This is a genomic window from uncultured Ellagibacter sp., from assembly GCF_934643285.1.
Taxonomy (GTDB): domain Bacteria; phylum Actinomycetota; class Coriobacteriia; order Coriobacteriales; family Eggerthellaceae; genus Ellagibacter.
Window position 1 is genome coordinate 1 of sequence record NZ_CAKUBT010000004.1, and the last position, 114,591, is coordinate 114,591.

Sequence of the window (114,591 nt, forward strand, 5' to 3'; positions counted from 1 at the left end):
AGGGCATGGCCGCTCTCGTGGTAGGCGATGGTGTGCTTGGTGATTTCGTCCATCACGCGGCCCTTGCGCTCGGGGCCGGCGATGACGCGCTCCATCGACTCGTTCACTTCGCGCATCGTGATGATCTTCTTGCCGCGGCGCGCGGTCAGAAGTGCGCTCTCGTTCATGAGGTTCATCAGGTCGGCGCCCGTGAAACCAGGCGTGAGCTGGGCGATTCTCTTCAGGTCGACGTCTGAGCCGATCGGCTTGTCCTTCGCGTGGACCTGCAGGATGCGCTCACGGCCGCGCACGTCGGGAGCGTCGACCACAATCTGGCGGTCGAAGCGGCCGGGACGCAGAAGTGCCGGGTCCAAGATGTCGGCGCGGTTGGTCGCCGCAATCAGAATGACGGACTCGTTCGACTCGAAGCCGTCCATCTCGACGAGCAGCTGGTTGAGCGTCTGCTCGCGCTCGTCATGGCCGCCACCCAAGCCGGCGCCGCGCTGGCGACCGACGGCATCGATCTCGTCGATGAAGATGATGGAAGGCGCCGCGTCCTTCGCCTGCTGGAACAGGTCGCGCACGCGGGAGGCGCCCACACCGACGAACATCTCGACGAAGTCGGAGCCGGAAATGCTGAAGAAGGGCACGCCCGCTTCGCCCGCAACGGCGCGCGCGAGCAGCGTCTTGCCCGTGCCCGGAGGGCCCACGAGCAGGCAACCGCGCGGCACCTTCGCGCCCATGGACTGATATTTCGCAGGGTTCGACAGGAAGTCCTTGATTTCCTGCATCTCCTCGACAGCCTCATCGACGCCGGCGACGTCGGAGAACTTCACGTCGGGGCGTTCCTCGGCGTTCTTCTTCGTCTTCGCCTTGCCGAAGCTCATCTGCGAGTTGTTCGCCTTCTGCATCTGATTGAAGAAGAAGAACAAAAGCGCGCCGATAAGCAGGATGGGAAGCAGGGTGCTCAAGATGCCAAGCCACTCAGAAGGCAGCGTGACCTGGTAGGACACCTCCGGATGATCCTTCAAGAGCGCGGCGAGCGCATCTTGGCCCACAAACGTCGAGGAGTAGCCGCGCTCGGAGCCGAGCACGGACGACTCGATGGAAGTCGTGCCCACACCTGCAGGAACGCCACCCGCGGGGGTCTTCTTCGTGGCCATGCGGGCGTTCATCGCGTCGAAGGCCTTGTTGAACGCGTCGGCCGCGTTCGAGCCTGCGGTGATCGCCGGGTAGTACGTGCCCGTGACCTTGTAATCGCCCGCGGAATACACGACCTTCGTCACGCGATCCTGCTCGACCGCCTGGGTGAACTCCGAGGTGATGAGGGAGTCAGTGGGCATCGAGCTCGCGTTCGACATGACCATGAACTGCTGGCCAACGAAAAACGCCACAACAAGGAACAGTATGACCGAGATGATGGTCACCCGAGGATTCGGTTGCTGAGGAGACGATGGTTTCTTCTGTTGCGTCATGGAGAGTGAGCCTTTTCTGTTGCGTTTATCGCGAAACGGCGCCTTTTGCGGCGCCGCCTCGTTGTTATTCGTAAACTTCCGGTTTAAGCACGCCGATGTAGGGTAGGTTGCGGTATCGCTCCGCGTAGTCGAGGCCGTAGCCCACGATGAACTGGTCGGGGCATTCGAAGCCGACGTACGCGCAATCGACGTCCGCCTGCACCTTCGTCTTCTTGCGAAGGAGCGTGGCCACGGTAAGCGACGCGGGGTTGCGCGAGGCCAGGTTCTTCAGCAGGTACGTCAGCGTAAGGCCGGAGTCGAGGATGTCCTCGGCGATGACCACGTGACGCCCCTCGATGTGCGAGGAGAGGTCCTTCAGGATGCGCACGACGCCCGAGCTCTTCACGCCATTGCCGTAAGAGGAGATGGCCATGTAGTCCATCTCGCAGGGAATCTTAATCTCGCGAGCGAGGTCGGCCATGAAGATAGCCGCACCGCGCAATACCGAAATGAGGATAATTCCGTCGTCGCCGGCTTTTTCCCTGAAATCTTCCGTGATGGCAGCGCCGATTTCGGCGACACGGTCGTGAATCTGCTCTTCAGTGAACAGAATCTCGCTAACGTCCTTATGCACGTGCAGTCCTTTGATTCGATACGGCAGGCGCGCCTGCCCTCTCTTCTGTAACCCGATAAGTGTAACGCAACGTCAGCCCGCAAAAGCGACGATACGGTAACGACACACAACTAAATCAGGTCGGGGAACTCCTTCACAAGCCGCTCGACGGGAAGGCCGATCACCGTGCTCTTGTAACCGTCGATGTGCTTGACGAGCTTGGCGCCCTCGCCCTGCACCGCGTAGGCGCCTGCCTTGTCGAAAGACTCGCCGCACGCCAGGTACTCGCGGATGCGCTCGTCGGTGAGCTCGTGGAACGTGACGCGCGAGGTGTCGCAGAAGGTGCGGAAACCGAGCGAGATGTTGCCCGAGTCGTCATCGGCCGCAAGCGCCGGGTCGACCGCCTCGGCGGACACCATCCACACCGACACCGCAGTGATCACCTCGTGGGTCGCGCCCGACAGGCGACGCAGCATGTGCGTGGCGTCAGAGGCGCTTTTCGGCTTGCCGAAGATGTCGCCGTCCTTCACGACCATCGTGTCCGAGCCGATCACGATGAGCATCCCTTCGAAGGCGGGGTCTGCCAGAATCTCCTGCACGACCGCACCCGCCTTGCGTTCGGCGAGCTTCTTGCACGCCTCGGGCGGATTTGCCAGAAGGTCGGGCTCAAGCGTCTCGTCGACCTCTGAGGCATGCACGGTGAAGGTGACGCCCGCTTGCTCGAGCAGCTCGCGACGACGGGGGCTTGCCGAGGCGAGCACGACGCGGAAGGGCTTTTCGGCGGGTTTCTCCTGATGGTTGGCGTTATCGCTCATCTATTTCTTCCTCCTTGCGCGAAAGGCGCTCATGGGCTCCACCAGCACGCCGCGCTTGTTCGCGCTCACGGCCAGGTCGCCCTGGATATTTGTCACATAGCCGCTTCTCGGGCGTTCCCCCTCGAACGCGTCGAGCACGCCCTCGACGGCCGCCGTCTCCACCCGCGCATCGGCGCCGAGCATGCGTTGGAGCGCGCCCGTGATGGCACGGCGGGCGACGGGGATCGCCACCTGCCCGAACGACGGAGACAGCTTGAAACCCTCCTGCCAATCGGGGTCGCGACCCTCCGCCTGGCAGACCCAGGTGAGGTGCTTGCCCGCGGCCTCGCGAGCGAGGCTTTCCATGAAGTCGTCCTCGTCGGCAATGAGGTCCATCGTGCGGCCGAGCGTCTCTGTCAGCTGGGGGTTGCGCTCCTTCGCGCGCGGCACGATCTCGTGGCGGACGAAGGCGCGGAAGTGGTCGGTGTGCGCGTTGGTAGCGTCCTCGCGCCAGAGGTTACCCTGCGCATCGCATACGCACGTCTCGCCGGATTGTTCGCGTTTACGCAGGTAGTCGCGCAAATCCTCGCGCCCAACGTCGAGAAGCGGACGCGCGATGGGGCCGTTCTCGTAGCGCATCGCGCGAAAGCCGCCGGGGCCCGTGCCGACAATCGAGCGCATATAGAAGCTCTCGACGCGGTCGTCGGCGGTGTGCGCCGTGAAGATGCGACCGTTAGAAAGCGGCGCGCCCGCATGGCGACACAGGCTCTCGAGCGCCTCGTTCGCCGCGAGGTAGCGCTCGCTGCGCGCGAGCGCCTCCACGTTGCCGCCCGTGCGGGCGACTTCTCCTGCCACGTCGATATCGCACATGAACAGGGGAATCGCCAAGGCGTCGGCCAACTGGGACACGAAGGCGGCGTCGGCGTCTGCGTCCTCGCCGCGCAGGTGGTGGTTCACGTGCAGCATCGCGAGCATCCCGAGCTCGCCCGCCTGGGCAAGCTCGCAGGCGGCATAGGCGAGCGCCGTGGAGTCCGACCCGCCCGACACCATGAGGAGCACCGGAGTATCAGCATCGGCCATCCCGTGCGCCGCGATGGCGCCGCGCATGCGTTCAAGCACGTCCACGACTATTCGACCTCCTCGTCGATTGCAGGCTCGGCGAACTCGTCGACTTCCCCATCGAGGGCCTCTTCCCCATCGGGGGCCTCCTCCTCAGCGGCCTCCTCTTCCCCGCCTTCTTTGCCCCAGCGATCGGGCGAAAGAGAATCTACTGGCTCGAGCGCCACGATGCACTCGATGTGGTCGGTGTGCGGGAACATGTCGACCGGCTGCACCGCCACGACCGCATAGCCTACCGAGTCGAGAAACTCCACGTCACGCGCTTGCGTCTCGGGGTTGCAGGAGATGTAGACAATCCGCTTTGGGGCGAGTGCCGCCGCTGCGCGCAAAAACTCCTCCGTCGAGCCCGCGCGCGGCGGGTCCATAAGCACGACAAGCCCGCCCGCCTGGGCGCTTTCTTCCGGCGATTCCGCGCCAAGCACGCCCTCCTTCGCAAGCTCGCACATGAAATCGGTGGCGTCACCCGCGACGAACTCCGCGTTCTCGACGCCGTTGTGGCGGGCGTTCGTCCGCGCGTCGCGGATGGCCGACTCCACCGAGTCGACGCCGATCACGCGCGCCGCACCCGATTTCGCCGCCACAAGGCCGATCGTTCCCGTGCCGCAGTACGCGTCGATTGCGACCTGGGTGCCGTCAAAACCCGCAAGATCCATTGCTGCACGGTAAAGCACTTCCGTCTGCGTCGCGTTCACCTGGTAAAACGACTTGGAGGAGATGCGGAAGGAAAGCCCGCACAGCTCATCGAGGATAAACCCGGGGCCGTAGAGCACGCGCTCCTTGTCACCTAAGATGACGTTCGTCTGGCGCTCGTTCACGTTCTGCACGACCGTGGTCACCGCAGGGCAGAGGCGGATGAGCTCGCGGCAGAACGACTTCGACGACGGGAAATCGTCGCTGTTCGTGACAAGCGTGACGAGCACCTCGCCCGAGGTGTGGCCAATGCGCACCACGACATGGCGCATGAACCCCGTACCCGTGTCCTCGCGATAGGGAGCGACGTCGTGCTTGCGCATGATGTCGCGCACCGCGAGCACGACCTTCTTCGCCGTTTCGTTCTCGATCAGGCATTTGTCCGTGGGAACCAGCTCGTGCGACCCCGCGGCGTACATGCCAGTGAGAATCTCGTAGCGAGCCTGGGGGCGCTTCCCCTTGCCGCCCTTCGCGGCGCGCGCATCCGCCGCCTTGCGATCGCGGGGGTCGGTCGCCTTGCGATCCTGCCCACGCGGGGGCAGCTTCTTGCCCGGTGCGAAGGGCGAAATCACCTTGTTGCGATAATGGTAAGGGTCCTTCATTCCCTTGATGAGGAATATCGTCCTGTCGGGCGCGAGCGGCGCGAACAGGCGCTCAATGCGCAGCTGCTTGTCGATGAGCTGCTTGGTGTAGGGGACGCACAGGTTCTTGCACCCGCCGCAGCGGGCATCGACCGGGCAAGGCGAATCGCTCGCCCCCGCGCGCCGAGCGGCGCGAGAAGGTGCCGACTTCGCGGCCGAATGCGCCTTCGAGTGCGAGCGCTGGGGGCCCTTTGAGCCTGAGGGACCGCGCTGCCCCGAGCTGCCCGACTTCCCCGCGCTCGATTGCGCGCGAGAGCGCCCCGCGTTCTTCGAGCCTGCGCCCGATTTCGCGCGCGTATTCGTTTTTGCTTTTTTCTTCGCGTCTTCTTGACGCCGTTTCTCATGATTAGCCATGCCACCCATTGTGTCACAAGAACGCCGCAGCGGCGCCCATCTCTCAGAAAACCCGCGCATGCGAAAAAAGTACAGCGCATACCCCCTCAGGTCACTCGCCCGCCCCGCGCCGCCGAGCCGCACGCTTCCCGCCGACAAGCAGGCAAGGCTGAACGCCCCAGGTAACGCGTTCGCTACAAGACCGTTTCAAAAGAGCGACCCGCACGGACGCGAAGGCGAACGTGTCGTACAATGGACCGAAAACACCGCGCCGTCAGGCATATCGACAAGAAAGGCCTCTCATGAACTTCATCGCCCGCTGGCTCGCCACCGCCGTTGCCGTGGCCGCCGCCGCCTGGATCGTCCCCGGCATCGACATCGTCGGCGGCGACAACGCGTGGATCATCATCGCCGTGTTCGCGCTCGTGCTCTCGCTCGTGAACATCGGCCTGAAGCCCATCCTGCAGACGCTGAGCCTGCCGCTCACATTCCTCACGTTCGGTATCTTCTACCTCATCGTGAACACGTTGCTCCTCTACATCGCATCATGGCTCACCGACGGCCTGTTCGGCATGGGCCTGCACATCGCAACCTTCGGGAGCGCGTTTGTCGCCTCCATCGTCATCAGCATCGTGTCGTCTTTGGTGAACTCCCTCATCGGGGACAAATAGCACACCGCCGTGCCGCTACACCGCCGAGCGGTAGATCTCCTCGGCGTCTTCCATCGTGAGCTTCTTGAAGCTGCCGAACACCTCGCCTTTGTTCTGCTTCAGCGTGGGAATCATCTTCTCGATGGCCTCGTCGATCTTATCCTCGCCGATGCCGAGCTCGGTCAGAGTCGTCGGCATGCCGAGCGACGCGAAGAACTGGCGCGTCTCGTCGGCGGCCGAGAGCGCGTCGGCGCAGACGTCGCCCGTGGGGACGAGCCCGAACACCTCGCGCCCGTAGTAGGCCAGGCGCGCGGGGTTCTCGGCGTGCACGTGCTCCATCCATGCGGGGAACAGGCACGCGAGCCCGGCGCCGTGGGTGATGGAGGTGTCGAAGGCCGACAGCTCGTGCTCCAGGCCGTGCGTCGCCCAGTCCTCGTGGCGCCCGACGCCCGCGAGCCCCTGGTGGCAGAGCATCCCCGCCCACATGATGTTCGCACGCGCCTCGTAGTCCTCGGGGTCCGCAAGCACGCGCGGTGCCTCGGCGCGCACGGTCCTCATGAGCGAGAGGTTCAGGTTGTCAGTCACGGGGACCGCGCCCACGTCGTCGAAGAAGCGCTCAAGCAGGTGGCAGAACATGTCGGTGACGCCCGCGGCCGTCTGGTACGGGGGCAGCGTGAAGGTGAGCTCGGGGTTCATGAACGCGAGCTTCGGGCGCTGATGCTCGTTGCCGTACCCCGTCTTCATGCCGAGCGCGTCGTTGCTGATCACGGTGTTCTTCGACGCCTCGCTACCCGCCGCGGGGATGGTGAGGACCACGGCGATGGGGAGCACGTTCTCGTTGGGGCGCTTCGTGGCGAAGAGCTCCCACACGTCCTCGTCGATGCAGGCGCCGTTCGCAATCGCCTTCGCCGAGTCGATGACCGACCCGCCGCCGACCGCGAGCACCCAGTCGACGCCTTCCTTCTTGCACAGGGCCACGCCCTCCCGCACGAGCTCGATCTCGGGATTCGGGCGCACGCCGCCGAGCTTCACGCACTCGACGCCCGCCGCATCGAGCGACGCGCACACGCGGTCGATGAGCCCGCTTCGCACCGCGCTCTGCCCGCCGAAGTGCAGAAGCACCTTCTTCGCGCCGCGCTCGGCGAGCTTGCCGCCCACTTTCTCCTCGGCGCCCCGGCCGAAGACGAACTGAGTCGGCGACATGAACTCGAAATCAAGCATGGAAACATCCTTTCCCGATGCGCACGTTGCGAAAACGGCTTGCGACGTGCGGCGTTACCTTTCCGTTTTAGAACTGTCACAGTAATTTGACCTCCGCGAAAGACCTCTCGCGATTTGCCCATAGTATACTGAACCCGTCCGACAATCCCCAAAAGGAGAAGACAATGAACTCCGATTCCAAAACCGTACGCGGCCTGAGCATCGCCATCGTGGTGCTTGCCGCACTGGGCATCCTTAGCGTCATCGTCGGGTTCGCGATCATCGCGATTTTCGGCGTTGCGGTAAACGACCCCACCGTTATCGCCGAGATCCAAAACGAGCTCAACGGCACCGCCTACAGCTCCGGCAACTACTTCGACGACGACTACATCTACTTGGGAGGCATGGACAGCGGCGACATCCTCGCAATGCTGAACGCCACCGTCGGGATTTCAGCATTCCTGCTGGTGATGGGCCTGCTCTGCGTCGTCGTGCAGCTTATCGCGGGCGTCATCGGCATCAAAAGCTGCGCCGATCCGAGCAAGTTCTCGAAGCTGTTCGGCTGGACGATCGCAGGCATTGTCGTCTCGGTGCTCACCTGCAGCGTCATAACGCTCGTGCTGTTCATCATCGTGGCGGTGTACGTGAACAAGATGAAGAAGCTGCCGCCCGAAGCCTTCGCACAGCAGCAGATGGGCTACGCGGGCGCGCAACCCTACGCCAACCAGGGCGCATTCCAGGCGCCGCAGCCCGGCTACTACCAGCAGCCCTACGTCCAGCCTGGGCAGAACCCGTACGCGCAGGGTGCGCCGCAGCAGCCCTACGGCCAACCCTATGAGCAGCCGTTCGCGCAGGGCCAGCCCCAACAGCCTTTCGCGCAGCAGCAAGACACACAAGGCCAGCCCCTCAACGAGCAGCAGCCGCCCCAAGACCCCACGCAGAACAACCAGTAGCCGCGAGTTGGAGTCGCGAACCGCCAGGTAAAACGAGAAGAGCCCGCACATCCATGCGGGCTCTTCACTTTCTCGGTATGGGAATGGGAGTCGCATCTTTGGGAAGCGCCCAGCGCCCCCAGGCCACCCCGCGCGCAGGACCCTCCGCGCTACGCGCTCGCGAGCGGCGAGGGCACGGCGTAAACGCGCGCCGCATTCTCCTGGTCGAGGTCGTAGAGCGCCTTCGCATCGCCACCGAAGAGCTTCATGCGCGTGACCATGGTGTCGGCGTTGTCTTCCTCTTCCTGCTGCTCCGAGATGAACCAGTCGAGGAACTTCATCGTGCGCCAATCCTTCGCCTCCATGGCGGCGTCGTAGATGTCGTTGATGGTCGACGTGATGTACTTCTCGTGCTCAAGCGCCGCCTCAAGCGGCCCAAGATGGCTCGTGAACTCCAGGTCGGGCTGGGCAATCGCGCCGAGCTTCACCTTGCAGCCGTTCTCGTGCAGGTAGTTGCGGAAGATGAGCGCGTGGTCCCGTTCTTCCTGCGCCTGGATCTCATACCAGTTCGCGAAACCGGAAAGCCCCTCCTCCTCGTAGTAGTCGGCGAACGAAAGATAAAGATACGCCGAGTAGAACTCCTTGTTGATCTGGTCGTTCAGAAGCTCGTATACCTTCTTGTCCATAACCGCCCTCTCTTTCCCGATGCCGGTCGGCACCGTTTAGGAAGTCAACCAATTAATAGTATTTCGTCTCATTAGTTTTTACAAGTCCTTTCGTGTCGATTCGGAAACAGGATCCACGCACGCGAGTAGGGTACGTACAATAAGGCAGTTCAATCAGTATCGAAAGGCGACGTAGATGCTCCAGCTTCGCAATATCCGCAAAGCCTATACCACCGGCAGCTTCACTCAAACCGCGCTCGACGACGTGTCCATCTCCTTCCGCGACAGCGAGTTCGTGGCAATTCTCGGGCCGTCGGGTTCGGGGAAGACGACGCTGCTCAACATCATCGGCGGGCTCGACCACTACGACACGGGCGACCTCGTCATCGACGGCATCTCGACCAAGGAATACAAGGACCGCGACTGGGACACTTTCCGCAACAACCGCATCGGGTTCGTCTTCCAGGCCTACAACCTCATCCCCCACCAGACCATCCTGGCGAACGTGGAGCTGGCGCTCACCTTGTCAGGCGTCTCGCGCGCAGAGCGTCGCACCCGCGCGCTCGATGCGTTGCGGAAAGTGGGGCTTGGCGATCACGTGGACAAGAAGCCGAGCCAGCTGTCGGGCGGGCAGATGCAGCGCGTCGCGATCGCGCGTGCGCTCATCAACGACCCCGAGATCCTCTTAGCCGACGAGCCCACCGGCGCGCTCGATTCCAAAACGAGCGTGCAGATTATGGACCTCTTGACCGAAATCGCAAACGATCGGCTCGTCATCATGGTCACGCACAACCCTGAGCTGGCCGAACGCTACGCCACGCGCATCGTCAACCTGGCGGACGGCGTCATCCGCAGCGACTCCGATCCCTTCGACCCCGCACCCGAAGACATGCGCGCGAGCAAGAAGCAGGTTCGCCGCACCTCGATGAGCTTTCTCACGGCGCTGTCCCTTTCTTGGAACAACCTGCTTACGAAAAAAGGTCGCACCCTCATGACCGCCTTCGCGGGCTCGATCGGCATCATCGGCATCGCCGCGATCCTCTCGCTCGCGAACGGCGTGAACAGCTACATCGCCAACGTCGAGGAGGAAACGCTTTCCGAGTACCCGCTTTCCATAGAAGACCAGGGCTTCGACATGACGAGCCTCATGACCATGGGCATGGGCGCCCAGGGCAGCTCCTCGGGCAGCGGGGACTCGCAGGACGCAGGGCAAGCCGATGGCACGAGCAACGATGCGAACGGCGGTACCGTCGGCGAGTCGAAGATGGTGACCGGCATGTTCGGCAGCATCGGCAGCAACGACCTCGCCAGCTTAAAGGAATACCTGGACAACGGCGATTCGGGGATCGATCAGTACGTGAACTCCATCGAGTACGGCTACAGCATCACCCCGCAGCTGTTCAGCTCCGATACCGAAGACAGCGTGCGGCAGGTCAACCCCGACAAGTCCTTTTCCTCCATCGGGTTCGGATCGGCCACTTCCACCAACGGCATCATGTCCTCGATGATGTCCACCAACGTCTTCTACGAGATGCCGAGCGACCCCGATCTTTACCAGGACCAATACGACGTCGTGGCGGGCACATGGCCGCAAAGCTACAGCGACGTCATGCTCGTGCTCACCCCTAATGGCAAGGTGAGCGACTTCATGCTCTACACCATGGGGCTGCGCGACCACAGCGAGCTCGACGACATGGTGCGCGCGTTCGCCAACGAGGAAGAGGTCAACGCGCCCGACGACTATATGACGCTCACGTACGACCAGCTCATGGGCGTGACGTTCAAGCTCGTTGCCGCCACCGACTACTACCAATACGATTCCGACTACCACGTGTGGAAGAACAAAAGCGATGACGCCGACTACATGCGCGACCTGGTGAACTCGGGCGAGGACGTGCACATCTGCGGCATCGTGAAGCCGAAGGCGGGCGCGAAGATCACCTCGCTGCAAACCGGCTTCTACTACACGAGCGACATGGTGAGCCGCATCATCGACGAGGCGGCAGATTCGCAGATCGTCAAAGACCAGCTGGCGGACAGCGCAACGAACGTCTTCACCGGCAAGTCGTTCGTGGAAGAGGCGGACGCCGAGGACTCGAGCTTCGACATGAGCTCCCTGTTCACCATCGACGGGAACAAGCTGCAGGCGGCGTTCCAGATCGACCCCGACGCGCTCTCGGTCGACATGAGCTCGCTCGATTTGTCGGGTGCCGCGAGCGACCTTCCCGCCGCGCCCGAGATGGACCCCTCGGAGTTCCAGGTCAGCGGCCAGCCGACCATCAACAAGGAAGCGGCAGCGGCGCTTATGGCGGCAGTCGAGAAAGACTACTTTGCCTACTACAGCGAGCAGGTGCAGCAAGGCAAGCCGGCGCCCAGCTTCAACGAGTACTTCGCAACCGAACGAGCGCAGAAGCTCGTAAGCGACGCGCTGCCGGGCATCATCGACACGAGCGAGATGCAAGCCGAGCTCGCGCAAAAGATCCAAGCCTACCTGCAAGCTGCCATGAGCAGCTACATGAATCAGGTGGTAAGCGCCATGCAAACGCAGATGCAAGCGGCGATGACCCAGGTCATGGGGCAGCTTTCCGCCAATATGGCCACCGCAATGCACGTGGATGAGAACGCCTTCGCCGACGCATTCCAGATGAACATGGACGAGAAGGAGCTCACCGAGCTCATGATGTCACTCATGAGCTCCGAGACCACATCCTTCGACGGCAACCTCAACAAGCTCGGCTACGCCGACTACGCGAAGCCCGCAAGCATCGACATCTACCCGAAGGACTTCGAGAGCAAGCAGGGCGTCATCGACATCCTCGACGGGTACAACGACAAGATGAAAGCGGAAGGCGAAGACGACAAGGCGGTTTCCTACACCGACATCGTCGGCGCGCTCATGAGCTCGGTCACGACCATCGTGAACATGATCAGCTACGTGCTCGTTGCCTTCGTGGCCATCTCGCTTGTGGTGTCCTCGATCATGATCGGCGTGATCACCTACATCAGCGTCCTCGAGCGCAAGAAGGAAATCGGCATCCTGCGCTCGATCGGCGCGAGCAAAGGCGACATCGGAAGCGTGTTCAACGCAGAGACGGTAATCGTCGGCCTGGTCGCGGGACTTATCGGCATCGGGGTGACCGCGCTTGGATGCATTCCCGCAAACGCGATCGTCTATGCGCTGTTCGACGTGCCAAACGTCGCCATCCTTCCCTGGCAAGCGGCGGTAGTTCTTGTCGCCATCAGCGTGCTTTTAACCTTCCTGTCAGGACTTATCCCCTCAAGTGCGGCAAGCCGCAAAGATCCCGTGGAGGCGTTGCGTAGTGAATAAGAAGCGCGTTCTCGTCGCGATGAGCGGCGGCGTTGACAGCTCGGTTGCCGCCTTGCTGCTGTGCCGCCAGGGCTACGAAGCCACGGGCACTACCTGCAAGCTCTTCGGCAACGACGACATCGAGGGGTCGGCATGCGGGGCTGGCGAGGCTGGCGGGGCTGGCGGGGCTGGCGCTGATTCGGGCATCGTGGGCGAGAGTACCTGCTGCTCCTCGCGCGATATCGAAGACGCGCGTCAGGTGGCGTTCAGTTTGGGGATGGACTACTTCGTCTTCAACTACCAGGGACTTTTCGGGCGCGAAGTGATTGACCGCTTCTGCAAGGAGTACTTGTGCGGCCGAACGCCCAACCCCTGCATCGACTGCAACCGCTACGTGAAATTCGACGCCCTGCAGAAGCGCCGCCGCCAGCTGGATTTCGACTACGTGGCGACCGGACATTACGCCAGGCGCGCCTACGACGAGAAAACGGGTCGCTACCTGCTAAAATGCGGGCTTGACCCCAAGAAGGACCAGAGCTATGTCCTCTTCCATCTGACACAGGACACGCTCGCCCATATGCTGTTCCCACTTGGGGAGCTGACGAAGCCCGAGGTTCGCGAGCTCGCACGAGAGGCGGGGTTCGACAACGCGGGGAAAAGCGAGAGCCAGGACATCTGCTTCGTGCCCGACGGCGACTACGCGAGCTTTATCGAACGGCGTTGCGGGCACGCTTTCGGGCCCGGCCCCATCGTCGATGTGCGCGGCAAGGTCCTCGGCGAGCACAGGGGAATCGACCGCTACACCATCGGCCAGCGCAAGGGAATCGGCGCTGCCGCAGGTGAACCATTGTTTGTTTTCCGCAAAGACGCTGAGACCAACACGCTTGTCGTGGGAACCGACTCCGAAACACGCGCTGCAACCGTGCGGGCGAACGACGTGAACCTGATTTCGGTTGCCTCCATCGATGAGCCCTTGCGAGTGACGGCCAAGACGCATTACCGCATGAAGGCGCAATCTGGATGGGCGCGCATCGAGGATAGCATGCTCGTGATGGAGTTCGACGAGCCGCAACGAGCCGCAGCACCAGGCCAAGCGCTCGTCCTTTACGATGGCGACACCGTCGTCGGCGGCGGCACCATCATCGGCGTATAACGAAGCCCCCTCGATCCGAGTTCATTCATCGAGGGGGCTTCGCTTTGCGACACCAACAGCCCAGACAGAAAGAGGGAGAAGGAGAAGCCGTCGTGCCGCCATGGGTATGTGAAGAAGAATAGGCAGTGCCCAAGTTGCGCGACGCGGGCGCCGCACTTCCAAGCTAACTCGCTACTCGAACTTGAACATAGCTGTCGACAAGTAGCGCTCGCCGGTATCGGGAAGAATGGCCACGATGGTCTTGCCCTTGTTCTCGGGGCGCTGCGCGAGCTGACCCGCAGCCCACACGGCAGCACCTGACGAGATACCGACAAGCAGACCTTCCTTCCCGGCGAGCTCGCGGCCCGTTTCGAACGCATCCTCGTCGGCAACAGCGATGACCTCGTCATACACCGAGGTATCGAGCGTATCGGGAATAAAGCCCGCGCCGATGCCCTGAATCTTGTGAGCACCCGCATGGCCTTCGGAGAGAACTGGGGACCCCGCCGGCTCAACCGCGACGACCTTCACGTCGGGGTTCTGGGACTTCAGGTAGCGGCCCGTGCCGGTAACCGTGCCGCCCGTGCCAACGCCCGCAACAAGGATGTCGACCTTGCCCTCGGTGTCCCTCCAAATCTCAGGGCCAGTCGTTGCCTCATGGATTGCCGGATTCGCCGGATTGGTGAACTGGCTCGGAATGAACGAGTTGGAAATCTCACCTGCGAGCTTCTGAGCCTTAGCGATAGCGCCCTTCATGCCCTTCGAACCGTCGGTCAAGACCACTTCGGCACCATAGGATTTCATGAGGTTGCGGCGCTCGATCGACATCGTCTCCGGCATCGTGATGATGAGTCGGTTGCCTCGAGCAGCGGCGATCGCGGCAAGACCGATGCCCGTATTGCCCGAAGTGGGCTCGATGAGCACCGTGTCGTCGTTCACCTTGCCGGCCTTCACAGCCTCGTCGATCATCGCCTTCGCGATGCGGTCCTTCACCGACCCCGCGGGGTTGAACAGCTCGACCTTGCCGAGGATGGTCGCCTCAAGATTATGGTTCTTCTCGAAGTTAGAAAGCTCTACAAGAGGAGTGTTGCCAATAAGCTCCGATACGCTTTTGTGGATGGTCATGACTCTCGCCTTTCGTCGATTCCTATGTGATGGCGTTTATCCTACTATGCTTATAGGTTTTGTCAATATGATTGGCCAATTTTTTTTCGAAGCAAATTAAAAACGCCCTCCCATCTGGGAAGGCGCTTGGCTTGCAATGTTAAATGCAATCGGCGAAATGAATGCTCGGCCATCAGCGTTTTGCCTCTGGGCGACGTTTTTGTTAAATCGAATAGCTATCAGCTGCAACGGAAGATGCCTGATTGAGAATATCCTGCAAGGTAATCCCAGAGAGATAGTCCTTGATCAGCTTGTCGAGACCCTTCCAAACCCCAATCTCGATGCAAATATGAGGCTGCGAGCAGTCGAAATCATCTTCGCAAGCAAGACAGGAAACGGGCGCAAGCGTCCCCTCGGTGACGGCAAGCACATCGAGGACGGTGATGTCGCTCGCCGGACGAGCCAACCGATATCCGCCGGCAGCGCCGCGAACCGACTTGACCAGCTGCGCGGATACCAAATTGGGAACAATTTGCTCGAGATACTTCTTCGAAACGGATTCGGCCTCGGACACTTCTTTCAAGGAAACGAGCTTATCTCCGCCGCGCTCAGCAAGATTCAGCATAAAGCGCACCGCATACAAGCCCTTCGTGGAGATTTTCATTGCACATGCCCACCTTCATCCGATGATAAATACCCTCATATTTTATAGGTATTGAATGCAAAGTCGCGGCAAAAGTAAAAAAGGGACGCGAAAAAACGCGTCCCTTCAAAAATACCGCAAGCCAGCTTGAAGCGATGATCCTCAATTAGCGGCGATGATGGCGATGGCCGTGGCAGTGATGAGCTTTGCGGCCCTTCTTCTTGCCGTTGACACCCTTCTCCTTGATGGAGACGATAAGCTTCTCGGTGATGGCGTTGAGCTGGGCGATTTCCTCGTCGCTCAGGCAGCCGAGGATGTCCTCGGCGGTTTCCTCGTTCGCCGCAACGCGCTTCTCGGCGATCTTCTTGCCCTCGTCGGTCAGCTTAACAGCGTACGTGCGCTCGCCCTCGGCCTCTTCGATGGTGATGTAGCCGTTGCGCTCAGCCTTCTTCACGATGCCCTTGAGCTCGCGACGGTCGACGCCGAGCTTCTTCACGAGATCGCGCTGAGTGGCGCCGTCGTCCTCAAGCAGGAACTTGAGCAGTGCGCCCTGGCCGCGCTTGAAGCTCTTCGGGCCGTTCTTGTGGAAAGCGAGGCGGGTCAGTTTGCTTGCCTTTTTCAGCTGAGCAAGCGTCTTCATTGCGTCAGTCATGGAGGGTCCTTCTTTCTTTTCTTTTATCCCTTGTATCCAGATCGTTACTATATCGCTTTAACGTAGAGATATGTTCATTATTCACATTATATCCAACGTTTAATTGTTTTCGCACGTCAATCCTATATTCATGATTGTTCATGAATAATATAACGAAACCATTCACAGAAAATGACGACCGCTTAGGAGCAAAATGCCATAAATAGGGGATGTTTTCACCCACGCAAAACCACGCAATGCCAGCTCGTACAACAGCCGCGCCGCACCCAGCCCCCACACCCTGATGCGCGCCAGTGCCCCGCCGCGCCTCGCGTCGCCGGCTCGCCGCGTCTGCGCCCAGCCTGCCCACCTCGCCCCGCGTGCCAGCGACTCGCCTCCACAAGCGCCTCGCTCCCACAACGCACAAAGGCCGGCCCCGAGGGATAACAGGGCCGGCCTTTGGCAGGAATGGTTTTCGAAACCGCAGGGGAAGGAGTCCGCGATTCGAAAAGTTGAAGGGAGGGGCGCGACGACATGCCGCACCCCAAGAAAAGCTGAAAGGGAAGGGGCGCAGCGGCGTACCGCGCCCCTTACAAAGGGAAGGTTACAGGACGAACGGGGTCACCATGGTGATCGGCAGAGCCGCAATCAGCACGAGCAGACGAAGCATGAAGCCGCCGATGAGCACGCCGATGTCGGACATCGCGGAAATCGCGTGCGCCTTACGGCTCTCCTCGAATTCCTTCGGGGAGAAGAACAGCATCCAGGTCTCGAGGATCGTCGGGCCGACAAGGCCAACAATCACGAACAGCACCCAGAACGCAACCGCATACTTGCCGGCGAGCAGCGCCATAACCGACTCGTAGCCTGCCGTCGAGTTCGTCACCGTGATGAACATGAGCGATGCCGCCAGCAGCATCTCGATGCAGGGGAAGCAGAAGTGGAACTTCTTGAACACGCCCACGCGGTTGAACTCCTCAGGGTGCTTGAACACGCCTGCGAGCAGCACGGATGCCATGCCGGTCGACATTGCCGAGACGAGGAACAGAATCGGCAGCAGCGCGTTGTTCCACAGCGGGAACGTGTTGCACACGCCGAGCAAGCAGCCAGTGTAGATAGCGACGCAGATGCCCAGGATCGAGCCGGCAAGCTCGATGCCCCAGGGGACGCGACGCTTCGTAAGATCGAGGATCATGGCGATCAAGGCCACGATCACGAACAGCGCCAGGATAACGACGCCCCAGGTCATCACAGACCCGAAGTTCGTCAGCAACAGAGCGAAGCGCAGCGGGTTGTAAAGGCCCGCCTTCGCGTCGAACATCAGCAGCACAAGACCGATGATAACGACGATCGGCGCGATGACGTGGCCGATCTTGCGCATATTCACCGCTTCAGGATGGCGCCACGCCAAAAACGCACTCGTCGCGAACGCGCCACCGCCCAAGCCGCCAAGGAACAGATAGCAGGCGATGATGCCGCTCCAAATAGGTTCGAAGGTCATCTCTCATCACCTCACATAGAAAACTTTGGACTTGGTCAGATCGCCGGCGATAGGCGCCGCGTGCGTGCGATTGATTTCCTTGACCAGTTCGCAATCCGGGTCATCCAAGTCGCCGAAGATACGAGCATGGGTCGGGCAAGCCGTCACGCAGGTGCACATCTCGGTACCGTTCTCGTAGTTCGACACATGGCAGAAGCGGCACTTGTCGACTGCGCCGGTCTTGGAGTTGCGCACACGAACCTGATACGGGCACGCTGCCATGCAGTACAGACAACCGATGCAGCGGCCCTGATCAACTTGGACGATACCGTCGGTGCCGATATGGGCTGCGCCGGTCGGGCACACCTTCGTGCAGGGCGCATCTTCGCAATGCATGCACTGCAGGGGCACATGCTCGACGCCAACCTGGGGATACGTGCCAGTTTCGCGGTCCTCGAAGCGGACGAACGCCTCGTCCGGCTCAAGGCCGTTTTGCCGCTGGCATGCAAGACGGCAGGTGTAGCAGCCGATGCACTTCGTGGTATCGATCAACATTCCATAACGGGCCATGTTTATGCACCCACCTTCCTGACGCTCACGATAGCCTCCTGCGAGCAGATGCCACCGTAGCCAGGCTCAATGCGGAAAGGCACGAAGTCCATCTGACGCAGGCCGAACCCGTAGGCGGTCTTCTCGTCCTTGGAGCTGCATCCGTAGTGGCTCGGCATGTAGAGGGCCTCAGGGTTAATGCGCTCGGTTACGTGCACCTTCGCCGTACCCTTCGCCTCATCGTTGGAAATCTCGACCTCGTCGCCTTCGGAGATACCGAGCTTGGCCGCGCGGCTTGCGTTGATCCAAACGCGATCGAGGTTGTACTGCTTGGAGATGTTCATGAGCGCCGGCACGTTCGCGGTCTGCGTGTGCGTATGGACGGCCTGCTTGCCGCCGATCAGGCGGAAGTAGCCATCGCCCTCAGGAACGCTCGCGACGGGCTCGGTCCACTGCGGGACGCTCGGGTAGCCAGCCGCGTGGCACGCATCGCTCGAGAACTGGATCTTGCCCGTGGGGGTCTTCCACGTCGGCGTCTTGCCGAACTTGAAAGTCTTCTCGGGGAAGCGGGCAGTGCCGGCGACCTTCAAGCCGTCGAGAGTAAGGCCCACCGTGCGAAGCTGCGCGTCCGCGAGCTCTTCAACCGTGAACTGGAAGTACTCGCCCACGCCGCACGCCTCGGCGAGCTCGGTGAAGATCTCGTCGACCGGCTTGGTGTTCGGGTGAATCTTCTCGATCACCTGGTCGCGCAGGGAGACTGCGGGGATCTTGCCGCCGATGAACTCGGGGACTTCCAGGCGCTCCAGATACGTCGTATCGGGAAGCACGTAGTCGCAAGCCTGGCAGGTCTCGGTCATCTGGATGTCGATGGCGACGGAAAGCTCGAGGTTCGAAAGGCAGTCCTCAAGGTATTTGGGGTTGGAGTAACCCGCAACCATGTTCGAGTTGTAGAAGAACATGCCCTTGATCTCGCCCTTCTTGGCGAGCTCAGCAGCGTAGACGTTCACACCCATGCCCGCAAGGGACAGCGGGTACTCGTCTGCACCCGCAATCTTGCCTTCCGGCTTGGGGACGGACGGGAACTTCTCCTTGTCGAGGTCGCCCGCCTTCACGGAGTTGCCGAAGAAGGCGCCGCCTTCCTGGTTCCAGCAGCCGAGGAGCGTGTTGAAGCAGCACACCGCGCGAGCGGTCTCGCCGGAGTTTGCGTAGCTGCAGCCGTAAGCACCACGCCAAGAAGGCTCGATGGAGGCTGCCGGAGCTGCCGTGGCAAGGTCGGTCGCCAGGCGCTCGATCGTGTCCTTCGAGATGCCGGTGATTTCCTCTGCCCATGCAGGCGTGCAATCCTTCAGGTAGTCGGCCCACTCTTCGAAGCCGACGGTGTTCTCGGCGATGTAGCTCGCATCGTAGAGCTTGTTGTGCACGACGACATGTGCCATGGCCAGGATGAAGGCCAGGTCAGTGCCGGGGTTGATCGGCACCCACTCATCGGCGAACGCGATGGAGTTGTTCAGACGCGGGTCGACGATCACCAGTTCGGCGCCGTTCTCGTGCGCCTTCTGCATGGCATGCAGCTGGCTCGGCTTGATCGCGTCGGCGTAGCTGCGGCCGATGAACATCGTCATCTTGGAGTTCGCCACGTCGGAGGTGAAGTCACCCGTGCCGATGACCTGGGTAAACCCAGCGTTCTTCGACATGTTGCAAGCGGCACCGTGCGTGTAGACGTTCGCGCTGCCAAGTGCGTTCATGAAACGCTTGGTGTAATACGAACCGCTCGGGCGCGGGTCCTGCACCATGGCGAGCGCCTGGGGGCCCTTCTCGTCGATGATCGCTTTGACCTTCTCGGCGATCTCGCTGTAGGCCTGGTCCCACGTGATCTTCTCGAACTTGCCGCCGTTCTTCTTAAGCGGGTCGGTCAGGCGATCCTCGTTGTAGGCGATAGAGGCGAAGCCGTAGCCGCGACCGCACAGCGTGCCTTCGCAGTTCGGATGGTTCGCATCGCCGATCATCTTGCCAAGCTTGCCGTCAACGACGTATCCCGTGAACCCGCACTTCGATGAACAGGAGTTGCACAGCGAGTGGGCGGTGTGATGATCGATATCGCTCGTCCCGCGCGCATCCGCCTGTTCCCAAGCGTTGAAGCTCAAAAAGCCCGCGCCCGCCGCAACGGCAGCGACCCCGGCGCTTCCGGCCAGAAAGCTTCGCCTGGTAATAGCGTTTTCTGACATTGCTGATTCCTCTCTATATGCATCTCGCGTCATCGTCTTCGCTCCCCCTGATGCTCTATCGCCTACGCCGCATCCTCTACCTGCTCGGCAACGATGCCGATAAGCAGGTCGCACAGGCAAACGTAGAAGTTTGCCTCGCTTCCCAGATTGATAAGGCGCCTGCGATACGTGGTAAGCCAATTGAACCTCTCGGAGAGAAACGTTCGCGCCTCGTCCACCATTCCGCTTCTCAGAAGCACCGCGACCACGTCAAGCTCGAGAGCCAGATGGTCGGGACAATCGGAGAACTCGGACGGAATGCCGAACCCCAGCCGCTCCGCGAGCGCGGACATGTAGCGGGCGGAAGTGCCCAGATACATCCCCTTGCCATCGACGGGCGAAAGCAAATCGCCTGCCTTGGCAGTGTTCACGTAAAGCGACTCAATAGGAAGCGCCGATTCGGGCAAGCCTCCCGTGAAGTGGCGGGCAGCGAACTGCCGCTTCTCTTCGTAGGTAGGAGGGCAGAACAGCGCGCAGACCTCGCACTCCGACAGGAATTCCTGCAAGGGGGCGTGGTTGCCGCGACGGTAGTCCGCGGGGCTCTTATCAAGCCCGAGGCTTCCGCCGTTCTGAAGGATGAAGCGTGCGCCATCGAGAAACTCGGCCCACGCCTCGCGCGCGGACAGATTCTCCCATTCCGCCTTATCGACGGGAGCAAAGCACTTGGAGAGAATCGAGAACACCGCTGCGTCGTCCAACATCGTCTGTTCGCTCCTTTCCGAATCGATCGTTTGACTTACTTACCTTGCATCAGCGGGAAGCCGACGCTTACGCAGAGACGAGCGTGGTCGTGCGAACGACGCCCATGTCGATGCACTTCTGCGCGATATCTTCCCAATCGATGAACTGGATGGCACCGTTGGGGCACTGCTCTGCGCAGCGGCCGCAGGAGATGCACTTCGTGGAAACGCCCGTTTCGGTATCGATGCGAGGCATGTTCCAGGGGCAGGCCTGCGCGCACATGCCGCAACCGATGCACAGCTTCGGGTCGACCGTGCGGGCGCCCGTCTTCTCGTCGGGCTTGATGGCGTGGACCGGGCAGTACTTCATGCACCACGCGTCGGCGCACTGCTTGCAGTGCTCGACAGTGAACTCGCATGCGCCCGGGTTGCCGTCGCCGAACGAGCCTTCGCCCGTGTCGGGGCTGGTTCCCCAGTAATAGTTATCCCAAACGCGGACACGCGCGATGTTCTGGCACACGCGGCCATCGTTCTTCAGGGTGCACATCATTTCGCAGCGCTGGCATCCGGAGCAACGGGCGCGATCGGTGACGATCATCTTGGTTGCGGTGTGACGGATGTCGATGCGGCCCGATGCGATCGACTGGCTCGTGACGCCCCACGACGCCAGCACGCCGCCCACAACGAGACCGGCGACGCCGCAGCCTGCCATTGCAAGCACCTGGCGACGGGTCATCGCATGCTTCGGCTTTGCTTCCACAGCTTCAGTTTGCTCGGCGGCGTTCGTCGGGCTCTCTTCAGGGGCGCTGCCGTTGATATTGGTATCTGACATTTTTGGTACTCCCCCTCACATATCGGTGAGTCTCTTCCTTCGGCCCCGGTTTCCTCACGCACCTATATATAAGGTACGCATCCCGGTGGCTCCCCCTCTTATTTTTTGGCCTTGATAGGTCACGCAACGCTAAGCAGTATGCCTGCCCGAGAAAACCCGTCGTACCCTCTTTCGGGGGCAAAACTGCGTTTACCTGCAATTTCGCCCAAATACCCTCAAAGAGGGTACAGGGGTATCGCCCCCAGATGAGACACTGCGCCCGACGAGTTTGCATCGTCTGCAACCCCAAGTCGCCTTGACGTGTCACGCAACGCACGATAAGCGAGAGATTTGGAGATGCAACAATGGCTGACACGAAGTCATATGGCTGGGCCGGCAAGATCTTGCGCGTGAACCTCACGACTGGATCCATCACCACCGAGCCGACCGCACCCTATGAGGACTATATCGGCGGCATGGGCCTGGCGAACAAGATCATCTACGATGAGGTCGCCCCGGGCACCGATCCTCTGAGCGAGGACGCAAAGATCGTTTACGCCGTCGGTCCTCTGACCGCAACCGGCGTGCCGCTGGCTGGCCGCACCACGGTTTGCTTCCTTTCCACCTTCACCACCGACTATCAGGTTGTCGACGCGCACTGCGGCGGCATGCTTGGCGCGAAAATCAAGATGGCTGGTTACGATGCCATCATCGTCGAGGGCAAGTCCGACAAGCCGGTTTACCTTCACATCAAGAATGATACGGTCGAAATCAAGGACGGCTCGACGGTGTGGGGCCTTGGCACCCGCGCTACGACCGAGGTCTTGAACCGCCTCGAGGGCGTCAGCGCCTGCGTCGCGACCATCGGCCCTGCAGGCGAGAACCTGCTCCCCTATGCCTGCATGATGAATTCCCGCAACCACTCCGCAGGTGCGGGCCTCGGCACCGTCATGGGCTCCAAGAAACTCAAGGCGCTCGTCGTCGAGGGCAGCGGCACCGTAAACGTGAAGGATCCGCAGGCTCTGGCCGACCTGTCCGACTACATGCTGCGCGAAATCGTCGGCTCCAACAACAACCACGTCGTGCCTTCCACCCAGCAGGAATGGGCTGAATACTACGACAAGGGCACCCGTTGGACCGCACGCAAGGGCCTTTACTGGGCCGACGCCGAGGGCGACCCGATCGAGACCGGCGAGCCGAAGCCGGGCGAGATCAACACGGTTGGCTACCGCTGCATGAAGACCACCAAGGACGAGGGCCCCGAGGCCGAGAAGTACACCATCAAGATGAACGGCTGCCACAGCTGCCCGATTCACTGCTACTCCGACATGCGCGTCCCGAACTCCAAGGCCAACGGCGGCTACGAGATCACCGGCAACACCTGCGTGCCGAACTTCCCGTTCTCCGTCTACATGACGAAGATCTTGGGCGACCACACGTCGGTCAAATCGGGCACCGAAGACGGCCTCATCTGGGACCAGGTCGTCGGCGGCACGATGGACGATCTGGGCATGTGGTGCAACTACGCGCAGATCTACCGCGACATCGCGCACTGCGTTGCCAAGGGCATCTTCGAGAAGAACCTGCCTGCCGATGAGTACAACATGTTCGACTGGAAGAAGTTCGAGAACAACGATCCGACCATCATGGTCGAGCTGCTCACGCACATCGCCAAGAACGACAACGAGATGTCCTACCTCGGCCATGGCCCGGTCGTGTGGTGCAAGCGCTGGAACGACATGGAGTGGTTCGACACCACGGCAAGCTGCCTCATCAATTACCGCGGCTGGCCGGTTCACCACGCCATTGAGTCCTATGGCCAGGTCGGCGGCCTGCTGAACATGATCTTCAACCGCGACCCGATGATCCACTCGCACCAGAACATGCTGCAGTGCGGCCTTCCGCATGAGCTCAAGCAGGAAATCGCAGCCGAGCTTTGGGGCGGCGAGGATGCGCTTGACCAGGCGAAGAACTACACGCCCATCAACGACCACAAGATCAACTTCTGCTGGTGGTCCATCGTCACCGACGTGCTGCATGACTCGCTCACGCTGTGCAACTGGGTGTGGCCGATGGCTCAGAGCCCGTCGAAGAGCCGCAACTACCGTGGCGACCTCGACCTCGAGGCGAAGTTCTACAAGGCAGCCACTGGCAAGGACGTCACGACTGACGACCTGTACAAGGCTGCTGCGAAGATCATCACGCTGCAGCGCGCGAACACCGCCCGCGGCATGAAGGACAAGAACGGCAACATGGGTTGCAACGACTTCCGCAACATCCACGATGTCATGACTGAGTGGCCATTCACGAAGGACCCGGACAAGCAGCCCTTCACCGAAGGCACCGATAAGATGGAGAAGCAAGACTTCCAGAAGGGCCTCACGATGCTCTACGAGAAGTTCGGTTGGGACAGCGAACTTGGTTGCCCGACGGCCGACTGCCTCGAGTACTACGGCATGAGCGACGTTGAGGAAGACCTCAAGAGCCTGAACCTCCTTCCGTAAGCGATGCGACGAAAGTGGCGGCTCGCATGGCGCGAAGCCCCGAGCCGTCACAAACCTCCCTGAATGAGTCGCATCCGACGTAGAGGGTAGCCCTACCCGCAAGAAGAGCCTCTTCGGAGGCTCTTCTTGTTGTATTGGGGAAGGTGAGAGGTTCGCAATCTTGGGCGCCCGCACCCCCGCCCAGCACCAGCCGCTCGCGCCATCCCCATGCGCAGAATGCGAGGATATCGCGAACAGATCTTTGCCCACCCTCCCTTTCCCGCTACGATCGAAGTTAAGACCACGCAAGCATTTGAGAGGCACGGAAATGAAGACCATCGACGTTGTAGCAGCCGTCATCGAGAAAGATGGCAGAGTCCTCGCGACCCAGCGAGGCTATGGGGAGTTCGAAGGCGGTTGGGAGTTCCCGGGCGGAAAAGTCGAAGCAGGAGAAACCCCTGAACAGGCAATCGTCCGCGAAATCAAGGAGGAGCTCAACGCCGACATCGCGGTAAGGGATTTCCTCGTGCAGGTCGAGCACGATTATCCGACGTTTCACCTGAGCATGAAATGTTACCTCTGCACGCTTAAGGACGCATCGTTTCAACTGCTTGAACATCACGCCGCGAAGTGGCTCGACCTCGCACACATCGAAAGCGTCGACTGGCTCTCCGCCGACGTGAAGGTGGTTCACGCCCTGGAGAAGCGCGGCGAGCTTTAATCTCCCACGCCGCCGATGAGCTTGAGCCGCCGTCGGGGAGCTTTTGCCACCGGGGAGCAACAACCCCGACATCGGGCGACAGGGCAGACGCGAGCAGCTGGTTGACGTGAGCAGCGAGCAGCTAGCACGCGCGGGCAGCAGGCGCGGCTGCGCGAGCGAGCCACGAAGACTCGGTGCCCGCCCCGCTGCCACGCAGTTACTACACGTTCGAGAGGCGCTCCACCGACCGATATTCCGCGAGGGATTCGGCAAGCGTGCGATCCATATAAAGCGTCGAGAAGAAGTAGACGTCGCCGTTGGAGGCTTCGCAGCGTTCGATGTCGGGGTACTCGCCCGACTTCTGGAGCTCGGCCCACGTGTCCTCGACTTTGCTCGCACTCATGCGGAAAGGAGGGTTGGCCAGGTCTTCCGCAGCGAAAGGACGAGGATAAATGCGCCCATCCTCGCGCACACAATCGACGAACGTTGCCATCGGATTATCCTCGGCCGCCAGAAAAGCCCAGTGCGCGTAGCTCTTTGTCATGAGGTCGGAATCGTATAGGTAGTAGCTGTGCTGCCCCACCAGCGTGACAATATGCTCGCAGTGGATTTCCTTTTTCACCGGCGCGGCGTCCTCGTCGGGCACCAGCACATATTCTCCTTCAAGTTCCACGAGCTTGTAACCTTCGGGAAGCTTCAGGCCGGCGAAGGGGCCATCGTCGGCTGCAGCAGCGTCCGTCGAAGGCTCAGCAGAGGCTTCGGGTGCGGCAGAAGCCGTCTCGCTCACGTGGGGCGCAGGAGCCTCCATTGCGTCGGCACGTGCGGAGGAATCAGCCGCGACCTGGGACGACGCGGGGGATTCAGAAGCGGTAGCAACATCGGCGGGCTGGTCAGGAGCGACCTCGACAACGGGGGCGGCGGCCTTATCCGCAGCGGAGCCAGATGCCAAACCTGCCTTCCCCGCCTCGGCCTTGGACGCCTCGCGCGCAGCCTTCTCCGCGGCCGCCTTCTCGTCTTCCTCGATCTGCTTCAATCGACGATTGGGAATCTTCGGGGGAACGCCCACGGCGCGCGTGGCCGACCGGACAGAGTTCGCCTTGCGCGCACGCTCCGCCTTTTCCGCCGCGATTTCGTCCTTGTGGTCGCGACGGTAGTCCTCGAGGTACTCGTACACGAGCATCTCGAACTCGTCTGAAGTCATATGGCCGGGGATTAATCCCAGGTCAACCCACCTGCTCGGCACAACGAGCTGGCTGTCGGAGGATTGGCGGCGCACATCGTCGAACACGTCGGCGAGCGCATTGTTTTCGGCTAGCTCGCGCTCTTCGGGAGTGGGCTCTGCCTGCTGCGCCTCGGAGGAGTCGTCAGCTTCGGGTGCCGCAGCTGACACGTCACCTTCTCCTGTCTCACCAAGCACATCGTCCGAAGCAGCCGAGTCGACCGCACCCGCGGTACCGGTCGCAGCAACCTCGGACGCACCAGCTTCGAGAGTCGCGCCGGCTTCAGCATCCGCGCCTTCCCCACAAGAAGCCGCATCGGGGCCCTTGCCGCATGCAGCCTCCGTCAAATTCCCCTGCGAGAGCTCTTCCTCGGGAGCTGCCGCCGCAGCCCGCGTATCTTCAGCAACCATTACGCATCCGCCGCCTTCGCGCGCGCTTCGTCGACCATCATGTCGAGGCGCGTGTCGCGCAGCGAGCAGTGCTCGCACAAAAGGCACGCGACCGAGCTCGTATCGCACGGCAACTTCTCGTTAAGTTTGGCGAGCGTTATGCCGCTGCGGTAATACCAGTCGCCAACCAGACCGCGCACGCCCTCGACCGCGAACACTGTGGTATGCGCCTTGTCGTAGGGCACGCCGTCAACGGCCGCCTTCACGTCGTCGGGCGTGATCGCAAGCGCTTCCGAGAACGTCTTGCCCTCGATCATTGTGCAGATGACGCTTGCGCAGGCGGTCATGGCGAGACATCCGCGCGTTTTGAACCCTGCGCGCAGGAAGCGAGGCTCGCCGCCGTCTTCGGGCTCGCCGACAACAGCGAACAGGCGCAGCGCCACTTCGCCGCGCTTCGATTTTCCCACCATGGATTCCGCGTTATAGCCCTCCGGCTTGCCAGAGTTGGTGAAATTCGCGACGATCGACAGCAGCGTGTCGGAATAGCCCGCAACGCCCTCGTCGAGATTCGTTTGATACACGTCAGCAGTGCGAATGAGCGCACGCTCGGCTGGTTCACGATAAATGTCTCGTCCGTCCCCCATAGCTTCCCTCTCCCTCAACCGAAAATCTTGATTTACGGATAATCATGTCAAGACTCCGAATCGAAACAAATTGATGCTATTATGATGCCAGTTTTTGGCAGGGGGACATACCCTCTTTGGGGATAAAAAACAATCGCGCCTGTTCAAAGGCCGCTATGAAAGCAGGGGATAGCATGACTGGAAAGACGAACCAATCGTCGCCTTCCCTTTCGTGCACCCAAAATCAAAAGACTCCTTCCGAAGAATCCACGGTCTTTCCAGCCGAAAAAATGGAGAGCATCAGTGCTGTGATTGTCCGGCACAAACCGCTCGCTTGGTCGATTCTGGGTCTTGCCCTTTGCCGCGCGGGGCTCATCATCGGCAGTTATGGCAGCTATCGTCACAGCGACGAGGGCGTCTTTTCCGACGGAGTCATGCTCGTCGCGCTCGCGATTTTAGCGGTGCTGTGGCTTCTGATTGCCATCACAAAATGCCATCTTTCGCATCGCGTCGTGAGGGGCATCGCCTTCGCGTCGATTCTCCTTGAGGCGTTTTCCCTCATCATGACAGGTCTGCTGGAAATCGGACCTGCTGAGACGAATACGGCTGCAAACCACTTTCTTGCAAGCACGCTTTGCACATTGGGCGGCCTCGCTTGCATGTCGTACTGGCTGCGCCGCGCACGCGATTGCACCGCGACAACCGCCGTCATATACGCATTCGGCGCGCTGTTTGTAAGCGAGCTGCTCATCTTTGCCTCGATATTCATGGCGAAAGGCATCTCCAGCTTCTACGCAGTGGCGCTTGTGCTGCTGCAGTTTCCCTGCATAACGCTCGCCCGAAAGAAGCCCCTCGCCTGCGACATCAAGACGATTTCCAGCGAGAACGACTTCTTCAGTTTCACGAAGAACACCATGACGTCGAAGGTCTTCCTCGCCACCATCTCCGTGAGCATCGGCGTGCTTGCGTGTGCCGACGGCTTTTTGCGCGGGTACCCCGATGGATCGCCGATCGCATTTCGGGCGACAACGCGATTCGCCGATCTTGTACTTATCCTCGCATTTTGCGTCGCGATTATCGTGTTCGCGTGCAGGCGACACCATCGCGTCATGACCGTCGGCATCTTCGTCGTCATGGAAGCGCTCGCCTGCATCGCTCTTTTGTGCTATTCGGCTTGGCCCGACGCGCTCGATATCGGCGCCATCTTTACGACCAACCTCAATGCGCTGCTCGTCGCCTTCTCGTGGTACATCATCCTCGCGTTCATGAGCTACGGCTGGCGCTGCCCTTACTACTATGCGATTGCTGGATGGATCGTCTGGCTCGGATGCCGAGGCATCGCCCGCATCACGCTCATCAATGTGACGGCAGTGTCGCAAAACGACCTTCTGATGCTCGCCGCCGTGTTCACGATGATCGTGATTTCGACCCAGGTCGCATTCATTAACTTCCTGAACGTGCGCAAATTCGAGGCCATACCCGAAGAAGAGATGGCCCATCAGCAAGAGGCTGCGCAAGCAAGCCCCGTCGTGAAAATCATGGGCCTCGACGAGCATCACGAAAGCCTGGCCGATGTGCGGCAGGCCACTATGCGCCACAACGCTGAAGAGGTCGGCAAGCAGTTCCTGCTTTCCGAGCGAGAGATCGAAGTGCTTTCGCTTTACGCACTCGGCTGGACGCAAAAGCGCGTGGCTGAGGAGCTGTTCATCAGCCCGGGGACGGCGCATGCCCACATCAAGCGCATCTACGCGAAAACCGGCCTGCACTCGCGCCAGGAAATCCTCGACTACATGGAGAAGTACACGTCCTAGGGTTTGCGGCCTGGAGCGGGGACCGGATCCGGGGTCTCGCTTCGGGGCCAGGGCGCCTGGCGGAGGCGGGAACGCACATCCGAAGCAAGGGCACAACAAAAAAGGCGGTTCGCGACCGACTTGCCGCGAACCGCCCTCGACTGAAAGCCAAGCGCGCTACTTATATTCCTCCATAAGCGCCTTGAAAGCGGGCATGGAGCGTTTGATGACGTCGGCGGACACGCAGTAGCTGATGCGCACCCAGCCGTGGGACTTGAAGCACGTGGCGGGCACAAGCAGAAGCTCGTGAGCCTTCGCCTTCTCGCAAAACGCCTCGTCATCGGGCTCAAGCGCGCGAACCCACAGATAGAATGCCCCATCGGGCTCGACGAACTCGTAGCCCAACTCGGAAAGGCCCTTCGTGAGCAGCTCGCGGTTTGCGCGATAGGCCTCGACGTCGGAGGGCTCATTCACGCATTTCTCCATCACACGCTGGAACAGCACGGCCGTGCAAATAAAGCCAAGCGCGCGGCCCGCGCCGCTCACCGCCGTGTAGACTTCCTTCGCGTTGTCCATGAGGTTGGACACGTAGATGTAGCCGATGCGCTCGCCCGGGAGCGACAGCGACTTGGAATACGAGTAGCAGACGATAGTGTGCTTGTAGAGCGTGGGTACGTAGGGAACCTCAGCGCCATAGGTGATCTCACGGTACGGCTCGTCGCTGATCAGGTAAATCGGGTGCCCGTACTCCTCTTCCTTGCGCGAGAGCAGCGCAGCGAGCGCCTCGAGATTCTCGCGCGTGTAGACAGCGCCCACCGGGTTGTTCGGCGAGTTGATGATGATGCCCGCGGTCTTCGGCGTGAAGGCGGCGTCGATGGCGTCGATGTCCATCTGGAAGTCGGGCTCATGCGCCGACACCTCAATCGTCGTGCAGCCGGCGGTCTCGGCCCACACAGCATATTCGGGGAAGTACGGAGCGATCACCATGATCTCGTCCCCGGGATTGGTAATCGCATAGATGCTGATGGCGAGGCCAGCGGCGGCGCCAGCGGTAAGATAGACCTGGTCGGCCGTAGCCTCGATGCCGAAACGGCGGCTGATATTGTCGGCCACTGCCTGACGCGGGCCGGCAGCGCCGGGGGACGGCGTGTAACCGTGGAGCGCGCAGGGCGGCTCCTTGATCAGCTCGGCGATGGACTCGGCGACGGCGTCGGGCGCCGGAACGCTCGGGTTGCCGATGGAGAAGTCGAACACGTTCTCCTCGCCAATCTCGACCTTGCGCTTAAGGCCGTAGGCGAAAAGCTCGCGAATCTTGTTGGGGGCGGAGCCGAGCTCGGTCGCGCGTTGGTTGAGCATGGAGAACCTTTCTAACTACGCTTTGACGACATGGACATCGCAGCGGATAGTGCGGATGAGATACTTCGAGACGCTGCCGACGAAGGCGTACTGCATATTGGACAGGCCGCGCTCACCGCAGATGACAAGGTCGGGCTTGAAGGGCTCGATGAGCTGCTCGGTCAGCGTGTCGGTGATGCGGCCGGCGCGCACCTGAAGATCGACCGACTTGATATCGGGGTTCTTCCTCGCCTCTTCCAGGATGTCGGCAAGGTCGGCCTCGAGCTGCTCTTTGCGCGACTCGCACAGCGCGTCGAAGTCGGCGCCGTTCGCCTCGAACGGAACGGAGTCGACGACGTGGCCGAACAGCAGGTCGGCGTTATTGGCAGCGGCGATCGCGACAGCGCGACGCGCAACGATATCCTGTGTTGACCCGCCGTCGAGCGATGCGAACACGCGCGGGAACAAGTGAATGGCAGACATGGCAGTCCCCTTTCGTTAGAGCCTTGAATCTAGACGCCATTGTACGACTAAATGGAGTCCATCACAGAAAAGTTTCCCGAGCGAAATAATAGGATAGAAATGGAGCAGAGCAAAAAGAACCCCGAGCATTCCTCTACTTATCCAGCAGCCAATCGATGACGTTTATTATGGCAATCCCCTCTTCAGTCACGCCACATCGAAGGCGATCGGCTGTCAAGATAAACTTGGGCCACGAGTCGCCAATCAAGCGGAGAGGGGATATTTCCCGTTCATACACTCCCTGGTCAACAAGCGATTCCGTCACCTGTATATACATCCGCTTCTGTGCGCGCTCGGCGACGAAGTCGACTTCCCCAACGCGAAGCGAGCCCGCCGACACGCTCCAGCCACGTCGCAGAAGCTCGTTGCAAACCACATTTTCAATCTGAAAGCCAATGTCCCCCGAGACGAATCCGCTTGCGAGGTTTCTCAATCCCGTATCCACCGGGTAGAACTTACGCTGCGGACGCAAAATATCCTTGCCTGACAACCCGACCTGCTCGCACGCGTGAAGGATCAAAGCATCGACCAACGCACGTAGATACGCTTCCACTGTTTCGATTCGAGTCTTGCGACCGTAGCTTGTCAGCGTGTTGGCAATCTTGTTCGCAGAGAAAAGCGACCCCGAGGTTGTGAACACGTAGCGAACAAGCTTCGAAAGCAAGTCCACATCACCGATTTTCGTGCGTTCCACCACGTCATTGAGGATAATCGTTTCGTACACCGTACGCAGCAACTGGGCCATACGATCCTGGTCTCGTTCTTTTTGGTGAAACAAGGCCGGCATGCCTCCGTAACGCAAGTATTCCGCAAATGCCGAGTCCTCATTCGGGAAATGCACGTCGTAATAGGAAGAGAAAGAAAGATACTCGGAAAACGAAAGCGGCTGCACCTTCATCTCCACATAACGCCCCCCTATAAGCGTTGCAAGATCGGAAGAGAGGACATAGGCATTTGACCCCGTGATATACACATCGGTATTCGGCCTTGTGTGCAGCTGGCGAACAACGCGCTCCCAGCCGTCTACGTCCTGAATCTCATCAAGAAGCACATAGAACGGCTTTTCAGGGTCGCTCTTTTCGATTGCAGCCGATATCTCGTTCACCAGCCATTCGGCGTTCGGGTTCGTCGGCATGCCGAATAAGTCCATGCGCCGGTAGAACACGTTGCCCGCCCCGACGCCGCTATCGAGCAGGTCGCCTTGGAGCCACCGCAGTAACGTCGATTTGCCGCAGCGACGAACGCCCACGAGAACCTTAATGTCCTCGGTATTGCGAAGCGCTTTGAGCTCGTTTTCATAAGTGGGACGGGGTGCGTATTCCATGATTCATGTCTTCCGTTAAAATCTCGGTTGCAATAGAGATTTTAACATGATTGAAGCGAAATCTCTATCACAACCGAGATTCTTGCTGTTTTGAAAGGAAATCTCGGTTGCAATCGAGATTTCGCTTTGTTTGAGCGAAGTTCTCTATTGCAACCGAGATTTTTCTCCCCGCTAGGACGTGACGAGCAGCACGAGGCCGACCAGCAGCAGCAAGACGTAAGTGAGTTTGAGGAATTTCTCCTGGCTGATGTGCTTCTGGATGACCTGGCCCAGGATGTTCGCCACGATGGCGATGGGGATGCAGATGCCCACGGTGAGCACCACATCGCCCGTGAAATGCCCCTGAGTGAAGGCAAGCAGGGCATACAGGAAGTTCAGGATGGCCCACAGCGCGGAAAGCGTGGCGCGGAACTGTTGCTTGTCCTTCATCTTCTGCACGGCGTAAATGACGAGGAACGCCCCACCCGACACGAACATGCCTTGGATGAGCCCAGCCGCCGCGACGATGATCGCGAGCAGCCATTTCGGCAGGAACCGCTGCTCTTTGGACAGCAGGTTGCGGATGCCGATGAACACGATGATCGCCCCGTAGATGCGCAGGAGCACCGGCAGCGGCAGCACCGTGTCAAGCCAGATCCCGAGCGCGAGAAAGGGAAGCATGCCGCAGGTCATCTTGGCGAGCTCGCGCCAGTTGATGTACTTGAAGTTGAGCACGGCGAGCATGCCGCACGCGAAAAAGCCCATGGCGTTCAGGACGGCAACGGAACTCGAAAGCCCCATCACGTGCGTGCCGACGGGCATCGCGAAGATGTTCCCCGCAAACCCCGTGACCGCTTGTATCGTATAGGCAACAAAGAACGCTGCTGCGAAAAGCACTTTCTCCATGTATGTTAAAATCCTTTGAAACTTCTCGGGCCTGCGACGGAAATGCCCTACATTTCCGTTGAGCAAGGCAATTGCGCTCATGGCATGCATGGGCGTCGCCTAGGGTAGCGCATTGTCCGAACGCCTGATGTTAACAAATATGAACTATGCGCCAAACGCTGAGAAAAGCAGGGAATATGGCAGGTTTCAACATAACCGTGGCCGGTGATTCGGCCATCAATCTCGAGTTCGGCAACGTCATCTCGGAGAAAACGAACGGCATCATCCGCGCCGCCGCGCAAACGCTCGGGGCGGACCCGATCAACGGCGTGATCGAGCTCGTCCCCACGTTCTGCTCGCTCATGGTGGTCTACAACCCGTGCGTCATCGGATACGACGAGCTCACCAGCCAAGTTCGCGGAAAGCTGCGCGGCCTTGTGGCCACCACGGGCGGCATTCACCGCGTGGTGAAGATCCCCGTCTGCTACGGGGGCGACTTCGGCCCCGACTTATCCGACGTCGCCGAGCACGCAGGGATGAGCGTCGAAGAGGTCATCGCCATCCACTCGGGGCACGACTACCTCATCGACATGCTCGGCTTCCTGCCGGGCTTCGCCTACCTGGGCGGACTCGACGAGCGCCTGCACACGCCGCGCCTCGCCACGCCGCGCACGCGCATCGAGCCGGGCGCCGTGGGGATCGGCGGCGCGCAGACGGGCATCTACCCGCTCGCCTCGCCCGGCGGCTGGCGCATCATCGGTCGCACCCCCGTGCGCCCCTACGACCCCGACCGCGAGTCGCCCATCCTGTACGCCGCAGGCGACTACCTGCGCTTCGTCCCCATCACCCCGCAGGAGTTCAGCCTGATAGAAACCCGGGTGGAAGCGGGAACCTACGAATGCGAGATCGTCAAGGGACGAGCGGCGGTCCCCCTCCAGGCTGAAGCCAACAACGGCCAGGCGAGCGCGACGTCCGCGGGACGGAGCGAAGGCTGCGAAGCTTCTGAGCGTAGTTCCGCCGACGGCGCGATCGCCGTCCCGCAGGCCGGCACCGCCGGCGAGCGAAGCGAAGGCTGCGCAGCTTCTGAGCGCAGCTCGACCGCGGGGCCAGCCGTCCCGCAGGCCGACGCAACCCCGCAAGCCAAGCAAGAAGAGGAAGACGAGGACGCGCTATGGGTGTAACCGTCAACAAGCCCGGCATCTGCACCACCGTTCAGGACCTCGGCCGGCGGGGATACCTCGGCAGCGGATTCTCGCCCTCGGGCGTGATGGACAAGCGCGCGGCGCGCATTGCGAACCTGCTCGTCGACAACGGCGAGAACGCGCCCGTCCTCGAGTTCTGCCTGGCGGGACCCACGCTGCGCTTCACCACCAACACGTGTATCGCGCTCACGGGCGGCAACTTCTCACCCACCGTGGACGGCGCCGCTATCCCGATGTACGCCGCAATCATGGTGCATCGAGGGTCGGTGCTCGAGTTCGGCGCGCCGAAAACCGGCGTCTACGGATACCTCGCCATCGCGGGCGGATCGATCGCGGTCCCCAAGGTAATGGGCAGCGCCTCGACCAACCTGAAGTGCGGCATCGGAGGCTGGGAAGGACGCGCGCTGTCGGCGGGCGACTACCTGCCCTTCGTCACCAAGAACGTCGAGTTCCTGGACAATCTGGGCTCGCACGCGCTCAAAGACGACGACTTCTACGATTTCTCGTCGGACGAAATCGTGCTGCGCGTGGTGCCGGGGCCGCAGGAGGGCATGTTCACCGAGCAGGGCATAAACACGTTCTACGGCGAAACGTACACCACCACCGCGAAATGCGACCGCATGGGATTTCGCCTCGAAGGTCCCGAAATCGAGACAGTCAACGGGTCGGATATCATCTCCGATGGCATCGCACTCGGCGCTGTGCAGGTCCCCAACCATGGGCGCCCGATCATCATGCTCGCCGACCGCCAAACCACGGGCGGCTACGCCAAAATCGGCACCGTGGCCTCGGTCGATATCCCCAAGCTCGTACAATGCAAGCCAGGGCGAGCAATTCGCTTCGAGGAGATAAGCGTGCAAGAGGCGCAAGCCGCATGCCGCAAGGAGGCGCAGGAGATGCGCTCGCTCGCGAAAGTGGTGAAGCGCCCCTGCTACGGAGGGGTTTCGCCGCGAAGAACCGCGCGGCGCCTCACTCCGATTTTGGAGGCGCAAGCCAAGAAAAGCGCTGGAAACAAGCTTTGGATAGAATTTGAAGATGGACATAACGCCGCACACGCCGGCGATCGGGCATAGGAGGAGCAAAATGGGCAAGGCAAACGACGAGAAGAAGCAGGTCAACATGGATGAATCGACCGCCGCGCGCGAGGAGAGGGACCGCGACATCCGCGCCCTCATGGCGCTCATGGAAGAGGGCGACCTCTCGGCGCTGCGATTCGACGACGGCAACGTGAAAATCGAGCTCGAGCGCAACCACGGCCCGTTCTCGCAAACCGCGCTGCCGCTCATGGCAGAGCGCGTGGGCAGGCTGCTCGACGCCCGAAGTGAGCACGGCGACGTGACCGCAGGCGCCCAAAGCGTGCCCGTCGCCGGCAACGACAGCTCGGTCACGCTGGTGAAAAGTCCGCTCGTGGGCACGTTCTACGTTTCCCCCTCCCCTGATGAGGAGCCGTTCGTGAAGGTGGGCCAGGAAGTGCTCACCGGCCAGACGCTCGCCATCGTGGAGGCCATGAAGATGATGAACGAGATCACCGCCCCCGCGCCCGGCATCGTGACCGAGGTGCTCGCGGCGAACGGCTCGCAAGTCGAGTACGACCAGGTGCTCTTCCGCATCGCCACCCAGGCGAGCGCGTAAGGGGCAACCATGTTCGAGAAGGTTCTCATCGCAAACCGTGGCGAAATCGCCGTGCGCGTGATCCGCGCCTGCCGCGCCATGGGAATCAAGACCGTCGCCGTGTACTCCACGGCGGACCGGCAATCGCTCCACACGTACCTTGCGGACGAGGCCGTGTGCATCGGGCCTGCTCAAGCGCGCGATTCCTACCTGAACATCCCCGCTATCATCACGGCGGCGAAGGGAACGGGCGCCGACGCCATCCACCCGGGCTACGGCTTTCTCTCCGAGAACTCCACGTTCGCGAAGATGTGCCGCGACAACGACATCGCCTTCATCGGCCCTACGCCCGAGGTCATCGACCGCATGGGCAACAAAAGCCAGGCGCGCCGCACCATGATGGACGCGGGCGTCCCCGTGGTCCCCGGCACAAAGAAGGGCATCCACGACGTGGGCGAGGCGCTCGAGCAGGCGCGCAAGATCGGCTGGCCCATCATGATCAAGGCATCGTCGGGCGGCGGCGGCAAGGGCATGCGCGTGTCGGAATCCGAGGAGGACTTCGCCGACATGTTCAGCATCGCGCAACGCGAGAGCGTGAACGCCTTCGCCGACAACACGATGTACCTCGAACGCGCCGTGCAGAACCCGCGCCACGTGGAAGTGCAGATTATCGCCGACAACCACGGCAACGTGGTGGCGCTCGGCGAGCGCGACTGCTCGGTGCAGCGCAACCACCAGAAGATGATCGAGGAGAGCCCCTCCCCCGCACTCGACGAGGAGCTGCGCGCCCGCATGATGGACGACGCCGTGAAGGCCGCACGCGCCGTGGGCTACACCTCCGCGGGTACGATCGAGTTCCTTCTCGACGACGACCGCAACTATTACTTCATGGAGATGAACACCCGCATCCAGGTGGAACACTGCGTGACGGAGATGGTCACGCACACCGACCTCGTGGGCGAGATGATCCGCGTCGCCGCAGGAGAGGTGCTCTCGTTTTCCCAAGACGACATCCAGCTGCACGGGCACGCCATCGAATGCCGCATCAACGCCGAGATGCCTGAGAAGAATTTCATGCCCTCACCTGGCACGATTTCCCAAACCCACCTGCCGGGCGGCAACGGCGTGCGCGTGGACACGGCGGCCTACGACGGCTTCGAAATCACGCCATATTACGATTCGATGATCGCGAAGGTCATCGTGCTCGGCCGCGACCGCACCGAGGCGATCGCCAAGATGCGCACGGCGCTTGAAGAGATGGTCGTCGTCGGCGTGCAGACGAACCTCGATTTCCAGTATTCCATCTTGGAAAACGAGACCTTCTGCGCAGGTCAGGCGAACACGAGCTTTATCGAGCATTTCCTCGCAGGCGAGGTTTAACCACGGGCTTGGGCCTTCAAGGCTTCATAGCATAGCATTGTTGAGACGTCGGGGTAGTGTGCATCAAAGCGAGGCGCACTACCCTGAACTATGAAGGAAAGGCGGAACTCATGACTATCAAAATGCCGGCACCCGTAAAACCGGAAGGCGTCGACGCCGCGGTTTGGGAAAAGATGCTCTCCGCCACGCCCACCGAGGCGCGCCGCCTCATCCGCGAGGGCAGCTTCGACGCGCCCACAAGCGGGCTTTGCCCCGGGTACGCGCAGGCGAACCTCATCGTGCTGCCGAAAGAGCAGGCTTATGACTTCCTGCTGTTCGCCCAGCGCAACCCCAAGCCCTGCCCGCTTCTGGAAGTGACCGAGACCGGCGCGCGCGAGACCACCATCTGCGCCACCGACTGCGACATCGCCACCGACTTCCCTCGCTACCGCATCTACGAGTACGGCAAGCTGGTAGACGAGGTCGCGGACGTGTCGTCGTATTGGCGCGATGACCTGGTGTCGTTCGTCATCGGGTGCTCGTTCTCGTTCGAAAGCGAGCTCATCGAGGCCGGCATCGAGATGCGCCACAACACCATGGGCCGCAACGTGTCGATGTACCTGACCAACGTCGCGTGCACGCCCGCAGGGTCCATGTCGGGAAACACCGTCATGTCGATGCGCCCCATCCCCTACAACCAGGTGGTGAAGGCGGTGCAGATCTCGGGCGCCATCCCCAAGGTGCACGGCGCTCCGCTGCACATCGGCGACCCGTCGGTCATCGGCATCGAGGACATCTCGAAGCCCGACTTCGGCGACCCCGTCGATATCCACGAGGGCGAGGTGCCCGTCTTTTGGGCCTGCGGCGTGACGCCCCAGGCCGTGGTCATGAACTCCAAGCCGCCCTTCGCCATCACGCATGCGCCCGGATGCATGCTGATAACCGACACAAAGAACGTCGACCTCAAGGGATAGGAGGCCCCCATGCGCTGTCCACGCCGATTACCTAAAATGATTCTCGCCGCAATCCTTGCGGTGGGAATCGCCTTCCCCGCACCTGCGCTCGCCTTTGCCGACGATGCTGCCGATGCTAACAAATCGGCTGGTGAAAGCGCTGTGGACACGACCGCAATCAGTGAGGGCACAGCACAAGGCAACGACCCTGCGCTCTTCGACGAGCTTGTCGAGGGCGTGGACTATCGAGGCCTTCTCGTGACCCTCGATAAGGACTCGAAGATCAACCTTCTCTCCGCAGATGGCGAGGAAAGCGAGCTCGCACAAGGGCTTGCCGATGCGGGTCTCGCCGTCACCAATCAGATCGAGTCCGCGGACGGATCGACGCTCGCCGTTGCCGATGTGGCAGACGACATGCGCGCGTCAGAGGCCGTTGCCGCCGCCCAGGAAGTCCCCGGCGTCGTCTCCGTGCAGCCGAACTTCGTGTACAGGCTGGTTGACGAGGTGCCCGCCGGCGCGCTGAACGAAAGCGCCGCAAGCATCGCCGACGAGCAGGCCGAAGGCGACGAGGACATCTCGGCCCAGGCACTTGGCATGCCGAACGACGATTACGTATACACCCGCGATCCGAACGAACCCTACAACCAATACTGGCTCTACACCACGCGCATCACAAGGGCGTGGAACCTCGTGCATACGGACAACGCCGTCACCGTGGCCACACTCGACACGGGCGTGGATTTCGACCATGCGGATCTGGAAGACAACCTGCTTATGGACTACGCGTGGGATGCGTTCAACGACAAGCCACTAAGCGCGAGCGTGCCTAACGGCGACCGAATCGGGCATGGCACGATGGTTGCGGGAGTCATCTCTGCCAGGGCGAACAACGGGATCGGCTTGGCGGGCGCCTCATTCAACGCGACTATTCTCCCCGTGAAGGTCTTCAACGACACGGGCGCCCCGGAGGCGACCACCGCGTCTGTTCTTTCCGGCTACAAATACGTGGTTGACCTGGCAACATCGAAGACCGTCCCCAACCTGCGCGTAATCAACGCGAGCTTCGGCTCCTACAACACCTACTCCTCAAGCGGCTATTGCCTGAAAGACGAGGCTCTTCGCAAAGCCATCGTTTCGGCGAAAAACGCCGGCATCGTCACGGTATGCTCTGGCGGCAACGGTAAAGACGGCGAACCGCGAACCGACAACATCTACCCCGCCGACTTCGACGAATGCGTGGCGGTAACGGCGCTCAATACCGACAACACGAACTGCTACTGGTCCGACTACAACAAGAAGAAAAACATCAGCGCCCCCGGTTTGCTGATTACCACGACCGATACCACGGGGGGCTACTCCAAGGCCAGCGGCACCTCGATGGCGGCGCCGATCGTCTCGGGCGTTTTCGCGCTCCTGTTCGCCGCCGAGCCCGTCGCCACAGTCGACGACGCCTGCAGGGCGCTATACCTCACGGCAACCCCCATCCAGGATCCGGAAAACGACCGCACGAAAACAAGCGGCAGCAAGGGAGTCGTCAACGCCGAGAAGGCCGTCAATCACCTCTGGGGGCTCGGCAGAACCGCATTTCCCGATGTGTCCCCTGGCGACTGGTTCTTCGATGCCGCGTACTTCATGAAGGCACGCGGAGCCATGACCGGTGACGGCGCGACGGGCATGTTCGACCCCTATAAGCCCATGACTCGCGCGATGATTGCCCAGGTAATCTACAAGGACAACGCGCCGTACGTTATCTCACCTAGATGCAACAAGCCCGACGTCGATCAAAACGAGTGGTATGCGAGAGCCATTAACTGGTGCGTCGATCGAGGGATTATGACGGGATACGACGACGGGTCGAACCTCTTCGGAACCAACGACACGATTACCCGCGAGCAGATGTGCAAGGTGGTTTTCGGCCTCAGCTATTCGAATCTAGCGGACGCGAGCCGGGAGAAGTACGACAAGCTCCTGGGAACCGAGCAGACGAGCGACTGGGCAGTGCCGTACGTCATCTGGGCCGTTGACAGAGGCGTCATCAACGGCATCGACAACCATGACGGAACGTACTCCCTCGATCCGCAAGGAAAGCTTTCCCGCTGCCAGGCCGCACAGGTTTTCGCAAACGCCATCAACGCTGGAATCATGTAGGATAATCGAGGCAAGCAACTGAAACGTGCGGCCCCGCAGGCGCCTTGCCGCGGGGCCGCATCTCTTAAGGGAAAGGAACGGCATGGCACGCGTGGACTTGAACAGCGATTTGGGAGAAAGCTTCGGTCGGTACACCTTAGGACTCGACGAGCAGGTGATTCCCCTGGTGACAAGCGTGAACGTGGCATGCGGCATGCACGCGGGCGACCCTGTGGTCATGCGTCGCACCGTGAAGCTTGCCGCCGAAGCGGGAATCGCCGTCGGCGCACATCCGGGATACCCCGACCTGCAAGGGTTCGGGCGCCGCAACATGGCGCTCTCCCCCGACGAGGGATACGCCTATGTGTTGTACCAGGTGGGCGCGCTCGCAGCGTTCTGTCGCACTGAGGGCGTAAAGCTCGCGCACGTGAAGCCCCATGGGCAGCTGTACAACCGCGCAGCCGTCGACGCGCCGTTCGCGCAGGCCATCGCGCAGGCCGTGGCCGATTTCAACCCCGACATCACCCTGGTGGCGCTCGCAGGCGGCGAGCTCGCACGCGCTGGGAAGGCTGCAGGGCTTCATGTGGCGCAGGAATTCTTCGCCGACCGAAACTACACCGACAAGGGCACGCTCGTCTCGCGCACCCAGGACAACGCCACCATCACCGACGAGAACTTCGCCGTGGCGCGCGTCGTGCGCGTCATTCAGGAGGGCTCCATCGAGAGCGTTACGGGAAAGACGATCGACATCGCCGCTGACACCATCTGCGTGCACGGCGACAACGCCCACGCGCTCGAGTTCGCCCGCGACATCCGCCGGGCACTCACGGAGGCAGGTATCGAGATGCGCCCGGCAAGTGAGCGATAAGCGCGCCGAAGTCGGCAATTTTTCAGCCTTGCGCACCTTGTTAACCAAGCTGAAAAACTCAAGAGCACTACATTCTGCTAAAGTGATTCGAGTAATCTTCATATCCGCTTGTCAGCACCTCGAAAAGCAGACTGCGGCAAACGGACGAGACTCCAGTGAAAGGAGAGGAAAATGGCAAGTTCGCTCAAGGAAAAGTTCAAGAACATCGGCCCTGGCGCACTTGTAGCAGCTGGCTTCGTCGGCCCTGGCACGGTTACTACGTGCACGGTTTCCGGTGCAAGCTACGGTTACACGATGCTGTGGTGCCTCCTGTTCGCCACCGTTGCGACCATCATCTTCCAGGAGATGGCCTCGCGCATCGGCATCGCCACCCAAGAAGGTCTGGGTGAGAACATCCGCGATCGCATTTCGAATCCGGCGCTTAAATGGATTGCAATCGTGATTGTTATCATCGCGATCTTCATCGGCAACACCGCGTATGAAACCGGCAACATCACGGGCGGCATCCTGGGCATCCAGGCGGTCTTCGACGTGCCGATGATCCCTATCGTCATCGTGCTCGGCATCCTCGCCTTCGCCTGCATGTGGGTCGGCTCCTACAAGCTGGTCGAGAAGATTCTCACGGGCATCGTCGTCTTCATGGGCGTCGTGTTCTTCGTGACCGCCCTGTTCTCCCCCGTCGACTGGGGCGCGGTCGCCGCCGGCCTGTTCACGCCGCAGCTACCGGCTGGCCAGGAAGCATCCAAGGGCATCCTCACCGCCGTCGGCCTCATCGGCACCACAATCGTGCCGTACAACCTGTTCCTGCATGCCTCCGGCGCTGCCGAGCGCTTCAAGGATCCCGAGCAGATCGCCGACGCGCGCTTCGACACCGTGCTCTCCATCGGCATCGGCGGCATCATTTCCATGGCCATCCTCGTCTGCGCTGCCGCGAACATCTACGGCAACACCGGCGTCACCGTCTCCAACGGCAAGGATATGGCCATCGCACTCCAGCCGCTGCTCGGCTCCTGGGCGACGTTCATGATTGGCGTCGGCCTGCTGGCCGCCGGCTTCTCCTCCGCCATCACGGCTCCGCTTTCCGCTGCTTACGCGGTCAATGGCGTCCTCGGCTGGGGCAAGACGCTCAAGGACATCAAATTCAAGATTATCTGGATGATCGTGCTCGTGCTCGGCTGCGTCATGGCCGTCACGCTCGGCAAGAGCCCCACACAGCTCATCCTGGTCGCGCAGGCGGCAAACGCCATCCTGCTCCCAATCATGGCGTTCTTCGTGATGTACGTCGCCAACGGCAAGGCTCTCGGCAAGTGGCGCAACCATGCGTTCGCGAACATCTGCGGCGTGGTGTTCATCGTGATCACGCTGTTCATGTGCTATCGCAACATGTCGAGCTTCATGACCTCGCTTGCCGCCCTGCTCGGCCTTTCGTAAGAGCCTAAGCGCTGCAAGAAGCGCGCACAATCGCACCACACTTGGCGCACACCATCGCACAACAACTGAAGGGCTCCCGTACACAACGAACGGGAGCCCTTCTTTTTCGCCCTCTTAACGTACATGCACTTGAACTGCAGCGAACCCCGCCAGCAAAGCTCACGGCATGCACGGGTTTCAGCAATCGCAAGCAGCGAGCCTCATGCATCTGAGAGATTCGCCCACCTGGAAAGCAAGACTAAGCAAATCTGGACTCATGCTAATTTGCAAGTGAGCTTGCGCGGCCAAGAGTTAGTCGCTGTTTTAGTACCGCGGATTACATACACCGCATGGTTCGTAACCAGAAGCCTCCGCATCGCGAATCGTAATAGCAGTAACGCTGGATTTCTTTATGGTGCGGCATCCACTTGAATGGTATTTCGAGCCGGAGCCTGTAATGTAAACCGTTCGGTTGAGCCTCTCTTCTTCCTGCTCTGCCTTTTTCTGAGCAGCAGCTTCAGCTGCTGCCGCCTCTTCCGCAGCCTTCTGCTCAGCTGCCGCTTGCTCCTCTGCAGCCTTCTGCTCGGCGGCGGCTGCCTCCTCCGCAGCTTTTTTCTCTGCTAATGCCGAAGTAGCCTCCTCATCGACGACAAGGTTGATAGCTACCGTCATATCACTCTTCTTATTAAAGTCATACTGCTCAGATGGCTGGTCGACTTTGTAGACAATATCGTTTACGGTCAGAGCCGATTCATCTACCGTAAATGAATACGTTCCTGCTTTTGCGCTAGAAATAGTTTGGGACTTGCCCGGAGTCACTCTAAGCGTTTCTTCTACTGCTTTTCCATTGCTGTCCGTACCTGCCATGCTTACTTCAATAGAACCGCCTTGCCAATTGTCGGCATTTACTTCCACATTGAGTTTTCCAGTTCCGTTCGCAACCGAGAAGCACACGGCCACACCCAAGACGATACTGCAAATAGCCATTATCGTTGTCGCCTTAGGCGCCATCTGCTGTTCACACGGAATGGATTTCACCTTTCTGGCCACTAGCGCAGCTATGCCGCATGCTATTGCAAGGACTTCCATCAGCACGTTTGATGTGCCAGCGAATACAAGAACAACCCCGACTAATGCCAATACGAAGGATGTTCTAAACTTGTTTGGCCCATTCAATACCCCTCGCTTGTTCCCATCGCCTGCTTGAGTATCGCCTAAAGCACTGAATGTCACCTCGTCGCCCATACCCTCTCCTTAATCATACGGCTTGATAACTCTAAAGATGTCCGTTTTCGTTTTGCTGCAACGGTTTTCAAATCGCATACAAAACTCTTCAGGATCAACTTCTGAACACTTCGTTTGCTCGAATACATCTCTCGTAAAAGCAATCGAATAAATGTAGTCGTCTCTTACATTGCCCTCGCTATCTCGACGTTGGGTATAACCAGAAATTGTTAGTCCCGCAATACAGGGGCTAATATCTAGAAGGTTCGAAGAAATATATACGGCTAAACCGAATACGCACTTTGCGTATTCGGCCCTCAAAGTCTTCTGGGATTTGGATTTCATTCGTAAATCGCCATTTTTCAATTGAATTGCTTCCTCGCTTGGAAGGTCTTCGATCTCGGGTAAATCGAGATCCACAAACAGCGTTTTACTGTCCTCTCTGTATTCGAGCTGTGCGCCTATCTCAAACGGAACCTCAATACTAGCTAGCCATTCCTCTGATGTTGACTCAATAAAAACAGGCGACCCCAAAAGGGCCCGCTCTAGATACTCCTTGCTGAATCGATATTCCTCGCGGAATTGAGCATCCATGTCGGCCTTCAAGGTCGCTTGCGCTTCTTCATGCGCTGCGTACATCTTTTTCCATTCTGCAACGCACTGCTCAAAACGACTCTCAAAATGAGCTTCGACATACTGCCGTTTCTTTTCGCGGGCCCTCCACAAAGACTTAATGGCTTGGTCGGCCTCCGCTTCAATTTGACTGCGCACATCCGCCTCGGTTGGAGGGTCAATCTCAAATGGGACCGGTTCATACGTTTGAAGCGATAGGTTCGCGAGTTCATTCTCAAAGTAGCATCTCGGCATAACAACTGCAGATTGCTTGTACAAATCGACAAAAGAAGCAGCCTCGGCCTCGCGCTCCTTGATGATGTTTGCAACTTCGCTTGCCTGAGTCTCTCGCAAAACCTTAGCTTGCTCCGAAAATTGAGGAGTTCGCTTGATAATGCCTATAAGATAGTCATCACTGATTGTCCTGCCATCTTTATCCTTGAAAGTGAATTCTCCTTCTTCGCTAAGCGATACGGTTACCGATGGATTCGGATCACCTGTATATTGAATCCACTCGGAAACTGCCCTCGGAAGACTACTTGCTGCCAAATTCGCTCCGCCGCCATTCGACTTACCAGGCGTTCTCTTCATAGATGTCCTCGACTTCGGGGCGGAGATCTTAGTTCGATAGGAGATACCGGTTCCAGGTATTCCGATGTTTACATAAGTGCCTCGTTTTCCAACAGTCGTAGTGAAGCCGCTGCTACGACGGCCGAAAGACATACTAGCACCCGACTTCGAGAAATTAATGCGCATCCCCTTCCCGAGGCTTACGCTTTTTCTAAATCTCAAACCCATGAGATGCCTTTCGTTTATTCCGTGCCTCATTGACAACCATTGACAAGCATAGAGGATACCCATGAATCCTTGGCGAGCTATCCTGAGCTTTGGACACCCATTAGATTATTCTAAAGTAAAATCGAGAATAATGTTGACCTAATGGTTCGTTCTGCTTTTACGGCATGCGCGCCTTCTATCGCTGGCGAACCTGCTTGCGAATCGCGTCCGCGATGACGAGCGCCGCGCCAGTCCAGATGCACGCGAAGCAGACCGCATGCGCGCTGGTGAACGGCTCCCCGAGCACGAACACGCCCGAAAGAAGGCTGAGGGTCGGGCTGATGTACTGGATGAACCCGATAAGCGAAAGCGGGGTCTTGTTCGCTGCGGTTGCAAACAGGATGAGCGGCACGGCGGTAATCGGACCGGTCAGCACCAAAAGGATGCGCGTCTGCCATGCCTCAAGCGACATATCCGGCGAGAAAAACACGCTTTGACCAGCAATAGCCACTGCAACGAGAGCCACGATCGCAAAGGGCAGCGCAACGATCCCTTCGACTGCAATGGTGGGGACTGCCGGATATCCGCCGCGCTTTTTCACCGCACCGTATATGCCGAACGTGAAAGCGAGTACCAGAGCTATCCAGGGAAAACTGCCGTAGCTTACGGTGAAGTAGATGACGCCCGCCGCCGACAGCACCGTAGCCGCAATCTGCAACGGCGTCAAACGCTCGTGGAACACCACGAGCCCCAGGACAATCGACACGAGCGGGTTGATGTAGTAGCCAAGCGATGCCTCCACCACATTGTTCGTCACCATAGCAACGATGTAGAGGCTCCAGTTCAACATGATGAGAAGCCCCGAGGGAATAAGAAATCGCCGTGCGCGGGCGTCTCGTAAAAGCCCGACGAAATCGACTTTCAGGATGAATTTGCACGCAATGACGGTGAGGGCGAGCGACCAGACAATTCGCTGCCCGATAATCTCGATGGAACCCACATTGTCGAGCAACGCCCAGAAGAGAGGGCAAAAGCCCCAGAGGAGATAGCATCCAACCGCAGCAAGAGCGCCGCGCCCTGCTTCCGTTCGACTTGTCTCCATCTTGGTTTTCATCTCGTTTGCCCTTCTTGGCGAGCTCTCCTTGAAGCCCTCTCCACCTGGAGATATGCGGCTTCACTTTGGCGCATCGGTCTCAATACGCACAAGAAAGCGGCGGCCTGCGCGAACTTTCGTCGCCCAAGCCGCCGCTTTCCAACCTTTAGCGGATATGACCCAGGAAATCCTTCGTACGGTCGCTCTTCGGGTGATCGAACACCTCGTCGGGCGTGCCCTGCTCGACGATAACGCCGCCATCCATGAAGATGACGCGGTCGGCCACGTCGCGGGCGAAGCCCATCTCGTGCGTGACCACGATCATCGTCATGCCGCCACGCGCGAGCTCCTTCATGACGCCCAGGACGTCGCGCACGAGCTCGGGGTCGAGTGCACTTGTCGCCTCGTCGAACAGCATGACATGCGGGTCCATCGCAAGCGCACGGGCAATAGCCACGCGCTGCTGCTGGCCGCCAGAGAGCTGGCTCGGCTTGTAGTCGACGCGCTCGGCCAGCCCCACCTTCGTGAGCTGCTCGACCGCGATTTTTGCCGCCTCCTCCTTAGAGCGCTTGAGCACCTTCTGCTGTGCAAGCATGACGTTGCCCTTGGCAGTGAGGTGCGGGAACAGGTTGAAGCTCTGGAACACCATGCCGACCTTCGCGCGCACGGCGTTGATGTCGGTGCCCTTCGCGGTAATCTCGATGTCCTCGAAGAACACCTGGCCGCTCGTGGGCTGTTCGAGCAGGTTCACGCAGCGCAGAAGCGTGGATTTGCCGGAACCCGAAGGCCCCAGGATGACCACCACTTCGCCTCGCTTCACTTCCAGATCGACGCCGCGCAAAACCACGAGGTCATCGTAGCTTTTGTGCAGGTCGCAGATGCGGATGATGGGCTTGCCGTCGTCCGCCGCCTGCCCGTTGGCCGCCACGCGCGACACACCCTCGTCCGCTCCGTCGGCAGTTTCGTTCGTCAGGTTCTTCATAGTCTCAGTCATTGCGCACACCCCTTACAGACTCGACATCTGCTCGGGCGTGATGCCCGTTCCCTCGACCGCATCGGGTCGCTTGGCAGCCACAGCATCGCCTGTAGCCCGTGCCTCAGCGGCAGCAGTGCCCGCGCCTGAGCCGAGCGCGCCCGCAGCCTCGCCGGTGCCGATCGCATGTTTCTTACTCTTGCGCTTCTTCTTGCCGCCCTTGCCGGTATCGTTGCTGGCCAGGCGCGACTCAAGGTTGCCCACCACCTTCGCAAGCGGCAGCGTGATGATCAGGTAGAAGCACGCGGCCACAACGTAGGGCGTGATGGAGCCCGTCGATGCGACGATCGTCTTCGCGTTCATGACGATTTCCATGGTGCCAACCGCGGCGAGCATGGAGGTGTCCTTGTACAGCAGGATGAATTCGCTCGTCATCGTCGGGATCACGCGGCGCACGGTCTGCGGGATGATGACGAAGAGCATCGTCTGCGCACCGTTCATGCCGAGCGAACGAGCAGCCTCGAACTGCCCCTTGCTGATCGATTGGATGCCCGCGCGGAAGATCTCGCACAGATACGCGCTGGAATTCATCGCGAGGACGATCACGCCGAGCGGGAACGTGGGAATCTGGATGCCCGCAAGCGGCAGGCCGAAGAAGGCGATGTAGATCTGCAGGAACAGCGGCGTGCCGCGCACCACGTTCACGTAGGCGGTGGCGATGCCGCGCAGCACGCGCAGCTTCGACATGCGCATGAGCGACAGCAGAAGGCCAAACGGGATGGCGAGCGGGAAAGCGCAGGCCACGATGCCGATCGCCATCAAAAAGCCCCAAAACACCACCGGCAGGCTCGATACGAACACCGACGGGTTTAAGAACAGCTTCAGGAAAAGCACACTGTTCCACGACTTCACCCAATCCTGCTGGGCGAGCGAATCGGAAAGCGACTCGAAGAAGGAATGGGATTTCACGGTGATTGCAGGCAGCGTGTCCATGGCGACCTCGGTGCCGTCCGCAAGCGTGTATGCGCCCGCGATCTGCATGTCGCCGCCCATTTCGGAGAACTTCACCTTGTAGATTTCCACACGGAAGTACCCGCCCGCCTGCGCGGGTTCGGAGAACTTAACCGTGAGCTTGCCGTCTTTGTAGTCGGCGTCGACATCGAGATTCGTGCGCGTCATCAGGTCGTCGCCGGTGAGCATCGTCGCTCGCGTGTCGCCCGGTTCACAGGTTGTGCCCTCGGGCAAGGTGAAGGTGACGCCCGCGATCTGCTCGTCGGGGTCGGCCTGGCCTTCCCAGGTGATGCGCGTCTCCACGCCGCCGAGCACGTCTGACGACCCGCTGACGTTGGGTTTCGCCGTGCATTTGGCGGTATCGAGCGCATACGCGTTCGTCGGGGCGACGGCAACCTGCGCCACACCGGCGAACACGAGCGCGAACGAGACGAGCAGTGCGCAAAACGCAGTGCGTACGGTATTCGCTTTCAAGTTCTGCATGTGCATGTACGTTCCTCTACGATTAAAAGGCCCTCTCCGCCAACGCGAAGAGGGCCTCATCCAGTTCATAGCCCTAGCGGTTAATTACATAATAAAGGCCATGCAATTCTAGCACGTCCACAACCTGCGTTTTGGTATTTCCGATAACTCCAAAGGCTATTACAAAACCTGTCCCTGAGCCCCTTTAGAGCCCTTGGGTGTTCGTAGTTGCTCGCAGCAGGATTTCTTTGCCAGGCAGCGCCCTATGCGTCTGACCCGCATGTCCCGTCGCTCGGCTTGACGCCGCTACTCCTGTTGAGCCATCGAAAGGTATTCTACGGGCACGCTTTTCGTCAACCAGACGCCATTTTGAGACAAGAAGAAGAGAGCCCCCTGCGCAATCATCGCGGCAGAGTCAACGAGGTAGACCATGGGCTTTCCATGCCTCGCACCAACTCGCCAACATCCGCCCAGCCGTGCTCGTCCAAAGAGATTCCGATTTCCTCGGGCTTGCGCCGAAGAATAAGCGCAAGGAACTTGCTATCGGCAACGTGAATTTCCCTAGGCGCCATAAGACTCCTCTTCTTTCGATTGATCGAGCAGTTCGTCGATTGCGTCTCGGAACCAATCCCAAAAGTTGAGGTGCCCGGAACGCTACGATACGCCACGGACGACTATATCCGGCGAAAGAACGTGGTCAGCTCACTCCCACTCGGTGGCGTCGATTCTGACGTTCCGTCACTCCAGTTGCACCCAGTTTTCGGTGCCGTCTCGAGCCGAGTGCCGCCAGGTGACGCCATGTCGCGTTTCGTCGGCTTCGGGGACAAAAGCTGGGACAACTCTAAAAACTTGGGGGTGCGGACGAATAGTTGGACCGTTCGGTCCAGTCAGGAGTCCGTATGTACAGCCAAGAATCAAAGGACAAAGCCCTCGACATGCTGAGGCTCACCGGCGACGTCGGGAAGGCCGCCAGGATGTCCGGCGTTCCCGGCAGGACCCTGCGCCGTTGGGCGGCTGCCGCGGCCAATCCGCGGCGGAGGTCCCGCGGGGCTAAGTTCGAACCCTACGGCGACGAGGTCCGGGGCAAGGCGATGGAGATGGCGCGAAAAGGCGCATCTTGCAGGGAGATCGCGGAAGCGCTCGGCATCGGGAGCCCCGATGTTGTACGCTATTGGCTGAAAGGCGGCGGAACGAAGGGGGTGCGGATGGGCGGTCGCGCGAGAAGGCCCGAGGGCGACGAGCCGGCGTACGCCGGCTTCGAGGGCAGCCCCGAGGAGAGGATCCGGCAGCTCGAGCTGGAGAACGACATCCTGAGGGGAGCCGTCGACCTTTTAAAAGCAGGGAGCCTCGGCTCGATGAGCAACATGGAGAAGACCGTGCTGATCGACAAGCTGAGGCTGGAGTCCGGCCGCCCCTTAAGAGAGCTCACCGGTTCCTTGAGGATCTCGAAGAGCTCCTATGAGTACTGCCGCGCGAAGCTGCGCGCGAAGGACAGGCACGCCCGGCTCAGAATCGACATCAGGAGGATATTCGACGGCGCCGGCGGCAAGCGCGGCTACCGGTACGTGCACAACGAGCTGCGGGAGGAAGGCACCGTCGTCAGCGAGAAGGTCGTGCGCAGGCTGATGGCCGAAGAGGGCTGCAAGGTTGCCTACCTGAAGAGGAAGAGGCGCTACAGCTCCTACAAGGGGGAGATATCGGACGCGCCCCCCAACCTGGTGAGGCGCAACTTCCACGCGGACGCGCCGAACGAGCTGTGGCTCACCGACATCACCGAGTTCAAGCTGCCGAGCGGGGAGAAGGCGTACCTCAGCCCGGTCGTCGACTGCTACGACGGCCTCGTCGTGGCATGGCGGATAGGAAGGCGCCCGAACGCGGCGCTCGCCAACGGCTCCCTGGAGGACGCGTGCGGGACGCTCTCCCCGGGCCAGCACCCGGTCTGCCACTCGGACAGGGGGTGCCATTACAGATGGCCCGGCTGGATCGGCATATGCGAGGGAAACGGCCTGGTCCGCTCCATGTCGAGGAAGGGCTGCAGCCCGGACAACTCGGCATGCGAGGGCTTCTTCGGCCGCCTGAAGAACGAGTTCTTCTACTACCGGGACTGGGACGGCGTCACCGTGGACTCGTTCATGGGGCTGCTGGACGGGTATATCCACTTCTACAACGAGCGCCGCAAGAAGCAGTCGCTCGGCTGGATGAGTCCCGTGCAGTACCGGATAAGCAAGGGGCTAGCCGCTTAGGTTGGTCCAAGGAATTGTCCGCACCCCCCTTTTTTCAAACTCAGGGCTTTGAGTTTTTGTTTTTGTCCCAAAGGGCACAGCGAGCGCCTTTGGAGGCTCGATATCGCCGAAAACGCCCATTTTGAAATTCAACCGCCCTTTTGCCCGCAAGCCGCCAGCTACAATCGCAAGTGAATCAACGCGGGCGGCTTTCATGCTGGTTGAAAAACCGCAGGTCGCAGCTCTTCGTCGTCCGCGGGTAAAGTGAGTAGTCTCGGGTGGCTTGCCCATGAGTTGACGAGCGGGCTTTGAGATTCCGCCGACGTCCGGAAACGCTTCGAGCTCCCTTGAATTTCCGGACAGTACATGATATAAGATAACTGGTTTTCCGTTAGGAAGGCTTCCAAGTGCCGGGGACGTTTTCCCCGGCTTTTTTCTTATCCAGGAGAGCAATGCGAGAACTCAGCATCTTCGTCGACGAGTCGGGAAGCGACGGCCTCTCCGACCGCTACTACCTGCTCACCGTCGTCATGCACGACCAATCCGACAACATCGCGGAGTCGATCAAGGCATACGAGGACGCCCTCCGCGCCAAGGGACTCCCGGACATACCTTTCCATGCGTCGCCGCTCATGAACGGCAAGGACCTGTACTCCGGACTCGACCTAAGGACGCGCAAGATGCTGCTCGGCTCGTTCCGAGTTTTCTTCCGCCACATGCCCGTGAGGTACCACACCTTCGCATACGCGACCAAAAAGTTCGCCTCGCTCGACAAGCTCGCGGGGGCGATGCGAAGGGACATCGTGAACTTCCTGTTCGACAACCTCTCGGAGCTGCAGGCCTACGATGCGGTCAAGGTCTACTACGACAACGGCCAGCACTCCATTGCCGAGTCTCTCCACCTCGCAATCGAGTACGCGCTATCGAAAGACGCGGTAGTCTACCGCTCCGCACAGCCCTCCGAGTACCGGCTTTCGCAGGCGGCGGACTACATCTGCACCATGGAACTCACAGCAATCAAGTACGCGGACCATACAGCTACCGCAACGGACGAAAAGTTCTTCGGCAAGTGGTCCGATTTCAAGAAGGGCATACTGAAGGAGACGCGCAAGAAGCTCGTATAGCGGAACGCTGTGCGGGGGGCGACGAGGGGTTGGAGGCGCGCTTCGAGCGACGGAAGCTTAAATGCAAACAGAAGCATTGCGGGCATTGATCGGCGCTGATATAGACCTTGATGCGAACGGGGCTACGTCCCCTGTTCGCATGGTTGTCCCTTCTCTGCATGGCCATCTACATAAAGGAGGAACCAACCATGCAGATCAGCGTGTCGTCCACCCTGACCGTATATCACGGCGGCCAATTCTGGGTCGGGCTGGCGGAGCGCTTCGAGGAAGGCAGATACGGCGCCGCCCGCATCGTCTTCGGCGCGGAGCCGTCCGATGAGGAGATCCTGCAATTCATCGTCAGCAAATGGGAGAGGCTCTCGTTCTTCGGTGACGAGCCGACCGAGGTGAACAAGCTGGCGAGAAACCCCAAGCGGCGCGTTCGCGAGGCGTCGAAGGCCCTCAGGCAGCGGGCGATGAGCACCAAGGCGCAACAGGTGCTCGCAAGTTAACGTGAGACAATGAAGCGGGCGTCGGCTCGCGCAAGAAGCCGACGCCGCGCGGATGAGGCGGAGGCGCGCTTCGAAGAGCGAAAGCTGAAACGTAAGCAGAAGCATCGCGGACATTGATTGGCGCCGACCCATATGCAGCAGCAGGCGTAGCTTCAATTGAAACTACGCCTGCTGTCTGGTGCTATAACATTGCATCGAACAGCTGCTCTTCTCCCACTCGATAGCTCTAGTTTTGAGGCCCGTCATTCCAGTTGCCCCAGCTTTCCGCGCCCTTTCTCACGTACAAAACGCCCCCGCTCGCGTTGTCCAGCGGCAGAACGGCAGCTCCGGGAGCCCACCCGTCTCAATCACGTGCGCGAGCATGGCGGCAAAGCCCTGCGGATCGTCGATTTGGAACTGCATGTGGTTGTGGCCCTCGAATATCGGGAAGTTTCCCTTGGGCCAAGCCTCCATAACGGCAGCTCGATATTTGAAATGGTCCTCCACCGATCCGAATTCCCAAAACGTGCGACTCTGAAGGGTTGCCGGCAGCATGGGAAACGACGCGTCCACGAGGCTATCGGCCATCTGGCTTCGCATATTCGCCAATGTGAGCCTGCGGCCCGCCTCGACGAAGTACGGGCGGATGGCCTCATCGTCGCACCACATGATATGCCTGAGCGTGGCGCCGCGGGTCCAATACAGGCTCTTTACGGCCAGGTACAGCAACGGCGCCATGGCAGCTCGCGTCCCGGCGCCTATCTGCGCGAACTGGCCCCATCGAAAAAGACGTGATCCGCCGGCACCGCGCCGCGGGCGAGAAACGCCATCCCCAGATCGGCGCCGATAGAGGAGGCGACTACGAGCGCCAGACGGCCAACCCCATGCCCGCGAAGGAACTCCTCGACCTGGCGCGCCTCGTCTGCTCGACCCGCATAGCGCTGGTCCCCGCAATAGACCGTCGACGTCGGCATGACGCAATAGTACCGATCCGCCAAGTGCCCCGACACGCGCTCGCTGCTTTCGCCCACGACGCCCATGGCATGGAAAAACAGGATTGCGGGGTTTGCCGGGTCCCCGAGAGTCGAAAAGCGCACGATATGCCTCCACAAGTTAGCCGTTGCAAACTGTTTAGCACATGAGCCGTGCTTCTCCCCGCCGATGGCGCACCTTTCACCATATGCATATACCGGCATTCCCGAGATCGGCAACGACTGGGCTTTGCGGGCTCTCAACGATCAGATTTGTGAGTTGCACACGTCTTGCTACGGGCTCGACTCGCACGACCAGCCTTGTTGGCTGCATATCCAAGCCATCCCGATGCGCTCATTATGGCCTTCGGCCGCTCCGCTTGCGATTGATATGGCGACCGGGGGCGAGGTCCACCGGTGTATAGCTTGCAAGGGCCGTTCTCTAAATAGCCTTTCGCCTTGCCTGCTTGAGCCAATTCTTCTTAAAGGGGCCGATTCCGCCGAAGAACTTGTTGTAGGTTTCTCCATCTTCCTTCGCAGCGTATTTGACGGCGGCAAGCTCGATCGTGCATAGGTAGTCCGCGGCCTGTTCGAGCCGATAGTCGGTCATCGATGTCTTGCGGCGCTCCAAGACGCCCTTGGAGAGGGCGAACCCGAAGGACCGGTCGAGGGCCTTCTTGACGATGTCCTGGCCGTTGTCGTAGTAGACCTTCACGTCGTCGAACGCCTGAAAGGAGTCGAGGTGGTCGAACAGGAGCCCGGAGATGTCCCGCTTCATGCGGGCGGTGAGCTTCGCGAGGTCGTCGAACTCGCTTCTTCGGTATGCGAACGTCGCGTACTTGATGGGGGGCCTCTGCACGAGGACGTTGAACGAGCAGAGCATCTTCTTCCGCTGCTCAAGGGGCATTCCTCGGTAAGGCCCATGGCCGTTCAGCGGCGGCTCGGAATGAAACGGTATGTTCGGCAGATTGGACCTGAGGAGGGACTCCTCGTAGCGCGCAACTTTGTCGGATATGGAATCGGCCTGGTCGTGGATCACGAGCGTGAGCAAGTAGTAGCGTGCTTTCCCGCCGTGGTCTCCGCTCTCGTCGACGAATACGCTCAGGTCTCGCGCCAATAAAATACCTCTAAATAGAACAAAAGCCGGGGGATAAGCCCCCGGCACTTGGAGGTAGCCGAAACGGCCACCAAAGTCTATATACCACGTCTCTGATGGCTTTTCCAGAACCGCTCAGACAATCGCGCGAACCGATCCCTGATCACACTCGTTTTCGTTGAGACGGCGAGATTCTTTACTCCCTATTAACCGCCTGGGGAAACGCCGTACGGAGACTGCAAAAATGCCCATTGAGTTCGATTTGAGTTTCACGAGCCCGAAACGGCTCCCTTTCGCCCTCGGGGACAAAACCGCACGCCCACTCACTTGGAATAATCTCTATCCCAAGCTTGTGCTTAATCGGTGCGGCGCAATATCAACCGACACCATGCATAGGATGAAATTCAAGGATGGTATTGGCCCGGAGCTTGCAATTATCGCCTATTACAACAGCATTGCGTTCGCATTCACGGAGCTTTACGGCAGAAGCTATGGGGGCGGTGTGCTTGAGATTCTGCCCAAGGAAGTTGGCAATATCTATGTTCTCAATACCGATCTATTGAACATTAATCCCGAGCTAAATAGAAACGTTATCAGCGTAATTGACGGAGTAGTAAGAAATGGGCGCAATATCGACGAAGCGTTGGATTACATTGATGCAAAGATACTCGTTGGTGTACTCTGATTCGATGAAGATACCTGTCGCGCATGTAGACGCATATGGAAAGACTTTGAAAGCAAGGCGCCTCGGCAGAGGCACAAGATAGGCAGTGACTATAATGACCGGCACAAAATTTACTTGGATTAGCTTTTATAAAGAGTTATCTGACAAGCTGCTGACCTATCGAGACAGGCGCGACGATCTGATAAACAAGCTAGCAACTGTCTATGAATCGATCGGGATGAGTCTCCCTAAGCTTGAGGCAGATGAGCTCCAAGACATCGATCCGTTCACCGTCTTCGGCCTCTTCAACAAGGGCATCAAAGACGCAAACCGGAAGAAGATCGTCGCCGGCATCGCCGAGGCATTCGACGTCAGGGCAGACCAGCCCACGGATTTCGAGGGCATCCCCGTGCTCAACAACCTTAACGCGACCTTCTATGCCTTCTCCGACGACGACCGGCGCGGCGAGAATGACATCGACAACCTTTGGCACGTTTTCGAGGCCGAACTTGCACTGGCCGCCGACGACAACGAGGAAACCCGGAAGGCCTTCGTCGAGGCATTCGATGCCACCGTCATCCAGTTCACACTTGGCTGGAAGCTCACCATGGGCCTCTACTGGGCGAGGCCCTACAACTTCATCAGCCTGGACTCGCGCAACCGCTGGTTCATGGCCGACGCGGCAAAGGCTGGCTCCACCATTGCCAGCATAGTACCAAAGGAGAAGGGCTCGCCGATTCACGACGGAGAGCGCTATCTCGCAATTTGCGATGCTGTCAAATCAGAGTTCGGAAGCAACGAATGCCCGTACACAGACTTCCCCTCACTGACGGCTGCCGCCTTCGTGGAGTCTGAGCGCGTCAACCGTGAGAGGAAGGTCGCCGAGAAGGCTGCAGCCGAGAAGGCGGAAGAAAATTCCCTTGGAGACGAGGGGGTCAAGACCACACATTACTGGACCTACTCCCCGGGAGACGGTGCCGCGAAGTGGGATGACTTCTACGCACGTGGCGTAATGGGCGTCGGCTGGAGCAAGCTCGGCAACGTCGAGAAATACGCCAGCAAGGAAGATATCCGCAAGGACCTGCGCACCCTGTACAGCAGCAAGTACTCGCAGAAGAACTCCGCGCTTGCGCTCTGGCAGTTCTCGCGCGAGATCAAGCCGGGCGACGTTGTCTTTGCTAAGCGGGGCCGCAGCGTGATTATTGGTCGCGGCATCGTCGAGGGGGATTACCAATTCGACGAAAATGGCGACTCCTATCCGAACATCCGCAGGGTACGCTGGACGAACAGAGGAGAGCGGCAAACGGAAGACCTCCTTGCCATGAAGACCCTGACGGACATCACCGCCTATCCCGACCTCGTTGAGAAGCTCAACTCGTTCTTCGAGGACGAGGGCGGCGAAGTCGAGGAAGACACGGAGGAGGTTGAATACCCAGCGTACACGTCCGAGGACTTCCTCTCGGAGGTCTACATGGACGGCGAGCGCTACAGGACCCTCATCAACGTCCTGCGCGCGAAGAAGAACATCATCCTGCAGGGTGCCCCAGGCGTAGGCAAGACCTTCGCCGCAAAGCGCCTAGCCTACTCCATGATGGGCGTGAAGGACGCCAAGCGTGTGATGATGGTGCAGTTCCACCAGAGCTACAGCTACGAAGACTTCATAGAGGGGTTCCGCCCGAACGCGCAGGGCTTCGACCTCGAAAAGGGCGCGTTCTACAACTTCTGCAAGAATGCGAAGGACGATTCTGACAACGACTACTTCTTCATCATCGACGAAATCAACCGTGGCAACCTCTCGAAGATCTTCGGCGAGCTGTTCATGCTCATCGAGAACGACAAGCGCGGGCCCAGGAACACGCTGCAGCTCCTCTACTCGCACGAGCTGTTCTACGTCCCGAGCAACGTATACCTCATTGGCATGATGAACACAGCGGACCGCTCGCTCGCCATGCTCGACTACGCCCTGCGCCGCCGCTTCGCGTTCTTCGACCTCCGTCCCGCCTTCGACGCGGAGAACTTCATCGCCTATCAGGAGGGACTTGCCAGTGAGAAGTTCGATAGGCTCATCTCCTGCGTCGTGAAGCTGAACGAGGCGATCGCGTCCGACGAGTCGCTGGGAGACGGCTTCTGCATCGGCCATAGCTACTTCTGCCGCATGTCCCCGGACGACGTGACGGACGATAAGCTCTCGGCAATCGTCAACTACGAGCTCGTGCCGATGTTGCGCGAGTACTGGTTCGACGAGCCCACCAAGGTCGACGAGTGGGCCGGCAAGTTGCGCAGGTCAATCCGGTGATCCGGATACAGAACATCTACCACATGCTCGCCTATGCGTTCCAGACGCTGCAAGGGCAGGGCTACCGCGACATCGCAGCCGAAGAGTTCGACAACACCGCCGATCTCCTCGCCGAGATACTGTCACGGGGCGTGAGCCTGCAGCTCAAGCGCGGCCTTGGCCGAGAGTACATCGACCGCAAGGATATACTCTCATCACCGAGGGGCAAGATTGAGCTGTCCGAGTCCTTGAAGATGCGCTCGATTCTGCGCAGGCAGCTGGTTTGTAGCTACGACGAGTTCAGCACGAACACGCGCATGAACCGCATCCTCAAGGCGACGATCATGCTCTTGATTCGCTCGGACATCGACAAGGCGCGCAAGAAGACACTTAGACGGCTGCTTCCGTACTTCGTGGACGTGGAAGACGTGAACCTTTCGGGCGAAGACTGGCACATGCGCTTCGACCGGAACAACCAGACTTATCGCATGCTCACGAACGTGTGCTGGCTGGTCGTGAAGGGCCTTCTCCAGACGCGGGAGAGCGGGAGTCTCTGCATGATGGACTTCCTCGACGAGCAGCGAATGAGCCACCTGTACGAGAAGTTCATCCTCGAGTACTATAGACGTGAGCACCCAGAGCTTTCCGCGGGGGCGCCGTACATCAGCTGGGCGCTCGACGACGGCTTCGACGATATGCTCCCCGCCATGCACACCGACATAACGCTCACACGGGGCAGGACCGTCCTCATCATCGACGCAAAGTACTACAGTCACACGACGCAACAGCAGTTCGACAAGCAAAGCGTCCACTCCGGCAACCTGTACCAGATCTTTACCTACGTGAAGAACAAGGAAGCGGAGCTCGCCAGCACTCACGAGCAGCATAGCGTGTCGGGCATGCTGCTCTACGCCAAGACCGACGAAGACGTGCAGCCTGATGGTGCGTATCAGATGAGCGGTAACCAGATAAGCGTGAGGACATTGGACCTGAACCAGCCCTTCGAGACAATACGTTCGCAGCTCGACGGTATTGCTGAAGCTCATTTCTCAAAAGAGGCGGCTTATGTTTGAGAGCCTGACAAAACATCTGCCTGCGATTGAGAATGCCGAGGGATTTGGCAAATGGGTTGTAGACCGAGAGAGCAAGGGCACCATGAACGGTCCAATCAAGATGCCCTACGTGAATTACGGAACGACGGTTGCTGACGTTGAACAGGCAATCTACGACTTCGTCGACGAGCATCCCGAGTACGAGCTCACGCATTACCGCGACATACTTGAACGCAACGGACTCGAGTGGGACAGCCCAGCAATGTCTGGGACAGATGCATCGGAACTCGACGGCCAGGCGGTGATGGCGCTTCTGCTCGGAGCCGTGAGAGCAGAACGCTTCTGCAATGGAGCACTGCTTGGCTTCTTTGGGGACGGGAGCATGAGACGCTGGCTGTTGAGGTTGAAAGAGATTGACGGGCGAGACGGGAATGAAGTGCGACATGAATAAAGATGACGCCATCGCGAAGCCTGAACGTACAAAATCGTGATGCTGTGAGTAGTTCTTACTGTGTCTCTCGCCATCTCCAAAACCACCTTTCGAAAAGTGGTGCAACAGAATCGGGGGCTTCGTCCTGTTGCACCATTCTTCCACCGAACTTCGCAAAAAAGAAGCCCTTCACAGGAACGTGAGGGGCTTCTACCTGCTGCTTTGTGTTTCGCTACCTTTTTCCCGCTACTCCCACTCAGTGACTAATGCAGTCCGAGTGTTGTCAATGCGTGCCGCATCATACCGCCTAAGTGCTGATTCGTGCGCAATTTGGGCGAATCAACCCCTTGATTCGCGGTTTTGGGAATGACTCAATTGATTTGCGAAACCGCAGCTCGCTCCTTTAATCACTCCCAGGTTTCCGCCGGGGTTCGTAGCGGGTGGCTTGAAAAGGGGTGATTCGGGGACGCGCGGACTCGGCAGGCGGATCCGCTACAGCCTCACATCTATCGGCGACGGGTGGTCATCGAGAAACCTCTCGACCGTCGTCGTGTTCTCATTGCCGTAAAGACCTTCGTAAGCTTGCGGCGATAAAGCGCGGAACAAAGCGAGCATCTCTGCGTCGACCCTTGCGGGCGAACACCCGTCGGGTCCCGGATTGAATAGGCGCTCGCTGTGCGCGACGCGGTTGCGCAACTTGTTGATTGCTTCGAGTTGCAGGTTGAGCTTCGCCCTGTCGGTTCCGGCAGGCCATGCGGCGTGCAGATACGGGATCCAAAGGTCTCGCTCGCGGCTACGGTCGGTCATGTGCGCCCAGAAGCCGAGCATAAGGCCCGCGATCACCTGATTGGAGTTTGCCGGGTCGTGCGCCCGCCCGCGGGCGTCGTCGATGGCTCGGCGGTTCACCATGTTCACATCGCGCTGCTTTTTCGCCTTGCTCATTCGCATGGTGGGGCGCGTCATGGGTGATCTCGCGTCGAAGAGCCAGTGCTCGTCGCCTTCGAAGCGCTCGGTGAGGATTCTATCGTAAGCATTGCGCAGTGCGAGCTCAAAGTGTGCAATGTCGCCCATGAGGGCGCGCCCGAGCATGAGGTTCCATTCGTGTAAGTCGAGCGCGCGGTCGACGTCGCCGCCGCAAAGGTCGAGGTAAGAGGATAGCCTTGAAGGCGAGAGCCAGCGCTCGGCCCACTCGCGCCGCATTTCGGTTTCGGGGTGCTCGCATGCGTCTGCCATAAGGTTTCTCCTGTAAATACAATTTAGGCCCGGTGACTTGAATCAGCGGTCATCCCGGGCCCATCGATGCGTATTTTATACGCCCTTGCTGGATTTGGCAATCTCGTGCTACGTGCCAGTGCCGACGGGAGACCCCAAAAAAGAAAAGCCCTATCCCGTCTTCGAGCTTGCTCGCTTCTCGGCGAGCTGCTCTCGGACAGGATAGGGCATCGATGGCGGTTGAACGCTATCGGCACGCGAGCTCTCGCCCGTTACGGGCGCTCAGCGTGCGGCAGGGGCGTTTACCCGAGCCACTTGGCAGCGAGCTTCTCGACGGTGCCATCGTCCTGGAGCTTCTTGATGGCCTCGTTAATGGCCTTGGTGAGCTCCGGGTTGTCCTTGTTCACGGCAACGGCGTACTCTTCGCCAGTCGCAACCTCGAGGACGACCTGGGCGTCGCTGTAGGCCTCGGAGAGCATCTTCTTCACGACAGCGGCGTTGGTGCACACGGCGGTCGCCTGGCCAGCCTGCATAGCGGCGAAGCTATCGGTGGAGTTGCCATAGGGCTGAATGGTCGCGTTCGGGAAGTTCTCGCGGCAGTAAGTCTCGCCGGTGGTGCCGGACTGCACGGCGATGATGACGCCGGCCTTGTTCAACTCTTCCTTGGCGTTGTCCTTGGTGATTGCGCCGTCCTTCATAACGGCAACAGCCTGGTCATCGACGTAGTAGGTGTCGGTGAAGTCGGCGAGCTCCTCGCGCTCGGGCTCGACGGTCATGCCAGCAAGCACGACGTCGAACTTACCGCCCGCGGCAAGGCCGGTGAGCAGCGTGTCGAACTGGTTGTTGACGACCTCGAACTTGAGGCCGAGCTCGTCGGCGACAGCCTTGCACAGATCGACATCGAAGCCGACAGCCTCACCGTTCTCGAGGTTCTCGAACGGAGGATAGTCGGCGGAGGTGCCCATCGTGAGCGTGCCGTCCGTGACAAGCGTGTAGCTCGTATCGGCCTTGGCGGAATCGTCCTTCTTGGTGTCGTTGCCCGCGGTGCTGTTCGAGGAGCATCCGAACAGGGCAAGCGAAGCGGCGAGCACGCCAGCGGCGAGCACCACGCCCAGCTTCTTCATTTTCATCTTCCTTCCCCTTTCCATATTAAAAGCAAGATGAGGTATCTCGTTCACTATAAAGGCTTGCGGACCCTTTGTCGAACAAGAAAAAGGCCAGATGCTGTTACATCTTTGTTACAGGCGTGAACAATCGGGGTGCGGCGCCGCTGCACGCAGCCGGAAATGCACCTGGACCCAGCCCCTCGCCCCAAGCCCGCTCGACCTTACTCGAAGTGCTCGACGGCGGTCTTCAAGTTCTCGATAATGCCAATCTGCTGCGGGCACATCGACTCGCACAGTCCGCACTCGATGCAGTCGGACGCGCGACCGGGCTTTGCCTGCCAGCTGTACAGATCGCTCACGAACTTGTTGTTCTCGACCTGTGCCTCGAGGTTCAAAAGCCCCATGATCTCGGGAATGGCGACCTCCTGCGGGCACCCCTTCACGCAGTAGCGGCAGTTCGTGCAAGGAATCGCCGCGATCGATTCGAGGATTTCGCGCGTCTGGGCAAGCGCTTCGGTCTCGGCCTGGGAAAACGGCTCGCTCGCCTTGAAGTCAGCGACGTTCTGGCGAACCTGGTCGATAGTCGACATGCCGGAGAGCACCGTAAGCACGCCCGGCAGGTTGTAGCAGAAGCGGTACGCCCACGACGCGAGGCTCTTCTCGGGGCTGCAGGCGACAAGCGGCGCCGCGACGCGCTCGGCCAGATTGACGAGCATTCCGCCGCGGGCGGGCTCCATGATGATGACGGGGACACCGTGCTCGGCGGCCACTTCCATGCAGCGGCGCGATTGCACAACCGGGCTTTCCCAATCAAGGTAGTTCACCTGCAGCTGCACGAACTCCATCTCGGGATGGTCGGTGAGTATGCGATCGAGCGTCTCGGGGCCGTCGTGCATGGAGAAGCCGACGTGGCGGATCAGGCCGTCCTGCTTGGCCTTCTGCGCGAAGTCCCACATCCCCCAATCGTCGAAGACCTTCGTGCGCTTTCCGCCCACGTTGTGGAGCAGGTAGAAATCGATGTAGTCGGTTCCCAGCCGCTCAAGCGACGTGGGCAGATTCGACTTCGCCGTCTTCTCGTCGGGGCACGCCCAGGCGAGACATTTCGTGGCGATGGTGTAGGACTCGCGCGGGTGGCGCGCGACGAGCGCTTCCCCGAGGGCCTTCTCGGATGCGCCGTTGTGGTAGACGAACGCGGTATCGAAGTAGTTCCCGCCGCCGGCCAAGTAGGCATCGACCATCTGTTTGACGTGCTCGATATCGATTGCGGTGGGATCTTTCGGGTCGGTCTGCGGCAGGCGCATGCAGCCGAAGCCAAGCTTCGACACGCGGGCGAAATCTGAGTTCATGGGTGCTCCTCTCTCTGTGATGCACCCATGATAAAACCTCAAGCTCGCTTCAAGTCAAGAAAAACCGCGGGAATGCGGCGACCGCACGGAGAAATGCCCCCGCTATTCGGAGTCGAGCGCTCGTGCAAGGATCTGCATGCGCGCTTCGACATCTTCGATGATGCGACTGCAATCCTTCAGCTCGCCGTAGGAATCGATGCCCTCGATCTCGCGTTTTGCCTTGTACTTCAGGTCATGCTCGAGACTCGCCCAGAAGTCCATGGCGACGGTTCGCAGCTGAATCTCGACCGGCACCATCTGCTTGGAATCGAGGAAATACACGGGAATGCGAACAATCACGTGCAAGCTGCGGTACCCGTTGGGCTTGGGGTTGGCGATATAGTCCTTGACCGTGACGATTTCCAGGTCGTCCTGACGTTGCAGCAGGTCGAACAGGTTGTACACGTCGCTAATATAGGAGCAGATCACGCGGATGCCCGCGATGTCCATGATGTACTTCTCGATGTTCTCGAGCGTGCGCTCCTTGCCGTAGCGGCCGATCTTCTCGATGATGCTCTCGGGGGTCTTCACGCGCGACTCAACATGATGGATAGGCGTGCGGTCTTTGCGCAGGTTCAGGTCCTGGTCGAGAATCTCGAAGCGGACAACCATCTCGCGCAGCGCGGCGCGGTAACGCTGGCTCAGTTCGCGAAGCTTCGCTCCCGCCTCGCGCACGAACTCGATGTCCTCATCCGACATGTCCTTGCCGATCGTAAGCGACCACGTGTCCCTGTGGTCCTGCTCACTCAAAAGCTGCGCAGCGCTCGTCATCTTATCTCCCCTTCACTTCGCCCCAGAGCTCATTTTGCTCCAAGGTCGAGAAATCTTGCATACGTCTCCCCTGTTCGGAGGCTATTTCCTCCATCGCTGCCCAGCGGGCGCGGAACTTCGCGTTCGAGGCGCGAAGGGCGCTTTCGGCGTCGATTCCCATGCGCCTGCCTACGTTGACCAGGGCGAAAAGCACATCGCCGAACTCCATCTCCGCCGCCTCGGCACGACGAGCCGCCTCCTTTTCGTCAAGGCCGAACTCGCCCGCCACGGAGGTGTCGATCTTGCCGTTGGCGGCATGCGGGGCAGCGGTATACGCCTCGATGAGCTCGGATTTCTCCTCGGCAACCTTGTCCCACACGTCCTCGATGGAATCCCATTCGAAGCCCACGGCGGCAGCCTTGCGGGAAATCTTCTGCGCCTCCATGAGCGCGGGGAAGGTGCGTGGCACGCCGTCGAGCAGGCCCTCGGGTTCACCTGCGCCCGAGCCGTCGGCGTCGCCTGTCGCCTGCCGCTCCGCAAGTTTCACCTGGTCCCACACATCAAGCACCTCGCTCGCGTTGGAGGCCTCGACACTGCCGAACACATGCGGATGGCGGCGCACCATCTTCGCGTTCACGTCGGCGCACACGTCGTCGATCGAGAACTCCCCCGCATCGGCGGCGATCTGGCTTTGAAGAACTACCTGCAAAAGCACGTCGCCAAGCTCTTCGCGCAGGTGGGCGACGTCCTCTTCCTCGATTGCGCAAACGGCCTCGTAGGCTTCCTCTATCATGTTGTGGGAAATCGATACGTGCGTCTGCTCGCGATCCCATGGACAGCCGTCCGGGGCCCGGAGGGCCGAAATCGTGGCGACGAACTGGTTGAACGATGGATGATCAGTCGGATTTCCGTATCGGTCGAGCGCACTGTCGGGTGCATTGACGCCCGATTCGGCGGCATTGTCTTCGTGTGACACTGTTCCCCTTTTCTTTCCTTGAGAATACGAGTATACCCGCATTCCCCATGCAATCCCATACCGTCACCGATTCCGTTGATGAATCGCTAAACTGCCTAACAACCCGCACGCGTTCGCGCCGGGCATCACCGGGACGCAAGGCGCTATACTACGAAGACCGACCACAAGGAAAGCGACTCCATGATAGAACCAACACGTGCAGCGTTCCTGCTGATAGACATGCAAAACGGCTTCATCGACCCCACAAGCGCCCTATGCGTTGCGGGCGCCGCGGACACGGTGCCGGCCTGCGCCCACGCCCTCGATTTCGCGCGCTCAATCGGGATGAGCATCTTCCATATCCGCCGCATCTACAGCGCCGACGGCGCGAACGTGGAGCCCGTGCGCTATCGGCAATGGTGCGACGGAGGGCGCCCGCTTTCCCCTGCAAGCGAAGACGAGAGCTCGCTCAACTGGCCCGACCTGCTGACGCCCGCAGACGGCGACCGAGTGATGGTGAAACCGCGCTTCTCGGCGTTCTTCGACACGCAGCTTGACGACGTTCTCTCACGCGAAGGCATAAGCACCGTGGTGCTTGCGGGCACAACGACTCCGAACTGCGTGCGCTCGACCTGCTATGACGCGCTTTCCCTGAACTACAACGTCGTCATCTTGGAGGACGCCACCTCCTCGCGCACGCCCGAGGTGCAGCGCGCGAACATCGAGGACATGGCCTATATCGGCGCGCACATCATGAGCGTTGTGGAATTCCTCGAGCAGGGGCTCTCCCAGGTGCGGGACATCGCAGGCGACACGGCGCGCGCAATCGAAGCAGAGTACTACGCAGGCGGCAGCGCGCAAGGCCAAGTCGATCGGACGACAGGCGCGGCCGCTCCCTGCAGCGCCCCCGCATCGGGCTCCCACCCCCGCACGATCGACTCCCGCACGCTCGGTTCCCGCACGTTGGCGCCAACGGGCACGACCGCACCGCCCGCGACGCGCGCTTCGTCCGACGCCCGCGAACTTCCCGCAATGCGCGCCCCGAGGGGGATTTAGGCCATCATGATTGCGAGAATCGACACGCTTGAGGACGAGCGCCTCGACGCCTACGCACGGCTCACCGAAGCGCAGCTGCGCAACAAACTCGAGCCCGAAAAGGGCATCTTCATCGCCGAGTCGGGCAAGGTTATCGAGCGGGCCCTCGAAGGGGGAATGCAACCGTTGTCGCTGCTCATGGAGGAGAAATGGCTGCCCTCCATGGCGAGCATCGTCGAGCGCATCGAGCAAGTCGACCCCACCATCCCCGTGTTCGTCGCTCCCCATGATGAGCTGCAGAAACTCTGCGGATTCGAGCTGACGCGCGGCGCCTTGGGAGCCTTTCGCCGACCGCGCCCGAAAAGCGTCGCCGAGGCGTGCGAGGGCGCGCGCGTCATCGCGGTTTTGGAAGATATCACGAACCACACGAACGTCGGAGCGATCTTCCGCTCGGCAGCGGCGCTTGGGGTCGACGCCGTGCTGATCACGCCGGCATGCTACGACCCGCTCTACCGTCGCGCGGTGCGCGTGTCGATGGGCACCGTGTTTCAGATTCCCTGGGCGCGCATCGGGGAAGACGCCCACGATTGGGCACAAACCGGCATCCCCTTGCTCCACGAGCTCGGCTTCACCACAGCAGCGCTCGCGCTTTCCGACAACTCGGTGAGCTTGCGCGACGAGAGGCTAAAGGAATGCGAGAAGATCGCACTCGTACTGGGCACGGAAGGCGACGGCCTGGCGGAAAGCACCATCGCACGATGCGATTACACGGTGAAGATTCCCATGTATCACCAGGTAGATTCCTTGAACGTCGCCGCAGCAAGCGCAGTCGCGTTTTGGGAGCTTGTGGTTCCGGCGGTCTGAGGACCGACGGAACGGGCCGACGCTGCGCGAGGCTCTGGCGGCACAGCTGGCGTTCCAAAGTTTTCTCGCGTACCGAAGTACGCTTTGAACTCTTTTCACGCCATCCTCACTCGTCAGAGCCTCGCTCGCTGACTTCAAGGCGAGGCGGGAGATGGAAAACTTCTCGACGCCCCTAAGCGAGACGGGAGACGGCAAATCGCCCGCCCAGTTTTTCTAGTTGTCGATTTCCTCGCGAGGATCGTGCAGGTCGTTGGGAGGAACGCGCACTTCGTCCCATCCCATCTCCTTGAGCGCCTGGGCCGTGCGCCACGGCGGCGTGACGTCGTCGTATTGCGCGCAGTAGTTGAGCGCCTCGACGAGCGTGATGTTGTGCATGAGGTCGGCCATCGTGTCCACGTCGGGAATAGGCGGCAGGTAAAGCGCAGGGAGCCCCTGCTTTCGCGCCTTGTCGATATAGGCGGGAAGCACCGTGAGGCCCTCCTGGTTGTAGAACACGCCCGAATGGTCGAAGTTGGTCTCGCGCGTCCAACCGATTACCGACACGCCCATCTCCTGGTCGGGAGCGAGCACAATGCCGCCACTCACAACCCCGTCGAGCTTGTGGAGTGCGTCGAACCCTGCGCGCACATCGGCCTTGGTGAGCGCAGGCATATCGGCGCCCATAGAAAGGATGCAATCAGCGCCGCGTTCCCACGTCTTCTCGAACGCCTGGTTGTAATGTTCGTCGAAACTTGCACCCTCGTCGCAGAGAAACACCAGCTCGCGCGGCCATTGCCCCGCATCGGAGAACAGCTTGCGCATCACCTCGACGTTTTTTTCGGGTGTCGTCGAGATGATCATCTCGTACTCATCGCGCACCGCTTCCTCGCCCGCGGCGAGCGCTTCCCGTGCCCGCTCGGCACTTTCGCGTTCCAAATCGGCCATCGCCGCGCAGCAGATTTCCACCACGTCGAAGAGCATGCAGTGGTAGAGTCCCGAGGCGACTTCGGGCTGGAACACACCGTCTTTCAGCACGGTCAGGCGGGTTTTCACCAAACCCGGGATCGGCGGCTTGCTGAACAAAAGGAGCGCGTTTTTGCGCACGCGCTCCTTTTCCATGCCGCCCTGCTCGCTTTTCGATTCGCTCACAGAACGCTCCTTGTTTCGAAGTATGGCTTACTTGGCGATGAGCACTGGCACCGACGAGCCGTGCAGCACCTTGTGGCTGACGCTGCCCATGTACTCCTTCATGCCCGAAAGCCCGCGGTTGCCGATGACGACAAGATCGTAGTCGCCCTGATCGATCAGCTTCACGATCTCGGTAGCGGGGTTCGTTCCCGTGATGAGCAGCGGGTTCAGACGATCAGCTGCATCCTCGTGAGCGTCGACCAGCCTTTCGAGCAGCGATTTCCCATCGTTCATCATCATTTCCAAGATGGAGCGGAAGCTCGTCATCTGGGAATCGTCGAGCAAGGGAATCGGCACCACGTACACCAAGTCGATGACAGCATCGGAGTTGTTCTCGGTCACGCTGATCGCAAGCTCCAATGCCTTGCGACCGCCGTCAGTTGCATCCACCGCAGCGAGCACTTTGTTCATAGACATAACGCGCTCCTTCCTCCCTGCACCCTTCGGGCGCCGGGTTGCCGTTGCAAACTGTCAATCACTGCAAGAAAGTATAACACCACGCGGGAAAGCGTCGCCGAGGAGCTTCGCTAGAGAAACTCCACCTCGATGATGTCGCCTGCCGCGGGAGGCTCGATGCCGGGGCCCATGCCCATCATGGTGAAAGCGTTCGCTCCCCATGCCGTCTTCGACCCAGGGCGACCGTCGATCGGCGTCGCCTCGAGCACGCCGTCGGCGCTCGGCTCCACGCGGAGAGGACGGATGCCGAAGAACTCCGGTTCTCCCGGCGCATGGTCGGGATGCTCGCGCGGGCGCTCCTCACCAGCAGGTTTGCCGTTCTTCGCGCCCGGGCCGTGCTTCGGGGCCGGGAACGCCTCGGTCAAGCGGGCCGCCGTCTTCGGCACGATGGGATCAAGCCCCAAATACTTGCGCATAAGCGGACGCAGGTAGAAGTCGAGGGTGAACGACGCGCCGCCCGAAGGACCGGAGATGCCCACGATGGGCACGTTGTCGACGACGGCGTAGGAGCTGTGATGCCCCGGGCCATGGTTCGTCTGATGGCAGATCATGCGACCCATCTCGTCCATGACCTCGCACGACCAGTCGTCCGAGCCTTTCGAGGAGCCCGCGTTCAGAACGACGATGTCGGCAACTTCGCATGCGCGCTTGATGGCGGCCTCGATTTCGGGGCGCTCGTCGCACACGATGTCGAAGGGAACGAACTGCCCGCCCCACGCTTCCACCTTCGCGCGCACGAGGATGCTGTTCGTCTCGAAGTTGCGGCCGCGGGCGGCGAACTGGTCGACGCGCGTCGGATCGAGGGGAATACCTGCAGGAACGAGCTCGTTGCCCGTGGGGATGAAGGCCACGCGAGGCTTGCGGACCACGGGAACCACGGCATTGTCGCCCGTTCCCATGCGCGCCGCGACGTCGGGCGTCACGACCGTGCCGGCAGTCGCGAGGACATCGCCGCGCTTCATGGTCGAGCCCGCAGGACGCGTACCCGCACCCTGCTTCGAGGGAGCGGCGTCGATGGTCACGTGCTGCTGGTCTTCCGACACCTGCACGTGCTCGATGACGATGGCGGTGTCGAACCCTTCGGGCATCGCGACGCCCGTGTTCGCGAACTGCCAATCCACCCCGCGGACCCATGCGCCCGTGTCGGGAAGCTCGCCTTCCGCAAGGTTCTCGAAATCGGACCAGTGCAGGGCGATCGAGTCCATCGCGCACGTGAGCGCGGAGGGCATGTCGCACCGAGAGACCACGTCATAGGCGAGCACGCGCCCCACCGAATCGGCAAGCGCCACCTGCTCGCAGCATTTGCGAGCAACCTCGCTGCTGTGCAAATCCTCGCCCGCGGCGATGTTCGCCCACCCGAAACCTGCAGGTGCCGCATCCATGGCCTCGAGCATCGACGAGACCGCCTGCTCACGAGAGAGCTGGATATGCTGGGAATGATCTCTCATAGTTCCTCCTGTTCATGTGCCGCAGCACAAGCTTGCGACGATTATCGCGTACGCTCCATTATAGTGAATGACGAATAGAATCGGGCGAAAAGAAAGCCCGCCGAGAATCAATCTTCCCGACGGGCGATATGGCCGCAATGTGGCGTAGTGTGGGTTGAAGCTAAGCGAACCCCAGCTCAGGTGTCGTTTTCTAAATCTTGTACATGTACTGGAAGACGTCTTCGCGCTGGATGATGATCTGCACGCCGAGATCTTCCCCGACCGCCTTGAGCTTGTCCTGCACGGTGTCGAAGTCGGCCTTTTCCGTATCGAGCGTGGTGAGCATCGTCATCGAGAAGATGTCGTTTAGGATGGTCTGGCTGATATCGTCGATGTTCGCGCCGCATTCCGCAAGCGCCACCGCCACCGCCGCGACGATGCCGCTGCGGTCCTTGCCCAGAACAGAGATAACGCACTTCATGGTTGCACCTTTCATCCGTTTCTTGTGATTCCCATACTACCCGATTCGCCCGCCGGCAGCGACGCGCGCTGCGCCTAGCGAGCGTCGCGAAGGATAAGCGACATGGCCTCGCTGCGGGAAGCGCGCGAAGCAGGCGTCGAACCCGCGAACACGCCGCGCACTGCGCTCGTGACCGTGCGGCTGCCCGGCTTCTTCACGCCGCGCATGCTCATGCACATGTGCTCGGCCTCGAGCACCACGATGACGCCCTGCGGGTGGAGCTGTTCCACCAGGGTGTCGGCGATCTGCCCGGTCAGGCGCTCCTGCACCTGCGGGCGCTTCGCGAACACCTCCACGAGGCGCGCGAGCTTCGAGAGCCCGCACACGCGGCCGTCCGCAGCGGGGATGTAGCCGATGTGCGCCTTGCCGAAGAAGGGCACAAGATGATGCTCGCACATCGAGTAGAAGGAGATGTCGCGAACGAGGACCATCTCGTTGCAGTGCTCGTCGAAGGTCTTCTCGAAGTGGACAGCGGGATCTTGCGCGAGCCCCGCGAACACCTCTTCGTACATGCGCGCCACGCGGGCAGGCGTCTCGCGCAGCCCTTCGCGATTGGGGTCCTCGCCGACGCCTTCGAGAATGAGGCGCACGCCTTCTTCGATTTTCCGAGTATCCATAGGCTGTTAATCCTCCAGTGCTATGTCAATGCCCACCGGGCAATGGTCGCTTCCGAATACTTCATTGTAAATGCTCGCGTCCTCCACCTTGTCGGCGATTCCGTCGCTCACCAAAAAGTAATCGATGCGCCACCCCGCGTTGTTCTTGCGCGCGTTGAAACGGTAGCTCCACCACGAGTACGCGCCCGTCGTATCGGGATGAAGGGTACGGAACGTGTCGGTGAAGCCTGCGGCGAGCAAGTCGGAGAATTTGCCGCGCTCCTCGTCGGAGAAACCCGCATTCCCCCTGTTGGGACCAGGGTTCTTCAGGTCTATTTCGCTGTGTGCCACGTTGAAGTCGCCGCACATGATGACAGGTTTCGGCGCGGCGGTCTCCCCCGCCTGCGTCAAGGGGAGCACTTCTTTGGGCATGTGCCCTGCCCCGAGCGGGTGGCGCGGGGTGTCCTTGGGGGCATCGGAGCCGAGAACGACAAGCCCGTCGGCATCGGCGCGCTCGACGGGAACATCCCCGGGAAGCACGCCCTCTTCAAGCCCCTTGCAAAAGTCGCGGAACGCGTCGTCCCACTCCATGCGATGCCCGATGCGGGCGAGCTCGTTTTGCGCGTTCGGCGTGTACACGTCGACAAACCAGAACTCGGGGAACTCGAGCGCGACGATGCGCCCCTCGGTGTCGAGGTACTCCGAGCCCAACCCATGAAGCACCTGCAGAGGCGCGCGCTTGGTGAAGACCGCCGTCCCTGAGTAGCCTTTCCGCTCGGCATAGCTCCAGAACTCCAGGTATTGGGGAAGATCAAGCGTCACCTGCCCCGCCTGGAGCTTCGTCTCTTGCAGGGCGAAGACGTCGGCGTCGAACTCGGCCACGATGTCCTCGAAGCCCTTCTTCATAACGGCGCGCAAGCCGTTCACGTTCCACGAGATCAGTCTCATCGGTTCACCTTTCCAAGCGAGGAGCAACGCGCGGGCATGCCTCTTGCAACCGCGGCGGAGCGCTGCCCGCAGTCGCAAGCAGCCACGCGGCCCGCAGTTGCAGCGGGCATGCCGCCCATAGTCGCATCAGTATAGCGCGAGCGCGTAGTGCGACATGTGTGAAATAGTGCCAATTTGCGCTTGTCATCTATTGGCATATGTCTTATACTTGAGGAGGTCTGAAACACATCGGGCAAGCGCCTGTGTCCTCCTTATGCAAGCGCTTGCCCACCTTCCCGTTCATTACCTTCCAACTGCGGGGCGGCTCACCCTACTTCCTATCTCGCCGCCCCACACCTTCCCAAGACCCGCGACAAACAACCAAACATGCATGTCGCGCGCGTTCACCTACGGACTTTGCAACATCGCAACAATGGCGGCGGCGCTTACAACACCCTGCCTCAAGAGCGCGAAAACGGTGCTACAGTACGATGACAAAATGCCAGATGGCTTCCCGTTGCGCTATCATCAGCTCATCCGTTTGACGCGAAAGGGGACCGATGGCGCGTTTGCTCATTGTCGAAGACGACGTCTCGCTGCGGGAGAATCTTGTGCGCATGCTGCAGCTCAAGGGCCACGAGTGCCTTTGCTGCAAGTCGTTTACGAACGCCGCGGCCGAGGCTTTGGCTGCCGCCCCCGACTGCATCCTGCTCGACCTTTCGCTTCCCGGCGCGTACGGCCACGAGATTTGCCGCGCGATTCGCCAGGAAAGCAACGTCCCCATCATCGTGCTGACTTCCTCCGACAGCGAGTTTGACGAGGTCATGAGCATGAGCGTCGGCGCCGACGACTACGTGGTCAAGCCCTACCGTCCCGCTGTGCTGCTTGCCCGCATCGACCGCGCCCTTGCCCGCAGCGGGTCAGCCGATTCGGCGCGCGGGCAAATCGAGCATGGCGGCGTCTCCCTTGACAGCGTACGGGCCGAGGTCTCGTATCGCGGCAAGCGCGTGGAGCTCTCGCGCAACGAGCTTCTGATTCTGCGCATCCTTATGGAGAACGCGGGATCCATCATCTCGCGCAGCGAGCTGATGGACGAGCTGTGGCAAACCGACGCGTTCGTCGATGACAACACGCTCACAGTGAACGTGAATCGCCTGCGCCGCAGCTTGGAGTCCGCAGGCGTGCCCGACGACTTCATCACCACCCGCCGCGGCCTGGGGTATGTGATTCGATGAGCAGCACGAATTGGGAAGAGCCCGACCACACGGCCGCTGGTTCGCCCCGCGATCCTGAGCCTGCGCCGTTCGCTGCCGAGGACCGCATCGAGTGTGCGTACTCGTTCGGGGCGTATCTTCGCTCGCGCGCCGGGTTCGTGTTCGGCATGGTCGCCCTCATGCTCGTTGTTGCGGGCATCTTGGCTGTGACCAGCTCGAACGCTTCCGCCATCGCGCTCGTTTCCCTTTGCGAGGCCCTGTTCGCCTGCATTGTGCTCGTCGTTGGCTTCTCGCGCAACCGCGAGTTCTACCAGCAGCTGGACCACTTTTGCAATTCGCCCGACAACGCACGGTATCTCTCGTCGATTCTGGACGAGCCGCGCACGTTGGAGGGAACCCTGGCCTATCGTGCGCTCGCCGTGCAGGGCAAGGCTGCCTCGGACGAGCTTGCCGCCCGCTCCCGCGACATGAAGGATTACCGCGACTACATCGAGCTGTGGGTTCACGAGGCGAAGACGCCCATCGCATCGGCCCAGCTTGCGTTGTCGAGCCTTCACGGGCCTGGGGCCGATGAGGTGCGCGGCGACCTCGACCGTATCGAGTCGCGCGTTGAACAGGCGTTATACTATGCGCGCTCGGCAACTCTGAGCGAGGATTTCTCCATCGATGAGTTAAACCTTGCGGCACTCGCTCGCAAGGCATGCCGCCAGAGGTCGCGCACGCTCATCGGCGCGGGCATTTCGCTCGATTTCGCGATCGACGAGACGCTCGAGGTGTTCGCCGACGCGAAATGGGTCGATTTCATCATCGGACAGGTTCTGGAGAACTCGGCGAAGTACGGCGCGAAAACCGTTCACTTCGAAGGCGCGGTGAAGGACGCAGGGACGAAAGACGGGTGCATCGAGCTTTTGATCAGCGACAACGGCGACGGCATTCCCGCCGCCGACGTGCCGCGCGTGTTCGATCGCGGATTTACGGGAAGCCAGGGCCGCGCCCACCACAAAGCGACGGGCATGGGGCTCTATCTTGCCGCTGTCGCCTGCGAGAGAATGGGCCTTGGCCTGCGTGTTTCCTCGGAAGAGGGGGCGGGCACGACCATCGCACTCACCTTCCCACTCGACCGCACGCGCATGGACTTGGCGGCAAACCTTACAAAACCGTAAGATTTCGGTAAGGCCCTTCGATGGCTTCGTTTTCGCGCTCGTCGCATCATGGGGATGTGTCGAATCGAAGAGAAAGGAATCCCCATGTCTGTGGTTACCGCAACCCCTCCAGCAGGCATTGCGAATGCGAATCAGCCCGATAGCCGCAAGGTTTTGCTCTCCGTGCGCAACGTTTTGAAGGTGTACGGCTCGCGCGAGGCCGTCACGCGCGCGCTTGACGACGTGTCGTTCGACATCTGCGAAGGCGAGTTCGTCGGCGTGATGGGCCCGTCCGGCTCGGGCAAGAGCACGCTTTTGAATTGCATCTCCACTATCGATACCGTGACCAGCGGAAACATCGTCTTGAACGGGCTCGACATCACGCAGCTGCGCAGCCGCCAGCTCTCCAAGTTCCGCCGCGACGACCTGGGCTTCATCTTCCAGGACGCCAACCTGCTCGACACCCTGACCGGCTTCGAGAACATCGCTTTGGCCCTCACCATCAAGGGAGAGAAGGCCGACGCCGTCCGCACGAAGGTCGAGCGCACCGCCACTCTGCTGAGCGTGACGGATGTTCTGCAGAAGTACCCGCGCCAGATGTCGGGCGGCCAACGCCAGCGCGTAGCTGCGGCGCGCGCCATCGTCGCCGATCCGAAGTTAGTTCTTGCCGACGAGCCCACGGGAGCGCTCGACTCACGCAACGCCGCCGTTCTCCTCGAGACGCTCGAGGTGCTGAACACGAAGCTGCACGCCACTATCATGATGGTCACGCACGACGCGGTCGCGGCATCGTATGCCGACCGTATCCTGTTCATCAAGGACGGCAAGCTGTTCAACGAGCTGCGCCGCGGCGATAGCAGCAGAACCGACTTCTACCAGCGCATCCTCGAGGTTCAGGCGTTTCTCTCCGGCAAGCAGGGCACATCCTCTGCGGTCGGTTTCGTGGCCTCGCACGTCACCGCGCTCGGCAACTAGGCGGCGGTCATCATGTTGATGAAACTCGCCTTGCGCAACGTGCGCCGCAGCGTGCGCGACTACGCTGTGTACTTCGTTACCCTGGCCTTGGGCGTGGCGGTGTTCTACGCCTTCAACGCTATCGGGGATTCGCGCGTGCTTTTCGAGGCTCAAGAAGGTGCCGAGGGTGTTTTCTTGGCATCTGGTGCGAGCATTTTCGATATCTTGGCCCAGATCATGACCTATTTCAGCGTAGTCGTCGCCGTCGTTTTGGGCTTTTTGGTCCTCTACGCCAACCGGTTCGTGGTTCGAGCCCGCAAGAAGGAGTTCGGCACCTACCTTTTGCTCGGCATGAGCCCGCGACAGGTTTCCTCGGTAGTCCTGACGGAAACGCTGATCGTCGGCGTGCTTGCGCTGGTGGTGGGCTTGGGGCTTGGCTTTCTGATCTCGCAAGCGATTGCCTTCGCCACGGCGGGCCTTATCGGCGTGGCGATCAGCGACTACCATCTGCTGTTCAGCGCCCGATCCGCGCAGCTGACCCTGGGCTGTTTCGCGCTTATCTTCGTCGTGGTCGCCCTGTTCAACGCCATACAGATTTCGCGCTGCAAACTTGCCACACTGCTCTCGGCACGCTCCCGCAGCGAGCGCATGCCCGTGCGCAACCCCCTCATCTGCCTGATCGTGTTCGTGCTGTCATGCCTGATTTTGGCGAAGGCGTATTCCGAGCTCAACATTGACGGCCTGGTCTACTTCGGCGAGCACTTCCGCATCGCAACCGTGTTGATGCTCGTTGGCACGTTGGGCCTGTTCTGGTCGGCGTCGGGGTTCTTCATCCTGCTGATCCAGCGTTTGCGGGGCGTTTACTTCAAGGGTCTCGCCATGTTCACCATGCGCCAGATCGCGACGAAGGTGAACACCGCGTTCGTGTCGCTGTGGGCCGTGAGCGTCCTTCTGTTCTTCAGCATCGTCGTGTTCTCGACGGGCTTCAGCTTGGCGTCGATGTTCTCCGATCAACTGGAAGAGAACACCCAGTTCGACGCATCTATCCGCGCGAGCCTCATGTCGCTCGACACCTCCGATATGGAAGCGGTGCCGGCCGAGAAGTATGGCGGTGACGAGGAGAAGGCGACCGCCATCAAGATAGCCGAGACCGAGCACGACGAGGTTCACAACCTGTGGCAAACGAGCGACGGCTCCACCGCCGCGTATATGAAGTCGCTCATCCCCGATTGGGACGAACGCGTGACCGGCTCGGCCCAGGTGGACACGTGGCTCGCAAGCGACTTAACGAACAAGCAGCTTACCGATGCTTGCGGCTTCACGCTTGAGCAGATCGGCTCCGACGAGAACTCCAGCATGGCTGACGAAGGCGTGCAGTACGTGCCGTTATCGCAGTTCAACGCTGCTCGACAGCTTGCAGGCGAAAAGCCGATCGAACTTGCCGCAGGCGAATATCTGGTCGACAACACGGTCGACAAATCGGCCGAGTACGCCAAGGCCCTTGGCCAGAAAGGGCGAACCATCACCGTCGACGGGCATAATCTGACAGCATCTGGTCAGGTTATTTCGCAGTCGCTCCAAGTTAGTAGCATGAGTTGCCTCATCGCTGTGCTGGTGGTTCCCGATGAGTTGGCGGCCGAGAGGTTCGCCGCGGGCGACCTGCCGTATCTGAGCGAGCTCAACGTCAACCTGGCCAGCGATTCAAAACAGCAGGCCATGGAGGACCTCTTAACCGAGTACGGCAAGTCGGTTCCCCCACGCGAGGAACTCGCCGAGGCCGGCTGGACGTACGACTCCCGCCCGTGGCCGGTGTCCTACTACGACACGAGCGAGGGCATCATCGCCGACAGCATGGGGCTTAAGCTTCTCTTGGTTTACTTAGCGCTCTACATCGGGTTCGTTTTCCTCATGACCACGGCGGCAGTTCTTTCCGTCCAGCAGCTCTCCGAAGTGGCGGACAGCATCCCGCGCTACCGCCTGCTCGCTCAGCTGGGATGCGACAGGAGCATGGTTCTGCGAAGTCTACGCACGCAGATCGGCATTTACTTCGGGGCGCCGCTTCTGGTGGCAGGGTGCCACTCGGCATGCGCAATCAGCCTTCTGTACAAGAACCTGCTGTCGATTTGGGGCGCTACGGCAGTTGCAGGCACGCTTGCCGTTGGTATTGCGCTGGTGATTGCGGTGTACGCAATCTATCTGGTGTCGACATACCTGGTCGCACGATCGGCGGTCGTTTCCGGTGCGGGCAAGGGACTGCTCGCATAGGCGGACGGCTCACGCAGAGCGCAGGACCCGAATTCGATAGACGGCTGGCTGCCTTCCCGCGGCCAGCCGTCTACTTGCGACTAGCCACCTTCCCGCGGCCGGCCGTCTACTTGTGGTAGGGCTCGCCGTGCGAGATCTTCTGCGCGCGGTAGAGCTGCTCCAAGAGCACGACGCGCGCCAGGTTGTGAGGCAGGGTGATCGGACCGAACGACAGCAGCTCATCAGCCCGAGCGCGCACTTCCGCGCTCACGCCGTCCGACCCGCCGATGACAAACGCGAAGCTGCTCTTCCCCGCAAGCGCCAGCGAATCGATTCGCTGGGAGATGCCCACGCTCGAGCGTTCCTTGCCATCGATCGCCAGAAGCGCCACATGAACGTCCGGACCCAGCTTGTCGAGCTCCGCGCAAATCGCCGCGCCCTCTTTATCGCGCGCGCCCTCGATACCTCCCGCACGTCGCGGGTCCACGTCGGCGATTTCGCGCACCTCCGTCTTCGCATACGGCTGCAAGCGCTTGAGGTACTCCGCGCACGCTTCCGTCCAAAAGCGCTCCTTGAGCTTCCCCACCGCGATGACCGTGAACTTCATCTACGCCCCTTCCCATAAAAAACGCGCGGCCCGCAATGCGCCGGCCGCGCGTGTTCCATCCATTCTCCCTGCGCCCGCAAGCGCGCAGGCGCTATTTCCAATCCGAGCCGATGACCACGAGGAAGTCGGTCGAGAACGTGTAGCGCCCATCGTTCTTGGTCGCGACGCCATTGCCGATTTGCTTCACGATTTCCTCAGCCGCTTCCTTTTGACTGTCGTTGGTGTACACAACGACCGTCGTCGAGAACGAGGAGCTCGCGTTGCCGGTCTCGGTGGTATAGCCAAGCTTTTCGATCTTCGTGGCGGCAGTGGCGGCGGCCCCATCGATGTTCGCGCCGTTCTTCACGGTCACCTTGCCCGACCTGGTTGCGGTCGTGGTGGAAGACGTGTTAGAGGTTGCACCCGCCTTGTCGCCCGTGCTGGCGAGCACCGTGCCGTTCTTCTCGTCGATCACGTCCTCGGTAGTCGGAGGAAGCCCCTGGTCGACGCGCTGCATCATGGTTTGCCACTCTTTTTCGTTCACGTATTCGTACCAGGTGCCGTTAACGAGCTTCGAGGTGGTGGGCTCCATTGCCGAGTAGATGCCGGTGTCGGTGTTGAGCCCTTGCATGCTCGACGCGAGCGAGATGATGTCGGTCACGTTGAAGTCGGTCGTGATGTACTTGGAGAGCGCCTGGATCGTGTTCGCCATGGTGATCGGGTCGGAGGAGAGAATCTTCTTCGCGACAGCGGAAAGCACGAGGCGCTGGTTGGCGGCGCGATAACGGTCGCCGTCGCCGTAGGCGTCGTACGCATGGCGCGCGCGGCACAGGATGAGCGCCTGGTCGCCGTTGAGGGTCTGCAAGCCGGCGTCGAGATGACCGCCCGCGTCCTCGTCGTTGATCTCCATCGGGACGTCGACTTCCACACCGCCGAGCGCGTCGACCGCTTCCCTGAAGCCGTCGAAGTCGATTTCCGCATAATGCGAGATGGGAACGCCTGCGAACTTCGAAACGACCTCAATCGTGTAGGCCGCGCCGCCGATCGAGTGCGCCGCGTTAAGCTTCTGCTTGCCGTTCGTGCCCATGTCGATGAGCGTATCGCGGTGGAGCGACACCATGGTGACCTGCTTGTTCTGCGGGTCGATGCGCGCGAGGATCATGCTGTCGGAGCGGAACTGATCGCCCGCGTACTCGGCCGACTCCGAGCGCTCCTCCGAGCCGTCGGTGCCCATGAGCAGCATGTAGAACGGGTCGCCAGCGTACTTCGTGTCGACGAGCGCATCGCGAAGGTCGTCGTCGACGCCCTCGTTGAGGTTGGCGTTGATGGTGTTGATATAGGCGAATGCGGCACCGACTCCTCCGAGCACCACCACCAGAAGGGCGATGCACACCGCAAGCACGATCTTCTTGCGCTTCTTGCTCTTGCGCTTCTTGGTGTATTCCGCCTGCGTCACGCGACGCGAGTAGGGATTCTGCGCAGGGGCGAGGTTTTCGCCGTCACCAAAGGACGCCGCCGCATGGGAGGCGTGGGGCGTCGGGGACTTTTGGTCGAAGTTCGCGGACGCTTGGGCGTCCATCGTGTGCTGACCGTGCTGCCCGGCGGCGTTGGGGGATTTTTTCTTATTTCTTCTCATGTCAAATAGATTTTGCCGACTGCCTTAATTATTGACAAGCGAGGATGCCCCAATTCTGGCAAATAGCCGCAGGACGCCCACTGAAAACCTACAACTTGGAGCTTCCCTTCCCTGTTTTGCAGGTCGAACGAGCGGAACGAAAGCCTACTTCGCCCCGACCCTCTCCGCCACGAACGCGTTTGCCGCCAGCTCCTCTGCGTCGTCGAGCTGGGCAAGCGCGGGCACGCTCTCACCCGTTCGCCCGGCATGGCGCTCGCATGCAGCGGCCAAAAGCCAGTCGGCGATTTCCGGGTTCTTCGAAAGCAGCGGACCGTGGAGATAGGTGCCGAGAACCTTGCGATAAAGCGCGCCGTCAGCCTTGTCCGCGTCGTTGTTGCCGTGCCCAACCGAGGAAACCACCGCACCGAAAGGCTTCACCCCTTCCGCGAGGTACGTTCTGCCCGCGTGGTTCTCGTATCCCACCACCGGATGCGTCGCGAGCGGCGAGGAGAGCACGATGTTGTCGATAAGGCGGTCGGCGGACGTGCCGGGGCGGCGCGTCTCGATGCCGACGATGTCGAGCCCGGGAACTTCCTCATCGCCGAGCAGCCAAGTCTTGCCGAGAATCTGATACCCGCCGCAGATGGCAAGCACCGGCCCGTCCTCTTCCACGTACGCGGCGAGCTCGTCTTTCATGCGCATGAGCTCCGCCGACGCAAGCTTCTGCTCACGGTCGGGTCCGCCGCCGAGAAACACCAGGTCGACGTCGCCAAGATCGACGGATTCGCCATATTCGACGCGCTTCACCTGGACGGGAATCCCGCGCCATGCAAGGCGCTCGCTCAAGATGCGCACGTTGCCACCGTCGCCGTAGAGGTTCAGCAGGTCGGGGAACATGTGGGCGATCACGATGGGGGTAGTCCCCTTCTGACCCCGCGCGGGGGACTCTCCCATCTCGGCGGGTTCTGCCGCGCCCAGTCGCTCATTAGACCCCGTTCGCTCCTGATCCCGCGCGGGGGACTCCGTGCTCAAACAGTCCTCGCTTCGCTGCGGAACTGCGCGCGGAGCCCCCCGCGCAGGCTCAGGAGCTGCCGCAATGCTAGACGAAGGAGCATCCGCGTTCGAAGACGACCCGCCGTCGGCCCGCACAGAGTCGCCAGCCTCGCAGTTCGCAAGGTCGCCAGCTTCGCTTTCCACAGCATCGAGAGCGGACTTCACACTCGGCAGCGCCGTGTAGTTTGCGATGGCGTAAGCATTCATTTTACAGGGAAGTTTCGCCAGTTCATCGAGGAATTCCTGCGTGTTCTTCACCACCTTGGAGGGAATGCCCGCGTACTTCAGGCGCACCTGCATGTCGTTGCCGCGGATGCCCCCGGCGAACACGACGCAACCCTCCTGGCGCGAAAGCTCCTCGAAGTCGATGTCCCACAGCCACGAGATGTCGTGGCCGTCGGCCTCTTTGTCGTTGATGAAGAAGGCGACCACCTTAGGAGAAGCGTCCTTCTCGATGATCCTGAGGTTCTGGTTGAAGCCCGTGGGGTTCTTCGCGAGGTTGAGCAGGACGCTCCGCCCTTCGACGGAGTAGTGCTGCAGACGGCCGTTCTTCGGGTCGAAGGACTCGATGGCGGCCTGGATCGCGTCGTTTCCGCAGCCCACGAGGTCAGCCGCGACGCCTACCGCGAGCAGGTTGTAGACCATGTAGGCACCGCTGAACGCCGCATGGATCGGCCTTGCAGGCGCAGCTTCGCCCGCATTCGGCTGCGGGCGGGCGATGTCGAAGGAAAGCTCGCGCTCGCCAAGTTCCACGTTTTCCGCCGCGAAATCGAGCGCGGGGCGGGAGAAGCCACACGTCGGGCAATGCCAAGCTCCCAGCTGACCGTATTGGCGGAAGTCATAGTCGAACATCGACGAGCACAGCTGGCACATCGTGGCGTCGGAGACCGTGTTCTGCGCAAGGCCCATGCTCGCGCCCACCCCGAACGCAATCTGGCGCGTCCGCTCGCGCCCGGGCTGCTCGGAGGCGCGCTTGGCGATGGTGGTGCACAGGGGATCGTCGGCGTTGAAAACGAGGATAGTCTCAGGTGAGGCGGCAAGCGCTTCGACAATGCTGTCCTGGATGCGATCGATTTCGCCGCAACGGTCGAGCTGGTCGCGGAACAGGTTCAAAAGCAGCACGTAGGTCGGCTTGAGCTGCGGCGTCATCTTCTTCAGCCACAGCTCATCGGATTCGAACACACCCCAGTCCGCCTCTTTCGCGTGGAGGAGCGCCGTCGATACGCCGGAATCGAGATTCGCGCCCGTCCGGTTACACACCACGCGGGCGCCCGAGCCCTCGAGGACGTCGGCGAGCAAGTTGGTCACCGTGGTCTTCCCGTTGGTGCCCACCACCATGATCGACCCGCGGGCAAGCTTCCCCCGCAGGTTCGCGAGCAAACGCGGATCCACGTAGAGCGCAATCTTCCCCGGGAAGTTTGCCGCCGGCCGGTGGAACACGTGCTTCAAGCCCCATGTCGAAATGGAGCTTACGGCTTGAGCTGCGGCAAATCTAATGGACATGGACACTCCTCGCAAACGCGGCGAACCTCTCGGGCTATATGCCCGCAATCGAATGGTACCGATAAAAGGGTACAACGGCTTTGCGCGACAGCGCCCAAGTGCGCGGAGAAACCAAAGAAAAAGGAGCCGCTTTTGGGGATAACGGCTCCTTAAAGGAGCTCGCCGACAGGATTGGGGAGGGCGGCGAGCCAAAGGGGATAAGGGAGTGCAACCGACAGCTTTGTAAGGAGGGGATAACACCGTCGGATGTTTCTCACTGGGATGATTGTAGGCGTCTTCCCGCCGACCTGGTGATTCGCATTCTGCAAGCGTTGTTGCAATATGCGGAACAACCCCGTTTGCGATTGTGCAACAGCCAGCTTAGTAGAGCGCGCTCACTCGTGCCCGCCATTGCACGCGGGCATTCTCGAGCACGGAGAAATCTTCAAGATAGGCCTGACAGCTCGCAAGCGCCTCTTTGCACGCAGTGAGTGTGCGGCCCGAAAGCGAGCGGCCGATGTAGGCGTTCACGTCGATGCCGGCGTCGACGCCCTTGATGGGGAGATACACCACCTTGCTCGACCCGTATGCCCAGTTCGCGCTTGTGGAAATGCCGACGCTGTTGGACGTTTCCACCTGGATGTACATCGAGTCGACGTCGCGGAAGCTGCGAGCGCGCTCCATTAGAAGGGAAGGCTCGGTTTCGAGCACCTTCCGCATCCGCTCCTGCAGACCCGGGAAATCCTTCTCGCTTGGAAGGAGCAGGTCAAGGCCCACGAGACGCGAAAGCTCGATGCCGTCGGCGCAGTCGCGCGCAAGCCGGCTGTTCGCACGGACAACCGCACAGAACTGGTCGCGGTACATGGTTGCGAGCTCATAGCGCTGCTGGTGGGGCGAGTACACGTTGAGCATGATGTTGAGATCGGCCCTGTTGTCATCGAGCGCAGTGTAGAGCATCTTGTACGGCATGCCCTTGAACTCGATCTCGATTTCCGGATAATGCTCTTTCAAGTACGACGCGAACCGCAGGATGAACGGGCGCGCCGCATTGTGCAGATAGCCCAAACGCACCACGGGTTTTCCGCCTTCGTCGAGGCGCGACATCTCGGCAAGGGCGGCGTTGTATTCGGAGAGGATAGCCTTCGATCGGTCGAGGAAAACGGTTCCGGCCTCGGTGATGGCGACCGACTGTTTCGAGCGGACGAAGAGCTTGGTGCCGAGCTCGTCTTCCATGGCTGAAATATGGCGGCTGATAACCGACGGGCTCACGAAGAAATGGCGCGCAGTATCGCGGAAGCTCAGGTTCTCGGCGAGGTATTCGAATTCACGCAGATGCTCGATATTCATGTTCCCGCCTTTCCGCCCTGAGCGCTGTCGCCTTCTAAAGCGTCCTGTCCGACAGAGAATAGCAGAGTCGACCTTCTTCTCCCCGCAAGAAAACACGAACGAGAAAGCCCGTCCGACAGCGGGAGGCAAAAACCACCGGGAAGGACCACTGACCCGCCTATTTCGCGTTCCGCAACAAAACAGGCCGCCGGCTCAATGCCGACGGCCTGTAAGTTTCTGGAGCCAACGAGCGGATTCGAACCGCTGACCTACGCATTACGAGTGCGTTGCTCTACCAGCTGAGCCACGTTGGCAAACGAGTGAAGCACAAGCTTCAGACGCGAAAACAAATAATAGCGAATCAATCACGCAAGCGCAAGGGTTTTTCTTGAACCGGTTTCCGATTCCCCCTTCGGCAGCCGATGGCAGCTGGTCCCCCGTTCACGCCCTGCGCCCTGAGGCCTACTTCATCAGCTTCGTGACCGCCTCAGTGTAGGCAACCGGATCGTCCAGCGGGATGCCCTCGACGAGAAGCGCCTGGTCGTACAGAATGCCCGAGTACAGCTTCACTTTTTCGTCGTCGCCCGATTCCTGCGCCTTCTGCATGACCTCGAACACCGGGTGCTTCGCGTTCACTTCGAGCACGCGATGCGATTTCACCGCGCCCTCTTCCTCGGCGCTCTTCGGCGCGCCCGCGAGAATCTTCTCCATCTTAAGCGACACGCCGCCTTCGGTGGTGATGAAGGCAGGGGCGTCGGTTTGGCGCGTGGACACCGCAACCTTCTCCACCTTGCCGTCGAGAGCGCTCTTCATGGCCTCGAACAGGTCCTTGTTGGACTCGGCCGTCTCCTCGGCTTCCTTTTTCTCCTCATCGGATTCAAGGCCGAGGTTCTCGCCGCCCACGTTCTTAAGCGGCCATGCGGTGAGCGAGTCGGGGTCGGCCGCGTCGGGCACAGCGTAATCGGACATGGCCATCATGCAGAATTCGTCGACATCCTCGGGGCACAGCAGCACGTCGTAGCCCTTCGCGAGCACCGTCGTCACGATCGGCAGCTGCGCCATGCGCTCAACGGAATCGCCCGTGGCGTAGTAAATGGTCTCCTGGCCATCGGCGGCAGCCTTCACGTATTCCTTGAACGTGATCATCTTCTTCTGCTTGGCCGAGTAGAAGAGAAGCAGGTCGCCCAGCACATCTTTCGCCGTACCGTAGGAGGTGTAGAGGCCGTACTTCATGCCGCGGCCGAAGTTCTCGAAGAACTTCTCGTAGCCTTCGCGATCCTTGTCGAGGAAATTCTCAAGGTCGGACTTGATTTTCTTCTCGACACGGCGGGCGATGGCCTTCAGCTGGCTGTTGTGCTGCAGCGTCTCGCGCGAGATGTTGAGCGTGAGGTCCTGCGAGTCGACGATGCCGCGGACGAAATTGAAGTAGTCGGGCAGGAGGTCTTCGCACTTGTCCATGATGAGCACGTTGGAGCTATAAAGCGCGAGACCCTTTTTGAAGTCCTTGCTGTACAGGTCATACGGGGCACGGCTCGGCACGAACAGCAGCGCGTCGTAGGTCAGCGCGCCCTCGGCATGCAGCGAGACGGTGCGCGCAGGGTCGGCGAAGTCGTGGAAGTTCGTCTTGTAGAACTCGTTGTACTCCTCGTCGGTCACGTCGGACTTCTTGCGCTTCCAGATGGGGATCATCGAGTTGATCGTGCCGGTCTCGGTGTAGGTCTCGTACTCGGGCTTGTAGTCGTCGCCGGCGTCTTCGGGCTTCGGCTTCTCGCGCGTCTTGGAAACCTCCATCTGGATGGGGTAGCGCACGTAGTTGCTATAACGCTTGATCAGGTCCTTCAGGCCGTACTCGGAAAGATAGGTGTCGTAGTTGTCCTCGTCGGTGTTCTCCTTGAGCGTAAGGATGACATCGGTGCCGTGCTCGGCGCGCTCGGCCTCGGCGATAGTGTAGCCCTCAACGCCGTCGGATTCCCACGCCCACGCCTCGTCGCTGCCGAACGCGCGGGAAACGACGCGTACCTTGGAGGCAACCATGAAGCTGGAGTAGAAGCCGACGCCGAACTGGCCGATGATGTCGATGTCGTCGCCCTGCTGCTCGGCGTTGTCGGTCTTGAACGCCTGGGAATCGGAGTGCGCGATAGTACCAAGGTTCTTGTCGAGCTCGTCCTTCGTCATGCCGATGCCGTTGTCAGAAATGGTGATGGTGCGGGCATCCTCGTCGAAGCCGACGTGAATGGCCAGCTCGTCCTTGGAAAGCTGCACGTCGGAATCCGTCAGGCTCTTGAAATAGAGCTTGTCGACGGCGTCGGACGCGTTCGAGATAAGCTCGCGGAGGAAGATCTCGCGATTGGTGTAGATCGAGTTGATCATGAGGTCGAGCAGTTTCTTGCTCTCTGTTTTAAATTTCTTCATGGCGTATCGCTTCCTGTTCTCGAAAGACCACTTTGGCACTTTGCTTTGGCAGTCCCCGTCTTTGAGTGCTAAAAGGCATTGTAACGACGCGATACGTCATGTCAAGTAATCTAAGTGCGATAGACTCAACTTTTCGCAATTGCCTTTGTCCGGTCCGACTTTATAATTTGAACGCATGCCAATTGCGTTTGAACGCAAGAAAATACTAAAGTGAAATATGAACTACCGCAAAAAAGAGCCCCGAGATATCTCGGGGCTCTTTCGTGCGGCTATGACCTTGCGTTTTAGCAGTAGAACAGAATCTCGTTGTAGGTCGGCACCGGCCAGTGGTTGTCGTCGACGACGATCTCCATCGCGTCGATTGCGGCGCGGAGCTCGTCCATGAGCGGGATGACATGGTGCGCGTTGTCGTTCGCGCGCTCCTGCTGGTCGGCGATCTCGACGTTGGCGAGATGCGCGGTGTTGAGAGCGTCGAGCGCCTCTTCCACGCGCTTCGTGCCGTCGACCACCGTTTGGAGCTTCCTTTCCTGGAACGACTGGTCAGCAGAGGGCAGCGCAGCCTTGACCTGGGCGATATCCTTCGCCACGTCGGCGGCGAAGCTGTTGATCGCGGGCAGGAAGAAGCGACGGACCATGCGCTTCATCGTGCGCGCCTCGATGTTGAGGAGCTTGTTGTACTTCTCGAGCTTCACCTCGTAGCGAGAGCGAACCTCAACCTCGGAGAGCACGTTGAACTCGCCGAACAAATCGATGCTCTTCTGGTCGATGAAGCACGGCAGCGCATCGGCCGTCGTGGGATGGTTCGCCAGGCCGCGGCGCTCGGCTTCCACCGGCCATTCGTCGGAGTAACCGTTGCCGTTGAAGATGATGCGCTGATGCTTGCGCAGGTCATCCTTGATGTAGGCAATGGCCGCCGCCTCGAATTCATCGCCTGACTTGCCCTCCATGGCGTCAGCGAACTCCTTCAGGCTCTTCGCCATGGCCGTGTTCAGGATGGTGTTCGCGTCGGAGAGGTTCACCGCGGAGCCCGGCATGCGGAACTCGAACTTGTTGCCGGTGAAGGCGAACGGGCTCGTGCGGTTGCGATCGGTGTTGTCCTTCAGGAAGTTCGGGAGCACGGACACGCCCAAATCCATCGCCACGCGCTCGGCGGACGTGTACTCCTTGTCGGAGATGAGCGCATCCACGATGGCGCCCAGCTCGTCGCCCAGGAAGATGGACACGATCGCCGGAGGAGCCTCGTTGGCGCCCAGACGATGGTCGTTGCCGGCCGACGCCACGGACATGCGCAAGAGCTCCTGGTAGTCGTCGACCGCCTGGATGACGCCCGTCAGAAACACGAGGAAGCGCAGGTTCTCCATCGGGTTCTCGCCCGGATCGAGCAAGTTCTTCTTGCCTGCGGAAATCGCCCAGTTGTTGTGCTTGCCCGAGCCGTTGATGCCCTCGAAGGGCTTCTCATGCTGCAGGCAGACAAGGCCGTGGTGGCTGGCGAGAAGCTTCATCTTCTCCATCGTGAGCAGGTTCTCGTCGATAGCGCGATTCGAGTTCGAGAAAATCGGCGCGAGCTCGTGCTGCGCAGGCGCGACCTCGTTGTGCTTGGTCTTCGCGGAAACGCCGAGCTTCCACAACTCGTCGTCGAGCTCTTTCATGAACTCGTTCACCGTCGGGCGAATGGCGCCGAAGTAGTGCTCTTCAAGTTCCTGGCCCTTGCACGGCGGATAGCCGAACAACGTGCGGCCGGTCAACACAAGGTCGAGGCGCTTGGCGTAGTCCTTCTCGGAGATGAGGAAGTACTCCTGCTCGGCGCCGACCGTGGTAACAACCTTCTGATGGCCCTCACCGAAGAGCTTGAGCACGCGGTTCGCCTGCTCATCGATGGCGACCATGGAACGCAGAAGCGGCGTCTTCTTGTCGAGAGCCTCGCCGGTATAGCTGCAGAACGCGGTGGGAATGCACAACACCTCGTCCTTCACGAACGCGTAGCTCGTCGGATCCCACGCGGTGTAGCCGCGGGCCTCGAAGGTGGCACGCAGGCCGCCCGAGGGGAAGCTCGACGCATCGGGTTCGCCCTGAATGAGCTCCTTGCCGGAAAAGCTCTGGATCGCGCGGCCGTCGGGCGTCGGGTCGAGGAAGGCGTCATGCTTCTCGGACGTGATGCCGGTAAGCGGCTGGAACCAGTGCGTGTAGTGCGTGGCTCCCTTTTCGATCGCCCATTCCTTCATCGCATGGGCAACGACGTTCGCAACCTCGAGGTTGAGCGGCTCGCCGTCCTTGATGGTCCTCATGAGCTGCTTGTACGTTGCGGAAGGCAGACGCTCCTGCATGGTGTGCTCGTTGAACACCATCGATCCGTAGATTTCTGAAACGTGTGACATATACCGCGCTCCTTCACTGGTCGTCTCAAACGCCGATTAGGCGGTCACAACCGCAGTTTACTTTAGGGGTGCCATCGCAGCTTTTGGCTGATGGCCGCTTGCTCGACACGATAACACGAAGTTCCGCGCGACGCCCCCTTAACCAACGCTTATCAAACTAACGGCGAATTGTTTCGGACAGTTTACAAGGCAAAGAACACTTTGTTGCAACGGGAGCGCCAAAGACAGGGGAAGACGAGGCGCAGTTCTGGTACACTGCAATCATTCTTTTTTAAGGATAGCCTTACGCAAGGAGAACACATGCCGCGAGAAAGCATGACTTATCAGACCAGAACCGACAGCGCTCTGAGGTCCGCTTCCTCGATGCAGTTCACATGCATGTCGCACGCAAGCGCCCACATCTTTTTGTCGAGAGTGAAAAGCGTCGCACCCGTCCGACGAGCGAGAACCAGATAGAACATGTCGTATACGGGATGCCGGCAGCGAATCGATTCGGAGAGCGCCTCCTTCGCGAGCGACGCGTCGTCATGAAAGCAATCGACGAGGGCCTCCGCCCGATCAAGCAAGACCTGGGCTTTTCCCTCACCCATCGACCCAAAAGCCGCATATTTGAAGCATGCGTTCGACACCTCGGAATGAAAGACAGACGGAGCAATAGCTTCTTCGCCTTGCAATAGAAGAGCCCTTAGAGCATCACCGCGCTCACCCTCGAACGCCATTTCGAGAGCCGCGTTTGCATCAATTACCACCATAGGAGGCCCCCCGCTCCATGATTTCGTCGAGCACTTCTCCGATATGCCTACTTCGCTCTTCCCTCGCTTCGCGGACGACATCGACAGGGCTCGGTGCATCGGGGGGCAAAACCAGAGGATGCGCCTTCGCGCTTTCGAACAGCTCCTGGCGCTTCTTGATGCGGGCAGCGCGCTTTGCCTCCGTATCGAAATCGAGATAGAGCGAGTTGCGGGGTGCTTCCTCCGTGTGCGCACGCTCGCCCGACACCATTGCCTCGACGGCGACGATTGTCTGTTGCGCGACGCTCCTATGCTCACGCGCGGCAACTTCTTTCAACTTTTCGTAGAGATCCTCGGGGAAATCGCGAACCTGCAAAGCCGGCATAACAGCCCCCTTTCATGAATGCATGCTCTTTGCATGCATTATACATGAAAATGACGCCGTTGCCACAGAGGCCTTCTTTCTTGAAATCGCCCCGTCGTGGACAAAAAAGGTCCGATATGCGAGGAGTGCCGAAAGCCCAACTTCAGTTTGAAAATTTCGACCTGGGGAAACACCGACAGAAGCGCGAGCGAGTAGTCGCCCCCGAACACAAGGACTCACATATCGCCACTTTTTGTCCCTCGGCATCCCGTTTTTCGGGAAGAAGGGTAGCTATGGACCCAGCGGCGGCCCCGATGCGCCGCCCTTCGAGAACGTTAGCGCCAGCTTCCCCTACCCTACCTGCTTCTTCATCATGGGATAGGTAAGAATGGCCAGCACCGGAATGGCAAGCGCAACGAAGGCGCCCGTGCCGAAGCACGCGAACGATCCCCACGTGTCGATGATGACGCCGGCGAGCGTCGGCCCGAATGCAAGGCCGCAGATGCTGCCTGAGGTCACCCACGTGAGCGCCTCGGTGATGTTCGCCTCGGGCACAGCGCGCTCGGCCGTCTCGTTCAGCGTGATGACGAACGGAGCGTACGTGCCCGCCGCTACGAAGATGACCACAAGCAGGCTTACCGACGAGCTCACGAAAATCATCGACCCGTAACCGAGGCCGATTACGATGGAGAACGCCAGCATCTTCTTGCTTTGACGTGCGGTGAAAAGAATCATGCCAAACACGAACCCGACGATGGTCGACACAAGCGACTCGATGGCGAGGATGAGGCTTGCGAACACCGGGTCGTTAAGCTCGATCTGCGCGAAGGACACCGTGGCGGTGTCGAAGATGCCGAAGAAGCAGCCCATCAGAAGCGACAGGAAGAACAACGTGCGCACCACGGGATTCGTGAGGAACAAGCTGCGGGAGCGCTTCTTCTTGTTCGCGCGAGCTTCGTCGACTGCATCCGCGGAGACATCGCGCACAACGTCCGAGCCAGCTGCAGGAGCGTTTCCGCTTCCCGAACCTTCGGCCGCCGCACCGGGCTCGGCGAAGACGACACTTTCGGCACGCTCGGAAGGCGCGGCACCTTCCCGGTTCGCCAGCTTCTTTTCCCAACCTGGCACCGGCTCGGTGTCCTTCGATGACACAAGCAGCAGCGTTCCCACCACGCAGCAGATAAAGCCGCATCCCATGCCGGCGATAGGGTGGATTCCCGAAGCGAGTGCAATGGAAAGTGCGGGACTCACCATGAAGACGATATCGTCCATCACGCCCTCGTAGGAGAAGACGGTCTTGAGCTCGGGTGCATTATCGCCCAGGCGACCCGATTTCACCAGGTAGACCCAGCGGGCACGCGTGAGTGCCTGAGGCGTGGGAAGAAAGCCCATGAGCACCGCGCCCACGAAGCACAGCGCAATCGGCAGTTTGAGCAGCACGGTGACCAGCAAGATCGCACACCCAAGCAATGCGATGCACGTGGCGGGCAAGACGATTGCGCCCTGACCGCGCTCGTCGATTTTCTTCGAGACGCGCGGCGATATCAAAAACAGGGAGAACGCCACCACCGACGCCACCAAGCCTGCCATGAAGTAGGAGTATCCCGAAAGCGTGAGCATGGAGACAGTGCCGATGGTGCGCATGAACGCGTACATACGCACGAGAAGACCGCCTACCTCGAAAGAATAGGCGGCCTTCACGCGAAACATCGCACCGTATGCGTTTAAGTTGAATGAACTTGCCATAATGGCTTCATTGTACCCGATGGGACGCAAAGAAGTTATGTTGCATCGATAAATCGTCGGCACGCAAGACAACGAGGGGCATTAAACCAAATCTCCGTTAAAAACAGTCAGTTTTACTCTATTATAGGATATAGTCTATTAATTGGATTAATCAGCGTGCGAAAGAAGGACTACTCGAATGAACAAGACAACCTGGGGCGTCGTCGGGGCTATCGAGGTGATTGCTGCCATCGCCGTTGTCGCCATCGCGACAATCATGGGCGGCTGCGACCACACGCTTGAAACCACGAGCGGCGGCACCTGCTTCATGAAATGCCATTGGACCTTCATCGCCGTTTCCATTTTCGGCGTCGCTGGCATCGCGAGCTCCGTCCTTGCGCTTTTCGGCAAGACCGCCGAGGGGCGCCGCTTCGCCGCAATCGGGGTCATCGTCGTCGCCGCGCTCGCCATCTTCGCCACGCTCGACGCGGGAATCGGGCTTTGCGGGAACACGGCCATGCACTGCCATCAGACGGCCCTCGGTGTTCGCATCGCCTCGGTTGCGGCGGCGATCTGCGCGATCGTTCAGCTCATCAAAGCCGATCCGAACGCCGTCAACATCCCCAAAATGAAGCTCTAATCGAACAATGGAGAACGCATGAACCACTTGATAGCCCATAGCCTGAAGATGCACAAGATTCAGACGGCGTCGATCATCGTGTCGATCGCGCTGTCCGTCATGCTGATGACGACGTTCGGCCTCGTGTACGGCGGCGTGCAACAGGGCATCGAGACTTCGAAAGCACGCGGCGGCGCCGACGTCATGGCCGTACCGACCGACGCGATGCAGTACATCGACGAGACGGAGCTGCTCTACACGGGCGCGCCCGCTCCCGTCTACATGGACGAGGGCATCGTCGACAAAATCGGATCCGTCGAAGGCGATATCAAAGTGTCTCCGCAGTTCTACGGACAGACGCTCAACTCCGGATGCTGCTCGACGACCGGCGAGACGCGCCTGATCGGCATCGACCCGAGCACCGACTTCGTCGTGAGCGCACTCACGAGCAAAGACGCCATCTCCTTGCTCGACGAGCAAAGCGTCATCGTCGGCTCCGCCGTCGGCGGCGTGACAAACGACTCGCTCACTATCCGCGGCACGAAATATCACGTCGTCGCTACGATGGCGGAAACGGGAACGGGCTTCGACTCGTCCATCGTCGCCAACATCGACGTCGTCCGAAACATCAGCCGCGGCCTCGAGGGATACGAGCACTACTGGGAAAAGAACGGCGACCCCTCAACGCTCATCTCCTGCGTGATGATCGACATCGCCGACGACGACCCCGCCACGCTCACCGCCGTGAAGGCGCGCATCAGCCTTTCTGGCGAGGCAACCCCGCTCGTGCGCTCCGAGGTCGTCGACAAGTCAACGGCGCAGCTGCAGTCCGCGTTCTTCCTCTTGCTCGTCTCGGCGGCGATCATGGTCGTGATCACCCTGCTCCAGCTGTTCGCGCGCTTCTACTCGAGCGTTTGGGACAGGAAGAAGGAACTCGCGCTCTATCGCGCCGTCGGCGCAAGCAAAAGCGACCTGCGCAAGCTCATCTTCCTTGAAATCGAGGTGCTCGTAGGCGCGGGCCTCGTGTGCGGCGTCGTCCTCGGCTTCGCCGCGCAAAGCGTGCTCATCAGCGTCATGCAGGAGGGCCTCGCGTTCCCCTATATGCCGCTTGACATGGGCTTGAGCATCGCCATCGTCGCAATCATCGTCGTGGCGATCGAGCTTGTGAGCCTGCTTTCCATCATCGTTCCGCTGCGTCAAATCGAAAGACTCGACCCATCCGCAGCGATGCAGCAAGGAGACATCGACTAATGGCGCTTCTCGAAATCACGCAGGTTTCCAAGTCCTTCGACGGCACCCCCATCATCGAGGACACCTCCATCACCGTAAACCCCGGCGACACCATCGCCCTCACCTCCCCTTCGGGATCGGGCAAATCGACCATGCTCGCCATGGCGGGGCTTTTGCTCAAACCCGACTCGGGGTCCATTTGCACCGAAGACGGCACCGACGCGCTCGGCCTTCCCGACAAGGAAGCATCGAAGCTTCGGCAAAACCTGATTGGGTTCGTCTTCCAGAGCACGCAGCTTGTGGGATCGCTGCGAGCTATCGAGAACGTCACGGCGCCGGCGAGCTTCGCAAAGGAGAAACTTCCCTTCGACGTGCAGGAACGCGCATGCGACCTGCTTGAGCGATTCGGACTTGCAGACCGAATGTACCACTACCCGCACCAGCTGAGCGTCGGGCAGAAGCGCCGCGTCGCCGTGGCGCGGGCGATGCTTTTGAGCCCTAAGGTCCTCATCGCCGACGAACCCACCAACGACCTCGATGTCGAATCTGCCGAAGAGGTGGAAAACGCGCTGTTCGAATATGCCGAAAAAGGCAACGCACTTCTCTACGCCACGCATATCCCCAGCTTGGCAGCTCGCGCAAAAACGACGATGACGCTCCAGGGCAAGACGTTCAAGGTGAAACGATAAGGATTCTAACCTTACGCGCCGCCGAAAGCGCACCCACGCACGTTTTGCACCCCGTGTGCAAAACGCCCCACGCACAAGCAACCCGCTTCCCCAAACAAAAGGAGGGTACCGGCTTCATGCCGATACCCTCCTCGCGTTCGCTATGCGAAGCCCTAGGCGTTCTTCACGTCCTCAGGGTTGGTGCCGAACGCGTCGCCGCGCGTCTTCACCTGCTCGCTCAGCTTCTTGGCCGCTGTCGCCTTTCCGACGTCGCCATGCCACTCGGCAATGCCTTCGGTAAGCTCCTGCAGATATTCCTTCGCCTTCGCCTCGTCGGTGGGGCAATCGGTCAGGAAGCCGGCGACGCGAAGCTCGTCCCAACGCTCGTAGATCGAAGCCTTGAAGTCCTCCTCGTTGCCATGGCCGTAAAGGTAGTTCTTCGCGAGGCCCTTCTCGATGTTGGGGTACTTGCCGACCGTGTAACCCTTTTCGATGGCCATCTCGACCGCTGCATCGACGTCCTTGCGCAGAATGTCGTCAGCATCGGCGAACGCCTTGGCAAGACGGTCGCCCGCCTCGGGGTGCTTCTCCAGCGTATGGCTGTTGCAGCAAACGAAGCAGCAGTAGTAATCGGAAAGCTCCTGGGCGGAAATGAAGAAGAACTTCGCACCCTCGGTGTCTTTCACCTGGGGGTAGAGCGTCGAGTCGATGCCGATGATAGCGTCGACCTCGTGGTCCTTCAGCGCCTGGAGCAGAAGCGAGCCGTCGTAGACCGTCCAGTTGATGTCCTCAGAGCCCTTGCCGCCCGTGGCGCGCGAGTACAGCGCGTTCGACTCGACGTAGGACGGGCCGCTCATGCCCGTGCAGCCAACCTTCTTGCCCTTCAGGTCGGCGGCGCTATCGATGCCGTTGCCCTCGAGCGTGATGCCCGACCAGCAGCCGGTGTGCATCGTGTCGATCAGCTTCGCGTTCGCGCCCTGCAGCCAAGACAGGAAGAATCCTGGCGTCCACAAGAAGAAGTCGATTTCGTCGTTGGCCAGAAGCTCGGAAGTGTCGGCCGTGATGGTGACGACGTTCGGCTCGATGCCGTTGTCCTGGAAGCAGTTGTTCTCGATTGCGACGTAAACGGCGAGCTCGCAGCAGTTGCCGCCCCAGTAGCCGATGGTCATGGGGATCTTGTCGCTTGAGGAATCGCCCTTCTTGGAGTCGTCGGTCTTCGCGCTCGTGTCATTCGAGCCGCAGCCGGCCATCGCCGCACCGGCAGCAACGACGGCGCTTGCAGCGGCCGCGCCCTTCACGAAAGAACGCCTTGTCAGTTTTTCCATTCGCATTCCTTCCCTTCCTTGTATCATTAAAACCTTATGTCCACAGCCGTTATTGGCTGTAGATACCTGCCTTCTACCAGCGCGCGAGTCCCTTCTGCCAACGCAAAAGCCAGTTCCTGAACGCGAACATAATCGCGGTGAGCGTCGAGAAGATGACGATCATCACGCCGATGATCGCGAACACCTCGCCGTAGTTGGCCATGACGCGGGTGTACTGGATTCGGAACATCAACCCAGAGTTAACACCGCACAGCTCGGTTGCCGCCATGGCGCCGAACGAATGCGATAGCGCCATGAACAGAGCATTTGCAATAGCTGGGATGGAATTCGGCAGCATGACGTGAATCACCACGTACATCTTCGAGGCGCCAAGCGTTTCTGCTCGCTCGATAAGCCCGCGGTCGATGGTCTTGATGGCGCTCGAGATCATGAGCGTGAGCGGGAACCACGACGCGAGCACGACCGCCGCAAGCGCGGCGATGTTGCTCGAGTGGAACGTCACGAAGAAGATGGGCATCCAGATGAGCGCGGGAACCGGACCGACGACCTTCAGAAGCGGGTTCACCCAGTAGTCGACCAATCGCACGCAGCCGCACGCAACGCCCGAGACGAAGCCGAGCGTGATGCCGATGGCGAGGCCGGAGAACAGCGTGGTCATCGACGACGCCGCATCGCCCATGATGACGTCGATGTTCACGATGAGCTCGTGCATGATCTTGTCGGGCGAGGGGATGAAGGGCAGCTTCAAGATTCCCGTGCGGAGCGTCAGGTAATCTTGCAACGTGAAGAACAGGAAGACGGCGCAGACGAACCATGAGACATGCGACACCTTCTCGCGCACCGGCCGCACAAACAGCGAGACCAGATACAGCACGGCATAGACAATCGCGCAGACGGCGAGCGTCGGCAGCCAGGTTTCCGCGTGGTACTGCACCTTCATCGGGTGTACCTGCGGGAGCAGGGAAAACTCCAACGCCGAAATCGCCATGCCCAAAAACGGGACAAGCATCGTCAACGCGTCTTTTAAGGATGCGCGGCAGATGAGGGGCTTTTTCTTCTTGATGAAAAGCCGTTCCTCTTCCTTGCGCTGCTCTTCTTTCAAATCAACGTTCGCCATGCGGTGCACCTAGTCGAACTGGAGCATGTCCATGACCGCATGGCGGTACTCGATGAACTGCGGGGAGATGCGATCGCGCGGGTGGGGCATGTCGACCACGATCTCGCCGATGTTCGTGCCCGGACGCGGGCTGAGCACCACGATGCGGTCGGCCATGTAGACGGCCTCCTCGATGTCGTGCGTCACCATGAGGATGATCGGCTTGAAACGGTCGCGCATCTTTAAGATCTCGTCCTGGATGACCGCGCGGGTGAACGCGTCGAGCGCGGAGAGCGGCTCGTCGAGAAGGATGATGCCCGGGTCCTGCACGAACGTTTGGGCGATTGCGACGCGCGCTGCCATGCCGCCCGAAATCTGGTGCGGGTAGGATTTCTCGAATCCCGAAAGGCCCATGAGGTCAATCATTTCCTGAACGCGATGCTTCTGCTGTTTGTAGACGCCGCGAGCTTTCAGGCCGAAGGCGATGTTCTTCTCGACGGTAAGCCAGGGGTAGAGGTTCGTTTCCTGGAACACGAAGCCGCGGTTGTACGAGGGCCCCTTGATGGGCTCGCCGCCGTATTCGATGGTGCCGCCCTGCGCTTTGTCCAGGCCGGCGACAAGGCGCAGAAACGTCGACTTGCCGCAGCCGGAAGGCCCGATGAGCGCGACGATCTCGCCGTGTTCCGCCTCGAGGTCGAAGTCATGAAGGGCGGTGAGCTCGCCCTTGTCGGCATCGTCGAACACGCGCAGCACGTCTTTCGCGACAAGGCGCTTGTCGGCCTCGCGAACAGCGGTCGATTCCTTGGCGTCTACCACTGGACAACCTCCTTTGACCAGCTCATGGTGTGACGCTGGATAACGAACAGAATGGTGATGAGGACGAAGGCCATCGCGATGAAGATGATCGCGATGGTGTAGATGATGTCGTAGGCCATGTAGCTCTGCGCCCATGAGATGCGCCAGCCAAGGCCGCCGCTCACGCCCATAACTTCGGCGGTAACAAGCGAAGTAAGCGAGAAGCAGAATGCCATGAACAGACCCGTGAAGATGCTCGGCGCAGCGGCGGGATAGACCACATGGCGGATGATGTACCAGTTCGAAGCCCCGAGCGTCTGCGCGCGCTCGATGCTCGCGCGGCTGACCGAGCGAATGCCGCCGGCCAGGTTCACCGAAAGCGGGAACCACGTGGTCGATGCGATGACGATGAGCGCCGCGAAGTGGTTGGAAGGCGCTAAAACGAGGGAGATCGTCACCCAGGCAACGCCTGGAACAGGGCCGATAATCTTGATAATGGGGTTGAGCCAGTAGTTAGCATGCTTGCTGTACCCCATGGCCGAGCCCCAAAGAAATCCCAGGACGCCACCTATGAAAACACCTTGCAGGTAAAGCGTAACAGAGTTGAACAGATCGCCCGCAATCCTGCCGTAATGCTCGAAACAGTACGCGAGCATGCTTTCGAACGACGGGAAATACGGCAGCTCGAGGATGCCCGATTTCAACGTGCACAGGTTGTAGATGCCCGTCGCCAGGTAGACGAAGATGACAAGACCCCACCATTTCAGAAAATGGCGGCGCGCATATTCGAACCAAACGCTCGCGACGATAAGCGCGGCGTACACCACGATCGACGCGCGGATGAAGATGGGATAATAGACGGTCGTCTCGTCTGCGGGATACACGTCCTGCGCGGCACCGTTCACGATCATCATGAGGATCATCGCGATGAGAGGGCAGATGAGCTTCGCTATCTCTTTCGGCTTCGCAAGCGAGAACTTGCCGAAAAACCACTCGGAGAAGCTCCTGTTGCTTTCTTTCGCCGCGTCGCGCGCCATGGATTCCTTTCCTCGTCATGTTGGTTCACAAAATAACTACGGTAGTTTATCTCACATAGTTGAGAATGTCCAATAGTTGATATTGGAATATATTTGAGATGATGGAGAAGGGCGGCGGACGGCCCCACGCGGTCGACCGCAGCTGCTAGGAGCGCGAAATCATGTCGAGAAGCGCCTCGTCGGAGGGATTCTCGAAGCTATCGAGCCTCTTTCTCAGATCGCGAAGGGTGCGACGCTCCGAGGAGAGCGATTCGGAGAGCTGCTTTCGGCGGGCGCGCTCCAGCACGCCGGTCTCTTCGATCTCGCGCGCGATTCGCCCCGCCTTCTCCCGCGACTTCTCGACGTCGCCTTGAAGGGACTCGATTTCGTTCGCATGGGCATGGAGATAAGCCCTGACCTGGCCAGATCGATCCTGAGAGCGCAGAAACCCGCGGGAGGCGGCAACCCCGCGCGGGAAGGCGTCGGGGAAGCGGGAAACGAGCGCGTCGGCGCCCTCAATCGAACGTATGCCCATGCACCCCGAGAAAATGTCATGTCCCAACGATTCCGCCGACTCGGGAATGCGCGCCTCAGCGAGCGCACGACAATTGCGAAACGCCTCGGCGCCGATCGCGCGGACCGTCGCCGGCAGCATCGCCCGGGAAAGCGAGCCGCATCCCGCGAACGCCTCGGCGCCGAGCGACTCCAAGCGGGAAAACGCCGGCATCTCGCGCAAGCTGCCGCATCCGGAAAACGCGCTCGCTCCCACTTCGTAAACCTCATCACCCCCGTGCACGACTTCCAAGGAGGCGCATCGGGAAAACGTCGAGGGCGCAACCGCCATGAGCGCGCGCGGAAGCGCCGCCTCGCGAAGGAAGGCGCACCCCGAAAAGGCACGTTCGCCGATTTCGAACACGGACTCGGGCACAGCGATTTTGCGCAGCCCCGTGCAGTCCCGAAAGGCGGCCTTCCCGATCGACTCGAGCGTTCGCGGCAGCTCGATCGACTCGATTTCCCCATGGCCGCGAAATGCCTCAGGAAGAATCTGCGTTGCGCCGAAGGGCACGACGACGTGCGCCGCATCGCGGGAATAATAGCGCTCGAGCGTGAGGGAAAACCCGCAGCGCCCCTCATCTTCTAGGGGTGCGGGCACCGCGGGCTCGAATATATCGGCAAAAGGGTTCATCGAGTTCGAAATCCTAGAGCATCCAGCCCTTCGAGGGACCGTCGACGATTTCCCAACCAGACGCCAAAAACATTTTGCGCTGCTGCGCGAAGCTTGCACCGCGCCCGCCGTGCTCGGTGCGCTCCACCGTGTCACGCGGGTTCGTCCCCACTTCCGCCCAGGCGAGGTTCGCACCCGACGCCGCCGTCATCACCGTGTTCGCCGAGCAGTTGAGGCGCGGCTCGATTCCACTTGCCAAACGGTAGATTGCCACCATGTTCGCGTTCGAAACGTCCGTGCGCATGCCCAGGTCGTAGAGCTGCGTGCCTGGAACGGCAACGCGCTTGCCCACGCCCGCCGACACGGGGTGCGTGCCGATGCAGCGGAAGGTCGCCTCGGTGATTTCCTCGGGCGTGTGCTCGGGGCCAACGGGTTCCACGCAGGTAGAGAGGCTCATGCCCGCCGCAGCCAGATTCGCGAACGTCTCCATGCGCATCTCAACAGGGATTTCGGTATCGACGCCCTCACGCATGCGAACGGCATGGTACGCACCGTTCGCGCCCGCCGCCTTGAGCGCCGTCGTGCGCTCGAGCGTCATGTCGTCGGTGTTCACCAGAAGCGGCATGTCGTCGCCGATTACCTCGCGCACGCTTCCCACCATGTCGACGAGTTTCTCGAAGCTGTAGCTCGCCGTGGTGAGCAAGAGCATGAGGTTCGCACCATCTTCCATGTAAATCTTCGCATACTCGAGCACGTCTTCCTTTGCCAGTTCGAACTTGCCCTTGCGCGAAGAGTTGCACGACGCGAACGAGCAGAACTTGCAGTTTTTCGGGCAGATGGTGGAGTTCAAGCCGATCTGTGCGTGGATTTCCGCCTTGCCGTCGGCAGCGCGAAGGGAAAGCTCCTGGCCAGCCCAGCGGATATAGGCCGCTTCCTTCGAAGTTTCCTGCACCTGGTAGAGCTTGAGCGTTTCCGCCTCGGTGAGCCCCTTGCCCAAAAGGCCCCGCTCCACGATGTCGTAGATTTCCTCGTCGAATACCTGCGTCATTGTCGTCCCTCTCCTGCTTTCACTGCGGCAGTCTTCCGCCGCATCACCATACGCTATCCGGTTAAGCGAGCGCGCAATCATAGGCGCCCGCTGAGACCCATCTTGGCTCGCCCGCGCTTCTTACCAAAACTTCGAAGGCCCGAAGGGGACCGTCCATTCTTTGTTCTCAAACTCCATGCGGCTTTTTAGGAGATCGGGGCCAAGGCCTCCCCTCTCAGTTTCGTTTTTGTCGTCGCGTGGGTTTGTCCCAACTTCGGCCCAGCTATGGTTGCCGCTGCCGAAGGGCATCTTCCCTTCGGGCGTCAGAAGGCGGAGGATATTGCCGAACACACCGATCTTCGACCAGCTGTAGCGCGGCGCATCGAACATCTTCGTGCCGGGAACGGCGATAAACCCGCCCGCAAAGCCCGACTCGGGCTCAAGCGATACCTCCCGCTCAAGCGCGGCGACGATGTCCTCGGCCCGAAGCCCTGGACGGATGAGTTCGGTGCACGTGGAAACCTTAAGGCCCGCTTCATGCGCCGCCTCGATCGTCTTCACGCGCGCATCAACGCTCAAGTTGTTAATCTCGCCCTCCCCCATGCGAATGGCATGGTAGACGCTCCCCGCACCTGCGGCCTTAAGCTCGCGCGCCATGGAGAGGTCGAAGTCGCCCATGTTCGCCATGATGGGGAAGTCCGGCAGCTCCTTGTGCGCAGCCTCGATGAAGCGCAGGAATTTCTCGAAGTCGTAGTCGACGGTGATCATGAGCGTCAAGACGTTCGCGCCGTTGTCGTAATAGTCGTGCGCGTAGTGGAGCACCGTCTCGATCGGCATCTCATGACGGCCGTTCGGACGCGCCTCGTTGCCAACGGCGAACGAACAGAACTCGCAGTTGGCTGGGCAGGGATTCGCGTCCATGCCGATCTGCCCGTGCACCTCGGCGATGCCGTTCGCGGTTTTGAAATGACGCTCACGCGCGACGTAGTTCAAAATATGATCCTCAGGCGTGAAGGGCTCGACATCGCACAGGTAAACTGCGTCCTTATGCGTGAGCGTTTTGCCGTCCATGCAGTAATCGGCGATGCGCAAGACCTCTTCGTCAACGCTTGGCAAAGGCATGGAAACCCCCTCGATTGATTCAAACCGAACTTAGTTGATATTAAGACGGAATCCCATATTAGACAATAGCCTATAGACAGCAGGGGTATCATGTTGGCGAAAGGCGCTTGAAGGAGGATGCCTGTGCCGCACGATACGGCAATCGAAGCAGAAAAAGAGCTCTCTGCGCTCGTGGAAGCGGGCGATGAGCGCGCCGTGGTCGACTGGCTCGAAGGCCCCCGGGCGGGACTCGTCGAGTTCACCGGGCGCTGCTTCAGCACGGCTGTCTCCTCGGGCATGGCGGATGCGTCCCTTCTTATGGGGCGACTCGGCTTCCACCTCGCCGTCACCGATGATAAGGCGGCAAAGCGAGCTATTGAACAGGCGAAAAGCATGCGCGGCTTGCTTGGTTTCCTGGAGGACTATCGCTATTGCAAAGCCCAGCGAAGCTACTATCTTCCCGTCGTGGAAAGTGACGCGTCGCTTGGACCTATCGAGCAGCTGCTCGCGCACGGGCTGCTTTCCGCAAACGACAAGGCCGAGCTGCTCTCGCTCGCCCTGCGAAGCGACAAGCCCAAGCTCGCGCGCGCCTTGGCCGCGGGGGGCGCGCGACTCTCCGACGGCATGCGCGACGACGTCCCGGAAGATTTGCGGAAAAACAGAAGCGATCTCGCCGCGAGCGAGAAGGACCTCTGGGCGCGGCTCGCCACGCCGCAGCGCACCTTAGAGACGCTCTCGCTCATCTTCGAGCGCACGGAGGGGCACCCCTGTTCCATCCATCGCAGCTGGTGGGGATCGTACGGGCGCCAGCCGGAGTTCGCCTGCAAGCTCTCGGAGATCGCATGCCGCAGTTGCACCGAGGCGTGCGACTGCACAGCGAGCCTACTTGCGACGCTCGCCGCGGCAGGAACGAGCGCCCTTCCCGGTCTTTCCACTGTGCTCACCTGGGAAAACTTGGAACAATCCTGGCTTGACGACGCCCTTGCCGCCGCGCAGGGGGCGAACAACGCGCAGGGAGCCGCGCTCATCATGCGCGCGGCGCAAAACGTTTCTTCCGCCGCAGACGAGCTCGACCTGCTGGAGTTCTAGCATGGCCCAAAACGCGCATCCCTCCGAGCTGCTCGACGAGGCGGCATCGCTCGCCGACAACATTGTCGCGCTTTGCCGCGACGCCCTGCTCACGAGCATCAAGTTCACGAACCGTCCGCTCGCGCGCCTGCCGCACCGCATCCAGATGGACCGCGGCGGATGCATGACCGACGGACACGAAGCGCTCTTCTCCCCCGCCTTCGTTCTGAACAACTTCAAGGGTGCGCGGCAGGTCATCACGCGCGCCTACCTGCATATGATCGCGCACTGCCTGTTGCGCCACCCCTTCCCACGCGCCGACATCGACCCGCTCACCTGGAGCGTTGCCTGCGATCTGTCGGTCGGCTGCGTTCTCGGCCAGCTGGAATGCGACGCGATCACCTACAAAGACGACGAGCGCGACTGCCGCATCTCCGAATGGGCACACCGCGTCGAGCAGCCGACTGCGCAGGCGTTCTACGCGCTGCTTGTGCGCGAGGGCCTAAGCCAGGAGGAGCTCGCCAAGCTGGAAATCGCCATCGGCATGGACAGCCACGAGCTGTGGTTCGAAAAGCCCGAGGGTCTCGAACCCGACCAATCGCAGACAGAGAGCAACGCGCAGCACGAGCTCAAGCAGCGCTGGGAGGAGATCGCCATCGCAACGGAGATGGACATGCAGCGCGAGCACGACACCGCGCCGAGCACCCTCACAAGCCAGCTTCGCGGCGCCCATGCAAGCACGATGAGCTTAGAAGAGCTGCTGCAGATCTACGCCGCGCCGCACGAGAGCATGACGCTCGACGACGAGGAGTTCGACTACATCTACTACAGCTACGGCCTGCGCGAGTTGGACGGGATCGCACTGGTAGAACCCCTGGAATACCGCGAGACACCCCAGATCAGGGACTTCTGCATCACCATCGACACATCCGGCAGCTGCAGCGGGCCGCTTGTGGAGGCCTTCGCGTCAAAGGCGTGCGGGATGCTTTTGGAGAGCGCGTCGGTGGGCGACGAGGCGCGCATCTGGATGGTGCAATGCGATTCGCAGGTGCAGAACACCCGCCTTCTGCGCACGCGCGACGACGTCGCCGATTGGCTTTCCTCGCTCGAACTCAAGGGCTTCGGAGGCACGGACTTCCGCCCCGTGTTCGAGCTGATGGATCGCATGACCGACGACGGCACGGTGGCAAACTGGGAAGCGCTCATCTACTTCACGGACGGGCAGGGAACCTTCCCCGACCAGGCGCCGCCGTGGGATACAGCCTTCGTCTTTGTCGACGAGGCGGGCTCATGCCCCGCATGGGCAACAAGGGTACTAACCTATTCCGACGAGCTTACGAGCGAAAGCGAGCGATAGATGAACATCAAGCAGGCAAAAGAGCAGGTCAAAAAAACTTGCGTCGCGTACCTCACCAAAGACGCCTTCGGCGAGTACGTGATGCCTATCGAGACGCAGCGCCCGATTTTCCTTCTGGGGGCGCCTGGCATCGGCAAGACCGCGATCATGGCGCAGGTTGCGGCGGAGCTCGACTTAGGGCTTGTGGACTACTCTATGACGCATCACACGCGCCAGTCGGCCATGGGCCTGCCGTTCATCACGAAACGCCGCTACGGCGAGCGCGACGTCGACATCTCGGAATACACGATGAGCGAAATCATCGCAAGCATCTACGAGAGCATCGAGAAGACGGGACGCAAGGAGGGCATCCTGTTCCTCGACGAGATCAACTGCGTAAGCGAGACGCTCATGCCCATGATGCTTCGTTTCCTGCAGAGCAAGATGCTCGGCAACCACCGCGTCCCCGACGGTTGGGTAGTCGTCAGCGCCGGCAATCCGCTCGAATACAACAAGAGCGCGCGCCAATTCGACGTCGTGACGATGGACCGTGTAAAGCGCATAGAGGTGGAACCCGACCTTGCCGCATGGCGCGAGTACGCCATGGCGTGCGGGGCGCATCCGGCGGTCGTTAGCTTCCTTGATATGCGCCCCGACTGCTTCTATTACATGGAGGCCAAGGGGCGAAGCCGCGAGTTTGTCACCGCGCGCGCCTGGATGGACCTCTCGAACATGATGCGCCTGTACGAGAAAAACGGCTTGGAAATCGACGACGAGCTGGTGAGCCAATACCTGCAAACGGCGTCGATCGCTTCGGATTTCTACGTTTACCTGCGTCTTTTCAGCAGCTACAGCGCCGACTACCGCATCGAGGACATCCTTGGCGGCAAAGCCGATGAGTCTTTGCGCGAGAAGGCGGCGCACGCCGGGTTCGACGAGCGAGCCGCCTTGGCCGGCCTTTTGATCGACACGCTCGCCGCCCATGCGGAAAGCGACGTCGAGCAGGAGCACGAGCTTGCCGAGCTTCGAGCGGCACTTGTTCGAGCCAAGGAGGAACCCGACCCCGCAGCTACGCTCTCACGCGAAGCCGATGAGCACGCGAGCAGACTCGAAGCGGACGCCGCGCGCTACCGAAATGACGTGCTCGCCCGCAGCGTCGAGCACGGCGCGATCGAGAGCTTGCGGGCATGGGCGGCGAAGCTCGGGGGCGGCGGCGCGAGCTTGAGGGATATTGCCGCGAGCTTCAACGAGAGGCTCGGCGAGCACAAGCGGCAAGGGGCGATAATCGAGACCGAGCTCACCTCCGCCCTCGATTTCATGGATGCAGCCTGGGGTGAAGGCAACGAGATGACGGTGGCGCTCAACGAGATGACTATGAACAAGACGCTTTCCGCCTTCATCGCGAAGCACGGCTGCGACGCCTACTACAACCACAGCGAGACGCTCATGCTCGACGCACGCGCCGAGCGCCTCGCCGAGCGCCTGGCGCAACTCGAGGCGTAAAAACGGCGGAGGCCTCCCATCTGGGACAACCCCCGTCGCCAACCTTCCCCTTTCGCGCCCCGCGCGTCGCACCCTGCGCCCCCGCGCATCGCGTCTCTTACTCGGAAAGCTTCGCTTCCATATATTCAGGGGTCAAATCGACATAGCTGCCGTCGCCCTTCATCAGACGACGAAATCCCGCCTGGTAGTAAAGCTCGCGCACCGCGGGAACGTCCAGGCCGCGGGCGGCGGAGGTGTCCTCGGCAGTGTCGCGCGGGTTGAAACCCGTCTCTGCGGTAACGCAGTTCGACCCGCTGACAAGGCTGATTAGGTTGGCCTCGTGATGGCCCATGTGAATAGCATGCGGACGATCGCACATGAGCAGCGTCTCGATTGCGTTCATCTGAGCCATGCGCAGGTTGGTGATCTCGTTTTCCAGCCCCTCGTAGCGCGTGCCGGGAACGCTCGTGCGTTTCATGACGCCCGTGGTGTCGAGTCCGCCGAAGTCCTCATCGCGCTGGCGAATTTCCATCAACCGCGTCGCAATGTCCTCGACCGGCGTCTCCGCACCGACCGGCTCGCAGCATTCCTCCACCTTAAGGCCGGCAGCATGCGCAGCGTGGATGGTCTGCTCGCGGCGTTCGGGCGTGATCTTGGTGAGGCAACCCTCGCCCAGGCGCTTGACATGATAGACGGCGGACACGCCCGCATCCTTGAGCTTCCTAAAGAATTTTTCCGTCGTGTCGCCGATATTGGAAATAAGGCGCACGTCAGTGGGAATGGCTGCGCGCACGGCCTTCACGCACTCGAGGTAGTGATCCTCGTCGAACGTGTTCATCGTCATAAGGTAAAGCCCGTACAAGTCACCCCCCTTCGCGAACTCGACCGCACGGCGAACAACCTCGTCAACAGGCATAACGACGTGGTCGGTAAAGCAGGTGTGGCTCTTGCCGAAGCTGCAGAACTGGCAGTCCGCCTCGCACGGGTAGACTTCGATTCCAATCTGCCCCCAGATAGTCGCCGCATTGCCCGTCTTCTCGCGCTGGATGCCATCGGCCGCGCCGCGGATAGCCGTTGCCTCCGGGCTCGCCTCGTCACACTCCAGCATTTCCACAACCTCTTCGTAGGTAGGTGCCTTACCTTCCCACGCGCGGGAGATGATCTCTTCGATTTTTTTGTCCATTCATCCCTCTCTCAGTGAATAGCCGTCGGGCGGACACGCGCCCGCCCGATATTTCTAGACGCCAGTCTTTGCGCGGGCCTCGCACGAGCTTCACACGTCCGTGCCCGCATTCCCTACTCGGCGAGCTTCGCCTCCATGTATTCAGGCGTCAAATCAACGCGCGAGCCGTCCCCCCGCACGAGCATGCGGAATCCCGCCTGGTAGAACATCTGACGCACGGCAGGCACGTCGAGCCCACGCCCAGCGGAGGTGTCCTCGGCGGTGTCGCGCGGGTTGAAGCCCGTTTCCGCCCAGATGGTGTTCGCGCCGCTCATAAGGCTCACCGTGTTGGGCTCGTGCACGGCCATCCAGGGGAAGTCGTCCTGATCGACCATGACAAAAGTCTCGATCGCCCCGATGAGCGCGAGGCGCATGTCGGTGATCTCGTTGGCGAGGCCCTCATAGCGCGTGCCAGGCACCGAGTTGCGCTTCATGACGCCCGCGCAATCGTGCAACCCCATCTCGCGCCCGCGGGCCTGAATCTCGAACAAGCGCGTGGCGATCGCCTCGTTGGGCGTTTCGGCGCCGATGGGCTCGCAGCAGTCCTGGATGGAAAGACCCGCCTCGTGAGCTGCACGGATGGTTGCCTCGCGACGGTCGGGCGAAATTTTCGTGAGCTCGCCTTCACCTAAGCGCTTCACATGGTAGATGGCATTTAGGCCCGCCGCCTTCAACTGCTCGAAGTATTCCCTGTCGGTGTCGCCGATGTTGGAGACCAGCCGCGTGCTCGCGGGAACGGCAGCGCGCACGGCGCGCACGCAATCGAGGAAGTACTGCTTGTCGAACGAGTGCATGGTCATCAAATAGAGCGCGTACAGATCGCCGCCCTTGGTGAACTCCTTCGCGCGCTTGACGACCTCGTCGATGGGCATGGTCACGTGCTCGGTGAAGCAGGTGTGGCTCTTGCCGAAGCTGCAGAATTGGCAGTCCGCCTCGCACGGGTACACGTCGACGCCGATCTGTCCGAGCAGCACGGCGGCGTTGCCCGTCTTCGCGCGCACGAGGTCGTTGGCCGCCCCGCGCACCGCCGTCGCCTCGGGCGAGGCCTCGTCGAGCGCGAGCAGCTCCATGACTTCCTCGTACGTCGGCGCCTTCCCCTCCTGGGCGCGAGCGATGATCCCGGCGATCTCTCGTTTCATTGCGTTGCCGTCCTCTCTCTTTCAAGCCCTCCCGCAAGGGCGATTCCTCGACGGCGCCCTTGCGAGAGGGCTTTCCGTTTCTACTCGGCGAGTTTCGCTTCCATATACTCGGGCGTGAGCTCGATGCGGGTTCCGTCACCGCGCACGAGCGTGCGGAATCCCGCCTGGTAGAACATCTGACGCACAGCAGGCACGTCGAGCCCGTGATTGCCGGCGGTGTCCTCGGCCGTGTCACGCGGGTTGAAGCCCGTTTCCGCGCAAATGCTGTTGCCGCCGGAAAGCAAGCTCACGGAGTTAGGCTCATGAATGGCGAACCAGGGCATCTTCGACTGCTCAACCATCACAAACACTTGGATTGCTCCGATGAGCGCAAGGCGCATGTCGGTAATCTCGTTTTGCAGGCCCTCATAGCGCGTGCCGGGCACCGAGTTGCGCTTCATGACGCCCGAGCCGTTGTAGACGCCGTAATCGTCGTCGCGCTGCTTGATTTCGAACAGGCGCGTAGCGATCGCCTCGTTGGGCGTCTCGGCACCGATGGGCTCACAGCAATCCTGAACTTGCAGACCAGCCTCGTGAGCTGCGGCAATGGTCGCTTCGCGGCGCTCAGGAGCGATTTTGGTGAGCTCTCCTTCGCCGATGCGCTTCACGTGGTACGCGCCGTCGAGACCAGCAGCTTTAAGCTTCTCGAAATACTCGACGTCGGTATCGCCGATGTTGGAGAACAACATCGTTTGGGGCGGGATGGCAGCGCGAACGGCCTTCACGACCTCCAAGAAATAATCCTCATCGTAGCTGTTCATGCACATGAGCCACAGACCGTACAGATCACCGCCTTTGGTAAATTCCTTCGCACGCTTGACGACTTCCTCAACGGACATGGTCACATGCTCGGTAAAGCAAGTGGTCGATTTGGCGAACGAGCAGAATTGGCAGTCCGCCTCGCACGGGTACACGTCGATGCCGATTTGTCCCCACATAGCGCAGGCGTTGCCCGTCTTCGCGCGCACGAGGTCGTTGGCCGCCCCGCGCACCGCCGTCGCCTCGGGCGAGGCCTCGTCGAGCGCGAGCAGCTCCATGACCTCCTCGTACGCCGGTGCCTTCCCCTCCTGGGCGCGAGCGATGATCCCGGTGATTTTTTGGTCCATGACCCTCTCCGATCGATAGAAGCACTACTGCAATTCGTCCATTATAAGACTAGAACCACTATATGACAGCGAACCTGGAGGAAGAAGGAGGATTTCGACTTCGATCAACTCGGGCACAAAAACCGACTTGTCCCGAAGAGCGCCGCTTTCAACCAAAAATAATTTGCGCGTCCACGAGGCACCGCTTGCATCGTTCGCACTCGTCCCACTCGCGCCATTCGCCCTCGTATCACACGTACATGCGCGACACATATTACTAGACAATGTCCTATACTTAGCATGTTGCACCATCGATGACTCGGAGGGCGAAACAATGAAACAAGCGAACAATCGATCCGAACACCAGCCCATGCGAGGGCCCGTGAGCCATCCCACCCCCAGTGAAACCGAGCTCGCACGCGCATGCGGAAAAACCATCGCCCTTGTGCTCGCGACCGATTTCGGGGCAACACCGCTGAAGGTCACCTTCGAGAGCGAGGACGAAAAGCCCGTGATCTGCGAGGACCCCGAAAACGGTGAGAAGAAGACGCCCCGCCCCTTGCAGCGCTTTAGAGGAACGACCGTAACGGCGATTGTCGCGGCACGCGCGCTTGAGGCGAGGTTCGCACGCGTCTACGTGCTTGCGGGAGGCGCGCCCGAGGAGCACCGCGCACTTGAGGAGGTGGTCTCTAGCGACATCGCCGCCGCTAGAAAAGAGAACACGCCCCACCAATCGGGCAGGGAAGTCGAATTCATCCCCTTCGACGCCGATGCAGCCTACCAGGCCACCATCGACGCCTGCGGGTTCACCTTGTACGACGTGCCCAAAGGCGTGCTCGATTACGCGGTGCGCGCGCTCGAGAGCAATCCCGACACCGACTCCGTCATGTTGCTCGGCTGCGATCAGGTTCGCATCACGCCCGCTCATTTACTTGAAGTTTGCCGCACCTTCCGCGACGACCCCACGCTCGACGTCGTCGCATCGTGGATCCAGTGGTATCGCCGCACGCCGATGCTCATCTCGCGCCGTTTCTTGGAGAACCTCGACGCGAGCGGGCTGTGCAAGCTCGACCCGAACGGCACCGATCGCCCGCTGCCGCGCATCGCGCTGAAAGACGTGGTCTTCGGGGAGGAAACGCTCGCGGCGAACGCCATCGTGCCCGAAAAGCTGACTACCTTCGAAAAGGGCCGCACACTTTCCGCGCGCGAAGCGGTTCAGATTGCGCGAAAAGAGATGGGCGGGATCGACCTGCGGGCCGAAGGAGCTTTCGGGAACCTCCGCCAGGTGAGCCCATCGGTGCAGCGAGGACTGTCGGAACGGCGGAAGGGACCCCAGCTCGAGGGAAGCCTTGGGGGCCTCCGCAAAGTGAGTTCCGCAGCGCAGCGAGGACTGTCTGAGCGACCGGAGGCCCCCAAGGCTTCCCCAACCTCACAGAAAGACGTCCCCAAGCGCTCGCCCGCCGACGAGGAGCTCATTGAAATCGCGCGCGAAGTCGTCTCGCGCATGGATGCCTGGCGCAACCAGCTTCCCCATGACGAGCAAGCCAAGCTCACCTGGGCGGACGCCTGGGCATGGCGCAACCGCGAGGACTTCCCGCTGCTCAACGATCGCAAGCAGAAAAACACGCTCGCCTACTTGGACTCCGCCGCCACGACGCAGCGTTGCTTCCGCGCGCTTCAGGCGGAGGCGAACTTCAACGAGCACGAGAACGCGAACGTCTACCGCGGCGGCTACGAGCTTTCCGCAAAGGCAACAGGCTCCCTCAACGACGCCCGAAAAGTGCTTGAGGACTTCATTGGCGCCGAGCGCCGCCAGACCGTCTACACCATGAACGCGTCTGCATCATGCAATCTGGTGGCGCACTCGTGGGGCGATTTCAACGTGAGCGAAGGCGACCATATCGTCGTCGCGCTTTCCGAGCACCACTCCGACCTTCTGCCGTGGCTCCTTTTGGCGCGCCGCAGGAATGCCGCGCTCGACTTCATTCCCCTGCTTCCCGACGGCAGACTTGACCTTGGGGAATACGAGCGCCTCCTTGACCATCACCCCAAACTCGTATGCGTCGCCCACGTGTCGAACGTTCTCGGCATCGTGAACCCCGTGGCCAACATGGCACGCATAGCACATCAGGCCGGCGCCCGATTCATGCTCGACGCTGCGCAATCGTTCCCCCATCTGCCCTTCAACGTAAAGGAAATCGGCTGCGACTTCGCCGCTTTCTCCGCCCACAAGATGTACGGACCGCTCGGCATCGGCGGCCTGTTCATCGGGAAAGACGCATTCGACGAGATGGACCCCGTAGCCATCGGCGGCGGCACGATCTCGCATGCGTCCGTCGATTCCTACTACCTTCGCCAGGGGGCCATCCAATACGAGGTGGGAACGCCTCCGATCGCGCAGGCAGTCGGCTGGGCGGGCGCCATCGAGTACATGGAGAAGCTGGGCATGGAGCACGTGCTCGAGCACGCCGAAGCCATGACCCCGTTCGCCGTCCACGCGCTCCATGGGGTGGAAGGCCTCACCATCTGGGGAGACCACACGCAGCTGGACGGCGCGGGAGGGCTCGTGTCGTTCTCGCTTGCGAACACCGCGCCCGCGCAAATCGGCAGCGCGTGCGGCATGATGGGCGTCGCCATACGATCGGGCGGGCATTGCGCCATGCCGCTTGCTGCATCGACGGGCATGGTGGGCACCGGGCGTGCAAGCTTCGCCGTGCATACCACCTGCGAGGACATCGAAGCGCTCGCCGTAGCAGTGGAAATATGCAGGAGGTTGTACCGATGAGCAGGAAGAACAAGGCTTCCGTCAGCGAGCTTGTCATAAGCGACGCGAAAGCTTCTCCCCTTGAGCACTCCGGAGGCAACGCGAAGACGCGGGAAATCGCCAGCCACTACGGCGAGGTAGCCCGTGCGGCAAGCGCTGCTCCGAGCGCATGCGAGTGCTGCGAGCCCGACCCCGCGCACGCCGGCGAGGCGTTTTTCCTCTACGCGAGCGAAGCGCTCGCAGGGCTTCCGAAAAGCGCGCTTGCCGCAAGCCGCGGATGCGGCGATCCGGTGGCGAAAGCGAACCTGCAATCGGGAGAACGCGTTTTGGACTTGGGAAGTGGAGGCGGCATCGATGCCCTCATCGCTGCACGACTCGTAGGCCCCGAAGGACACGTATTCGGACTCGATATGACGCCCGACATGGTGGCGCTGGCCCGCAAGAACGCTGCGGAAGCGAATCTCAGCAACGTCGAGTTCGTCGAAGGCTCGATCGACCAGATTCCCTTGCCCGACACATCGGTCGATGTGGTCCTCTCGAATTGCGTCATCAACCTTTGCAAGAACAAAGCTGCCGTGTTTGCCGAGGCCAAGCGCGTGCTAGTCCCCGGCGGGCGGCTCGTGGTGTCCGACATCGTAGCCTTCTCTCCCATTCCGCAAGGCGCCGAAGAGGCGCTCTCGCGCATTACAGGCTGCCGCCGCGGCATCACTCCGACGGACCGTTATCGCGAGATGATGGCCGCTTGCGGCTTTTCGCACTGCGACATCGAGCCGAAAACCGTTTACACGATTGACGTGCTGCGAGAAAAGGCCGAACGCAAAGGGCGCACCGAGGCACTTGAGACCGCGCTTCGCTTCGACGTCGGTTCCGTTTGCGGAAGCGCCATCATCTGCGGGCGCGTCCCCGAATAGGAACTGCCATGCTCGACAAATCCGTGGAATCTATCGTTGACCGGGCAATCGAGGGGGAATCGCCTTGCCGCGACGAGATGCTCATGCTCATGGGAATCGACGTCGAAAGCGCCGAGGCAGCGTATGTGCGCTGGGGAGCGGAGGTGCTCGGACGGCGCGCATCGGGTGGCGTTGGTCAAATCTACGCGCAAATAGGCCTCGATGCCACGCCGTGCCCCGAGAACTGCGCCTTTTGCTCGCTCGCCGCGCGCAACAACTCAAGCAAGGGGCGAGCCGAGGTTCCCGATGACGAAATCACGCACTATGCAGGCGTTTTCGATGAAGCGGGCGTTCACCTTATCTCCCTTATGGCGACGGCGGCATATAATTTCGAGCATTTTCTGCGCATCGTCGCAACCGTACGAGGCGCCATCGCGAACGACATGCCCCTCATGGCGAACATAGGAGACATCACCTTCAACCAAGCACAACAGTTAAAAGCCGCCGGAATCCAGGCGATCTACCATGCCCATCGGCTTGGAGAGGGCACCATCACCGGCATCGCACCTGAACGGAGGCTCGCCACAATCGCGTCCGCGCAGAAAGCGGGTCTCGCACTCATGACGGCGGTTGAGCCGATATATCAAGGCATTCCCCTCGAAGACATCGCCGACCGCATGCTGGAAGTAATATCCCAAAAACCCTATTGCTCAGGGGTAGGCGTGCTTACTGCAGTGCCGGGTACGACCATGGCGAATGAAACTCCCTACACTCGCAGGCAAGCTGCATACTTTGCAAGCATCATGAGACTTGCCGCGGGAACGTCCATCCCCTTTGGGACCGGTTGCGGCAATGTCGTATGGACTGACGCGGGCGCAAATCCCCGCGGGCGCGACCTCTCCACCGACCCCGACTTCCTTCGTCGCGACGTCCGCAGGCTGAGAAAAGAGCTTGCCCGTGATGGGTGGGATGTTCCCGCGCGACCACTTTCCGCCTGGTTCAAGTAAGGTGCATGCAAGCCTTTAGTTGCCAAATTTAATGGAGCGTCATTGCGTTTTCCTAGTCAACGTAGCGCAACGGGAAAAGGCGCAACGGCAAGCAAGGCGTATAAAGCGAAGAGGCCTGATCAGCTGCCCCCTGCAACCGATCAGGCCTCTTCGCTACTAAAGAAAGAACGCTACTTGCCCGAGCCAACGAGCGCCGGGAACAAGCCAGCGCGCGCTTTGTCATGCTCTGCAGTCGTCAGGTTTCCTGAAGGCTGCGGTGCTTTTTGATTCTTCACGACAACGCCGTCGTACTTGCGAGCCTCCATGATCTTATCGAGTGCTGCATTCATTGAGATTCCCCTTTCCCAATTGATGGCCGCCGTGCCCCTTTTCACCGCAACCGTTCCCCTAAAAAACGCATTCAGAATACCGTTATTAGTAGCCTAATGCAACCATTTTTGGGTACTTTTTTGACCACTCACTAAATTTTTTCAACCGCAAATCATAATCTTTTCGAATTGAGTATTGACTAGTAACATTTTGTGTGTTTCATCGTGGACTTGCGTTTTTAACGCACCCCCAAATCGGCCCTGCAGCCTCCCATTTGCTGCGGGGCTTCTTCTTTCCAAGGAGTACCTTAAACAAGAGGCAGCCAACAGCGCCAACGCTCGCGAGCCCGCCTTTCCCATGGCAAAAAGAAACCCCGCCGCTCGGATGAACGACGGGGTTTGCAACCGTGTATGTTCCAGAAGAAACTAGCGCTTCGAGAACTGCGGACGCTTACGAGCCTTCTTCAGGCCGTACTTCTTACGCTCGACCACACGAGAGTCGCGGGTGAGGTAGCCGGCCTTCTTGAGCTCGGCGCGATAGTCGCCGGCGTCGAGCAGAGCGCGGGAGATGCCGTGACGCAGAGCGCCGGCCTGACCCGAGATGCCGCCACCGTTGATGCGAGCGATCACGTCGAAGTGATCCATGGTGTCGGTTACCTTGAACGGGGTCTTCGCGTAATCGAGAAGAGCCTCGCGGCCAAAGTACTCAGCACCCTCGCGACCATTGATGGTCACCTTGCCCGTGCCCGGGACGAGGCGCACGCGAGCAACGGCGTTCTTACGACGGCCAGTGCCGTAATACAGAGCTTCACCTGCCATGATTAACCCTCCATCTTGATCTCGCGGGGCTTCTGAGCCATATGGGGATGCTCAGGGCCAGCGTACACCTTCAACTTCATGCCCTGGGCACGACCCAGCGTGTTCTTCGGCAGCATGCCCTTGACAGCATGCTCGATCACGCGCTCAGGATGCTTCTCCATGGCTTCGGTGAAGGTTTCGGACTTGAGACCACCGGGAAAACCACTGTGGCGGTAATACTCTTTCGCTGCAGCCTTCGTGCCGGTAACGCGAATCTTGTCCGCGTTAATGATGATCACGAAGTCGCCCGTATCAACATGCGGGGTGTACTGCGGCTTGTGCTTGCCCTTGAGAATCTGTGCGGCCTTGGTGGCCACGCGGCCGAGAACCTGATCGGTTGCGTCGATCAGAAGCCATTCGCGCTCGACTTCGCCAGGCTTCGCATGATACGTCTTCACTTGCTTCCTCCAATAGATACTCTGTTCCTTGAACGAGCCGAAGGGCCCTTCCAAGGGGCGCTTGCGCGTTACCGCAAGCGGGTGTTTGTTTTCAAAAGTGCAGGTCAGCCAGATGCCGGTTTCCTACGCCGACGCGCATACCTCAGGCCTGGACTCCGTTGGCACAACGCTTCTGCCTTTACTGCTTTCACGGGGCTTTTGAAAGCGAACTTTTGCAGTCTACCTGGCTTGGCGAAGGGAAGTCAAGCCTGAATCGTCTTATTCATGGCCATCTGCAGAAAGTCTTCGGAAATCGGGGGTGCAGGAATCGACTCGCGCCGCCCGCTTTCCCGATTTCCGCGATAATGTGTTATCACTGCTTCATATAATCGGGTGAACTGATATTTTGCTAGGATAACGAGGAAGTTTCCATCAATCGGAAGG

General features: G+C 60.4%; 101 protein-coding genes and 1 tRNA gene. 37 read left to right on the plus strand and 65 right to left on the minus strand.

What is annotated here, in order from left to right; all coding sequences use genetic code 11:
• The 5 genes from ftsH to rlmD form a co-directional block, all read right to left on the minus strand.
• The coding region (gene ftsH / locus Q0I65_RS03465) for an ATP-dependent zinc metalloprotease FtsH (RefSeq protein WP_296059874.1) at positions 1-1,454 on the minus strand (1,454 nt) is incomplete at its 3' end.
• A gap of 64 nt (positions 1,455-1,518) precedes the next feature.
• Positions 1,519-2,067, minus strand: coding sequence for a hypoxanthine phosphoribosyltransferase (hpt, locus tag Q0I65_RS03470; RefSeq protein ID WP_158050031.1), 549 nt, complete (start codon positions 2,065-2,067; stop codon positions 1,519-1,521).
• A 110-nt stretch (positions 2,068-2,177) separates the two neighbouring features.
• Entirely contained in the window at positions 2,178-2,861 is a 684-nt protein-coding gene (locus Q0I65_RS03475) for a Maf family protein (RefSeq protein ID WP_296059878.1), read from the minus strand.
• Positions 2,862-3,965, minus strand: coding sequence for a tRNA lysidine(34) synthetase TilS (gene tilS, locus Q0I65_RS03480; RefSeq protein ID WP_296059881.1), 1,104 nt, complete (start codon positions 3,963-3,965; stop codon positions 2,862-2,864).
• 2 nt (positions 3,966-3,967) lie between these two features.
• Positions 3,968-5,644, minus strand: coding sequence for a 23S rRNA (uracil(1939)-C(5))-methyltransferase RlmD (rlmD, locus tag Q0I65_RS03485; RefSeq protein WP_296059882.1), 1,677 nt, complete (start codon positions 5,642-5,644; stop codon positions 3,968-3,970).
• Positions 5,645-5,925: 281 nt separating this feature from the next.
• On the opposite strand from rlmD, the gene Q0I65_RS03490 reads away from it, so the two are divergent.
• Positions 5,926-6,294 (plus strand): phage holin family protein, encoded by a 369-nt coding sequence (locus tag Q0I65_RS03490; protein WP_277012245.1) that lies wholly within the window; start codon positions 5,926-5,928, stop codon positions 6,292-6,294.
• 15 nt (positions 6,295-6,309) lie between these two features.
• Here the strand turns inward: Q0I65_RS03490 and Q0I65_RS03495 are convergent, their stop codons facing one another.
• Complete coding sequence (locus Q0I65_RS03495; RefSeq protein ID WP_296059893.1) at positions 6,310-7,494, minus strand: iron-containing alcohol dehydrogenase; 1,185 nt, start codon at positions 7,492-7,494, stop codon at positions 6,310-6,312.
• Between the two features lie 164 nt (positions 7,495-7,658).
• On the opposite strand from Q0I65_RS03495, the gene Q0I65_RS03500 reads away from it, so the two are divergent.
• Entirely contained in the window at positions 7,659-8,426 is a 768-nt protein-coding gene (locus Q0I65_RS03500) for a hypothetical protein (protein ID WP_296059894.1), read from the plus strand.
• 149 nt (positions 8,427-8,575) lie between these two features.
• On the opposite strand, the gene Q0I65_RS03505 is transcribed toward Q0I65_RS03500, so the two are convergent.
• A complete protein-coding gene (locus Q0I65_RS03505; RefSeq protein WP_296059897.1) occupies positions 8,576-9,091 on the minus strand; it encodes a ferritin in 516 nt (171 codons plus the stop codon).
• Positions 9,092-9,266: 175 nt separating this feature from the next.
• On the opposite strand from Q0I65_RS03505, the gene Q0I65_RS03510 reads away from it, so the two are divergent.
• Both Q0I65_RS03510 and mnmA read left to right on the plus strand, forming a co-directional pair.
• The gene (locus Q0I65_RS03510) at positions 9,267-12,398 is read left to right on the plus strand and encodes an ABC transporter ATP-binding protein/permease (protein WP_296059901.1); all 3,132 of its coding nucleotides are present in this window, start codon (positions 9,267-9,269) and stop codon (positions 12,396-12,398) included.
• Positions 12,391-13,530, plus strand: a complete 1,140-nt coding sequence (mnmA, locus tag Q0I65_RS03515) for a tRNA 2-thiouridine(34) synthase MnmA (RefSeq protein ID WP_296059904.1) — start codon at positions 12,391-12,393, stop codon at positions 13,528-13,530. Before Q0I65_RS03510 ends, mnmA begins: the two co-directional genes overlap by 8 nt.
• A 171-nt stretch (positions 13,531-13,701) precedes the next feature.
• Here mnmA and cysK read toward each other — a convergent pair whose 3' ends face one another.
• From cysK to Q0I65_RS03555, 8 genes are all read right to left on the minus strand, one after another.
• Positions 13,702-14,634: a cysteine synthase A gene (cysK, locus tag Q0I65_RS03520; RefSeq protein ID WP_296059906.1), complete on the minus strand. Its 933-nt coding sequence runs from the start codon at positions 14,632-14,634 to the stop codon at positions 13,702-13,704.
• Between the two features lie 202 nt (positions 14,635-14,836).
• Positions 14,837-15,277, minus strand: a complete 441-nt coding sequence (locus Q0I65_RS03525; RefSeq protein WP_296059909.1) for an Rrf2 family transcriptional regulator — start codon at positions 15,275-15,277, stop codon at positions 14,837-14,839.
• Between the two features lie 145 nt (positions 15,278-15,422).
• Positions 15,423-15,908: a winged helix-turn-helix transcriptional regulator gene (locus Q0I65_RS03530; RefSeq protein WP_296059912.1), complete on the minus strand. Its 486-nt coding sequence runs from the start codon at positions 15,906-15,908 to the stop codon at positions 15,423-15,425.
• Positions 15,909-16,491: 583 nt separating this feature from the next.
• Positions 16,492-17,388: an NrfD/PsrC family molybdoenzyme membrane anchor subunit gene (nrfD, locus tag Q0I65_RS03535; protein WP_296059915.1), complete on the minus strand. Its 897-nt coding sequence runs from the start codon at positions 17,386-17,388 to the stop codon at positions 16,492-16,494.
• A 6-nt stretch (positions 17,389-17,394) separates the two neighbouring features.
• Positions 17,395-17,937: a 4Fe-4S dicluster domain-containing protein gene (locus tag Q0I65_RS03540; protein WP_158050117.1), complete on the minus strand. Its 543-nt coding sequence runs from the start codon at positions 17,935-17,937 to the stop codon at positions 17,395-17,397.
• A 2-nt stretch (positions 17,938-17,939) separates the two neighbouring features.
• Positions 17,940-20,141: a molybdopterin-dependent oxidoreductase gene (locus Q0I65_RS03545; protein WP_296059919.1), complete on the minus strand. Its 2,202-nt coding sequence runs from the start codon at positions 20,139-20,141 to the stop codon at positions 17,940-17,942.
• A gap of 62 nt (positions 20,142-20,203) precedes the next feature.
• A complete protein-coding gene (locus Q0I65_RS03550) occupies positions 20,204-20,881 on the minus strand; it encodes a molecular chaperone TorD family protein (RefSeq protein ID WP_296059922.1) in 678 nt (225 codons plus the stop codon).
• Positions 20,882-20,948: 67 nt separating this feature from the next.
• Positions 20,949-21,692, minus strand: coding sequence for a 4Fe-4S binding protein (locus Q0I65_RS03555; RefSeq protein WP_296059925.1), 744 nt, complete (start codon positions 21,690-21,692; stop codon positions 20,949-20,951).
• A gap of 344 nt (positions 21,693-22,036) precedes the next feature.
• Here Q0I65_RS03555 and Q0I65_RS03560 point away from each other — a divergent pair, with 344 nt between their 5' ends.
• Complete coding sequence (locus Q0I65_RS03560) at positions 22,037-24,175, plus strand: aldehyde ferredoxin oxidoreductase (RefSeq protein WP_296059927.1); 2,139 nt, start codon at positions 22,037-22,039, stop codon at positions 24,173-24,175.
• A gap of 307 nt (positions 24,176-24,482) precedes the next feature.
• A complete protein-coding gene (locus Q0I65_RS03565; protein ID WP_296059929.1) occupies positions 24,483-24,875 on the plus strand; it encodes a (deoxy)nucleoside triphosphate pyrophosphohydrolase in 393 nt (130 codons plus the stop codon).
• Between the two features lie 199 nt (positions 24,876-25,074).
• On the opposite strand, the gene Q0I65_RS03570 is transcribed toward Q0I65_RS03565, so the two are convergent.
• Both Q0I65_RS03570 and Q0I65_RS03575 read right to left on the minus strand, forming a co-directional pair.
• On the minus strand, positions 25,075-26,484 hold the full coding sequence (locus Q0I65_RS03570) for a hypothetical protein (RefSeq protein ID WP_296059931.1): 1,410 nt from the start codon (positions 26,482-26,484) through the stop codon (positions 25,075-25,077).
• On the minus strand, positions 26,484-27,107 hold the full coding sequence (locus Q0I65_RS03575) for an iron-sulfur cluster assembly scaffold protein (protein ID WP_296059934.1): 624 nt from the start codon (positions 27,105-27,107) through the stop codon (positions 26,484-26,486). The genes Q0I65_RS03570 and Q0I65_RS03575 overlap by 1 nt, the downstream gene beginning before the upstream one ends.
• A 287-nt stretch (positions 27,108-27,394) precedes the next feature.
• On the opposite strand from Q0I65_RS03575, the gene Q0I65_RS03580 reads away from it, so the two are divergent.
• On the plus strand, positions 27,395-28,897 hold the full coding sequence (locus tag Q0I65_RS03580; protein WP_296059935.1) for a LuxR C-terminal-related transcriptional regulator: 1,503 nt from the start codon (positions 27,395-27,397) through the stop codon (positions 28,895-28,897).
• A 156-nt stretch (positions 28,898-29,053) separates the two neighbouring features.
• On the opposite strand, the gene Q0I65_RS03585 is transcribed toward Q0I65_RS03580, so the two are convergent.
• The 4 genes from Q0I65_RS03585 to Q0I65_RS03600 all read right to left on the minus strand — a co-directional run bounded on the left by Q0I65_RS03585 (position 29,054) and on the right by Q0I65_RS03600 (position 32,942).
• Positions 29,054-30,232, minus strand: coding sequence for a pyridoxal phosphate-dependent aminotransferase (locus Q0I65_RS03585; protein WP_296059938.1), 1,179 nt, complete (start codon positions 30,230-30,232; stop codon positions 29,054-29,056).
• 15 nt (positions 30,233-30,247) lie between these two features.
• Positions 30,248-30,694, minus strand: a complete 447-nt coding sequence (locus tag Q0I65_RS03590) for a universal stress protein (RefSeq protein ID WP_296059941.1) — start codon at positions 30,692-30,694, stop codon at positions 30,248-30,250.
• A 133-nt stretch (positions 30,695-30,827) separates the two neighbouring features.
• Positions 30,828-32,057: an ATP-binding protein gene (locus tag Q0I65_RS03595; RefSeq protein WP_296059943.1), complete on the minus strand. Its 1,230-nt coding sequence runs from the start codon at positions 32,055-32,057 to the stop codon at positions 30,828-30,830.
• A 171-nt stretch (positions 32,058-32,228) separates the two neighbouring features.
• Positions 32,229-32,942 carry a sulfite exporter TauE/SafE family protein gene (locus tag Q0I65_RS03600; RefSeq protein ID WP_296059946.1) on the minus strand — a complete coding sequence of 238 codons (714 nt, stop codon included), beginning with the start codon at positions 32,940-32,942 and terminating at the stop codon, positions 32,229-32,231.
• A 176-nt stretch (positions 32,943-33,118) separates the two neighbouring features.
• Between Q0I65_RS03600 and pxpB the strand changes: the two genes are divergently transcribed.
• The 8 genes from pxpB to Q0I65_RS03640 all read left to right on the plus strand — a co-directional run bounded on the left by pxpB (position 33,119) and on the right by Q0I65_RS03640 (position 42,472).
• Positions 33,119-34,102, plus strand: a complete 984-nt coding sequence (pxpB, locus tag Q0I65_RS03605; protein WP_296059948.1) for a 5-oxoprolinase subunit PxpB — start codon at positions 33,119-33,121, stop codon at positions 34,100-34,102.
• On the plus strand, positions 34,093-35,196 hold the full coding sequence (locus Q0I65_RS03610) for a biotin-dependent carboxyltransferase family protein (RefSeq protein WP_296059950.1): 1,104 nt from the start codon (positions 34,093-34,095) through the stop codon (positions 35,194-35,196). Before pxpB ends, Q0I65_RS03610 begins: the two co-directional genes overlap by 10 nt.
• Positions 35,197-35,206: 10 nt before the next feature.
• Entirely contained in the window at positions 35,207-35,755 is a 549-nt protein-coding gene (accB, locus tag Q0I65_RS03615; RefSeq protein ID WP_296059953.1) for an acetyl-CoA carboxylase biotin carboxyl carrier protein, read from the plus strand.
• Positions 35,756-35,764: 9 nt separating this feature from the next.
• Complete coding sequence (gene accC / locus Q0I65_RS03620) at positions 35,765-37,114, plus strand: acetyl-CoA carboxylase biotin carboxylase subunit (RefSeq protein ID WP_296059955.1); 1,350 nt, start codon at positions 35,765-35,767, stop codon at positions 37,112-37,114.
• A 110-nt stretch (positions 37,115-37,224) separates the two neighbouring features.
• Positions 37,225-38,067: a putative hydro-lyase gene (locus Q0I65_RS03625; protein WP_296059958.1), complete on the plus strand. Its 843-nt coding sequence runs from the start codon at positions 37,225-37,227 to the stop codon at positions 38,065-38,067.
• A gap of 9 nt (positions 38,068-38,076) precedes the next feature.
• Entirely contained in the window at positions 38,077-40,194 is a 2,118-nt protein-coding gene (locus tag Q0I65_RS03630) for a S8 family serine peptidase (protein ID WP_296059960.1), read from the plus strand.
• Positions 40,195-40,276: 82 nt separating this feature from the next.
• The gene (locus Q0I65_RS03635) at positions 40,277-41,041 is read left to right on the plus strand and encodes a 5-oxoprolinase subunit PxpA (protein ID WP_296059963.1); all 765 of its coding nucleotides are present in this window, start codon (positions 40,277-40,279) and stop codon (positions 41,039-41,041) included.
• 171 nt (positions 41,042-41,212) lie between these two features.
• Positions 41,213-42,472 (plus strand): Nramp family divalent metal transporter, encoded by a 1,260-nt coding sequence (locus tag Q0I65_RS03640; protein ID WP_296059966.1) that lies wholly within the window; start codon positions 41,213-41,215, stop codon positions 42,470-42,472.
• A 303-nt stretch (positions 42,473-42,775) separates the two neighbouring features.
• Here the strand turns inward: Q0I65_RS03640 and Q0I65_RS03645 are convergent, their stop codons facing one another.
• From Q0I65_RS03645 to Q0I65_RS09695, 7 genes are all read right to left on the minus strand, one after another.
• Positions 42,776-43,696 (minus strand): hypothetical protein, encoded by a 921-nt coding sequence (locus tag Q0I65_RS03645; RefSeq protein WP_296059968.1) that lies wholly within the window; start codon positions 43,694-43,696, stop codon positions 42,776-42,778.
• 9 nt (positions 43,697-43,705) lie between these two features.
• Positions 43,706-45,085 carry a DUF4236 domain-containing protein gene (locus Q0I65_RS03650; RefSeq protein ID WP_296059971.1) on the minus strand — a complete coding sequence of 460 codons (1,380 nt, stop codon included), beginning with the start codon at positions 45,083-45,085 and terminating at the stop codon, positions 43,706-43,708.
• Positions 45,086-45,260: 175 nt separating this feature from the next.
• Complete coding sequence (gene rarD / locus Q0I65_RS03655) at positions 45,261-46,178, minus strand: EamA family transporter RarD (protein ID WP_296059973.1); 918 nt, start codon at positions 46,176-46,178, stop codon at positions 45,261-45,263.
• A 145-nt stretch (positions 46,179-46,323) separates the two neighbouring features.
• Entirely contained in the window at positions 46,324-47,046 is a 723-nt protein-coding gene (locus Q0I65_RS03660; RefSeq protein ID WP_366513222.1) for an amino acid ABC transporter ATP-binding protein, read from the minus strand.
• Between the two features lie 117 nt (positions 47,047-47,163).
• Positions 47,164-48,624, minus strand: coding sequence for an amino acid ABC transporter permease (locus Q0I65_RS03665; protein ID WP_296059978.1), 1,461 nt, complete (start codon positions 48,622-48,624; stop codon positions 47,164-47,166).
• Positions 48,625-48,909: 285 nt separating this feature from the next.
• Entirely contained in the window at positions 48,910-49,035 is a 126-nt protein-coding gene (locus Q0I65_RS09690) for a hypothetical protein (protein WP_366513215.1), read from the minus strand.
• The gene (locus Q0I65_RS09695) at positions 49,005-49,175 is read right to left on the minus strand and encodes an RNA 2'-phosphotransferase (RefSeq protein WP_366513217.1); all 171 of its coding nucleotides are present in this window, start codon (positions 49,173-49,175) and stop codon (positions 49,005-49,007) included. Before Q0I65_RS09695 ends, Q0I65_RS09690 begins: the two co-directional genes overlap by 31 nt.
• 327 nt (positions 49,176-49,502) lie before the next feature.
• Here Q0I65_RS09695 and Q0I65_RS03670 point away from each other — a divergent pair, with 327 nt between their 5' ends.
• From Q0I65_RS03670 to Q0I65_RS03680, 3 genes are all read left to right on the plus strand, one after another.
• Positions 49,503-50,846 carry an IS3 family transposase gene (locus tag Q0I65_RS03670; RefSeq protein ID WP_296059980.1) on the plus strand — a complete coding sequence of 448 codons (1,344 nt, stop codon included), beginning with the start codon at positions 49,503-49,505 and terminating at the stop codon, positions 50,844-50,846.
• Positions 50,847-51,277: 431 nt separating this feature from the next.
• Positions 51,278-51,949 carry a DUF3800 domain-containing protein gene (locus Q0I65_RS03675; RefSeq protein WP_296059985.1) on the plus strand — a complete coding sequence of 224 codons (672 nt, stop codon included), beginning with the start codon at positions 51,278-51,280 and terminating at the stop codon, positions 51,947-51,949.
• Positions 51,950-52,137: 188 nt separating this feature from the next.
• Complete coding sequence (locus Q0I65_RS03680; protein WP_296059989.1) at positions 52,138-52,440, plus strand: YjdF family protein; 303 nt, start codon at positions 52,138-52,140, stop codon at positions 52,438-52,440.
• A gap of 276 nt (positions 52,441-52,716) precedes the next feature.
• Here the strand turns inward: Q0I65_RS03680 and Q0I65_RS03685 are convergent, their stop codons facing one another.
• From Q0I65_RS03685 to Q0I65_RS03695, 3 genes are all read right to left on the minus strand, one after another.
• Positions 52,717-53,157 (minus strand): hypothetical protein, encoded by a 441-nt coding sequence (locus Q0I65_RS03685; protein WP_296059991.1) that lies wholly within the window; start codon positions 53,155-53,157, stop codon positions 52,717-52,719.
• Between the two features lie 20 nt (positions 53,158-53,177).
• On the minus strand, positions 53,178-53,516 hold the full coding sequence (locus Q0I65_RS03690) for a hypothetical protein (RefSeq protein WP_296059992.1): 339 nt from the start codon (positions 53,514-53,516) through the stop codon (positions 53,178-53,180).
• Positions 53,517-53,832: 316 nt separating this feature from the next.
• Entirely contained in the window at positions 53,833-54,507 is a 675-nt protein-coding gene (locus tag Q0I65_RS03695; RefSeq protein WP_296059994.1) for a DUF3800 domain-containing protein, read from the minus strand.
• 223 nt (positions 54,508-54,730) lie between these two features.
• On the opposite strand from Q0I65_RS03695, the gene Q0I65_RS03700 reads away from it, so the two are divergent.
• The 4 genes from Q0I65_RS03700 (at position 54,731) to Q0I65_RS03715 (ending at position 58,928) form a co-directional block, all read left to right on the plus strand.
• Positions 54,731-55,171, plus strand: coding sequence for a hypothetical protein (locus Q0I65_RS03700; RefSeq protein WP_296059995.1), 441 nt, complete (start codon positions 54,731-54,733; stop codon positions 55,169-55,171).
• 217 nt (positions 55,172-55,388) lie between these two features.
• Positions 55,389-57,446 carry an AAA family ATPase gene (locus Q0I65_RS03705; RefSeq protein WP_296059997.1) on the plus strand — a complete coding sequence of 686 codons (2,058 nt, stop codon included), beginning with the start codon at positions 55,389-55,391 and terminating at the stop codon, positions 57,444-57,446.
• Complete coding sequence (mcrC, locus tag Q0I65_RS03710; protein ID WP_296060000.1) at positions 57,413-58,498, plus strand: 5-methylcytosine-specific restriction endonuclease system specificity protein McrC; 1,086 nt, start codon at positions 57,413-57,415, stop codon at positions 58,496-58,498. The genes Q0I65_RS03705 and mcrC overlap by 34 nt, the downstream gene beginning before the upstream one ends.
• The gene (locus tag Q0I65_RS03715) at positions 58,491-58,928 is read left to right on the plus strand and encodes a DUF6508 domain-containing protein (protein ID WP_296060003.1); all 438 of its coding nucleotides are present in this window, start codon (positions 58,491-58,493) and stop codon (positions 58,926-58,928) included. The genes mcrC and Q0I65_RS03715 overlap by 8 nt, the downstream gene beginning before the upstream one ends.
• A 471-nt stretch (positions 58,929-59,399) precedes the next feature.
• Here the strand turns inward: Q0I65_RS03715 and Q0I65_RS03720 are convergent, their stop codons facing one another.
• The 5 genes from Q0I65_RS03720 to mazG form a co-directional block, all read right to left on the minus strand.
• Positions 59,400-60,140, minus strand: a complete 741-nt coding sequence (locus Q0I65_RS03720) for an Abi family protein (protein WP_296060005.1) — start codon at positions 60,138-60,140, stop codon at positions 59,400-59,402.
• A 281-nt stretch (positions 60,141-60,421) separates the two neighbouring features.
• Positions 60,422-61,249 carry an ABC transporter substrate-binding protein gene (locus Q0I65_RS03725; protein ID WP_296060007.1) on the minus strand — a complete coding sequence of 276 codons (828 nt, stop codon included), beginning with the start codon at positions 61,247-61,249 and terminating at the stop codon, positions 60,422-60,424.
• Between the two features lie 197 nt (positions 61,250-61,446).
• On the minus strand, positions 61,447-62,571 hold the full coding sequence (locus Q0I65_RS03730) for an aldo/keto reductase (protein WP_296060010.1): 1,125 nt from the start codon (positions 62,569-62,571) through the stop codon (positions 61,447-61,449).
• Between the two features lie 102 nt (positions 62,572-62,673).
• Positions 62,674-63,381 carry a (p)ppGpp synthetase gene (locus tag Q0I65_RS03735; protein WP_158050182.1) on the minus strand — a complete coding sequence of 236 codons (708 nt, stop codon included), beginning with the start codon at positions 63,379-63,381 and terminating at the stop codon, positions 62,674-62,676.
• Position 63,382: 1 nt separating this feature from the next.
• Positions 63,383-64,336 (minus strand): nucleoside triphosphate pyrophosphohydrolase, encoded by a 954-nt coding sequence (gene mazG, locus Q0I65_RS03740; RefSeq protein WP_296060012.1) that lies wholly within the window; start codon positions 64,334-64,336, stop codon positions 63,383-63,385.
• A gap of 180 nt (positions 64,337-64,516) precedes the next feature.
• Here mazG and Q0I65_RS03745 point away from each other — a divergent pair, with 180 nt between their 5' ends.
• Positions 64,517-65,371 carry a cysteine hydrolase gene (locus Q0I65_RS03745; protein ID WP_296060013.1) on the plus strand — a complete coding sequence of 285 codons (855 nt, stop codon included), beginning with the start codon at positions 64,517-64,519 and terminating at the stop codon, positions 65,369-65,371.
• 6 nt (positions 65,372-65,377) lie between these two features.
• A complete protein-coding gene (locus Q0I65_RS03750; protein ID WP_296060017.1) occupies positions 65,378-66,214 on the plus strand; it encodes an RNA methyltransferase in 837 nt (278 codons plus the stop codon).
• 213 nt (positions 66,215-66,427) lie between these two features.
• Here the strand turns inward: Q0I65_RS03750 and Q0I65_RS03755 are convergent, their stop codons facing one another.
• The 6 genes from Q0I65_RS03755 to Q0I65_RS03780 form a co-directional block, all read right to left on the minus strand.
• Entirely contained in the window at positions 66,428-67,342 is a 915-nt protein-coding gene (locus Q0I65_RS03755; RefSeq protein WP_296060019.1) for a DUF2064 domain-containing protein, read from the minus strand.
• A 27-nt stretch (positions 67,343-67,369) separates the two neighbouring features.
• Positions 67,370-67,798, minus strand: coding sequence for a universal stress protein (locus tag Q0I65_RS03760; RefSeq protein ID WP_296060022.1), 429 nt, complete (start codon positions 67,796-67,798; stop codon positions 67,370-67,372).
• A 110-nt stretch (positions 67,799-67,908) separates the two neighbouring features.
• Positions 67,909-69,285 carry a molybdopterin-binding protein gene (locus Q0I65_RS03765; protein WP_296060024.1) on the minus strand — a complete coding sequence of 459 codons (1,377 nt, stop codon included), beginning with the start codon at positions 69,283-69,285 and terminating at the stop codon, positions 67,909-67,911.
• 190 nt (positions 69,286-69,475) lie between these two features.
• Positions 69,476-69,745: an ACT domain-containing protein gene (locus Q0I65_RS03770; RefSeq protein ID WP_158050176.1), complete on the minus strand. Its 270-nt coding sequence runs from the start codon at positions 69,743-69,745 to the stop codon at positions 69,476-69,478.
• Between the two features lie 74 nt (positions 69,746-69,819).
• Positions 69,820-70,401 (minus strand): GTP cyclohydrolase I FolE, encoded by a 582-nt coding sequence (gene folE, locus Q0I65_RS03775; protein ID WP_276995754.1) that lies wholly within the window; start codon positions 70,399-70,401, stop codon positions 69,820-69,822.
• 6 nt (positions 70,402-70,407) lie between these two features.
• Positions 70,408-71,328 (minus strand): exodeoxyribonuclease III, encoded by a 921-nt coding sequence (locus tag Q0I65_RS03780; protein ID WP_296060032.1) that lies wholly within the window; start codon positions 71,326-71,328, stop codon positions 70,408-70,410.
• Positions 71,329-71,867: 539 nt separating this feature from the next.
• On the opposite strand from Q0I65_RS03780, the gene Q0I65_RS03785 reads away from it, so the two are divergent.
• The 4 genes from Q0I65_RS03785 to Q0I65_RS03800 all read left to right on the plus strand — a co-directional run bounded on the left by Q0I65_RS03785 (position 71,868) and on the right by Q0I65_RS03800 (position 76,882).
• Entirely contained in the window at positions 71,868-72,542 is a 675-nt protein-coding gene (locus tag Q0I65_RS03785; protein WP_296060036.1) for a response regulator transcription factor, read from the plus strand.
• Positions 72,539-73,684, plus strand: a complete 1,146-nt coding sequence (locus tag Q0I65_RS03790) for a sensor histidine kinase (protein ID WP_296060038.1) — start codon at positions 72,539-72,541, stop codon at positions 73,682-73,684. The genes Q0I65_RS03785 and Q0I65_RS03790 overlap by 4 nt, the downstream gene beginning before the upstream one ends.
• 84 nt (positions 73,685-73,768) lie before the next feature.
• On the plus strand, positions 73,769-74,638 hold the full coding sequence (locus tag Q0I65_RS03795) for an ABC transporter ATP-binding protein (protein WP_296060040.1): 870 nt from the start codon (positions 73,769-73,771) through the stop codon (positions 74,636-74,638).
• Positions 74,639-74,650: 12 nt separating this feature from the next.
• Entirely contained in the window at positions 74,651-76,882 is a 2,232-nt protein-coding gene (locus tag Q0I65_RS03800; protein WP_296060045.1) for an ABC transporter permease, read from the plus strand.
• A gap of 106 nt (positions 76,883-76,988) precedes the next feature.
• Here Q0I65_RS03800 and Q0I65_RS03805 read toward each other — a convergent pair whose 3' ends face one another.
• The 10 genes from Q0I65_RS03805 to Q0I65_RS03850 all read right to left on the minus strand — a co-directional run bounded on the left by Q0I65_RS03805 (position 76,989) and on the right by Q0I65_RS03850 (position 90,551).
• Positions 76,989-77,468 (minus strand): 23S rRNA (pseudouridine(1915)-N(3))-methyltransferase RlmH, encoded by a 480-nt coding sequence (locus Q0I65_RS03805; protein ID WP_296060047.1) that lies wholly within the window; start codon positions 77,466-77,468, stop codon positions 76,989-76,991.
• A gap of 91 nt (positions 77,469-77,559) precedes the next feature.
• Positions 77,560-79,083, minus strand: coding sequence for an LCP family protein (locus Q0I65_RS03810; protein ID WP_296060050.1), 1,524 nt, complete (start codon positions 79,081-79,083; stop codon positions 77,560-77,562).
• A gap of 144 nt (positions 79,084-79,227) precedes the next feature.
• On the minus strand, positions 79,228-81,618 hold the full coding sequence (locus Q0I65_RS03815; protein WP_296060052.1) for a MurT ligase domain-containing protein: 2,391 nt from the start codon (positions 81,616-81,618) through the stop codon (positions 79,228-79,230).
• Between the two features lie 360 nt (positions 81,619-81,978).
• Positions 81,979-82,944, minus strand: coding sequence for a LysR family transcriptional regulator (locus tag Q0I65_RS03820; RefSeq protein WP_296060054.1), 966 nt, complete (start codon positions 82,942-82,944; stop codon positions 81,979-81,981).
• A 217-nt stretch (positions 82,945-83,161) separates the two neighbouring features.
• Positions 83,162-83,237, minus strand: a tRNA-Thr gene (locus Q0I65_RS03825).
• Between the two features lie 148 nt (positions 83,238-83,385).
• Entirely contained in the window at positions 83,386-85,335 is a 1,950-nt protein-coding gene (htpG, locus tag Q0I65_RS03830; RefSeq protein ID WP_296060056.1) for a molecular chaperone HtpG, read from the minus strand.
• A 284-nt stretch (positions 85,336-85,619) separates the two neighbouring features.
• Complete coding sequence (locus Q0I65_RS03835; protein ID WP_296060059.1) at positions 85,620-87,710, minus strand: glutamine synthetase III; 2,091 nt, start codon at positions 87,708-87,710, stop codon at positions 85,620-85,622.
• Between the two features lie 323 nt (positions 87,711-88,033).
• Positions 88,034-88,561, minus strand: a complete 528-nt coding sequence (locus tag Q0I65_RS03840) for a type II toxin-antitoxin system VapC family toxin (protein ID WP_366513219.1) — start codon at positions 88,559-88,561, stop codon at positions 88,034-88,036.
• Positions 88,449-88,826 (minus strand): argininosuccinate lyase, encoded by a 378-nt coding sequence (locus Q0I65_RS03845; protein WP_296060062.1) that lies wholly within the window; start codon positions 88,824-88,826, stop codon positions 88,449-88,451. Before Q0I65_RS03845 ends, Q0I65_RS03840 begins: the two co-directional genes overlap by 113 nt.
• Positions 88,827-89,156: 330 nt before the next feature.
• Complete coding sequence (locus Q0I65_RS03850; RefSeq protein WP_296060064.1) at positions 89,157-90,551, minus strand: MFS transporter; 1,395 nt, start codon at positions 90,549-90,551, stop codon at positions 89,157-89,159.
• A 178-nt stretch (positions 90,552-90,729) separates the two neighbouring features.
• Between Q0I65_RS03850 and Q0I65_RS03855 the strand changes: the two genes are divergently transcribed.
• Genes Q0I65_RS03855 through Q0I65_RS03865 form a run of 3 tightly spaced genes read left to right on the plus strand, consistent with a single transcriptional unit; the run spans position 90,730 to position 93,068 of the window.
• On the plus strand, positions 90,730-91,170 hold the full coding sequence (locus Q0I65_RS03855; protein WP_296060066.1) for a DUF4418 family protein: 441 nt from the start codon (positions 90,730-90,732) through the stop codon (positions 91,168-91,170).
• 18 nt (positions 91,171-91,188) lie between these two features.
• Positions 91,189-92,400 carry an ABC transporter permease gene (locus tag Q0I65_RS03860; protein ID WP_296060069.1) on the plus strand — a complete coding sequence of 404 codons (1,212 nt, stop codon included), beginning with the start codon at positions 91,189-91,191 and terminating at the stop codon, positions 92,398-92,400.
• Positions 92,400-93,068, plus strand: coding sequence for an ATP-binding cassette domain-containing protein (locus Q0I65_RS03865; RefSeq protein ID WP_296060071.1), 669 nt, complete (start codon positions 92,400-92,402; stop codon positions 93,066-93,068). The genes Q0I65_RS03860 and Q0I65_RS03865 overlap by 1 nt, the downstream gene beginning before the upstream one ends.
• A 152-nt stretch (positions 93,069-93,220) precedes the next feature.
• Here Q0I65_RS03865 and Q0I65_RS03870 read toward each other — a convergent pair whose 3' ends face one another.
• From Q0I65_RS03870 to Q0I65_RS03900, 7 genes are all read right to left on the minus strand, one after another.
• Complete coding sequence (locus tag Q0I65_RS03870; protein ID WP_296060073.1) at positions 93,221-94,372, minus strand: ABC transporter substrate-binding protein; 1,152 nt, start codon at positions 94,370-94,372, stop codon at positions 93,221-93,223.
• A 73-nt stretch (positions 94,373-94,445) separates the two neighbouring features.
• Positions 94,446-95,489, minus strand: coding sequence for an ABC transporter permease subunit (locus Q0I65_RS03875; protein WP_296060076.1), 1,044 nt, complete (start codon positions 95,487-95,489; stop codon positions 94,446-94,448).
• 9 nt (positions 95,490-95,498) lie between these two features.
• On the minus strand, positions 95,499-96,284 hold the full coding sequence (locus tag Q0I65_RS03880; protein WP_296060079.1) for an ABC transporter ATP-binding protein: 786 nt from the start codon (positions 96,282-96,284) through the stop codon (positions 95,499-95,501).
• Positions 96,278-97,300, minus strand: a complete 1,023-nt coding sequence (locus Q0I65_RS03885) for an ABC transporter permease subunit (RefSeq protein WP_296060081.1) — start codon at positions 97,298-97,300, stop codon at positions 96,278-96,280. Before Q0I65_RS03885 ends, Q0I65_RS03880 begins: the two co-directional genes overlap by 7 nt.
• A gap of 145 nt (positions 97,301-97,445) precedes the next feature.
• Positions 97,446-98,465: a leucine-rich repeat protein gene (locus tag Q0I65_RS03890; protein WP_296060083.1), complete on the minus strand. Its 1,020-nt coding sequence runs from the start codon at positions 98,463-98,465 to the stop codon at positions 97,446-97,448.
• A 13-nt stretch (positions 98,466-98,478) separates the two neighbouring features.
• Positions 98,479-99,492 (minus strand): hypothetical protein, encoded by a 1,014-nt coding sequence (locus tag Q0I65_RS03895; protein WP_296060086.1) that lies wholly within the window; start codon positions 99,490-99,492, stop codon positions 98,479-98,481.
• A 120-nt stretch (positions 99,493-99,612) separates the two neighbouring features.
• Positions 99,613-100,593, minus strand: coding sequence for a radical SAM protein (locus Q0I65_RS03900; RefSeq protein WP_296060089.1), 981 nt, complete (start codon positions 100,591-100,593; stop codon positions 99,613-99,615).
• A 123-nt stretch (positions 100,594-100,716) separates the two neighbouring features.
• Here Q0I65_RS03900 and Q0I65_RS03905 point away from each other — a divergent pair, with 123 nt between their 5' ends.
• Genes Q0I65_RS03905 through Q0I65_RS03915 form a run of 3 tightly spaced genes read left to right on the plus strand, consistent with a single transcriptional unit; the run spans position 100,717 to position 104,479 of the window.
• Positions 100,717-101,661 (plus strand): hypothetical protein, encoded by a 945-nt coding sequence (locus Q0I65_RS03905; protein ID WP_296060091.1) that lies wholly within the window; start codon positions 100,717-100,719, stop codon positions 101,659-101,661.
• Position 101,662: 1 nt separating this feature from the next.
• On the plus strand, positions 101,663-102,997 hold the full coding sequence (locus Q0I65_RS03910) for a VWA-like domain-containing protein (RefSeq protein WP_296060094.1): 1,335 nt from the start codon (positions 101,663-101,665) through the stop codon (positions 102,995-102,997).
• On the plus strand, positions 102,998-104,479 hold the full coding sequence (locus Q0I65_RS03915; protein WP_296060097.1) for an AAA family ATPase: 1,482 nt from the start codon (positions 102,998-103,000) through the stop codon (positions 104,477-104,479). It abuts the gene before it with no gap.
• Between the two features lie 97 nt (positions 104,480-104,576).
• Here the strand turns inward: Q0I65_RS03915 and Q0I65_RS03920 are convergent, their stop codons facing one another.
• The 3 genes from Q0I65_RS03920 to Q0I65_RS03930 form a co-directional block, all read right to left on the minus strand.
• Complete coding sequence (locus Q0I65_RS03920) at positions 104,577-105,641, minus strand: radical SAM protein (protein ID WP_296060099.1); 1,065 nt, start codon at positions 105,639-105,641, stop codon at positions 104,577-104,579.
• Between the two features lie 113 nt (positions 105,642-105,754).
• Complete coding sequence (locus Q0I65_RS03925) at positions 105,755-106,819, minus strand: radical SAM protein (RefSeq protein WP_296060101.1); 1,065 nt, start codon at positions 106,817-106,819, stop codon at positions 105,755-105,757.
• Between the two features lie 80 nt (positions 106,820-106,899).
• On the minus strand, positions 106,900-107,964 hold the full coding sequence (locus Q0I65_RS03930) for a hypothetical protein (RefSeq protein WP_296060104.1): 1,065 nt from the start codon (positions 107,962-107,964) through the stop codon (positions 106,900-106,902).
• Positions 107,965-108,277: 313 nt separating this feature from the next.
• On the opposite strand from Q0I65_RS03930, the gene Q0I65_RS03935 reads away from it, so the two are divergent.
• The 3 genes from Q0I65_RS03935 to Q0I65_RS03945 are packed head-to-tail and all read left to right on the plus strand — an operon-like array spanning position 108,278 to position 112,604.
• Entirely contained in the window at positions 108,278-110,728 is a 2,451-nt protein-coding gene (locus Q0I65_RS03935; protein ID WP_296060107.1) for an aminotransferase class V-fold PLP-dependent enzyme, read from the plus strand.
• The gene (locus Q0I65_RS03940; RefSeq protein WP_296060109.1) at positions 110,725-111,618 is read left to right on the plus strand and encodes a methyltransferase domain-containing protein; all 894 of its coding nucleotides are present in this window, start codon (positions 110,725-110,727) and stop codon (positions 111,616-111,618) included. Before Q0I65_RS03935 ends, Q0I65_RS03940 begins: the two co-directional genes overlap by 4 nt.
• An 8-nt stretch (positions 111,619-111,626) precedes the next feature.
• Positions 111,627-112,604 (plus strand): hypothetical protein, encoded by a 978-nt coding sequence (locus Q0I65_RS03945; RefSeq protein ID WP_296060114.1) that lies wholly within the window; start codon positions 111,627-111,629, stop codon positions 112,602-112,604.
• 170 nt (positions 112,605-112,774) lie between these two features.
• Here Q0I65_RS03945 and Q0I65_RS03950 read toward each other — a convergent pair whose 3' ends face one another.
• From Q0I65_RS03950 to rplM, 3 genes are all read right to left on the minus strand, one after another.
• Positions 112,775-112,933: a hypothetical protein gene (locus Q0I65_RS03950; RefSeq protein WP_296060117.1), complete on the minus strand. Its 159-nt coding sequence runs from the start codon at positions 112,931-112,933 to the stop codon at positions 112,775-112,777.
• 405 nt (positions 112,934-113,338) lie between these two features.
• Positions 113,339-113,731, minus strand: coding sequence for a 30S ribosomal protein S9 (gene rpsI, locus Q0I65_RS03955; protein ID WP_158049679.1), 393 nt, complete (start codon positions 113,729-113,731; stop codon positions 113,339-113,341).
• 2 nt (positions 113,732-113,733) lie between these two features.
• Complete coding sequence (rplM, locus tag Q0I65_RS03960) at positions 113,734-114,168, minus strand: 50S ribosomal protein L13 (RefSeq protein WP_158049677.1); 435 nt, start codon at positions 114,166-114,168, stop codon at positions 113,734-113,736.
• Positions 114,169-114,591 lie beyond the last annotated feature (423 nt).

What these genes read in the sequence shown, in the direction of transcription:
- Q0I65_RS03475 (WP_296059878.1), bottom strand. Translation starts at nt 2,861, where the DNA reads ATGAGCGATAACGCCAACCATCAGGAGAAACCCGCCGAAAAGCCCTTC.
- rlmD (WP_296059882.1), bottom strand. Translation starts at nt 5,644, where the DNA reads ATGGCTAATCATGAGAAACGGCGTCAAGAAGACGCGAAGAAAAAAGCA.
- Q0I65_RS03490 (WP_277012245.1), top strand. Translation starts at nt 5,926, where the DNA reads ATGAACTTCATCGCCCGCTGGCTCGCCACCGCCGTTGCCGTGGCCGCC.
- Q0I65_RS03495 (WP_296059893.1), bottom strand. Translation starts at nt 7,494, where the DNA reads ATGCTTGATTTCGAGTTCATGTCGCCGACTCAGTTCGTCTTCGGCCGG.
- Q0I65_RS03500 (WP_296059894.1), top strand. Translation starts at nt 7,659, where the DNA reads ATGAACTCCGATTCCAAAACCGTACGCGGCCTGAGCATCGCCATCGTG.
- Q0I65_RS03505 (WP_296059897.1), bottom strand. Translation starts at nt 9,091, where the DNA reads ATGGACAAGAAGGTATACGAGCTTCTGAACGACCAGATCAACAAGGAG.
- Q0I65_RS03510 (WP_296059901.1), top strand. Translation starts at nt 9,267, where the DNA reads ATGCTCCAGCTTCGCAATATCCGCAAAGCCTATACCACCGGCAGCTTC.
- cysK (WP_296059906.1), bottom strand. Translation starts at nt 14,634, where the DNA reads ATGACCATCCACAAAAGCGTATCGGAGCTTATTGGCAACACTCCTCTT.
- Q0I65_RS03525 (WP_296059909.1), bottom strand. Translation starts at nt 15,277, where the DNA reads ATGAAAATCTCCACGAAGGGCTTGTATGCGGTGCGCTTTATGCTGAAT.
- Q0I65_RS03530 (WP_296059912.1), bottom strand. Translation starts at nt 15,908, where the DNA reads ATGACTGACGCAATGAAGACGCTTGCTCAGCTGAAAAAGGCAAGCAAA.
- nrfD (WP_296059915.1), bottom strand. Translation starts at nt 17,388, where the DNA reads ATGACCTTCGAACCTATTTGGAGCGGCATCATCGCCTGCTATCTGTTC.
- Q0I65_RS03540 (WP_158050117.1), bottom strand. Translation starts at nt 17,937, where the DNA reads ATGGCCCGTTATGGAATGTTGATCGATACCACGAAGTGCATCGGCTGC.
- Q0I65_RS03545 (WP_296059919.1), bottom strand. Translation starts at nt 20,141, where the DNA reads ATGTCAGAAAACGCTATTACCAGGCGAAGCTTTCTGGCCGGAAGCGCC.
- Q0I65_RS03550 (WP_296059922.1), bottom strand. Translation starts at nt 20,881, where the DNA reads ATGTTGGACGACGCAGCGGTGTTCTCGATTCTCTCCAAGTGCTTTGCT.
- Q0I65_RS03555 (WP_296059925.1), bottom strand. Translation starts at nt 21,692, where the DNA reads ATGTCAGATACCAATATCAACGGCAGCGCCCCTGAAGAGAGCCCGACG.
- Q0I65_RS03560 (WP_296059927.1), top strand. Translation starts at nt 22,037, where the DNA reads ATGGCTGACACGAAGTCATATGGCTGGGCCGGCAAGATCTTGCGCGTG.
- Q0I65_RS03565 (WP_296059929.1), top strand. Translation starts at nt 24,483, where the DNA reads ATGAAGACCATCGACGTTGTAGCAGCCGTCATCGAGAAAGATGGCAGA.
- Q0I65_RS03570 (WP_296059931.1), bottom strand. Translation starts at nt 26,484, where the DNA reads ATGGTTGCTGAAGATACGCGGGCTGCGGCGGCAGCTCCCGAGGAAGAG.
- Q0I65_RS03575 (WP_296059934.1), bottom strand. Translation starts at nt 27,107, where the DNA reads ATGGGGGACGGACGAGACATTTATCGTGAACCAGCCGAGCGTGCGCTC.
- Q0I65_RS03585 (WP_296059938.1), bottom strand. Translation starts at nt 30,232, where the DNA reads ATGCTCAACCAACGCGCGACCGAGCTCGGCTCCGCCCCCAACAAGATT.
- Q0I65_RS03590 (WP_296059941.1), bottom strand. Translation starts at nt 30,694, where the DNA reads ATGTCTGCCATTCACTTGTTCCCGCGCGTGTTCGCATCGCTCGACGGC.
- Q0I65_RS03595 (WP_296059943.1), bottom strand. Translation starts at nt 32,057, where the DNA reads ATGGAATACGCACCCCGTCCCACTTATGAAAACGAGCTCAAAGCGCTT.
- Q0I65_RS03600 (WP_296059946.1), bottom strand. Translation starts at nt 32,942, where the DNA reads ATGGAGAAAGTGCTTTTCGCAGCAGCGTTCTTTGTTGCCTATACGATA.
- pxpB (WP_296059948.1), top strand. Translation starts at nt 33,119, where the DNA reads ATGGCAGGTTTCAACATAACCGTGGCCGGTGATTCGGCCATCAATCTC.
- Q0I65_RS03610 (WP_296059950.1), top strand. Translation starts at nt 34,093, where the DNA reads ATGGGTGTAACCGTCAACAAGCCCGGCATCTGCACCACCGTTCAGGAC.
- accB (WP_296059953.1), top strand. Translation starts at nt 35,207, where the DNA reads ATGGGCAAGGCAAACGACGAGAAGAAGCAGGTCAACATGGATGAATCG.
- accC (WP_296059955.1), top strand. Translation starts at nt 35,765, where the DNA reads ATGTTCGAGAAGGTTCTCATCGCAAACCGTGGCGAAATCGCCGTGCGC.
- Q0I65_RS03625 (WP_296059958.1), top strand. Translation starts at nt 37,225, where the DNA reads ATGACTATCAAAATGCCGGCACCCGTAAAACCGGAAGGCGTCGACGCC.
- Q0I65_RS03630 (WP_296059960.1), top strand. Translation starts at nt 38,077, where the DNA reads ATGCGCTGTCCACGCCGATTACCTAAAATGATTCTCGCCGCAATCCTT.
- Q0I65_RS03635 (WP_296059963.1), top strand. Translation starts at nt 40,277, where the DNA reads ATGGCACGCGTGGACTTGAACAGCGATTTGGGAGAAAGCTTCGGTCGG.
- Q0I65_RS03640 (WP_296059966.1), top strand. Translation starts at nt 41,213, where the DNA reads ATGGCAAGTTCGCTCAAGGAAAAGTTCAAGAACATCGGCCCTGGCGCA.
- Q0I65_RS03645 (WP_296059968.1), bottom strand. Translation starts at nt 43,696, where the DNA reads ATGGGCGACGAGGTGACATTCAGTGCTTTAGGCGATACTCAAGCAGGC.
- Q0I65_RS03650 (WP_296059971.1), bottom strand. Translation starts at nt 45,085, where the DNA reads ATGGGTTTGAGATTTAGAAAAAGCGTAAGCCTCGGGAAGGGGATGCGC.
- rarD (WP_296059973.1), bottom strand. Translation starts at nt 46,178, where the DNA reads ATGAAAACCAAGATGGAGACAAGTCGAACGGAAGCAGGGCGCGGCGCT.
- Q0I65_RS03665 (WP_296059978.1), bottom strand. Translation starts at nt 48,624, where the DNA reads ATGCAGAACTTGAAAGCGAATACCGTACGCACTGCGTTTTGCGCACTG.
- Q0I65_RS09690 (WP_366513215.1), bottom strand. Translation starts at nt 49,035, where the DNA reads ATGGTCTACCTCGTTGACTCTGCCGCGATGATTGCGCAGGGGGCTCTC.
- Q0I65_RS09695 (WP_366513217.1), bottom strand. Translation starts at nt 49,175, where the DNA reads ATGGCGCCTAGGGAAATTCACGTTGCCGATAGCAAGTTCCTTGCGCTT.
- Q0I65_RS03670 (WP_296059980.1), top strand. Translation starts at nt 49,503, where the DNA reads ATGTACAGCCAAGAATCAAAGGACAAAGCCCTCGACATGCTGAGGCTC.
- Q0I65_RS03675 (WP_296059985.1), top strand. Translation starts at nt 51,278, where the DNA reads ATGCGAGAACTCAGCATCTTCGTCGACGAGTCGGGAAGCGACGGCCTC.
- Q0I65_RS03680 (WP_296059989.1), top strand. Translation starts at nt 52,138, where the DNA reads ATGCAGATCAGCGTGTCGTCCACCCTGACCGTATATCACGGCGGCCAA.
- Q0I65_RS03685 (WP_296059991.1), bottom strand. Translation starts at nt 53,157, where the DNA reads ATGGCGCCGTTGCTGTACCTGGCCGTAAAGAGCCTGTATTGGACCCGC.
- Q0I65_RS03700 (WP_296059995.1), top strand. Translation starts at nt 54,731, where the DNA reads ATGCCCATTGAGTTCGATTTGAGTTTCACGAGCCCGAAACGGCTCCCT.
- Q0I65_RS03705 (WP_296059997.1), top strand. Translation starts at nt 55,389, where the DNA reads ATGAGTCTCCCTAAGCTTGAGGCAGATGAGCTCCAAGACATCGATCCG.
- Q0I65_RS03715 (WP_296060003.1), top strand. Translation starts at nt 58,491, where the DNA reads ATGTTTGAGAGCCTGACAAAACATCTGCCTGCGATTGAGAATGCCGAG.
- Q0I65_RS03720 (WP_296060005.1), bottom strand. Translation starts at nt 60,140, where the DNA reads ATGGCAGACGCATGCGAGCACCCCGAAACCGAAATGCGGCGCGAGTGG.
- Q0I65_RS03725 (WP_296060007.1), bottom strand. Translation starts at nt 61,249, where the DNA reads ATGAAAATGAAGAAGCTGGGCGTGGTGCTCGCCGCTGGCGTGCTCGCC.
- Q0I65_RS03730 (WP_296060010.1), bottom strand. Translation starts at nt 62,571, where the DNA reads ATGAACTCAGATTTCGCCCGCGTGTCGAAGCTTGGCTTCGGCTGCATG.
- Q0I65_RS03735 (WP_158050182.1), bottom strand. Translation starts at nt 63,381, where the DNA reads ATGACGAGCGCTGCGCAGCTTTTGAGTGAGCAGGACCACAGGGACACG.
- Q0I65_RS03745 (WP_296060013.1), top strand. Translation starts at nt 64,517, where the DNA reads ATGATAGAACCAACACGTGCAGCGTTCCTGCTGATAGACATGCAAAAC.
- Q0I65_RS03750 (WP_296060017.1), top strand. Translation starts at nt 65,378, where the DNA reads ATGATTGCGAGAATCGACACGCTTGAGGACGAGCGCCTCGACGCCTAC.
- Q0I65_RS03760 (WP_296060022.1), bottom strand. Translation starts at nt 67,798, where the DNA reads ATGTCTATGAACAAAGTGCTCGCTGCGGTGGATGCAACTGACGGCGGT.
- Q0I65_RS03765 (WP_296060024.1), bottom strand. Translation starts at nt 69,285, where the DNA reads ATGAGAGATCATTCCCAGCATATCCAGCTCTCTCGTGAGCAGGCGGTC.
- Q0I65_RS03770 (WP_158050176.1), bottom strand. Translation starts at nt 69,745, where the DNA reads ATGAAGTGCGTTATCTCTGTTCTGGGCAAGGACCGCAGCGGCATCGTC.
- folE (WP_276995754.1), bottom strand. Translation starts at nt 70,401, where the DNA reads ATGGATACTCGGAAAATCGAAGAAGGCGTGCGCCTCATTCTCGAAGGC.
- Q0I65_RS03780 (WP_296060032.1), bottom strand. Translation starts at nt 71,328, where the DNA reads ATGAGACTGATCTCGTGGAACGTGAACGGCTTGCGCGCCGTTATGAAG.
- Q0I65_RS03785 (WP_296060036.1), top strand. Translation starts at nt 71,868, where the DNA reads ATGGCGCGTTTGCTCATTGTCGAAGACGACGTCTCGCTGCGGGAGAAT.
- Q0I65_RS03790 (WP_296060038.1), top strand. Translation starts at nt 72,539, where the DNA reads ATGAGCAGCACGAATTGGGAAGAGCCCGACCACACGGCCGCTGGTTCG.
- Q0I65_RS03795 (WP_296060040.1), top strand. Translation starts at nt 73,769, where the DNA reads ATGTCTGTGGTTACCGCAACCCCTCCAGCAGGCATTGCGAATGCGAAT.
- Q0I65_RS03800 (WP_296060045.1), top strand. Translation starts at nt 74,651, where the DNA reads ATGTTGATGAAACTCGCCTTGCGCAACGTGCGCCGCAGCGTGCGCGAC.
- Q0I65_RS03805 (WP_296060047.1), bottom strand. Translation starts at nt 77,468, where the DNA reads ATGAAGTTCACGGTCATCGCGGTGGGGAAGCTCAAGGAGCGCTTTTGG.
- Q0I65_RS03810 (WP_296060050.1), bottom strand. Translation starts at nt 79,083, where the DNA reads ATGAGAAGAAATAAGAAAAAATCCCCCAACGCCGCCGGGCAGCACGGT.
- Q0I65_RS03815 (WP_296060052.1), bottom strand. Translation starts at nt 81,618, where the DNA reads ATGTCCATTAGATTTGCCGCAGCTCAAGCCGTAAGCTCCATTTCGACA.
- Q0I65_RS03820 (WP_296060054.1), bottom strand. Translation starts at nt 82,944, where the DNA reads ATGAATATCGAGCATCTGCGTGAATTCGAATACCTCGCCGAGAACCTG.
- htpG (WP_296060056.1), bottom strand. Translation starts at nt 85,335, where the DNA reads ATGAAGAAATTTAAAACAGAGAGCAAGAAACTGCTCGACCTCATGATC.
- Q0I65_RS03835 (WP_296060059.1), bottom strand. Translation starts at nt 87,710, where the DNA reads ATGTCACACGTTTCAGAAATCTACGGATCGATGGTGTTCAACGAGCAC.
- Q0I65_RS03840 (WP_366513219.1), bottom strand. Translation starts at nt 88,561, where the DNA reads ATGCACCGAGCCCTGTCGATGTCGTCCGCGAAGCGAGGGAAGAGCGAA.
- Q0I65_RS03845 (WP_296060062.1), bottom strand. Translation starts at nt 88,826, where the DNA reads ATGCCGGCTTTGCAGGTTCGCGATTTCCCCGAGGATCTCTACGAAAAG.
- Q0I65_RS03850 (WP_296060064.1), bottom strand. Translation starts at nt 90,551, where the DNA reads ATGGCAAGTTCATTCAACTTAAACGCATACGGTGCGATGTTTCGCGTG.
- Q0I65_RS03855 (WP_296060066.1), top strand. Translation starts at nt 90,730, where the DNA reads ATGAACAAGACAACCTGGGGCGTCGTCGGGGCTATCGAGGTGATTGCT.
- Q0I65_RS03860 (WP_296060069.1), top strand. Translation starts at nt 91,189, where the DNA reads ATGAACCACTTGATAGCCCATAGCCTGAAGATGCACAAGATTCAGACG.
- Q0I65_RS03865 (WP_296060071.1), top strand. Translation starts at nt 92,400, where the DNA reads ATGGCGCTTCTCGAAATCACGCAGGTTTCCAAGTCCTTCGACGGCACC.
- Q0I65_RS03870 (WP_296060073.1), bottom strand. Translation starts at nt 94,372, where the DNA reads ATGGAAAAACTGACAAGGCGTTCTTTCGTGAAGGGCGCGGCCGCTGCA.
- Q0I65_RS03875 (WP_296060076.1), bottom strand. Translation starts at nt 95,489, where the DNA reads ATGGCGAACGTTGATTTGAAAGAAGAGCAGCGCAAGGAAGAGGAACGG.
- Q0I65_RS03885 (WP_296060081.1), bottom strand. Translation starts at nt 97,300, where the DNA reads ATGGCGCGCGACGCGGCGAAAGAAAGCAACAGGAGCTTCTCCGAGTGG.
- Q0I65_RS03890 (WP_296060083.1), bottom strand. Translation starts at nt 98,465, where the DNA reads ATGAACCCTTTTGCCGATATATTCGAGCCCGCGGTGCCCGCACCCCTA.
- Q0I65_RS03895 (WP_296060086.1), bottom strand. Translation starts at nt 99,492, where the DNA reads ATGACGCAGGTATTCGACGAGGAAATCTACGACATCGTGGAGCGGGGC.
- Q0I65_RS03900 (WP_296060089.1), bottom strand. Translation starts at nt 100,593, where the DNA reads ATGCCTTTGCCAAGCGTTGACGAAGAGGTCTTGCGCATCGCCGATTAC.
- Q0I65_RS03910 (WP_296060094.1), top strand. Translation starts at nt 101,663, where the DNA reads ATGGCCCAAAACGCGCATCCCTCCGAGCTGCTCGACGAGGCGGCATCG.
- Q0I65_RS03915 (WP_296060097.1), top strand. Translation starts at nt 102,998, where the DNA reads ATGAACATCAAGCAGGCAAAAGAGCAGGTCAAAAAAACTTGCGTCGCG.
- Q0I65_RS03920 (WP_296060099.1), bottom strand. Translation starts at nt 105,641, where the DNA reads ATGGACAAAAAAATCGAAGAGATCATCTCCCGCGCGTGGGAAGGTAAG.
- Q0I65_RS03925 (WP_296060101.1), bottom strand. Translation starts at nt 106,819, where the DNA reads ATGAAACGAGAGATCGCCGGGATCATCGCTCGCGCCCAGGAGGGGAAG.
- Q0I65_RS03930 (WP_296060104.1), bottom strand. Translation starts at nt 107,964, where the DNA reads ATGGACCAAAAAATCACCGGGATCATCGCTCGCGCCCAGGAGGGGAAG.
- Q0I65_RS03935 (WP_296060107.1), top strand. Translation starts at nt 108,278, where the DNA reads ATGAAACAAGCGAACAATCGATCCGAACACCAGCCCATGCGAGGGCCC.
- Q0I65_RS03940 (WP_296060109.1), top strand. Translation starts at nt 110,725, where the DNA reads ATGAGCAGGAAGAACAAGGCTTCCGTCAGCGAGCTTGTCATAAGCGAC.
- Q0I65_RS03945 (WP_296060114.1), top strand. Translation starts at nt 111,627, where the DNA reads ATGCTCGACAAATCCGTGGAATCTATCGTTGACCGGGCAATCGAGGGG.
- Q0I65_RS03950 (WP_296060117.1), bottom strand. Translation starts at nt 112,933, where the DNA reads ATGAATGCAGCACTCGATAAGATCATGGAGGCTCGCAAGTACGACGGC.
- rpsI (WP_158049679.1), bottom strand. Translation starts at nt 113,731, where the DNA reads ATGGCAGGTGAAGCTCTGTATTACGGCACTGGCCGTCGTAAGAACGCC.